Genomic DNA, 113,602 nt, shown 5'->3' with positions numbered 1-113,602 from the left:
GCTGCTGGACCAGAACATGCCCGGCATGACCGGCATGCAGCTGGCCGCCAAAATCAAGGAAGACCCCAGCCTGAACCACGACATTCTGGTGGTCATGCTCACCGGTATCAGCAACGCGCCCAGCAAAGTCATCGCGCGTAACGCCGGGGTCAAACGGATACTCGCCAAGCCGGTGGCCGGTTATACCCTGAAAACCACCCTGGCCGAGGAGCTGGCCCAGCGCGGCCGCGAGCAGGCGCTACCCGCCAGCCCACCTGGGGTCCCGCAGGCATTGGACTTGCCAGCAGATTTCCGCGTACTGGTGGCCGAGGACAACAGCATTTCGACCAAGGTGATACGCGGCATGCTCGGCAAGCTGAACCTGCAACCAGACACCGCCAGCAATGGTGAGGAAGCCCTGCAGGCCATGAAAGAAAGGCATTACGACCTGGTCTTGATGGACTGTGAAATGCCTGTGCTGGACGGTTTCTCGGCCACCCGGCAGCTGCGCGCCTGGGAAGCCGCCAACAAGCGCCAGCGCACCCCGGTGGTGGCGCTGACGGCGCATATTCTTGCCGAGCACAAGGAACGCGCGCGGCTGGCCGGCATGGACGGGCACATGGCCAAGCCGGTGGAGTTGTCGCAACTGCGCGAACTGATTCAGTACTGGGCCAGCCAGCGCGAAGCCGCGACCGACCCGGCGCACATTTCCTGACCTGCCGGCGCAGGCCCACCACAGCCCCAGCCCACGCCAACCGACTTTGCCAAGGACCCGCGCTCATGCTCCATGAGTTGTTCAGCGTCTACCTGAAAATGCTCGTGCTCTACAGCCCGTTCTTCGTGCTGTCGTGCTTCATCAGCCTGACCCGTGGCCACTCCAGCAAAGAACGCAAGCAACTGGCCTGGAAGGTAGCCTTTGCCGCGCTCATCGCCAGCGTGCTGCTGTACCTGTTCGGCCGGGCAATCTTCGGTATTTTCGGCATCACCGCCGACGCCTTCCGCATCGGCGCAGGCAGTGTGCTGTTCATTTCTGCGCTGGGCATGGCCCAAGGCAAGTCCGCGGTGCAGGCCGACAACGTGCAACAGGACGTCACCATCGTGCCGCTGACCATCCCGTTGACCGTCGGGCCCGGCACCATCGGCGCCCTGCTGGTAATGGGCGTCAGCCAACCGCACTGGGGCGACAAGTTGCTGGCAATCATCGGCATTGCCTTGGCCAGCTTCACCGTGGGTGTGGTGCTGTACCTGTCGCACCGCATCGAGCGCCTGCTCGGTGACCAGGGCTTGCAGATCGTCAGCCGGCTGATGGGCCTGTTCGTCTGCGCTCTGGCTGCACAGATCATCTTCACCGGCATTAAGGGCTACCTGGCACCTTAAAGGCCGTATTCGAGAATACGGTTCAACGAGGCTTGCACCACCCGCTCCTGCACTTTGCCCAAGAAGCTGTTCTCGAACGCCAGCACATTGAACCGCACCAGTTCCGCCCGCACCACCCGGTGGCTACGCTTGTGGCTGAGGAAGCCAGCCTTGAATGCCGCGTGGCTGTCGACCTCATGGTAAAGCACCATGTCGACCCGGCCAGCACCGGCGGGCGCACATGGCAGTAACTGGAAATGCTGGCGCTCGTATGCACACCGTTCCAGCTCACGCAGCACCGAGGGCTGCCTCAACAGTTTCCGGATGGAGAGCCCGGTCGCCGTTGCATAGCGCTCCCCCGCCTTGTCAGCGATGGTTTCCAGAACCTGATCGGTCTGTTTGGCACGGCGCGGGTCGGGACAATGCGCCTGCTCGGGAGACACCGAGTCCCAGCCCATGAACTTGAGCTGGTTGCGGTAGTAGGTAAACCAGTCCTGGATCAAGCCCTCCCTATAGGCTGTTTCCGTGGCCCGCTCGGCCATCGCCAGGGCCAGCTTCACCTTGCCCGCCTGGGCTGCGTCCATTCCTGGCAAGAACGAGACGATACCGGCACCGATTACCGCAGGGGCAACCTCAGTCATAGTGTTGCCCCCACTACTGGCGCATAAGGGTCGAAGCGGTAGTCACCCTGGGCATTCTTGTCCTCCATCAGCGCCTGCAGTGCAGTGCGCTGGTGCTCGAAGCGCCCGTTATCCAGTGCCAGGGAAATACCATCGAACTCGGCTTCGCCCCTGAGTACCTGCTCGCTCAGCAGCACATCCAAGGGCACGGCAGAAATACGCTCGTCGACCTGCAGCGTGATGCTGCAAAGATCGAGGGTTGGCCCGGCTTTCAGCAGCCCCACCTCCACGACCAGTCTGGAGCGCTGGCCCTGCTCCTGGGCGCTGAACTTCAGCAAATGGCCAACACCCTGGGCAGAGCGGCGCAGGCCTGCCCTTACCGTGCTCAGCAGGGCTTCGGGGCTGATCGCGCGCATTTTCAACCAGGCTTCCAGCGGCTGGGGCTGGGTGCTGCGAACGGGTTGCCCCAGCTGTTTGAGGTCGTGGGTGCTGGCCAGCTTGATCCAGCCCAATTGGCGAAATGCCTCGCGGTTGGCCGCGTACCAGGCGTCATACTGCTCGAAACGCGACCCGGCGTGCTTGTTGGCCACGAGCTGGGCGTACAGTATCGAGTCGAAAGCGGCCTGGCGCAGTATTTCGCCCGCCCTCTGCGGGTAAACCAACGCCGTGCCACCGATCAGCATCAGTTGCTCGGATGCTTTATCCATGTGTGTTGCCTCATTTCAAGGAGAGTCGAAAAGGCGGCATCGGCGAAATGCCGCCAGGCAATCAGATGTCGTACTGCAGAACGTTCTCGACGCTGCGCACGCCCAGTTTGTTTTCCACGGTTTCGCGCACTTTGTCGTAGACGAAGTTGTTGAGGGTGAGCACCGCCGTACCGGCGTAGTAGCGGCTCTTGTTCAGCTTCCACTGGATGCCCAGCACGTCGTCGTCCAGCTGCGGGGCAGACGCCTGGATGCAGCTGATCACCATGACCACATCACCTTGCTCGGTCTCGATGCACGCAGCCAGGCCGACCATGCCCCGGGTCTTGTTCTTGCGCTTGTGGTCGAGCACTTTGGCGTCGCTCTCGACGGTGGCCATCTTGTCGAAGGCCTTTTTGGCCAGGCTGCCCAGTTGGGTGCCGCCCAACATTGCGTTGCCGGCAACGGCAATAGCACGTACAGCAATGGCGCCGACGGTGACCGACAGCTCAGCCGATGTTTCCTGCTCGAAGCTGCGCTTGGGGATGGTGAAGCCCAGGTCACGCATCACATCGATTAGCTTGTCATACCACTCCCTGCTCTGCTTTTCGGCATCGAAGGCTTTGTCCGCCACCAAGGTGGCAAAGTGGTATGCATTCTTGCAGTCATGGCGGCTTTGCACGGACATACCCGCGCCACAGGCAAGCAGGTTGCCTTCGACCAGGACGGCGGCGTCGCGGGTGGTGGCTTGTGTTTCAGACATCGGGAAACTCCTTGGTGGTTACCCCTGAATCAGGGGCAGCCACCTTAGCCAGCGCGCTCGCAAGACAGCGCGCTGAAGGGTTTCCGCGGCAGCTAGCTGGCCGAAGGGTACCAACGTGGCGTGTAGGCCCACACCCCACCCGTTAGGCGAGGAAACACGCAGGTTGTGGAGGAGCCCACCAGCACCATGGTGCGCATGTCGACCATTTCTGGCAGCAGCTCGGCCAATGTGACTACCTTGAGCGTCTGCCCTGGCCTACCGATATCACGCCCCAGGACTACAGGCGTGTTGCCAGCACGGTGCCGCCGAACCACTTCGAGCGCCACGCCGAGCTGATGCGGCCTCGAGCGGGAAATCGGGTTGTAGAATGCCAACACCAGGTCAGCCTGGGCGGCCAGGTCCAGGCGCTTCTCGATGATCGACCAGGGTTTGAGGTTGTCCGACAGCGACATCACGCAGAAGTCATGGCCCAGCGGGGCACCTGCCTGGGCAGCGGTCGCCAGCGAGGCGGATACCCCCGGCAGGATCTCCAGGTCGACCCGGTGCCACGCCGGGTCGGTCGACGCGTGCAGCGCTTCGAGCACTGCCGCCGCCATGGCGAATACCCCCGGGTCGCCCGACGACACCACCACCACCGAACGGCCTTGGGCCGCCAGCTCGAAAGCATGCCTGGCGCGCTGCATCTCTTCGCGGTTGTCGGTGCAGTGCAGCACCTGGTCGCTACGGAACGGCCCGGCCATGCGCACATAGGTTTCATAGCCAAGCACGTCCTGCGCCCGGGCCAATTCCGCCTTGACCGCTGGCACCATCAGCTCGGCAGCGCCCGGCCCCAGGCCGATAACGGCCAAACGGCCGCGGCGGCGGCCCAGCCGCTCCACCTCGACCGGGGCGGGTGCCACCGCGATGACCACGTCGCCCTGCCCGATCAGTTGAGCACCGGGCAATGCCGCCGCCAGCATGCTGGCAACATCGCCTGGCTGGGCCGCGAAGCGCAGGGCAACCCCCAAAGCCTGCGCCGCTTCGTGCAGGGTGGTGTCGGCCATGGCGTGCTCGCCCGCCAACACACAGGCCACAGCTGGCTCGGCGATGCCGGCCTGCTGCAAGACAGCACGGATAGTGTGCAGCGCGCCGCTTGCAACCCCCACGACCACCGAGCGCGGGTGGATCAGCAACTCGTCGCGGCTGGCAGGGCGCGCCAGGTGCCCCACATGAATGGTGCGCCGGGCCACCTCGCTGGCGGGCAATTGCGCCTGCTGCAACCAGGGCGCATGCCCCTCGACCCGCACCGACTCGCCAGCCAGCAGGTCGGAAACAAAGCGCTTGCCTTGCTCGACATCGGCCAGGGCATAGCCTTGCGGCGGGTTCAGCAGGCAGGTGCCGAAACGCAGTTCGCCGCTGGTCGTGATGGCGGCGGCAACACCCAGCGCCGCGCCGATTTCCCGCGCCATCACGTTCACCCCGCCCAGGCCACCGAGCAATGGCACCACCGCACTGCCATCTTCAGCCACGGCCAGCACCGGCGGTTCGCTGCCCTTCTCGTTGAGCAGGGGCGCCAGGCTGCGAATGACGATACCGGCTGCGCACAGCGCAATGATCGGGGTGGCTTGCTGGTACAGCGCCCGCAGGGTGTCGCCAAAGGCACTGTAGTAGCAGTCGGCGCCCTCCACGCGGCCCTGCAGGCCATGGATCAAGGCCTGTGGATAACACTGCTGGATGCGCTGTGCCGTCAACAGGCTGCCTGGCCCGAGAATGACGATGGCCGGTGCCGGGTTCATGATCAGCCCTGCCATTTTTCCCCCGGCACGATGATCAGCGAAAAGTACGGCGACGACAGCGGGTCGACCTGGTCCAGCGGCACGATTTTCTGGTTGGCCATGGTCGCCCGTTCCACGTACAGCGCGCGCCCGTCCAGGCCTAGCTCAGCCAGCACGTCGCGGACCTTGGGGAAGTTGCGGCCGAGCTTCATGATCACCGCCGCATCGGCGTCGGCCAGGCGGCGCTTCAGCTCATCGGCCGGCAACACCCCCGACAGCACGGACAAACTCTGGTTGCGGTACACCAAGGGCGCGCCCAGCACCGAAGCGCCCCCCAGCATGGAGCACACGCCAGGAATCACCTCGGCCTCATAACGCTGTGCCAGGCGGTCGTGCAGGTACATGTACGAGCCGTAGAAAAACGGGTCGCCTTCGCAGATCACCGCCACGTCCCGACCGGCATCCAGGTGCTCGGCCACTTGCACGCTGGCTTCGTCGTAGAAGTCGCTGATGACCTGTTCATAGGACAAAGGCGCCGGCAGGGCTTCGGTGGTCACCGGGTAGACCAGCGGCAGCAGGGTCTGGGCAGGCTGCAGGTGCGCCTCGATGATGCCGAAGGCATTGCCACGCTTGCCCTTGGCCACGAAGTAGCCGACCACCGGGGCCTCGCGCAGCAGGCGCAGGGCCTTGACGGTGATCAGCTCGGGGTCGCCGGGGCCTACGCCCAGGCCCAGCAGTCGTCCACGCGGCGCCATCATTCCACCTCCGTGGCCAGGGCGTTGACCGCGGCAGCGGCCATTGCGCTGCCGCCCAGGCGGCCTTGCATGATCACGAACGGCACGCCGCGGCTGTCGGCAGCGAGCATCGCCTTGGACTCGGCAGCACCGACGAAGCCGACCGGGAAGCCGAGGATCAGCGCCGGCTTGGGCGCACCGGCGTCGAGCATTTCCAGCAGGTAGAACAGGGCGGTGGGGGCGTTGCCGATGACCACCACGCTGCCCTCCAGGTGCGGGCGCCACAACTCCAGGGCCACGGCCGAGCGGGTGTTGCCGGCCTCTTTGGCCAGGTCAGGCACGCTGGGGTCACGCAGGGTGCAGATGACCTGGTTGTCGACTGGCAGGCGGGCCCGGGTGATGCCCTCGGCGACCATGTGCGCATCGCACAGGATCGGTGCGCCGTTGCGCAGCGCTTCGCGCCCGGCATGGCCAGCACCTGCAGAGAACTGCAGGCCATCGATGGCTTCGACCATGCCACAGGCGTGGATCACCCGCACGGCGAGCTTTTCGAGGTCTGCGGGGATCCGCTCGAGCCGGGCTTCCTCGCGGATGATCCGGAAGGAATTGCGATAGATCTCCTGACCATCGCGGATGTAGTCAATCATCAAGGTGCTCCGTCGGCAGGTCGAGCATGGCGCCTGCTTCATTCAAGGTAAGGTCGGTGCCGCGCAGGGCGCCAAAGCCTGGCTGGCACGCGTCACGCAGGTACAGGTCATAACGGCCCGGTGAACGGGCCAACAGGGTGGCCGGGGCAACGTAGGCCACGGCGCAGGAACGGGGGCAGCCAGACAGGTGCACGCTGCCCGGGGCGCCAGGGCCGAGCAGCGCGGCCAGGGCCACGGCATCGCCCTTGGTCTCGCCCAGGGCCTTGGCGCAGCCGCTACTGCCGGTGCAGGCGCTGATACGTGCCAGCGGCTCATCCACGTGGCAAAGCAGGCCCAGGGCAGACAACCCGGCCTGGGCCTGCTCGATGTGCTGCGCCGGCAAGTTGGTCAGCACCAGGCTTTGCCATGGGCTCAGGCGCAGGCTGCCGTCGCCCAGCTCACGGCAGACCTGGGCGACGCCGCGCAGCATGGCCGGGGTCAGGCGGCCCTGCGCCGGGGCAACGCCAAGGGCCAGGCCGCGGGCCTGGGGCAGCTTGCCCAACCACACGGGAGCAGGCTGGTGCCGGCGCCAGCCGAGCACGGCAGCGTCGCGGCGGATATCCAGAGGCAGGCCTTCGACAAACTCGCCGGCCGGGCAGGCTTCCAGCAGCTGGCGCATGCGCGAATGCGCGGGGCTGGCCAGGTCGAGGAAACGGTCGAGCACGGCACGCACCAAGGCCAGGCCATCGGCCAGCGGAACCGCACCCAGCACTTGGCCATCTGCCGGGCAACCCGCCAGGCCGAAAGCCAGCCAGGTTTGCTGGCCCAGGCGCAAGGCCGACAACCACAGGTCGTGAGGGTGTTCGAGCATGGCCAGGGCTTCGCCGGCATCGAGCTGCACGGCGAACTTGGCTGACAACTGGTGGAAGCGCGGGGTGCTTTCGAGCAGGTCTAGAATCTGCCCGGCCAGGGGCCGTGCATCCAGCAGCATGGCCGGATCATGCCCGGCCAGCGGGCTGAGCATCAGGTTGCGTACATCGTCGCCTGCCGCATCGCGCGGGCCCAGGCCTGCCGCGAGCAAGGTCTCGACCAGGGCGTGGTGTGCATTGCCGATGCCGCGGATCTGCAGGTTGCCGCGGTTGGTGGCCTCGATCACGCCGCCGGCGAAACGCTCGGCAGCGGCCGCTACCGCATCGGCCTGGTCGGCCAGCAGCAGGCCGCCCGGTAGTTTGATCCGGCAGATACCGCCATCGCGGGCACTGACGATGCGCCACAACCCCGGGCAAGCCGAGGGACGTGGGGTAACAGCGGGGGCATCGGCCTGGGTCAATGGAGTATCCGGCAATCTGTGAAAGTGCGCTTGAGTGTAGAAGGCGCGGTATTATGCCTGCTTTGGCCGGCGGCATGAAAAGCCGGTGGTCGAGCATCATTCGGGTTTGAGCAGAAATTCTGGGGCGCTGTGCGCCCCAGAATCTTTAAGAGGTATGAATGACACCCTGGCTGACAGTAGTAGGCATCGGCGAAGACGGCTTCCCTGGCTTGGGCAAACAAGCCAGGCGCGCCCTGCTGGGTGCCACGAAGATTGTCGGCAGCCCCCGCCAGCTGGCCCTGCTGCCGCACTGCACGCGCGCTGAACAACTGCCCTGGCCCAGCCCATTCTCGCTGAACCCGGTACTGGCCCTGCGTGGCGAGCCGGTGTGCGTGCTGGCCAGCGGCGACCCCATGTTCTACGGCGTCGGGGCCAGCCTGGCGCGCCTGGTGCCCGCGGCCGAAATGCGCGTGCTGTCGATGCCCTCCTCCTGCGCCCTGGCAGCGGCCCGCCTGGGCTGGCCACTGCAGGACCTGCACGTGGTGTCACTGGTGGCGCGGCCGCTGGCTGCCCTCAACGCCCACCTGTACAGCGGCCTGCGCCTGCTGGTGCTGAGCAACGATGGCGACAGCCCGGCGGCCATCGCTGCACTGCTCTGCGAACGTGGCTTCGGGCCCAGCCGCCTGCAGGTGTTCGAGCACCTCGGTGGCGAAGCCGAACGCACGCTGGTCGGCACTGCCCAGGACTGGCCGCACACCGATATCGCTGCGCTCAACCTGGTGGCCATCGATTGCCAGGCCACGCCCCACGCCCCCCGTCACCATCGCCTGGCCGGGCTGCCCGACAGCGCCTTTCGCCACGACGGCCAGCTGACCAAGCGCGATGTCCGCGCCATGACCCTGGCGCGCCTGGCACCGCAGCCAGGCGAACTGCTGTGGGACGTGGGTGCTGGCTGCGGCTCGATCGGTATCGAATGGATGCGCGCCCACCCGGCCTGCCGCGCCCTGGCCATCGAGGCCGACGAAGGCCGCCAGGGCTTCATCGAACATAACCGCGATGCGCTGGGTGTTCCCGGCCTGCAGCTGGTTCGCGGCAAGGCGCCGGCAGCGTTGCATGGGCTGGAGCCGCCCGATGCCATTTTCATCGGCGGCGGCGTCACCCGCGAAGGGGTGCTCGACCTGTGCTGGGCCAGCCTGCGCCCTGGCGGGCGCCTGGTGGCCAATGCGGTGACCCTGCAAAGCGAACTGGCCTTGGCGCATTTTCGCCAACAGCACGGCGGCGAACTGACCCGCGTGCATGTCGCCCATGCCCAGCCACTGGGCGCGTTCGACACCTGGCGCCAGGCGCTGCCGATCACCCTGCTGGAAGTGCAGAAACCCGTCGATGCGTGAAGAAACCCGCGAACAGCCCGCCCCACTGCGCAGCGGCCTGACCACCGGCAGTTGCGCCACCGCCACCAGCCTGGCGGCAGCCAAGCTGTTGCTCACCGGGCAGCGTGACGACGCCGTGGCTATCACCCTGCCCAAAGGCAAGGTGGTGCAGATGCGCCTGGAATTCTGTCGCCTGGTGGGCGAATGCGCCGAAGCCGGGACCGTCAAGGATGCCGGCGATGATCCCGACGTGACTCATGGTGCGCTGCTGTACACCCGGGTGCGCCTGCTGGGCGAACCGGGGGTGCGTTTTGTCGCTGGCAGCGGCGTCGGCACCGTGACCCGCCCGGGGCTGGTGCTGGCGGTCGGTGAACCTGCCATCAACCCGGTGCCCCGGCGCATGATCAGCGAGCACCTGCAGCGCCTGGCCGATGAGTGTGGCCACCCTGGCGGCTTCGAGGTCACGGTCAACGTGCAGGGTGGTGAACAGTTGGCGCTGAAGACCATGAATCCGCGCCTGGGCATCCTCGGCGGCCTGTCGATCCTCGGCACCAGCGGTATCGTGCGGCCATTCTCCTGCGCCGCCTATATCGCCTCGATCCACCAGGGCATCGACGTAGCTCACACCAACGGCTACACCCACATCGCCGCCTGCACCGGCAACGCCAGTGAAGACACCATGCGCCGTGTCTACGGCCTGCCGGAAATCGCCCTGATCGAAATGGGCGACTTCGTCGGCGCGGTGCTCAAGCACCTGCGCAAGGTGCCGGTGCCGCGCCTGACCTTGTGCGGCGGCTTTGGCAAGATCAGCAAGCTGGCTGCCGGGCACATGGACCTGCACAGCCGCCATTCCAGCATCGACCTGCCGCAGCTGGCCGGCTGGGCAGCGGCGATCGGTGCTGACACAGCCCTGCAAGCCGCGATCATCGACGCCAATACCAGCCAGCAGGCTCTCGCACTGGCGCATGCGGCCGGTATCGCGCTGGGTGATGCGGTGTGCGCCCATGCCCTGGCGTTTGCCCGCAGCGTTGTGCCGGCGGCAGTGCAGGTGGAAGTGTTCGCCATCGACCGCCAGGGCGGCATTGTCGGCAAGGCTGGCGTGGCATGACCGCCCGTATCCTGCTGCTGGGTGGCATCACCGAGGCCCTGGCCATCGCCCGCCGCCTCGGCCCGCAGCATGTCTACAGCCTGGCCGGTATCGGCCGTGTGCCGCAGGACCTGCAATGCCAGGTGCGGGTCGGTGGCTTCGGTGGCGCCGAAGGCCTGGCGCGCTACTTGCGCGAGTCGGGCATTACCCTCCTGATCGACGCCACCCACCCCTATGCAGCACAGATCAGCGGCAATGCCGCCCAGGCCGCACGCAGCGCCGGCATCCCCTGTTGGGCCCTGCGCCGCCCGGCCTGGCAGGCGCAAAAGGGGGATGACTGGCGCGAAGTGGCAGACTGGGCGCACTTGATCGCAGCACTGCAGCCGTTTCGCCGGCCGCTGTTCACGCTGGGCCGTGAGCCGCTGCAGCACCTGGACGCAATTCCGCCACAGCAGTTCTGGACCTTGCGGGCACTGGAGGCCTGCCCCGGCAATGAGCGCTGCGAGGTGATCGGTGCGCGCGGGCCGTTTGTTCTCGAGGATGAACGGGCATTGTTCCAGCGGCGCAGCATCGACGTGTTGATCAGCAAGAACAGCGGCAGCGTGGCGACCGAACCCAAACTGGAAGTGGCGCGTGAGCTGGGGGTGCCGGTGCTGGTCCTGAAACGCCCGGCGTTGCCAGCGGTGGACCGCGCATTCGACACGCCGTTGGCACTGCTGGCCGCGCTGGGCGTGCACTGACAGCTTTTTCGGATTTTTCCGTACGCCCTGCAAGTGGCCCAGTAGCGCCCCGCTGCCTTACACTCAGCACCTCCCCCTGGAAGGCGCAACCCATATGGAAATGCAATGGTGGATCTGGCTGCTGTTCGGCATCGGGCTGATCCTGTTGGAACTGGTCCTGCCGACATTCTTCATCCTCTGGTTCGGCATCGGTGCCGTGCTGGTCGCGCTGGTTGCCCTGGCCGCGCCCAGCCTGGCCCTGGACATGCAGGTACTGCTGTGGGTGGTGCTGTCATCGGCCACCACCGCGCTGTGGTTCAAGCTGTTCCGGCGCAAGCAGCCGGATGTGCGCTGGACCGCCGACAGCGTGATCGGCGAAGTGGGCCTGCTGACCGCCGCGGTGTCGGAGTTCCACAAGGGCCGCGTGCGCTTCCAGAAGCCGATCCTCGGCAATGAAGAATGGACCTGCATCGCCGACAGCGAAATCGCCGCCGGCGAGCGGGTGCGCCTGACCGCCATCGAGGGCAATACCGCCCGCGTCATCCGGGCCTGAAACCGCACAAAAAGGAATTTTGCATCATGACCAGCCTCATCGTCGTTGGCGCCATCGCGCTGTTCGTTCTGATCACCGTGTTCAAGGGGGTTCGCATCGTGCCCCAGGGCGAGGAATGGATCGTCGAGCGCCTGGGCCGCTACCACAGCACCCTCAAGCCCGGCCTGAACATCGTCATCCCGTACATGGACGTGGTCGCCTACCGCCTGCCCACCAAGGACATCATCCTCGATGTGCAGGAGCAGGAAATCATCACCAAGGACAACGCGGTGATCGTCGCCAACGCCCTGTGCTTCGCCAAGGTGGTCGACCCGCAGAAAGCCTCGTATGGCGTACAGAACTTCTCCTTCGCCGTCACCAGCCTGACCATGACCTCGCTGCGCGCGATCGTCGGTGCCATGGACCTGGACGAAGCGCTGTCCAGCCGCGAGCAGATCAAGGCACGCCTGCGCGAGGCGATGTCCGAGCAGACCGAAGACTGGGGCGTGACCGTGCGTTCGGTGGAAATCCAGGACATCAAACCGTCGGAAAACATGCAACTGGCCATGGAGCGCCAGGCTGCCGCCGAACGGGAGCGCAAGGCCGATGTGACCCGTGCCGAAGGCGCCAAGCAGGCGGCCATCCTGGAAGCCGAAGCGCGCCTGCAAGCCGCCAGGCTGGACGCCGAAGCGCAAATCAGCCTGGCCGAGGCTTCGGCCCGGGCTATTTCGTTGGTCAAGGAAGCCGTGGGCAACGAAACCGTGCCGGCCATGTACCTGCTGGGTGAGCGCTATGTCGGGGCGATGGAAAACCTGGCCGGGAGCAACAATGCCAAGGTGGTGGTGTTGCCGGCGGACCTGCAGGAAACCGTGCGTGGGCTGATGGGGCGTGGCAAGGCTTGATAGCACCACGCGCTGCGTCACTTCACCGCACCCCGCGTATTTACCTATACTCCGCCTTACAATACCCACCACGATTCCTGACCGGATCTCTCCATGCCCCCACGTCGGCACATCGCCTGGATAGCCTGCCTTGCAGTGCTGTTCAACCTGCTGGCCATGCCGCTGTCCTCTGCCGCGCCCAAGGGCCCGGCCGAGCAGCTGCTGTGGGGGGCCTTCTGTTCCAGCATGGCCAACAAGGCCAAGGTCGATGTCCAGGCACTGGCCAAGATCGACCTGGGGCCGCAAAGCGACGACAGCGCCGCCTTGATGAACTGCTGGTGCTGCTCTGGCGCCGCGCCGCTGTTGGCCCTGCCCGCATACCCGCCGCAATTGCACAACCCGCCGACACTGTTCGCCGGGCTGTTGCCGCCACCGGCTGACTACCAACCCACGCCGCGCCAGCTCTGGCCTGCGTTAAACCCCCGTGCCTCTCCGCTGGCCTGAGTTCCGTCGTTGTCTGCCTGAACCTGAAACAGAACGGAGATTCACCATGCTCAAGCACGCCCTCGTCCTGGCCGCCCTGATGCTGCCTGGCGCTTTCGCCAACGCCCACGAATACAGCGTGGGTGACCTGCACATTGCCCACCCCTGGTCGCTGCAGTTGCCACCCAATGCGCCCAACGTGGCGGCGTATTTCGTGGTGCACAACAACGGCCAGGCCGACGACCGCCTGCTCAGCGTCGACAGCCCGATCAGCGATGATGCGCAACTGCACGAACATGCCATGAGCGCCAACGGCGCCATGAAAATGCAACAGGTACCCAGTGTGGTGGTGCCCGCCGGCAAGGACCTGACCTTCGCCCCCAGTGCCTACCACGTGATGCTGATGCAGCCCAAGGATCGCAGCCTGCTGGTCGATGGCAAGCGCTTCCCGTTGACCTTGCACTTCGAGAAGGCCGGCGATGTCACCGTCGAAGTGGCCGTGCAGAAGCAAGCGCCAGCGAACCAGCCGCAAGCGCACGAACACGCACACTGACCGCAGCTGACAGGCGCTGGCCATGAGCCTGCCCTACCCCCGCATGCGCCGTACCACCCGCCCTGACCGCAGGCGCGCCGGTGGCGGATGGCTGAGCCTGTTCGCCATGTGGATGATCTTCATCGGCCCGCTGATTTCCCAGGCGATGCCGATGAACCACCACGCCGGCATGGGCATGCCGATGGACATGCCCATGCCGGCTGCCCATCAGCACGCTGGCGACAGCCATCACGGCCACGGCAGCGACGGCCAGCTGCATGTGATGTGGGAAAAGTGCGGCTACTGCAGCCTGTTGTTCAACTGCCCGGCCCTGCCCCAGGCCCTTAGCCCACTCAGCGCCGGCAGCGTCGTCCCCACCAGCCACCTGATTGCACCCACGCACCAGGGCCATGCCCGGCAGGCTGTATTCCCCGGTGCGCGCAGCCGTGCACCGCCTTCCTCGATCAGCGCCTGAACCCACATTTTGTGCACGAAGCCAGCGGGCTTCGCGCTACCTCATGACTGATCGACTGGAATCATTATGTCTGGCTGCACCCCTGTTTTTGCCTTGTCCCTGCGTGGGACCATCGCCGCACTGTGCGGCTCGCTGCTTGCGCCGGTAGCCCTGGCCGCCGAGCTGAGCCCGACGGTCGTCACCGCCGTGGCACCGAGTTCGCCGTTGACCGTGGTCACCAACCCGAAAGACCCACGCCAGCCGGTGCCGGCCAGCGATGGCGCCGACTACCTGAAAACCATTCCCGGTTTCTCGGCGATCCGCGCCGGCGGTACCAACGGCGACCCGGTCCTGCGCGGCATGTTCGGCTCGCGCCTGAACATCCTCACCAATGGCGGGCTGATGCTTGGCGCCTGCCCTAACCGCATGGATGCGCCGACCTCCTACATTTCCCCCGAAACCTATGACCGGCTGACCGTTATCAAGGGCCCGCAGAGCGTGATCTGGGGCCCAGGCGGTTCGGCGGGCACGATACTGTTCGAACGCGAACCCGAGCAGTTCGGCAGCCTCGGCAGCCGGGTCAATGCCAGCCTGCTGGCCGGCTCCAATGGCCGTTTCGACAAAGTGCTGGATGCCGCTGCCGGGAACAGCCAGGCCTATGCACGGTTCGTCGGCAACCAGTCGCGCTCGGACGACTATCACGACGGTAACAACGACACCGTGCCGTCACGCTGGGACAAGTGGAACGGCGATGTCGCACTGGGCTGGACGCCCGACCAGGACACCCTGCTGGAGCTGACCGCCGGCAAGGGCGATGGTGAAGCCCGCTACGCCGGGCGTGGCATGGACGGCTCGCAGTTCAAGCGCGAAAGCCTGGGCCTGCGCTTTGAAAAGTCCAACCTCGGCGAGGTGCTGGACAAGCTTGAAGCGCAGGTCTACTACAACTACGCCGACCACGTGATGGACAACTACAGCCTGCGCACGCCCTCGGGCAGCGGCATGATGGGCATGCCCATGGTCAGCAACGTAGACCGCCGCACCCTGGGCGCACGCATCAAGGCCACCTGGCGCTGGGCCGACGTACAACTGATCAGCGGCCTCGACGCGCAAACCAACGAGCACCGCCAGCGTGGCGGCATGGGCGTGGACGCGCACAAGGGCCAGGCCTGGACCAAGGACGCCGACTTCCACAACTACGGTGCCTTCAGCGAACTGACCTGGTACGCCACGGGTGAGGACCGCCTGGTCAGCGGTGCCCGCCTGGACCGCGCCTCGGCCCGCGACTTCCGCCAAGGCAGCGCCACCCAGGGCGACACCCGCGCGGCCACCCTGCCCAGCGGCTTCGTGCGCTACGAACATGACCTGGCAGGCCTGCCGGCCACCACTTACATTGGCCTGGGCCATGCCCAGCGCTTCCCCGACTACTGGGAGCTGTTTTCGCCCAAGCTGGCACCGCCCGGTGCGGCCAACGCTTTCGACGGCATCAAGCCCGAGAAGACCACCCAGCTGGACTTCGGCATCCAGTACCGTAGCGAACGCCTGGAAGCCTGGGCCTCGGGTTATGTCGGGCAGATCCGTGACTACATCCTGTTCGACTACCGCCCCGGCATGATGGGCATGAGCACCTCGCAGGCCCAGAATGTCGATGCGCGTATCATGGGTGGCGAACTGGGCGCGGCCTACCAGCTGACCGAGCACTGGAAGGCCGATGCCAGCCTGGCGTACGCGTGGGGCAAGAACAGCAGTGACGGCAAGGCGCTGCCACAGATGCCCCCGCTGGAAAGCCGCCTGGGCCTGACCTACAGCCGTGATGTGTGGAGCGTCGGTGCGCTGTGGCGGCTGGTGGCGGCGCAGAACCGCATCGCCGAGAACCAGGGCAACGTGGTCGGCAAGGACTACGAAAAAAGCGCCGGCTTCGGCGTGTTCTCGCTCAACGGCGCCTACAAGGTCAACACCAACCTCAAGCTCAGCGCCGGGGTCGACAACCTGTTCGGCAAGGCATACGCCGAGCACCTGAACCTGGCCGGGAACGCCGGGTTCGGCTACCCGGCAAGCGACCCACAGCCGGTCAACGAGCCAGGCAGGACGTTCTGGACCAAGGTCGATTTCAGCTTCTGACACTAACCACGGGCGCAGCTTCGGTTGCGCCCATCTGCGGGTCAAAAGGAGGTTCCCATGAGAGGAACACGCATCAGTTTCTATAACCTGGCCTGGCGTTGGCACTTTTATGCGGGGCTGTTCGTGGCCCCCTTCATGATCCTGCTGGCCATCACCGGGATCATCTACCTGTTCAAGCCGCAACTCGACCCAGTGCTGTACCGCGACCTGATGGTGGTCGAAGCCGGCCATCATCGCCAGGCCGCCGATACGTTGCTGGCCGAGGTGCACCAGGCCTACCCCAAGGGCCACGTGGGCCAATACCTGCCGCCGTTGAATGCCGAGCGCAGCGCGCAGTTCGTGGTGCATGACGGCGGGCGGGAATTGAACGTCTTCGTTGACCCTTACAGCGGCAAGGTCCTCGGCGAACAGGACGGCAAGCTGAACCTGCAGGCCATCGCCCGTGCCCTGCATGGCGAACTGATGGTCGGCACCGTCGGTGACCGCCTGGTGGAACTGGCTGCCGGCTGGGGCATCGTGCTGGTGGTGTCGGGCCTGTACCTGTGGTGGCCACGCGGGCGCACCGGCGCCGGGGTAGTGTGGCCCCGGCTGTCGGCACGTGGCCGCCTGCTGTGGCGCGACCTGCATGCGGTAACCGGGTTCTGGGGTTCGGCCTTGCTGCTGTTGATGCTGCTCAGCGGCATGACCTGGACCGGCCTGTGGGGCAAGCAGTACGCCGAGCTGTGGAACCGCTTCCCGGCGTCCATGTGGACCAACGTGCCCAAGTCGGACCAGCAGGCAGGCGAACTGAACGACGCGCACCGCCAGACCGTGCCGTGGGCCATGGAAAATACGCCCATGCCGCAGTCTGGCGCGCATGCCGAACACGCCGGGCACCACATGATGTCGGCCAAACCGGCAGCGCCGCAGGTAAGCCTGCAGCAGGTCGAAGACATCGCCACCGCGCGGCAGGTCGAGCCGGGCTACAGCATTACCCTGCCCACCACCGCCGATGGGGTGTTCACCGTCGCCGTGTTCGCCGACGACCCGCGCAATGACGCCACCCTGCATGTCGACCAGTACACCGGCAAGGTGTTGGCCGACGTGCGCTGGCAGGACTACAGCCCGGTCGCCCGCGCCACCGAACTGGGGGTGATGCTGCATGAAGGCAGGATGTTTGGCGTGGTCAACCAGGTCATCATCCTGCTGGTGTGCCTGATGATCCTGCTGGGCTCGGTGAGCGGGCTGGTGATGTGGTGGAAACGCCGGCCCGAGGGCGGCCTGGGCGTACCGCCGCTGCGCCATGACCTGCCGCGCTGGAAGGCGGCGGTGGCGGTGATGCTGGTGCTGGGGGTGATGTTCCCGCTGGTGGGGGTGTCGATGGTGGTGATGTGGGCGGTGGACAGCCTGGTGGTGAGGCGCCGCCGGGTGTTGGCCAGCGCCTAATTGTGCATGAGCGGTGAATGACAAGCTGAATGCCGTAGGTGCCTAGAGCACGAGTAGGAGCAGAAGCTGCCATTCACCGCTCCACTTGTGGGAGCGGGCGTGCCCGCGAACACCGGCGCAGCCGGTGCCAGACACCGCGTCGCCTGCTTCGCGGGCTTGCCCGCTCCCACAATGAATCGCGCAGGCTGTTCAAATTTTGGGAAAGACCGTTGCTCCTACAACGAACTGCGTTGGCTTTGTAGAGAGGGCGGCACAGGCATCGCACTGCTACCCAAATGCAGAGTCGATCTGTCACGCCCCGAATTGGGACGCCCGTGTTAGCCTAGCCGGCTACCTCTGACAAGAAGACTGACCTTTACAAGGGAATGCTGCCTATGACGCAAACCTCACCCACAGCGCCAGATGAACCGCATCTGCAGCGCAACCTGACCAACCGCCATATCCAGCTCATCGCCATCGGCGGCGCGATCGGCACCGGCCTGTTCATGGGCTCGGGCAAGACCATCAGCCTGGCCGGCCCATCGATCATCTTCGTCTACATGATCATCGGCTTCATGCTGTTCTTCGTCATGCGCGCCATGGGCGAGCTGCTGCTGTCGAACCTCAACTACAAGTCTTTCATCGATTTTTCCGCCGACCTGCTCGGGCCCTGGGCTGGCTACTTCACCGGGTGGACCTACTGGTTCTGCTGGGTGGTCACCGGCATCGCCGATGTTGTCGCCATCGCCGCCTATACACAGTTCTGGTTCCCCGACCTGCCGCAGTGGATACCCGCGCTGACTTGCGTGGCGCTGCTGCTGTCGCTGAACCTGGTAACGGTGAAAATGTTCGGTGAGCTGGAGTTCTGGTTCGCCCTGGTCAAGATCGTCGCCATCCTCGGCCTGGTCGCCACCGGCCTGTACATGGTCATCACCGGCTTCACCTCGCCCAGCGGGCGCACAGCGCAGCTGGCCAACCTGTGGAATGACAGCGGCATGTTCCCCAACGGGGTGATGGGCTTCTTCGCCGGCTTCCAGATCGCCGTGTTCGCCTTCGTCGGCATCGAGCTGGTCGGCACCACCGCTGCCGAAGCGAAAAACCCCGAGCGCACCCTGCCGCGGGCGATCAACTCGATCCCGGTACGCATCATCGTGTTCTATGTGCTGGCACTGATCGCGATCATGGCGGTGACCCCGTGGCGCGACGTGGTACCGGGCAAGAGCCCGTTCGTCGAACTGTTCGTGCTGGCCGGCCTGCCGGCCGCGGCGAGCATCATCAATTTCGTGGTGCTGACGTCGGCCGCCTCGTCGGCCAACAGCGGCGTGTTCTCCACCAGCCGCATGCTGTACGGCCTGTCGCAGGAAGGTGATGCGCCCAGGGCGTTCGAGAAACTGTCCAGCCGCTCGGTACCTGCCAACGGCCTGTACTTCTCCTGCACCTGCCTGCTGCTGGGGGCGGTGCTGATTTACCTGGTGCCGAACGTGGTCGAGGCATTCACCCTGGTGACCACGGTATCGGCGGTGCTGTTCATGTTCGTCTGGACGCTGATCCTGCTGTCGTACCTGAAGTACCGCAAGCAACGGGCGGCGCTGCACCAGGCGTCGAAGTACAAGATGCCGGGCGGGCGCTTCATGTGCTACGTGTGCCTGGTGTTCTTTGCCTTCATCCTGGTGTTGCTGAGCCTGGAGGCCGACACCCGCTCGGCGCTGGTGGTAACGCCGATCTGGTTCCTGTTGCTGGCATCCACTTACCAGGGCGTGCGCAGCCGCCGTCAGCCGCGTTCCACAGTGCGCAACGGTTAATGGCCTTGGGGGCTGCGTTGCAGCCCCAATCCTGTGCACGCAACCCCCACAAGCACCATGCTGGCCCGCGCAAACGCCCCAACACCTCGCACCACGGCTCTATCCCGCCCGTTTCGCCGTTAGGCACACCCCTTGCAAAGCTCCTCCCGCTTGCCCAACACATAAAAACCAGCGGAGAGAGCACATGAAGCGTCGCAGTCTGATCAAGGCCTTTACCCTCAGCGCATCGATTGCGGCAATGGGCCTGAGCTGGAGTATCCAGGCCGCCGAGACCATCAAGGTCGGCATCCTGCATTCGCTGTCGGGGACCATGGCCATTTCCGAGACGTCGCTCAAGGACATGGCGCTGATGACCATCGAGCAAATCAACGCCAAAGGCGGGGTCAACGGCAAGATGCTCGAACCGGTGGTGGTCGACCCGGCCTCCAACTGGCCGCTGTTCGCCGAGAAGAGCCGCCAGCTGCTGACCCAGGACAAGGTCGCGGTGGTGTTCGGCTGCTGGACCTCGGTGTCGCGCAAGTCGGTGCTGCCCGTGTTCGAGGAACTCAACGGCCTGCTGTTCTACCCCGTGCAGTACGAGGGTGAAGAGATGTCGCCAAACGTGTTCTACACCGGCGCCGCCCCCAACCAGCAAGCCATCCCTGCGGTGCAATACCTGATGAGCGAAGACGGCGGCAGCGCCAAGCGCTTCTTCCTGCTGGGCACCGACTACGTCTACCCTCGCACCACCAACAAGATCCTGCGGGCCTTCCTGCACAGTAAGGGCGTGGCCGACAAGGACATCGAAGAGGTGTACACGCCGTTCGGCCACGCCGACTACCAGACCATCGTCGCCAACATCAAGAAGTTCTCCGCAGGCGGCAAGACGGCGGTCATCTCCACGGTCAACGGCGACTCCAACGTGCCGTTCTACAAAGAACTGGCCAACCAGGGCCTGAAAGCCACCGACGTGCCGGTGGTGGCGTTCTCGGTGGGCGAAGAAGAGCTGCGCGGTATCGATACCAAGCCGCTGGTGGGCCACCTGGCGGCGTGGAACTACTTCGAGTCGGTGGATAACCCGGTCAACCAGAAGTTCGTCGCCGACTGGAAAGCCTACGCCAAGGCCAAAGGCCTGCCAGGTGCCGACAAGGCGGTAACCAACGACCCGATGGAGGCCACCTACGTGGGCATCCACATGTGGGCCCAGGCGGTTGAGAAAGCCAAGTCCACCGACGTGGACAAGGTCCGCGAGGCCCTGGCCGGCCAGACCTTCAAGGCACCGTCAGGCTTCACCCTGACCATGGACAAGACCAACCACCACCTGCACAAACCGGTGATGATCGGCGAGATCCAGGATGACGGGCAGTTCAGCGTGGTCTGGGAAACCGAGCAGCCGCTGCGGGCGCAGCCATGGAGCCCGTTCATTCCAGGCAATGACAAGCGGCCAGATTACGCCGTGAAAGGTAACTGAGTGCAGGGGGCTGCTTTGCAGCCCATTCGCGGGCTTGCCCGCTCCCACAGGATCCCCACTGCCCTCTGGACCGGTGAAATCCCTGTAGGAGCGGGTTTACCCGCGAAGAATCCAACCCCGATTTCCAGGATTGCCCGCATGCTCAGACTCCTGCTCACACTTCTCCTGCTAATGCCCTTGGCAACCCACGCCAGCGAGGGCGAATTCTTCCTCACCGCCAAGCCCGCGGAGCAGGCCCAACTGCTCGGAAACTGGGCAGCGCAACCCGATGCTGCACGCCTGCCGCTGTTGGAAAACCTGCGCCAGGGCCGCATCGCCGCCGACGACACCCGCAAGCTGCGCCTGAACAACCGCCTGCGCGGCTTGATCGACAATGCCCTGGCCAGCCACCAGTTGCTCAGCGCCGACAGCGACACCCGCCTGGCTGCCGCCCAGCAACTGCAAAAAAGCGCACAACCGGCGCAAATGGCGTTCCTCGACCGGCGCTTCGCCAGCGAGCCGGACGCTGCCGTACACGCAGCCCTGGGCCTGGCCCTGGCCAACTTGCAACTGGGCGCCAGCGACCCCGCCGTACGCCTGGCCGCCGTACGCCTGCTGGGGGAAACCGGCGACCCGCTGGCCCGCACGCGCCTTGAAGCGCTGCTGCAACCCGACGCGGAAAGCGACCCGGGCGTGCGCACCGCTGCCGAAACCAGCCTGGCCCAGGTGCAGCGCAAGCTGCTGTTCGGCGAGCTGCTCGGCCAGGCCTTCAGTGGCCTGTCGCTGGGGTCGATCCTGCTGCTGGCGGCGCTCGGCCTGGCGATCACCTTCGGCCTGCTGGGCGTGATCAACATGGCCCATGGCGAGATGCTGATGCTCGGCGCCTACAGCACCTATATGGTCCAGGTGCTGGTGCAGCGTTATGCCCCGGGTGCCATCGAGTTCTATCCGCTGATCGCCCTACCGGTGGCCTTCGCCATCAGCGCCGGCGTCGGCATGGCGCTGGAGCGCACGGTCATCCGCCACCTGTATGGCCGCCCACTGGAAACCCTGCTGGCCACCTGGGGGATCAGCCTGATCCTGATCCAGGCCATCCGCCTGCTGTTCGGCGCGCAGAACGTCGAAGTCAGCAACCCGGCATGGTTGTCGGGCGGCATCCAGCTGCTGCCCAACCTGGTGCTGCCCTACAACCGCCTGGTGATCATCGGCTTCGCCCTGGCGGTGGTGCTGCTGACCTGGCTGCTGCTCAACCGCACGCGGCTGGGCCTGAACGTGCGGGCGGTGACCCAGAACCGCAACATGGCGGCATGCTGCGGTGTGTCTACCGGGCGCGTCGACATGCTGGCCTTCGGCCTTGGCTCGGGCATTGCCGGGCTGGGCGGCGTAGCCCTGAGCCAGGTGGGCAACGTCGGCCCGGACCTGGGCCAGAGCTACATCATCGACTCGTTCCTGGTGGTGGTGCTCGGCGGGGTCGGGCAACTGGCCGGGAGCCTGTGGGCGGCGTTTGGCCTTGGTATTGCCAACAAGCTGCTGGAACCCCAGATCGGCGCCGTACTCGGCAAGATCCTCATCCTTGCGTTGATCATTCTGTTCATCCAGAAGCGCCCGCAAGGCCTGTTCGCCCTCAAGGGACGGGTAATCGACTGATGAACCAGCCACTGCTAGTCACCGCTACGCAAAAGGCCGGGCCGCGCCTGTCGCTGGCCATCGGCGCCGTCGTCACCCTGCTGCTGGTCGCCCTGCCGCTGTTGTCGCTGCTCCCGGCGGACCACGCCTTGCAAGTGTCGGCCTATACCCTGACCTTGGTAGGCAAGATTCTCTGCTACGCCATCGTCGCCCTGGCCCTGGACCTGGTCTGGGGCTACGCCGGCCTGCTGTCACTGGGCCACGGCCTGTTCTTCGCCCTGGGCGGGTATGCCATGGGCATGTACCTGATGCGCCAGGCGGCCGGGGACGGCCTGCCCGGGTTCATGGCTTTTCTGTCGTGGACCGAGCTGCCATGGTACTGGGCCGGAACCCAGCATTTTGCCTGGGCCCTGTGCCTGGTGGTGCTGGCCCCTGGGCTGCTGGCGCTGGTGTTCGGTTGGTTCGCCTTCCGCTCGCGGATCAAGGGTGTGTACTTCTCGATCATGACCCAAGCCCTGACCTTCGCCGGCATGCTGTTGTTCTTCCGCAACGAAACCGGCTTCGGCGGCAACAACGGCTTCACCAACTTCCGCACCATTCTGGGCTTCGACATCACCGCGCAAGGTACCCGCGCCGTGTTGTTCCTGCTGACGGTCGGCCTGCTGCTGGCCAGCCTGTACCTGTGCTGGCGGCTGACCCGCAGCAAGTTCGGCCGCCTGCTGACCGCCGTGCGTGACGCCGAGAACCGCCTGATGTTCTGCGGTTACGACCCGCGCGGCTTCAAGCTGCTGGTGTGGGTGCTCAGCGCCGTGCTGTGCGGCCTGGCCGGGGCGCTGTACGTGCCCCAGGTGGGCATCATCAACCCCAGCGAAATGTCGCCGACCAACTCCATCGAAGCCGCCGTGTGGGTAGCCCTTGGTGGCCGTGGCACGCTGATCGGGCCGTTGCTCGGCGCCGGCCTGGTCAATGGCATGAAAAGCTGGTTCACCGTGGCCTTCCCGGAATTCTGGCTGTTCTTCCTCGGTGCGCTGTTCATTCTCGTCACCCTGTACCTGCCCAAGGGCGTGGTCGGCCTGTTGAAAAAAAGGAGCCAGCCATGAGAGGCGTGCCCCCGGTGCATCCCGAATTCATGCTCGAACCGGTATTCGACCCGCTCGGCGCCGGCCGCGACGCCATCGGCCTGGGCCACACCCGCAAGGCGGGCCTGGATACCCGCCACGGCACGGTGCTGAGCCTGGAAGACATCAGTGTCAGCTTTGACGGTTTCAAGGCGCTGAACGCGCTCAACCTGTATATCGGGGTGGGCGAGTTGCGCTGCATCATCGGCCCCAATGGCGCCGGCAAGACCACCCTGATGGACGTGATCACCGGCAAGACCCGCCCAGACAGCGGCACGGCCTACTTTGGCGACACCCTCGACCTGACCCGCCTGGGCGAGTACCAGATCGCCCAAGCCGGGATTGGCCGCAAGTTCCAGAAACCCACGGTGTTCGAGGCGCTGACGGTGTACGAGAACCTGGAGCTGGCGCTGAAGACCGACAAATCGGTATGGGCCAGCCTGGCTGCACGCCTGAGCGGCGAGCAGCGCCAGCGCATCGAAGAGGTGCTGACAACCTTGCGCCTGCTGCCGCTGGCCCAGCGCCAGGCGGGCCTGCTGTCGCACGGGCAGAAGCAGTTCCTCGAAATCGGCATGCTGCTGGTACAAGAGCCGCAGTTGCTGTTGCTGGATGAACCCGTGGCGGGCATGACCGATGCCGAGACCGAGTTCACCGCCGAGCTGTTCAGGGGCTTGGCCGGCAAGCATTCGCTGATGGTGGTCGAGCACGACATGGGGTTCGTCGGCAGCATCGCTGACCACGTGACCGTGCTGCACCAGGGCAGTGTGCTGGCAGAAGGGTCGCTGGAGCAGGTGCAGGCGGATGAGCGGGTGGTCGAGGTGTACCTGGGCCGCTAGACAGGGATACCTGTGCCGGCCTATTCGCGGGTAAACCCGCTCCCACAGGTAATGCACAAGTCTTGAAATCTGTGCGGTCCCTGTAGGAGCGGGTTCACCCGCGAATAGGCCGGCACAGGCACAGCAACACTTTCAGGAAAACCAACATGCTCAAGATCGACACCCTGCACCAATACTACGGCGGCAGCCACATTCTGCGCGGCCTCTCCTTCGAAGCCAAAGTCGGCGAAGTGACCTGCCTGCTGGGCCGCAACGGGGTCGGCAAGACTACCCTGCTGCGCTGCCTGATGGGCCTGGTGCCCGCCCGGGATGGCAGCATCGAATGGGAAGGCAAGCTGATTACCGCGCTCAAACCCCAGCAACGCGTACACGCCGGCATCGCCTACGTGCCCCAGGGCCGTGAGATTTTCCCGCGCCTGACCGTCGAGGAGAACCTGCTGATGGGCCTGTCGCGTTTCCCCGCGCGGGAGGCCCGCGAAGTGCCAGCCTTCATCTACGAGCTGTTCCCGGTGCTTGAGCAAATGAAGCAGCGCCGGGGCGGCGACCTGTCTGGCGGGCAGCAGCAACAGCTGGCCATCGGCCGCGCCCTGGCCAGCCGGCCGCGCCTGCTGATCCTCGACGAACCGACCGAAGGCATCCAGCCGTCGGTCATCAAGGAAATCGGCGCCGTCATCCGTCGCCTTGCCGCACGGGGGGACATGGCGATCCTGCTGGTGGAGCAGTTCTACGATTTTGCCGAAGAGCTGGCCGACCAGTACCTGGTCATGGCCCGTGGCGAGATCGTGCAGCGCGGGCGCGGCGAAAACATGCAAGCCGAGGGTGTGCGCGGCCTGGTAACCATTTAACCTGCAAGCACCGTACTTGCGAGACCCAGTCATGAGTTACCAGCTGCGCGATGCCCTGCCCGCCGACGTGCCGGGCATCCTCGATATCTACAACGACGCCGTGCGCACTACCACGGCGATCTGGAACGAAACCCCGGTAGACCTGGCCAACCGCCAGGCCTGGTTCGAAGCACGTGCGCAGCAGGGCTATCCGATCCTGGTGGCTGTGGATGACACGGGCGTTCTGGGCTATGCCTCGTTTGGCGACTGGCGGCCGTTCGAGGGTTTCCGCCTGACCGTGGAGCACTCGGTGTACATCCGCGGCGACCAGCGGGGCAAGGGGCTGGGGGCGGTGTTGATGGCGGCGCTGATCGAGCGTGCACAAGGCTGCGGCAAGCATGTGATGGTCGCGGCCATCGAAAGTGGCAATGCGGTGTCGGTCCGCCTGCATGAGCGGCTGGGTTTCGTGGTGACCGGGCAGATGCCCCAGGTTGGCGTGAAGTTCGGCCGCTGGCTGGATTTGACCTTCATGCAGCGGGTACTGAACCCGGGAGCTGAACCAGGCTGAAATGCGGCCGCTTGTGGGAGGGCCCTTACGCGACACAAGGCCACTCCCACAAAGGCCGGCGCGCAAGCCTACATCTGGGTAAACCTGCCCAGCCGCTGCTTCAACATGCTGTTCTCGCTGCGCAGCTGCTGCACTTCCTGCAACAGCTCCAGCGCCAGCGCCACCCCTTCCCACTCCAGCTCCAGTTCCCGGTGCAGCTTGGCCGCGCGCTTGGCCAACAACGGCGCCTGATCGTCAAACAGCCAGTCCTCTGGCGTTCGGCCAGAAGGCTCGACAATGCCGTGCTCGACGATTTCGATCACGCAGTCCGCCGTGACATCGGCTTCCTGACACAGGGTACGCATGTCCAGTTGAACGATCAGGGTGCTGCTCATGATCACTTACTCCATTGTGTCCTCGGGTTGAACGCCGCTTTCTCGGCGAGCTTCGCCCACAGTTCGCGGGCAGACTCGTCGGATGCCGGCGGCATCACCACCTTCAGCTGTGCATACAGGTTACCGCGCTCGCCGTGCTTGCTCGCCAAGCCTTTGCCCGGTACACGCAGGCGCTGGCCGCTCTGGCTGTCCGGGCGGATGGTCAGGTTGATCTTGCCGTCCAGGGTGGGTACCGCAACCTTGGTGCCCAGCGCAGCCTCCCATGGCGCCAGCGGCACGGTGATGATCAGGTCATGGCCTTCAACATCGAACAGCGGGTGCGGTGCCATGCGAATGGTCAGGAACAGGTCGCCATTGGCCCCGCCGCCACTGCCCGGCGCGCCCTGGCCCTTGAGGCGGATACGCTCGCCATCGGTGACCCCGGCCGGAATCTTCACGTTCAGGGTTTTGGTGGTGAAACCGGTGCGCTGGCCCATGGCATTGGTTTGCGGCACCTGGAAGCTGATCTGCTTGGACTCCTTGCTCAGGGTTTCTTCAAGGAATACGGCCAATTCAAGTTCCACGTCCTGCCCCCGCCTGCCGGCACTGCGTTGCTGCTGCCGGCCACCACCGAAGGGGTTGCCACCACGGTTGCCGAATATCGAGCTGAAGAAGTCGGAGAAATCGCCGCCCTCGAAGCCGCCACCGCCACCGCGGTTTTCCCAGCCCGGCGGCGCCTGGAATGGCCGGCCGTGCTGGCCGCCATACTTGCGGATCTCATCGAACTCGGCGCGTTTCTGCGCGTCGCCCAGAACCTCGTAGGCCTCATTGGCCTCTTTGAATTTGTCCTCGGCGTCGCGTTCCTTGCTGACATCGGGGTGGTACTTGCGTGCCAGCTTGCGGTACGCGGCCTTGATCGCCTTCTCGTCCGCCGTGGGCTCTACGCCAAGTATCTTGTAATAGTCTTTGAAGTCCATCTGTGGATCACCAATGTGAAAGTGCGTGTTGCAACTGAAGATGCTACTGAAGATAGGGGTCAAGCATAGCCTTTCAAGACCGCCTTGGCTTTGCTCCATCGCAGACGACTGGTCTTGATTCTGTAGCCAACTGGCATAAACTGCGCGGCCGTTTTGCCTCCGGAAGCCTTTTCCCATGTCTGACGTAACCCCGGCCCGTGCCCTGGGCATCGACTTTGGCACCTCCAACTCCACGGTTGGCTGGCACCGCCCTGGGGTCGAGTCGCTGATCGCCCTGGAAGACGGCAAGATCACCTTGCCCTCGGTGGTGTTCTTCAACATTGAAGAGCGGCGCCCGGTCTATGGCCGCCTGGCACTGCACGAGTACCTGGAAGGCTACGAAGGCCGCCTGATGCGCTCGCTGAAAAGCCTGCTGGGCTCCAAGCTGATCAAGCACGACACCAGCGTGCTGGGCAGTGCCCTGCCGTTCAAGGACCTGCTGGGCATGTTCATCGGCGAGCTGAAAAAGCGTGCCGAGGCGGCCGCGGGCCGCGAGTTCGACCAGGTCGTGCTGGGGCGCCCGGTATTCTTCGTCGACGAAGACCCGGCCGCCGACCAGGAGGCCGAGGACACCCTGGCCGAGGTGGCACGCAAGCTCGGCTTCAAGGACGTGTCGTTCCAGTACGAACCGATTGCCGCCGCGTTCGACTACGAGTCGACCATCAGCCGCGAAGAGCTGGTACTGATTGTCGACATTGGCGGGGGTACCTCGGACTTCACCCTGATCCGCCTGTCGCCAGAGCGCCACCTGCTGGCCGAGCGCCAGAGCGACATCCTGGCCACGGGCGGCGTGCACATCGGCGGTACCGACTTCGACAAGCAGTTGAGCCTGCAGGGCGTGATGCCGCTGTTCGGCTACGGCAGCCGCATGAAAAGCGGCGCCCTGATGCCGACCAGCTACCACCTCAACCTGGCCACCTGGCACACCATCAACGCGCTGTACTCGCAGAAGTCGCAGCTGGCGCTGGGCAGCATGCGCTACGACATCGAGGACAGCTTCGGCATCGACCGGCTGTTCAAGCTGATCGAGCAGCGTGCCGGGCACTGGCTGGCGATGGAAGTGGAAGCCAGCAAGATCGAACTGACCGAGCGCGACAGCCGCCGCATCGACCTGCACCGGGTCGAGCCTGAACTGTCTGCCGAACTGACCCGGGTGCTGTTCGAAGAGGCCATTGAGGGGTTGCTGGAGCGTGTGCGCGGCAGCGTGAGCGAGCTGCTGGCCAAGGCCGGGGTGAGCGAAGGCCAGGTCGACACGGTGTTCTTCACCGGTGGTTCCAGCGGGATTCCGGCATTGCGCAACAGCGTGTCGGCGATGTTGCCCAATGCGCGGCATGTGGAGGGCAATATCTTTGGCAGTATTGGTAGTGGGCTGGCGATCGAAGCGCGCAAGCGGTACGGATAAGCTATAAGCTACAAGCTACAAGCTACAAGCTACAAGCTGAGAGGTGTTAGTGCGTCTATAGGTGCTCAGCTTGCAACTTGCAACTTGCAACTTGCAACTTGTAGCTTGCCGCTTGCCGCTTGCCGCTTGCCGCTTGCCGCTTCAGACCAGCTCGGCCCGCTTCAGCTCACTTTTCAGGTAGGCATAGTAGATCGGCCCCGCCACCACCCCAGGCAGCCCGAACGCCGCCTCGAACACCAACATCGCCAGCAGCAGCTCCCACGCCTTGGCGCTGATCTGCCCACCCACGATACGGGCGTTGAGGAAGTACTCGACCTTGTGGATGACGATCAGGTAGCCCAGCGCCGCCGCCGCCACCCAGATCGACAGCGACAAGCCGACGATGGTGATCAGGGTGTTGGACATCAGGTTGCCGATCACCGGCAGCAGCCCCAGCAGAAAGGTCAGTACGATCAGGGTCTTGGTCAGCGGCAGGTGCACCCCGAACAGCGGCATCACCACTGCCAGGAATATGCCGGTAAAGGCCGTGTTCAGCAGCGAAATCTTGATCTGGGCGAAGACGATGTTGCGAAACGCCTGTACCAGCAAGGCCAGGCGCTCGAACAATGCCGCCGCCAACGGCTTGCGCCGGGACACATCGGGAATGCGCTGCAAGGCAATGATGGCGCCGAGGATCATGCCGATCAGCAGCGTGACGAACATGTGCGCCATGCCCTTGCCGACCAGTTGCAGGTCGCTGAGGTGGCTTTTGATCCAGTCGCCGATGGCGACCTTGAATTCGGCAGCACTGGCGGGCAGGTAGGCTTCGATGAACGGCGGCAGCTGGCTGCGAGCCTGTTCGACCAGGGCCATGAACTTGTCCAACGAGGCGCCGGGGTTTTCCGCCTCGTGCAGCAGGAAGCTGAACGCGCCGGCAATCAGCAGGCTCAGGCTGAGCACCACCAGCGTGCCCAGCAGCGCCACCGCCAGCCAGCGCGCGCGTTGCCCGGCCAGCAAGGGTTGCAGGCGCGGGGTCAGCATGTTGACCAGTTCGAACACCAGCAAGCCGGCCAGCAGGCTGGGCAATAACTTCAGCGGCAAAGCCAGCAGCAGGCCGGCCATGACGATGATCAGGCTGGCCAAGGTAATCTGACGCGGGGTAAAGGTCATACAGCCTCGAAGGCAGACAGCGGGAATGCCCGCAGTCTGCCAGCCTTGACGGCGCAGGCATAGGCGCAGGTCACTTCTTCTTCAGGCAGTCACTCATGAACGCTTTGCGCTCGTCCCCCTTCAGGGCTTTGGTGGTGGCGTCGGCGTTACAGGTTTTCATCTTTTCCTGTTGGGTTAGCGGGGCGCTCTTCTTCAGGCAGGTGCTCATGAAGGCCTTGCGCTCATCACCCTTGAGGGCCTTGGCGGTGGCGTCGGCATTGCAGGTTTTCATTTTTTCCTGCTGCGCGGTGTTGGCAGCGAAGCCTTGGGCGCTGAATATCAACGCCAGGGCCAGTAACGGGATGTGCAGCACTTTCATGGAGTGGTCTCCTGGGCTCCGTGCCAGATGCACGGGTGTCGAGGTGAGAGTGTAGCCAAGAATTTCAGCCCCCAGCCCCCCACATCCGCCGTTAAAGGCCTGCCGCCTTGAGCCGCGCGGCGTGTTCGGTGAACAGCCGCACCGGCTCGGCACCCCGCCCTACGGCGCCGAACTGCTGGTTGACGATATCGAGGTGGTCGAGCGGGTAATCGTCACCGATCACCTGCCCCAGGTGCGAGCTGAAGCGCCCCACCATACCGTCGCACTGGCCCTTTTCCCTGACGAAGCTGCGGGCGAACAGGCGGCAGAAACGGTTGCTGCCATCGAAGCGGTTGCGCCCCCGGTCGGTCAGCCCGGGCTGCAAGGTGCCGGACCATGAGTAATAGCGCACTCCGTTGACTTCATGGGCACCTTCCCCGCCCCAGGTGGCCGGCAAGCCCTGTGGGTAAGCCTGGTTGAACAGTGCCACCCCGGCGCTGGTCAGCGACTGATGCGAGGCATGCACATCCACCGGCAACGGGTCGCGCCGCCAACCGGTTTCCAGCCACCCCAGCACCACGGCAAGGGCATGCAGCACCGCCCTCAGCATACGCCCCTGGGGCGAATCCCCCGGCGCTGTGCGTTGCAGGTGGTCGGCCAGCTCCGAGCCATGGTTGGGCCCGGCCACCGAGGTGACCGATGCCACCCTGGCTGGCCGCCTGGCGGCTGCATAACGCGCACTCAGGGCGCCTTGGCTGTGGCCGATGAGGTTGACCCTGGCGGCGCCCGTGCGCCTGCAGATGTCTTCGATGATGGTCAGCAGTTGCTCGCCGCGCACCTCACTGCTGTGCAGCGGCGAAACCTGTACCGGGAACACCTGCGCGCCCTCTTTGCGCAACGCCGGGACAATGCCGAACCAGTAGGGATAGAACCCGGCCCGGACGAACCCGAGCATCCCTGGCACCAGTACCAAGGGGTATTGCGTGGCCAAATCCTGCTGCATTGCCCCTGACCCTTTGCGTGGAGGTTTGGCCAACCCTACAGCGGCTTTCGTGGGCATCGCAATCGAACTCCTGGCGCGCGCTGTTGTTCAAAACCACACAGACCCTTTGCAAGGAGCGGGACCATGTACAAGCAGACCCTGGCAATCCTTCTGGCAAGCGCCACCCTGGCCGCCTGCGGCAGCCGCCCGGAAAACCCGGTCGACTATGTCACCTACCGTGACGAACCGCTGGTCAAGCAGGTGGAGCACGGCATGACCATGCAGAAGGTCATCGCCATTGGCGGTAGCCCATCGAACGTGATCGACCTGCCGCACGGGGGCACCTGCAACGACTACATTCTTAACCACGATGGCAAGCAACAACCGTATTACGTGCGTTTCGACGCCACCGGCCATGTTGATGCCAAGGGTTTCAAAACCTGTAAACAACGCGAAGAAGACAGCGAGGCCGTTCACGGCGCGTAAGTCTCACCCTGCATGCCACGACCACCCTGATGCTTTTGGAGATGAACATGAGTGCTACAGAACTGACCGATGTAAAAACCCTGCGCGAACGTGCCCGCCAGCATGTTGAGCAAGGCGCCGTGACCGAGGGTTACCATGCCGACCGCGAACAGATCCTGCGCCTGCTGAACGAGTCCCTGGCGACCGAGCTGGTGTGTGTGCTGCGCTACAAGCGCCACTACTTCATGGCCAGTGGTATCAAGGCAAGCGTAGCCGCAAGCGAATTCCTGGAGCATGCCAACCAGGAAGCCGAGCACGCCGACAAGCTGGCTGAGCGCATTGTGCAGTTGGGCGGCGAGCCGGATTTCAACCCCGACAACCTGACCAAGAACTCGCACGCTCAGTATGTGGCCGGTAATTCCCTGAAGGAGATGGTGCTGGAAGACCTGGTCGCTGAGCGCATCGCAATCGATAGCTACCGCGAAATCATCCAGTACATCGGCGACAAAGACCCTACCACCCGCCGCATCTTCGAAGACATCCTGGCGCAGGAAGAAGAGCACGCAGACGACATGTCCGACTTGCTGCAAGGCTTGTAAGGACCAGGGGGCGCTTAGCGTAATGCCAGTCCGTTAAGCATTACTGGGGCTGCTTTGCAGCCCTTCGCGGGCACGCCCGCTCCCACACGTTTGGCGCTGAAATCAAGACATGCGCGATTACCTGTGGGAGCGGGCGTGCCCGCGAAGGGTCGCAAAGCGGCCCCAAATTACTTGACTGACTGGCATTAGGCGCTTAGCGCCCCTTGTAAGGGCGGGTTCACCCGCGAAGAGGCCGGGCCTACCGGCGGCTCTCTCCTGGCCATTCACCGTCGCCTCCGCCACCGCATTCGCGGGTAAACCCGCACCTCAAACAGCGCCCGCGAGTGGCAATGGCCGGCAACACAGCTAGCTGCTATTTACGCCCTTTCACCGCAGCGGGTGCCTTGCCTGCCTTCATCTGCTGCAACAACGGTGTGCACTGGTTCGGATCATCGCCACTGCTGGGTGCAATCAGCGCCAGCAAACCGGCTGCAGGCCCTGCCACAACCCCCAACGCCACCATGCCCGCACCGCGCAACGCCAGTGGCACCGCCTGTACACCCGCATTGGGTTTGGCAAATGGCCCGCGTACATACAGCGGCGAACGCAGCGAGAACAGCCGTAGCCCTTTCGATTCAGGGGTGATCTTCAGGTCCAACTGCTCACTGGCAAAATTCGCCGTGCCATTGATATAGATGATCGCGTTCTCGGTGTCGAAGATGAACAGCCGGGTCGAGGCCAAGCCGTCCTTGATGCCTACATCGGCCGCCGCGCAGTTGATCTGCACGTCCTCATCGCCAAACAGCTTGCCGACCACATAGTTGCCCACGTTCAAACCCGCAATTTCCATCAGGCTGCGGCTGATGGCGCCATCGTTGACCAACATGCGCAGGTCGCCATTGGCCGTGCCTAGCAGGGCAGCGACGGAATTGCCACGGCCACTGATATCGGCATCGCCATTGAGCTCACCAAAACTGGTCTGCATGGGCGCGAAACCGGGGAACAATTGCTTGAGCTTGAAGCCACGGGCGGTCAACTGTGCCCGCCCTTGCAGCGGCACGCTGCGCCCATCCAGGCGAATGTTGGAGGCCAGGTTGCCACCGGCCACGCCAAACCGCAGCGGCTCCAGGCGTAGCAGCCCGTCATCGAGAATCACGTGCGCCGCCAAGTCGTTGAACGGCAGTTGCGCACTGTGCACGATGCGCTTGCCGGCAAAGGTGACGTCGGCGTCCATGGCGCGCCAGCGATCGGTGCGGAACTCTTCCACCGGCAGCACCTTGCCGGCCGGTTGCTTGCTGGCCCCGCCACGGGCCTTCTGCTCGGCATTGGAGTCAGCGCCGATCAGCGGCGCCAGGTCCTTGAACAGCAGCTGGTTGGACACCAGCTTGCCCGTCAGCTTGGGCCGTGGCTGGCTGGCGACGAAGGCCAGGTCGCCGTGGATGTCGCTGTCGCCGATCTTGCCGTTGAAACCCTCGTACTTGAAACGCGCACCTTCGGCTGCATGCAGGTTGGCGCTGAGCCGGCCGTCCGTTGAATAGGCCGGGGTGTCGGGCAAGGTCACCCCCGTCAAGGGGTAGAGGTTGCCCAGGCTGGCGCCCGACAGGCGCAGGCGCAGGTCAAGGGCACCCAGGTTGCGTGGGTCGGTCAGGGTGCCGGCAAGTACCACGTGCGTATCGGCAATGCGCACGTCGGCTTGCAACGGGAACGGCTGGGTGGCGTCCTGCAGCGCCAGAAGGCCACCGATCTTGCCGGTGCCAGACACCGGCTGCCCCTTGTAGCGGCCCTGGGCCTTGAAAGCAAAGGCGTAATCCTGCGCTCCGCCGGCTTTTTCAGCGCTGGCCTTGCCAACGATTTCGCTGAAGGGGATTGGCTTGCCCAATGGGTCAACCTGCACCTTCATGCGGGTTTTCAAGGTCTGGTCGTCGAAGCTGACATTGCCTTGGTCAAAGCCGATGGCACCAATGTCCAACTGCCATTTGGAAGGTGCCTCGTTTTCGTCCTTCGGCCCGAAGTCGAATGTCCAGTTGGCCCGGCCATCTGCCAACCGGGTCAGGCTGGCCGTGGGCTTGGTCAGGTTGATGCGCGGAATGCTGATCTTCTGCACCAATAGCGCAAGTGGCGCCAGGCGGAACTCTACGCGCTCCAGGCCCACCATCTTCGGCTCCTGCAACCACTCAGGGTTGCCCAGGGTCAGGTCTTCGGCGGTGAAGTGCGGCCATGGCACCCAGGCACGCCAACCGCCTTCTTCTGGCTCGGTACGCCAATGCACGGCGAGGTTGCCGTTGATTGCGAACGGCCGATGCAAGGCCTCGGACACCTTCTCGTTGAGCAACGGCTTGACGCGGTTCCAGTCGAAGGTGGCGATCACCACTACCAGTATTGCCAGCAGCGTGAGCAGGGTGGCGAGGGTCCAGACGAGGATTCTGGCGGGACGCGTCATTGCGTGATTCTCCTTGCGGGGCTCGAAACAGGCGCGGCGGTGGCACTTAGTATCTGGGACTGATGAAAACCCGTGGGGTTTTATCGGTAGCGTCATCTTAGCGAAGTTTTTCCTGGCCATTCGCTCAGCAAATCGTGGCGCGGCCGCGCTCATGTTACCCCACAACAGCCTCGGCATTTTGCCATTAACGAGCCTGCAAGGCGCTTAACAGAGCGGTCGCCGAGCTCTATCAATATGGTCGATTGTTACCATTATCCGTATGAACTTCTCTCTGGCGTTACCCGGCGTAGCATTGGCTTCGTACCCACTTTCCAGCCCCCGAAAGGAGCACCGAATCATGAAACGCCAACTGCTGACCCTGACCCTGTCCATCCTGGCCGCCAACGCCTTTGCCCTGCCAGCCGCTGAACAACACCTCACTGCGGAATCGCGCTCGAGCGCTGTCGAAATTGCCCAACCGCTGAAAACAGTCGCCGAAGGTGGCTCGGACCGCCTGATCGAACAATCCGGCCGCGTGGCCGAAGGTGGCTCGGACCGCCTCATCGAACAGTCCGGCCGCGTGGCCGAAGGTGGCTCGGACCGCCTCATCGAACAGTCCGGCCGCGTGGCCGAAGGTGGCTCGGACCGCCTCATCGAACAGTCCGGCCGCGTGGCCGAAGGTGGTTCGGACCGCCTGATCGAACAATCTGGCCGCGTGGCCGAAGGTGGTTCGGATCGCCTGGTTGCAATCAGCCACGTGAGCTGATTGCCATGGCTGAAAAGAACAACCTGTGTCACACCGCTTGCTCCCCTCCCAGCCCGGTCATTGACCGGGCTTCGTTTTTTTAACTAGAGTGCCCAGCCTCACCGTCACAGAAGCCCGCACCATGCTGCCGCGCGCCGAACAGAAGCTACAGACTCGCCAGGCCCTGCTCGATGCCGCCTGCCAGCTCATGGAAAGTGGCCGGGGCTTTGGCAGCATCAGCCTGCGCGAAGTGGCCAAAACAGCCGGCATCGTGCCAACCGGCTTCTACCGGCACTTCCCGGATATGGACGCCCTGGGCCTGGCCCTGGTGGCCGAGATCGATACCACCTTCCGCCAGACCATTCGCCTGGTCCGCCACAACGAATTCGAGCTGGGCGGCATCACCGACGCCTCGGTGCGCATCTTTCTCGATGTAGTCGCCGCCCACCGCGCACTGTTTCTGTTCCTGGCGCGGGAACAGTATGGTGGGTCACAGCCGGTGCGCCAGGCCATTGCCCGCCTGCGTCAGAACATAAGCGACGACCTGGCCACCGACCTTGCGCGAATGAAACGCTGGCAGCACCTGGACAGTGCGGCGCTGACGGTGATGGCCGACCTGGTGGTGAAAACGGTGTTCGCCACCCTGCCCGAGCTGATCGACAGCCCAGAAGCGGGTTATCCACAGGCCCTGTCGCCACAGGAAAAGATCACTCAGCAGTTGCGCTTCATCTTCGTCGGGGCGCGGCATTGGCAAGGGTTAGGCAACCCGGGCTGATCGCCTTTCGCTCAACCCCGCCCGGCCAGCCGGGCAAGCGCACCGCCGGCTACCGAAAACCCCACTTCTGCTACCATGGCGCCCTGCCCGACAGCCACGAGCGCCGACATGTCCGACCCCCGCCCTACCCTGCCCGCACTGGCCCGTTTCAACCAGCACTTCGCCGAGCGCATCGTGCCAATGTGGCAAGGCCCTGGCTGGAATGCCGACATGGCACTGCCCTACGAAGCCCTGGACGCCCAGCTCCGGCCGTTACCGGTACAGCGCTACCGGGCCATGGCCTGCGCCCGCCAGCTGTACCTGTTCAGCAGCCGCATCGAACAACCGGGCGCCGCCGAGCGTGCAGCCGCGCTGTTCCGCTCGTTGCAGAAGCACTTTCACGACGCGGAGCACGGGGGCTGGTTCTACAGCATCGATGCCCAGGGCAACCCGCTTGACCGGCGCAAGGACCTGTATACCCACGCCTTCATCGTCTTTGCCTGCGCGCACTACTGGGGCAAGGTCGGCGAAAGCCTGGTGGAATCCACACTCAATGCCGGCCTCGACATCATCGACCAGCAGTTCGCCAGGGACGATGGCCTGTACGAAGCAAGCCTGGGCGAGGATTGGGCAGACCTGGGCAGCGGGCCCCTGCAGAATCCACAGATGCACCTGGCCGAGGCCTTCCTGCAGGTACTGGCTGTTCGCGACGACGAACATACCCGGCAGTCACTGCTGCAACTGTGTGCAGCACTTCAGGCGCATTTCGTCGAACCGGCCCATGGGCTGATGCTGGAGAAACCGCGCGGGGCTGTGGATAACTGGTACGAGCCTGGCCACCAGTTCGAATGGTTCTACCTGTTGCACACCTCCCCGCTGCTGCGAGATACGCCGCTGCATGCCTCGATCGACCGGGCGTTCAGCTACGCCGAACAGCAAGGGGTGCAGGGTGGCGCAGTGCTCGCCATGCTGGGCGTGGACGGCCAGGTGCTGGACGCCACCCAGCGCATCTGGGCACAGGCGGAGTACCTGCGTGCGCTGGTGCTGCGCGCTGGCGGTGAAGCCAGGTTGCCTGAACAGTTGCAGGTGCTGGAAGCGCGGTTCCTGCGCGAGGCTGGCTGGTACGAATGCCGGGATGGCGAGGGTGCCGTCAGCCGGCATGACATGCCTTCGACTACGCCCTACCACCTGGCAACTTGCCTGGAAGGCTTGCAGCGCTTGAGCTGAAGCCTTCGCGGCTGTGGCCGCCGAGCGGCCCTGGCTCAGCCCTTGACCGACCGGTCGATCGAGAACCCGGCCCAGTCCTGGCTCACCGGCATCAGCTCAAGGCTGTTGATGTTGATGTGCGCGGGCTGGTTGAGGATCCAGAAGATGGTCTCGGCAATGTCCTGCGGCTGGATAGGCTCGGCGCCGGCGTAGGTGGCGTCATACTTGGCTTGGTCACCACCGAACCGTACCAGCGAAAATTCACTTTCGCACAGGCCCGGCTCGATGTTGCTCACGCGCACACCTGTGCCACGCAGGTCGCAGCGCAGGCTCAGCGAGAACTGCCCGACAAAGGCCTTGGTGCCGCCATACACGTTGCTGCCCGGGTACGGATAGTTGCCGGCCACCGAACCGACGTTGAGGATCGACGCCCCACGGCCATGGGCAATCAACCGTGGCAGCAGCAGGCGGGTGGTGTACATCAGGCCCTTGATATTGGTGTCGACCATGGTTTCCCAGTCGTCCAGGCTGCAGTTCTGCGCCGCATCCACGCCCAGCGCCAGGCCGGCGTTGTTGACCAGGCCCTGCAGCTTGTCGAAGCCGGCTGGCAGGCTGGCAATGGCCTGCTCCATGGCTTTGCGGTCACGCACATCGAGTACCAGGCCATGCACTTCGGTCTTGGCAGAAAGCTCGGCGCACAAGGCGTCCAGGCGCTCCTTGCGACGACCGGTTAGCACCAGCTTCCAGCCAGCTTCGGCGAAACGGCGGGCTGTGGCCTCGCCGAAACCCGACGTGGCGCCAGTGATGAATACGGTGGATGACATGCTCTGTTCCTCGCAGTGGGTGGTCATGGCAGTTTTGCAGCATGCCCGTGGCCAACGCTGGCGGCAAGCCGAAAAGGCAGCTGGTCATTTTTTGTTCATGTGCGGCAAACCCTTGTGGCAGAAGCCTCCGCGCCAGCTATGCGCATGTTATCCACAGGGCTTTCCCCACGGATTGGGGGCAACTTCGCTGTCCGGCGGAACCCTTTCAGCCCGTCGTGGTCGGCAGCGTTCTTTTCGGTAGTGGCGCAAGGCTTTCAAGCATGCCGCCTGTAGCGGGATGTCCAAGGCTTTTACACAGAGTTATCCACAGAATTTGCGCAGTGCTGGGAGTGGTTGGAATGACGTGATTTGCCTGGGAAAACAATCCACAGAGGTGCACTGATCAAAAAATGATCATGACGCTGTAGGGCTTGATAGTGTTGGGTTGGAGGGGGATACCACCATGTTTTCCACAGGCGGTTCCACATTATCCGTGGAAAAGATTTGGCTTGTGGGAAGCGGGGTTGGGTAGCTATGGGTGAACGGGTTGAGGGCCCGGTTAGGTTGAGTTGTCCACATGGGAAGGGGGCTGCGTTGCAGCCCATCGCGACACAAGGCCGCTCCTACAGGGGACCGCGACCGGGCATGGATCGCGGCCCCTAGGGGGAACTAATGCCCACCCAGGTAAGCGCTGCGCACTTCTTCGTTGACCAACAACTCTTGCCCAGTCCCGGTCATGCGAATTTGCCCGTTGACCATCACGTAGGCACGGTCCGACAGTTTCAGGGCGTGGTTGGCGTTCTGCTCCACCAGGAAAATGGTCATGCCGGTCTTCGCCAGTTCCCGCAGGGTAGAGAAGATCTGCTTGACCACGATGGGTGCCAACCCCAGCGAGGGCTCGTCCAGCAACAGCAATTTTGGCCGGCTCATCAGCGCCCGAGCAATCGCCAGCATCTGCTGCTCGCCACCGGACATGGTCATGGCCCGCTGGTTACGCCGCTCTTTGAGGCGCGGGAAGAGTTCGTACATGCGCTGCATGTCTTCGGCGGCATGCTTGTCGCCAATGGGGATGGTCCCCATCATCAGGTTTTCCTCGACGCTCATGTCGGGGAATACCCGGCGCCCTTCCGGCGACTGGGCGATGCCGTTGGAAGCAATGTAGTGCGATGACTTGCGGGTAATGTCGGTGCCACGGTAGACGATCTGCCCGGAAGCCGCCCGCGGCTGCCCGAAGATCGACATCAGCAGGGTCGACTTGCCGGCCCCGTTGGCGCCGATAAGGCTGACCGTCTCACCTTCATTGATGTGCATCGATACCTTTTTCAGCGCCTGGATCGGCCCATAGAACACGTCCAGGTCCTTCAGCTCGAGAATGGGTGCACTCATACCAGTTCCTCTTCGTCTGCACCCAGGTAGGCAGCGATCACCGTCGGGTTGTTGCGGATGTCCTGTGGCGCACCCTCGGCAATCACGTTGCCGTGGTCCAATACCACGATATGGTCGGAAATGCTCATGACCATGCCCATGTCGTGTTCGATCAGCACCACGGTGATGTCGTGCTCGTCACGCAGCACGCGAATCATCTGGCTAAGTGCCTCGGTTTCCTGCGGGTTCAAGCCCGCCGCCGGTTCGTCCAGGCAGATGATCTTCGGTCGCGTGCACATGGCGCGGGCGATTTCCAGGCGGCGCTGCTGCCCATACGACAGCTCACCGGCCAGGCGGTTGGCGCAGTCGACCAGGTCGACCACCTCCAGCCAGTAGAAGGCGTGGTCCAGCGCATCGCTTTCGGCCTTGCGGTAGGCCTTGGTATTGAATACCCCCGCCAGCAGGTTGCGGTTGACCCACATGTGCTGGGCCACCAGCAGGTTCTCCACCACCGACATTTCCTTGAACAGCCGGATATTCTGGAAGGTGCGCGCCAGGCCCGCGCGGTTGACCAGGTGGGTGCCGCCGAACATCTTGTAGTACAGGCGGCTGGCAAAGCGTGCCGGCGAGACGAAGTCGGCCGCCTGGAAACGCTCGCCCAGCAGCTGGATCACATTGGTGTGGCTACCGCGCACGTTCAGTTCGATGCGCCCGCCACTGGCCTTGTAGAAACCGGTCAGGCAGTTGAATACCGTGGTCTTGCCGGCGCCGTTGGGGCCGATCAGGGCGAAGATCTGGTTGCGCCTGACCTTCAGGCTCACGTCGCTGAGCGCCTTGATGCCGCCAAACTGCATCATCAGGTTGTCGACCGACAGAATGATTTCGTCGCTCATGGCGCCACTCCTTTACGCGGGGTCACACCGGTACGGCTGATGCGGATCAGCCCCCGCGGTCGCCAGATCATCATCAACACCATCAGTACCCCGAACAGCAGCACCCGGTACTCGGAGAAGCTGCGCAGCAACTCGGGCGCCACGGTCAGCACGAATGCTGCAATGACGACGCCCACCGTGGAGCCCATGCCACCCAGCACGACGATGGCGAGAATCAGCGCCGACTCGAAGAAGGTGAACGACGAGGGGTTGACGAAGCCTTGGTACGTGGCGAAGAACACGCCGGCCAACCCCGCGGTGGAAGCGCCCAGGGTGAAGGCCGAGAGCTTGACCAGCACGTGGTTCAGGCCCATCGAACGGCAGGCGATCTCGTCTTCGCGCAGCGCTTCCCAGGCCCGGCCGACGGGCATGCGGGTCAAGCGGTGCTTGATGTACAGCACGGCCAGCACGACCATGAACAGCACCGCATAAATGAACACGAACTTGAGGTTGGGGTTGTAGGCAAAGCCGAAGAACTCATGGATGGGCACCCCACCGTCCTTGGCCCGGCGGCCGAACTCCAGGCCAAGGAAGGTCGGCGCCGGCGCCGGCATGCCGTTGGGGCCGCCGGTGAACGACAGCCAGTTGTTCAGCACCAGGCGAATGATCTCGCCAAAGCCCAGGGTCACGATCGCCAGGTAGTCACCGTGCATGCGCAACACCGGGAAGCCCAGGATGCACCCGGCAAGTGCCGCCGCAATGGCTGCCAGTGGCAGCACACTCCAGAAGCCCAGGCCAAGGTACTGGTAACCCAGTGCAAGGCCGTAGGCGCCAATGGCGTAGAAGGCCACGTACCCCAGGTCGAGCAGGCCGGCCAGGCCGACCACGATGTTCAGGCCCAGGCCCAGCAGCACATAGATCAGGCCGAGGATGACCACGGTCAGCAGGTACTTGTTGGCGAAGATCGGGAAGACGATGGCAATCACGATCAGCGCCGGGATGATGTAGCGCAGCCGCGACACATAGTTCGGCGCCCGCACATGCACGCCCGAGCCACCGCTGTCGAAGCCTTCGAGCATGCGCCGGCCGGCAGCGGTCTGCACATACAGGCTAAGCAGGAAACGCCCGAGCATCACGCCACCTACCAGCCAGGCCACGCGGCGCGGTTCAGCGTTGAAGGTATAACCGTCGAGCACCACGCCGACGATCGGGCCAAACACGATCAGCGCCAGCAGGCCAGCGACGAGGGTTTCGAGCAGGCTGCGTTTGATATCGAAACCTTTGGTTTCAGAGGCAGAAGCAATTTTGGCAATCGACATGTTCACACCTTAGCCACGAGCGGGCGACCCAGCAGGCCTTGTGGGCGGAAGATAAGGATCATCACCAGCAGCGAGAAGCTGAACACGTCCTTGTAGTCGGAGTTGATCAGGCCGGAGAACAGCGATTCGGAGATCCCCAGGATGATTCCGCCGAGCATGGCGCCAGGCAGGGAGCCAATGCCACCGAGCACTGCAGCGGTGAATGCCTTGATACCGATGATGAAGCCGGCATAGAAGTCGAAGGTGCCGTAGTTCATGGTGATCAGCACGCCTGCCAGGGCGGCCATCACTGCGCCAATGACGAATACGTAGGAAATGACCCGGTCGGTGTTGATGCCCAGGATCGAGGCCATCTTGCGGTCTTGCTGGGTAGCGCGGCACATGCGGCCGAGCTTGGTGTACTTGATCACGTAGGTCAGCAGGCCCATGCCCAGGAATGCCGCCACCAGGATGAAGATCTTGGTGTAGGTCAGTTGCACGAAGCCGGTGCCGACATCGATGCGCATGGCGCCTTCGAGCAGGGTTGGCACGCCTTGCTGGCGAGCGCCCTGGCTGATCTGTGCGTAGTTCTGCAGGATCAGCGAAATGCCGATGGCGCTGATCAGCGGTGCCAGGCGGGTAGAGTTACGCAGCGGCTTGTAGGCGATGCGCTCGATGGTGAAGCCGTACACACCCGTGACGACGATGGTGAACAACAGCGTGCCCAGCATCAGCAGGGGAAACGACTCGACGCCAAAATAGGCCAGCAATGCCAGGCTGATCGCCGCCAGGTAGGCGGAAATCATATACACCTCGCCGTGCGCGAAGTTGATCATGCCGATAATGCCATAGACCATTGTGTAGCCGATGGCGATCAGGCCATAGACCGACCCGAGGGTCAGGCCGTTGACCAGTTGCTGCAGGAAAATACCATCCATAACGCAATCTCACTGAGCGAGACTGCACGCATGCCGACCACGCAAGGCCACGGACAATGCGGCCCCAGCAGTGCACGACCGTGCAGGTCTCCGAATAAGGACAGGTACCGCAGGGGCTCAGGCCCGGGCGCATGCGCAACCCGGGCGGGTGGCCGTTATTATTTTTGTTTGTCCAGCTGGTGGTACTTGCCGTCCTTGTCCCACTGGTAGACCACGTAGTCGGACACGGTCAGGTCGCCCTTGCTGTCCCACTTCTTTTCGCCCATGACGGTCTGCACCGGGTTGGCCTTGAGCCACTTGGCAGCGTCTTCGCCCTTGTTCGACTTGGCGCCGTTGAAGGCGGCGGCGAGCGCCTGCAGCGAGGCGTAGGCGTACAGGGTGTAGCCTTCCGGTTCAGTGCCCGCCTTGCGGAACTCCTCGACCACGGCCTTGCTGTCTGGCAGCAGGCGCGGGTCGGCGCCGAAGGTCATGTACACGCCATCGACGTACTGCGCGCCGCCGGCGGTAGACACCAGCTCGTCGGTGACGATGCCATCATCCGACATGAACTTGACGTCCTTCAGGCCCTGTTCGCGCAGTTGACGCACCAGCGGGCCGGCTTCCGGGTGCAGGCCGCCGAAGTAGACCACATCGGCACCGGCAGCACGGATCTTGGTAACCACGGCGCTGAAGTCTTTCTCGCCCCGGGTCAGGCCTTCGTACAACACGGGCTTGACGCCACGTTTTTCCAGCTGTGCCTTGGTGGCATCAGCCAGGCCTTGGCCGTAGGTGTCCTTGTCGTGCAGCACCGCGACTTTCTTGCCCTTGAGCACGTCGACAATGTAGTCGCCGGCGACCACGCCCTGCTGGTCGTCACGGCCACACATGCGGAACATGGCACTCAGGCCGCGCTCGGTGACCTGTGGGTTGGTCGAACCGGGCGTGATGGCGATCACGCCGGCCTCGTCATACACCTCGGAGGCCGGGATGGTATTGGACGAACAGAAGTGGCCGACCACCCCGATCACCTTGTCCTGGTCGACCAGGCGGTTGGCTACGGCAACGGCCTGTTTCGGTTCGCAGGCGTCATCGCCTTTGACCAGCACGATTTTCTCGCCATTCACGCCACCCGCGGCGTTGATCTTGTCGGCCGCAGCTTGCGCACCTTTCATGTACTGCTCGCCGAACGCTGCGTTGGCCCCGGTCATCGGCCCCGCTACGCCGATCTTGACGTCGGCCTGGACATACGAAGAAACACCCAGTGCCGTGGCTACGGCAAGCGCCAGGAAACCTTTCTTGTAAAACGTCTGCGACATGAGGTGGTGCTCCTAGAGTTTTTTTGGTTGGCACTACAACTTCTCAGCCCAATGCTCAGAGCAAGGGCCGTGCCATCAGTTTTGTCTTACGGAAAATCACACCACCATCGGCACGTAGAGGCGACCGACGGCCTTTTCTTTATTGAGCGTGCAACCGTCTGCCACGCGCCGGGCGCCACCACCCGTACAGACAAGGCGCAACCGCCGCGCGCCATCATTGCAACCCTGCCGGGTGTTTACGTGCAACCGGCCTGTAACAGCATACGTCACCGAACTGCACACCCGTGGTGCGTGACTGCTACAGGCAGCACCGTTTCAAGGCTGGTGGGTGCACCGAAAAACACGCGGATTTGGCAGATACGCGGCCCTGCAGGAGCGGGTTCACCCGCGAACAGGCCAGCGCAGACACAACAAGGCCGAAAAGGCTGGCACAATGTCCCCCATTCGCCGCCTCCGGAGCCCCTTTGATGAGCGAGAGCGCATTCGCCGAGCGCATCGTGCACAACCTGCTCGACACAGATTTCTACAAACTCACCATGATGCAGGGTGTGCTGCACAACTACCCGGACGCCGACGTCGAATGGGAATTCCGCTGCCGCAACGGCGAGGACTTGCGGCCGTATCTAGGCGAAATCCGCCACCAGCTGGAGGTGCTCAACGACCTCACGCTCGATGATGGCCAGCTGGGTTTTCTGGAGCGCATCAGTTTCCTCAAGCCCGACTTCCTGCGGTTTTTGCGGCTGTTTCGCTTCAACCTGCGCTATGTGCACCTCGGCATCGAGCACGATCAGCTGTTCCTGCGCCTCAAAGGCCCTTGGCTGCATGTGATCCTGTTCGAAGTGCCTTTGCTGGCGATCATCAGCGAAGTGCGCAACCGCCACCTGCACCCGCATATGCGCCTGGCCGAGGCACGCGACCAGCTGTACCGCAAGTTCGACTGGCTGCGCGCCCACGCCAGCAACGACGAACTGGCCGAACTGCAGGTAGCCGACTTTGGCACCCGCCGGCGCTTTTCCAGCCGCGTGCAGGAGGAAGTGGTCCGGGTACTGCGCGACGACTTCCCTGGCCGTTTCGTCGGCACCAGCAACGTCGACCTGGCATGGAAACTGGATATCAAGCCGCTGGGCACCATGGCCCACGAGTGGATCATGGCGCACCAGCAGTTGGGCCCGCGGCTGATCGACAGCCAGATCGCCGCGCTGGACTGCTGGGTCCGCGAGTACCGTGGCCTGCTCGGTATCGCCCTGACCGACTGCATCACCATGGATGCCTTCCTCGGCGATTTCGACCTGTACTTCGCCAAGCTGTTCGATGGCTTGCGCCACGACTCCGGCGAGCCGGTAGCCTGGGCCGAGAAAGCGATCGCCCATTACCAGAAACTGGGTATCGACCCGATGACCAAGACCCTGGTGTTTTCCGACAGCCTCAACCTTACCCGCTCGCTGGAAATCTTCCGGGCCCTGCGCGGGCGCATCAACGTCAGCTTTGGCATCGGTACCAACCTGACCTGCGACATACCGGGTGTGGTCCCCATGAGCATCGTGCTTAAAATGACCGACTGCAACGGCGCACCGGTGGCCAAGATTTCCGACGAAGCGGCCAAGACCCAGTGCCGCGACGCCAATTTCGTTGCCTACATGCGTCACGTATTCAAAGTCCCCAGCAAGGAGTAACCCATGCAAGCGGTTCAGCAAGAAATTGCCCAGGCGCTGAAGGTCCAGCCGCCGTTCGCCGACGCGGCCGCGCTCGAGGCCGAAGTTGCCCGGCGCGTGGCGTTCATCAAGGACTGCCTGGCCAACGCCCGGCTCAAGACCCTGGTACTGGGCATCAGCGGCGGGGTCGACTCGCTGACCGCCGCCCTGCTCGCCCAGCGCGCCATCAACGAACTGCGCGCCGAAACCGGTGACCAGGCCTATACCTTCATCGCCGTTCGCCTGCCGTACCAGGTGCAGCATGATGAACATGACGCCCAGGCCTGCCTGGACGTGATCAAGGCCGATGAAGTGCACACCGTGGACATCGCCCCGGCAGTGCGCGCCTTGGCGGCTGAAGTGGTGGAATTGAAAAGCGGCTCGCCGGCGCTGGTGGACTTCGTGGTCGGCAACGTCAAGGCACGCACGCGCATGGTGGCCCAATACACCATCGCCGGCGCGCGCGCAGGGCTGGTGATCGGTACCGACCACGCCGCCGAAGCGGTGATGGGCTTCTTTACCAAGTTTGGTGATGGTGCCTGCGACCTGGCGCCGCTGAGCGGCCTGGTAAAAAACCAGGTGCGGGCCATTGCACGCAGTTTTGGCGCGCCGGAGTCACTGGTGGAGAAGGTGCCGACTGCAGACCTGGAAGACCTGGCACCGGGCAAACCGGACGAAGCCTCGCATGGGGTGACCTACCAGCAGATCGACGCGTTCCTGCATGGGCAGCCGGTCGACCAGGCAGCGTTCGACATCATCGTGGCCACCTACCGCAAGACCCAGCACAAGCGCGAATTGCCGTTCGCCCCTTGATCAGGCTGTAACAATGCCTGTAGGAGCGGGTTTACCCGCCCCTACAGGGCTCGGCGTCAGCTGATTACTTGACGACAACCTTGCCTTTCATCATCGAGATGTGGCCCGGGAAGGTGCAGAAGAAGCTGTAGTCACCACCGGCTTCCAGCTTGGAAGGGTCGAACTTCACTTCGGTTTCTTTTTCCGGCGCGCCGATCATTTTGGTATGGGCAATGATCGCGACGTTGTCAGCCTTGATGTAGTCCTTTTCCAGGCCCTGGCTCATGCCTTCGGTCGCAATGCCCTGCATGTCGGCAGTCTTGCTGATCACCAGGTTATGGCCCATGACGTTCTTCGGCAGGTTGCCGGAGTGGGTCAGTTTGACCGTGAATTCCTTGCAGCTTTTGTCGACGGTGATTTCCTTGGTGTTGAAGGACATCTGGTCAGTGGAGTCGACAGTTACCGAGCACTCGGCGGCGAAGACAGAGGCGCTGGCGAGGGTCAGCAGGGATACCGCTACAGCTTTCGCAAACATCATGAATCTCCTTGGCAGGGTTTTATCAATTGCGAGACTGCCTGAAACCGTTCAGCACCCTGCTGATATGGGTCAAGGGGGTGTCAAGTGGCCAGTCAGTTGAATTGTTCAATGGATTGTATACAACCAATCTAAGAGCACATCATGCCCTTTTATTGGACGATGGGACAACCTCTCATTTAGGAGCAATACCAAATGCCCATCTCCCAGTTTCTGAACAGCCTGCTCGCCGCCTACGCCCACGGTGCTACCGGCGCGATCTGCGAATTCTCGCGCCCGGAATGAACCCGGCCTTGGAAGCGACGGTCAGCCACCGTACCCTGTCACCCTGAGTGACTGGAGGTGAGTAATGCCCGTACGTTCCGTTTGTGTGTTTTGTGGTGCCAGCATCGGCAGCAACCCCGCCTACCGTGAGGCGGCGGTCGCGCTGGGCCAGGCGATTGCCCGCCGAGGCTGGACGCTGGTGTATGGCGGTGGGGCTGTTGGCTTGATGGGTGTGGTAGCCGACGCCGCGATGGCAGCGGGTGGCGACGTGGTAGGGATCATCCCGCAGAGCCTGCTGGAGGCCGAGGTCGGCCATAAAGGCCTGACGCGGCTGGAAGTGGTGGACGGCATGCATGCCCGCAAGGCTCGCATGGCCGAGTTGAGCGACGCGTTCATCGCCTTGCCGGGTGGCCTGGGTACGCTGGAAGAGCTGTTCGAGGTCTGGACCTGGGGGCAACTGGGCTACCACGCCAAGCCGCTGGGGCTGCTGGATGTGAACGGCTTCTATGACAAGCTTGGCGGGTTCCTCGACCATATCGTCGAGGAAGGTTTCGTGCGCCCGCAGCACCGGGATATGTTGCTGCTGGGGCAGCAGCCGGATGAGCTGCTGGGCGCGATGGACCGCTTTGTCGCGCCGGTGGCGCCGAAGTGGGTCGACAAGAAGCCTGACTAAACCAGATTCAGGGGCTGCTTTGCAGCCCAATCGCCGGCAAGCCAGCTCCCACAGGGACTGCACAAAATCCTAAAGCGAGCATTGTACCTGTGGGAGCTGGCTTGCCGGCGATTGGGCCGCAAGGCGGCCCCCGAAATCAGCGCGGAATGACTGGCTGGCGCGGTTTCTTGCCCTTGCCGCCACCGCCCTTGCCCGCTTCCTTGCGCTCCTTGGCCGCCTGCTGGTTACGCGCAAACGCTTCGGCCTTGGCCTTTTCGCGCTTGTCCCACGGCTTGCTGCCATCGCTGCCACGCGGTGGCAGGCCCGTGTGCTGGGTCAGGATTTTCTGGTCCTTGCCCACTTTGTGGCTGCCCGACGGGGTCGAGTTCTTGCGGCGCGCGCTCTGGTAGCTGTCGGTCTGCGGCTGGTGCGCCGGAATCAACTGGTGCTTGCCAGGCCCGATCAGGTCGGCGCGGCCCATGCGCTGCAGCGCTTCGCGCAGCATTGGCCAGCCTTTCGGGTCGTGGTAGCGCAAGAATGCCTTGTGCAGACGGCGCTGCTCGTCACTCTTGACGATTTTCACACCTTCGCTCTTGTAGGTCACTTTGCGCAGCGGGTTCTTACCCGAGTGGTACATGGCGGTGGCCGAGGCCATCGGCGACGGGTAGAACGCCTGTACCTGGTCGGCACGGAAGCCATTGCCCTTGAGCCATAGCGCCAGGTTCATCATGTCTTCGTCGGTGGTACCCGGGTGCGCGGCAATGAAGTACGGGATCAGGTACTGCTCTTTACCCGCTTCTTTCGAGAATTTCTCGAACATGCGCTTGAAGCGGTCATAGGTACCAATGCCCGGCTTCATCATCTTGTCCAGCGGGCCACGCTCGGTGTGCTCCGGGGCAATCTTCAGGTAGCCACCTACGTGGTGGGTGACCAGCTCCTTGACGTATTCCGGCGACTCCACGGCCAGGTCGTAGCGCAGGCCCGAGGCAATCAGGATCTTCTTCACCCCTGGCAGGGCGCGAGCCTTGCGGTACAGCTCGATCAGCGAACTGTGGTCGGTGTTGAGGTTCTCGCAGATGCCAGGGAACACGCACGAGGGCTTGCGGCAGTGCTTTTCGATGTCGTGGCTCTTGCACGCGATGCGATACATGTTCGCAGTCGGCCCGCCAAGGTCGGACACCACGCCGGTGAAGCCTGGCACCTTGTCACGCATCTCTTCGATTTCGTGCAGGATCGACTCGTGCGAGCGGTTCTGGATGATGCGGCCTTCGTGCTCGGTGATCGAGCAGAAGGTGCAGCCGCCGAAGCAGCCGCGCATGATGTTGACCGAGAAACGGATCATCTCGTAGGCCGGGATACGCGCCTTGCCGTACGCTGGGTGCGGTACACGGGCGTAAGGCATGCCGAACACGTAGTCCATTTCCTCGGTGCTCATCGGAATGGGTGGCGGGTTGAACCACACGTCCACGTCACCGTGTTTCTGCACCAGTGCACGGGCGTTGCCCGGGTTGGTCTCCAGGTGCAGCACGCGGTTGGCGTGGGCATAGAGCACCGGGTCGTTACGCACCTTCTCGAACGATGGCAGGCGGATGACCGACTTTTCCCGCGTGACCGCCGGGCTGTCGAGAATCTGTACCACCTTGGCTTCGTTCGGGTCTTCCTGGTCGCCCTTGGCCTGCTCGATGGCACAGGCCTGGGTGTCCTGGGTGTTCACGTAGGGGTTGATGATCTTGTCGACACGGCCTGGGCGGTCGATGCGGGTCGAGTCGATTTCATACCAGCCCTGCGGCGTATCACGGCGCACGAAAGCGGTGCCGCGCACGTCGGTGATGCTTTCGATGCTTTCGCCACTGGACAGGCGCTGGGCCACCTCGACCACCGCCCGCTCGGCGTTGCCGAACAGCAGGATGTCGGCGCTGGCGTCGATCAGGATCGAATGGCGAACCTTGTCCTGCCAGTAGTCGTAGTGGGCAATGCGACGCAACGATGCCTCGATGCCGCCGAGTACGATCGGCACATGCTTGTAGGCTTCCTTGCAGCGCTGGCTGTACACCAGGCTGGCGCGGTCTGGTCGGCTACCGGCCAGGCCGCCCGGGGTGTAGGCGTCGTCGGAACGGATTTTCTTGTCCGCGGTGTAGCGGTTGATCATCGAGTCCATGTTGCCAGCGGCCACGCCGAAGAACAGGTTGGGCTCGCCGAGCTTCATGAAGTCGTCTTTGGACTGCCAGTTCGGCTGGGCAATGATGCCCACGCGGAAACCCTGGGCTTCCAGTAGCCGGCCGATGATGGCCATGCCGAACGAGGGGTGATCGACGTAGGCATCCCCGGTCACGATGATGATGTCGCAGGAATCCCAGCCGAGCAGATCCATCTCCTCCCTGCTCATTGGCAGGAAAGGTGCTGGCCCGAAGCATTCGGCCCAGTACTTGGGATAGTCGTAGAGTGGTTTGGCTGCTTGCATGTCAGTGACCGGTTCTGGTGTGCAGGAAAATCGCGGGCGCGAAATATAGCACAAATTTTGACCAAATCCGACTGCATTCGTGGGGGATTGGTGGGTGGGGTGACGGTTGGCTGACTTGGGGGTTGTTTCATCCATCAACCCAATCATGGTCAATTGGCGCTCATACCCCATCAACGCCGAAGAATGGTCGCGAGCGTCCTGGCATGGGATTCCGGGCTCGATGCGGAACGACGGGTAGGTACCATTTTCGCCTTGATAGAACGTGGTCTTGCCGACGGTGAACTGAGTGTTCATTCCCATGATAATTCTCTACTGCCTGGGCGGGCCTCTTCGCGGGCACGCCCGCTCCCACAAAGTCACCACAAACTTCGCGACTTGCACCAACCTGTGGGAGCGGGCATGCCCGCGAAAGAGCCCGCCCAGGCGACATCAAAAAAAGCCTTACAAAGGCATCTGCCCTCGCAGCGGGTTGCCTTAAACAATCCGAATAGCGGTATTAATCGTCTGCGGGCTTACAGGCCCGATCGCTGCTTTGCCCACGTCAGACCTAGACCAGGCCGCCCGGAAAACCACCGCAATGGCACAAAGGCGGTAGGTTGGTATTGCAGAAACGGCCTACACGAAAGGGCACGCAATTGATTATTGGCCGGCTAACCGATCTACAACAATGGCGCTTCCCTCGACGTTCTCGGCTTTAGATCCGCGACGGCAGATGGTGAGCGCCCCCTTTTTCCCTGCTAAGTGATCTCAACCCCTCAATTTTTTACTGAATGTTTTGCTTCCTCAACCCTACGCAAACTCTAACCTGCCAATTATTAGATGGTTTTCTAAATCTTCCGAAACAATGTAGGACTTAAACCTCAAGCACCGGCAACCATTCTTACGAAAACTTTCCGCTATAAACCCGGCGCTGATCTTGAACCCAGAAAAAAACAAGTGATACAACAGTGACGCGCTGAAAGGCGCTCTCAAATCAACTTCACAGGAGTACCAACCATGGGACGTCGTCGTTCTGAAATCCATATTCCACAGGTCCCGCGCATGACCAACTATACGTTCACCGAGTCCGAGATTGATTTCCTCAATCTGCTGTAAGCGATAAACCAGAAGGGGCTCAGCCCCTTCTGGCCTTACTCAGGAGCAAAGTATGATTACCGAACGCGAGCTAAACACAGAAGAAGCCTATAATCGACTGAAAAATCTGCGTGATCGCCTTGGATTGCACTCACAAATTAAACTTTCAAAAATAAACAGCCTGGTCGCGACATGCCATCTATACGACAGTGCGTACAAAGAAGTCTCTTGCGGAGCAGGGAAAGGTGACCTTTGTGAATTAGGAGCGCTTGCCGAAAGTCTAGAGCATTATTTCGTTGACAAGGCTACTCCAATACTCATTGACAGCGACCAGATCCTGGAGTCGATCGCCCCGTATGATGACTGGTTGCTCAAGTCCATACCACCTGATTGCCGAATACCTTCCCTCAGCTTTCAGGCACTGAATACGTACGACGAAATAACCATTCCCGCTATATTGGTTGCACCGTGCTCCAAAAACATTGATGAAACAGAGAAAACTGCAGGGGGCTTCCTCGCCAAATATGCCACCAATTCTGGCACAGCACTTGGTTGCACCGAGAACGAAGCTTTACTGCACGCGATAAATGAAGCTCTCGAACGCCACGCACTCTCCATGTACTATCTGTCACTTTGCGGCCTGACGTCCCCACCAAAACTCTACAAACCCTCGAGTTCTTTTCTGGAAGAAACATTTGGCCATGACAGCAAGTTGATCCGCCAGATACATAAACTGGAAATATACCTGACCCACGATTTCTACGATGTTCCATTTTGCATCGCTGTTTCTCGCTGCAAAAAAGAAGGTTCACTCAGTAGCGTAGGTTCCGGTAGCTCTATCAATCCCGGCATTGCACTGTACCGTGCCGTGACGGAGCAAATTCAGTGCGCGGAACTTTCTGGGCCAGAAGAAAAACAAGAAGACCAAGCCGTCGCAAAAATGCTGGCGCACTCAACCCGACTTTCGGCACTTCTACACCCATGCCCCAGGTACGCGGTACCCGCTTTTCACCCTCCCCGAACTGATCTCAGCGTGCGCGGACAAGTCAAGCGAACGCTGATCAATCTGGAAAAACAAAATACGGCCGCATTCTATCGCACTCTTTATGAGCACCCGAACTTCGCTACCGTTGTCCAGGTGTTCATACCCGGACTCGAACGATTCCACCTTATCAGGTCAGGTATCCCAGTCGCGCCGCAGAGCGCGCTCAAAGGCATAGGGCAATGACATGCATCTCTATAAAGGCATTCTCGCCGCCCTAGGTGCGACGCTACTCCTGAAAATCGCGACCGTCGTACCGGCCCTAGTCTTGGCCGACATCATTGACAACCTGGCCGCTTCAGCGGCGTCTTCCCAGCTTTTGCTCGGAGCCTTCATATGCCTGGTAGCATTACAAGCGTCAATGACCCCTTTGCAGGCTTGGTGCCTGGCGCGACTTTGCCAAGAACGCGTGAAGCAACTTTCCATCCGCTGGTGCCGCGAATTGCTGGACAAACGCTTCGAGGCCTATGGACAACTCCATGGCGGAACACTGGTGAAAGTGCTGGATAGGGGGATTACCGCACAGGAGCGGTGGCTAGGCTTTTTGATTGGCTCGGCATGGCCGGTGTTGGCCGAGGCTGCAGTGCTGATAACCCTATTCGCTTACTTGGGGGCAACTTCGGTGTTGATCGGCCTCATCCCTTTGAGCCTTGTCTACCTATGGGCCAACGATCGCCTGGTGCGCTGGCGCCGACCCCATATTGAGGCAGTGAACGCGCGCGAGGATGAGCTGGCGGAACAATGGGTGGATACTTTCGCCAGCGCGACAACGGTCAAACTGGAAAAGGCCGAGGATGCCGCAATGCTCCCGGTCAATCAGACGCTTTCGCACTATGCCGAATCAGCAGTGCAGGTAGCTTACAGTGGGGGTTGGATACAGTGCCTGCGCACCCTATTCATAGGCCTGGGCAGTGGCGGTTTACTCATGTGGGGTATCCATGATCAGGGTCTGGCAACACCGCAGCTGAGCTTGGGCGAGTTAGTTGCTCTCTTTACCTTGGTGAGCGGATTGCTGGCAGGGGTTGCGCAACTCGCTGAGGCTTGGCGATTGGTAGATCAGTTTCGGCTAGACAAGCGCAAGCTCGAGCACTGGCTCCAGCTCCCCTCATTTGGCCCGGCACGCACTACCGAGCCGACGTCCCAAGGAAAGGGCGCCGGCCTGAGCATCGCCCCATGCCAGTTGCGCGCTCGGGATACTGTACAACTTAACATCGAAGAACCCTTGGTACTGCACAAAGGAGAACGGGTCGCGCTGATAGGGCCCAGCGGATGTGGCAAATCGACACTTTTGCATACGTTAGCGGGAACGATTTTCCCGTTACGCAAGGAAGTGCATCTGCAAGGCAGGTGCCTGGCCTCGCTCGACGCAAGAGAACAGTTCAGTCGCTTACGACTTTGTCCTCAGGATACGCATTTCATACCCGGCTCCCTGCCCCGCGCGGTGCTGTTCGAGCAAGCTCATGATCGCGCTCAAATCGAGCGGTGGCTTGAACGGTTGGGCCTGAGCAAAGACTGATACGAACTTGATCTGGATGCACGCGCAGAATCGATTTCCGGCGGCGAAGCACGCAGGCTGACGCTGCTACGCCTTCTTAATCAGCCTGGGGAATTCAATTTCTTTGATGAACCTACAGCTGGGCTCGATGCCGGGTCGGCAGAGCGCACTTGGGATCTGTTGTTTGAGGCATTCAACGGAAGAGGGCTGGTTTGTGTCACGCATGATCAGAGCGTGCTGTCGCGGTTTGACCGGGTTATCACCATGAGCGAGGGTCGGATCATCGGCCAAATGCAAACGAACATCGCTCAGAATCCCCCGCTAGCCGGCGCTCCTTACACCTTGTAGGAGCGGCCTTGCGTCGCGATGGGCTGCGCAGCAGCCCCAGGATTTCAGTGCAAATGCAAACAGTGTGGGGGCTGCTGCGCAGCCCATCGCGACGCAAGGCCGCTCCTACAGTGAGTTATTCATCATCATCGAAGTTGTACATGCCCGGCGCGAGGTTTTCGAAGCGGGTGTACTTGCCGATAAACGCCAAACGGACAAAGCCGATCGGGCCGTTACGCTGTTTACCGATGATGATTTCCGCCACGCCCTTGTGCTCGGTCTCGGGGTGGTACACCTCGTCGCGGTACACGAACATGATCACGTCGGCGTCCTGCTCAATTGCACCGGACTCACGCAAGTCGGAGTTCACCGGGCGCTTGTTCGGGCGTTGTTCCAGCGAGCGGTTCAGCTGCGACAGGGCGATGACCGGGCAGTTGAATTCCTTTGCCAAGGCTTTGAGCGAGCGGGAAATCTCGGAAATTTCGTTGGTGCGGTTATCACCGGCCGAACCCGGAATCTGCATCAGCTGCAGGTAATCGACCATGATCATGGCGATTTCGCCGTGTTCACGGGCCAGGCGGCGGGTGCGCGCGCGCATTTCCGAGGGGCTGATGCCCGCGGTGTCGTCGATGAACAACTTGCGGTCGTTGAGCAGGTTCACCGCCGAAGTCAACCGCGGCCAGTCATCGTCGTCCAGCTGGCCGGAACGGACCTTGGTCTGGTCGATGCGGCCCAGCGACGACAGCATACGCATGATCAGCGACTCACCTGGCATTTCCAGCGAGAACACCAGCACGGCCTTGTCGGTACGCAGTACGGCGTTTTCCACCAGGTTCATGGCAAAGGTGGTCTTGCCCATCGACGGGCGGCCAGCAACGATGATCAAGTCGGCCGCCTGCAGGCCGCTGGTCTTCTCGTCCAGGTCGGTAAAGCCGGTGGATACACCGGTAATGTCGCTGTCGGAGTTGAACAAGGTGTCGATACGGTCGATGGCCATGGTCAACAGCTCGTTGACCCCCACCGGACCACCGGTTTTCGGCCGGGCCTCGGCAATCTGGAAAATCTGCCGCTCGGCATCGTCGAGGATTTCTTCCGCGTTGCGCCCTTGCGGGTTGAAGGCGTTGTCGGCGATGTCGGTACTGATGCTGATCAGCTGGCGCAACGTGGCGCGCTCGCGAATGATCGCGGCATAAGCCTTGATGTTCGCCACCGACGGCGTGTTCTTGGCCAGTTCTGCCAGGTACGCCAGGCCGCCAACTTGCGAAGACAGGCCTTCCTTGTCCAGTTGCTCGTGCAGGGTAACCACGTCGAATGGCTGGTTGGCGTCGGCCAACTTGTGCACGGCACGGAAGATCAGGCGGTGGTCATGCCGATAGAAATCGCCGTCCGATACCTGATCCAGCACCCGCTCCCAGGCGTTGTTGTCCAGCATCAGGCCACCGAGCACGGCCTGTTCGGCCTCGATGGAATGCGGCGGCACCTTGAGGGCTGCGGTTTGCAGGTCTAGCTGTTCGGAAGTGGTGATCTCGTTCATGGCCACGAAAGAATTCTGGAGGACGAAAAAGACAAAGGGCACGGCCTGTAGGAAACAGGACCGTGCCCGATGTTAACTGCCTGGCTCGCAGGGAGCCAGCCAGTCAGCGCAGCTTAGGCAGCTACGACAACCACACGTACAGTGGCTTCAACGTCGCTGTGCAGGTGCACAGCTACGTCGTATTCGCCAACCTGACGGATAGTGCCGTTCGGCAGACGAACTTCAGCTTTGGCCACTTCAACGCCAGAGGCGGTCAGGGCGTCAGCGATGTCGTGGGTGCCGATCGAACCGAACAGCTTGCCTTCGTCGCCAGCGGTGGCAGTGATGGTCACTTCCAGCTCGGCCAGTTGGGCAGCGCGGCTTTCAGCCGAAGCTTTCTTGTCAGCGGCTGCTTTTTCCAGCTCGGCACGACGCTCTTCGAACGCAGCCAGGTTGGCGGCGTTGGCAACGGTGGCCTTGCCGAATGGCAGCAGGAAGTTACGGCCATAACCAGCCTTAACTTTTACTTTGTCGCCCAGGTTGCCCAGGTTAGCGACTTTTTCCAGCAGGATCAGTTCCATTTGGTAAAACCTCTTAACTTTTAACCTTCACCGTTCGCGGAGTCATTCCCCTTGGGGGACTTGCGACCGCGAAAATCAATCAGGCTGTCGACAATGGCCAAGACCACCAGCAACGGATAAATCAGCTGCATGATCAGCGGCAACGTCACGTACATGCCCACCAGCCAGAAACCGGCCAGTCGCCCCTGTGCCACCAGCCCGTGCATCAACGCGATGCCGGCCAGCACCAGTACCAGGCTGGAAGCCGATGCCAGAATGATGAACTGCGGACCGATAAACGGTGCCACCACCATCACTGCCACCAAGACCGCCATGGTCTGTTTCGGCAACTTCAGCTCGCGAAACTCGCGACCGAAGCCTCCAGGGTTGTACAACGCTGCTTGCCAATAGCGCGCCAGCATCAACGCCAGCACACTGAACAATTGCACCGTCACTGCTGTGGAGGCGACCAGCACAGGGCGGATCAGCTCACCGGAGAGCACGGGCTCCCCTTCGATTTTCGGCATGGCTTCGGCAAACGCCTTGGCCAGCATATCGAAGGTCTGCGCCAGTGCCAGATCAAGCACGAGGCTGAAAGCCACGGCGAACACGGCACTGGCGAGCAACACCCGGTTCCAGGGATGCTCGGCACGCAACATGGCGGCCAAGGCCAGGGCACCCGCAATCACCAGAAAGGTGATGGGATCGCCCATGACCCACACAGCCAGCCCGGCGAGCAAGCCGCCGACGATGACCGATGTAGCATCCCTGAACCCACGCCGCAGCAGCACAAGGCTGCCGGCAGCGGCACTCAACCAGAACAGCAGCGGCAGTACCGCGCTGATGACCACCACCAGGGTGGCCTGCATACGACCGCGCATGATGAAACTTGCTAACGCTCGCATGCTAATCCCTTACTGCTTGTCGACGACCCGGTCTCAGCGGCCGTGGCTGTCGGTGTAGGGCAGCAGGGCCAGGAAGCGGGCGCGCTTGATAGCGGTAGCCAGCTGACGCTGATAACGAGCTTTGGTACCGGTGATACGGCTTGGAACGATCTTGCCGGTTTCGGATACGTAAGCTTTCAGGGTGTTGAGATCTTTGAAGTCGATCTCTTTCACGTCTTCAGCAGTGAAGCGGCAGAATTTACGACGACGGAAGAAACGTGCCATTTAATAGGCTCCTCTAAAGGTCCGTGGATTACTCGTCAGCGTTATCGCTGGAGTCGCTGTCATTGCTGTCGTCGCCTTCGGCGGAGTCAGCATGCTCAGGACGCTCGCGACGCTCACGGCGCTCGCTGCGGTTCTCTTCAGCCTTCAGCATCTCGGACTGGCCGGTAACGGCTTCGTCACGACGGATGACCAGGTTACGGATCACGGCATCGTTGTAGCGGAAGTTGTCTTCCAGCTCGGCCAGGGCCTTGCCGGTGCACTCAACGTTCAGCATCACGTAGTGAGCCTTGTGAACATTGTTGATTGCGTAGGCCAGTTGACGACGGCCCCAGTCTTCCAGGCGGTGGATTTTGCCACCATCTTCTTCGATCAGCTTGGTGTAACGCTCAACCATGCCGCCGACTTGTTCGCTCTGGTCCGGGTGAACCAGGAAGATGATTTCGTAATGACGCATGAATGCTCCTTACGGGTTAGTAGTCTGCCAGTGAATCTGGTCAGACAAGGAGTGAATGACACTGTATGTCTTGCACGGAGGGGAGGCACATGAGCGCCTGCCAGCTCGGCAAGGGGCGCAATTGTAGAGAAGGCGTTGCGCACAAGCAAGGCAATTGGCGAATATTTGAACAGCCTGAAACATATTCACATGGCGTCAAGCCCCCTTCGCGGGCACGCCCGCTCCCACAGGAAAGCTGCGTTGCCAGAGGCAGCAGCGAACCTGTGGGAGCGGGCATGCCCGCGAAGGGGCCGTTACAGGCTTAAGATCAGCGCTTGGCCTGGCGCTGACGCACGGCCTCAAACAGGCAAACGCCCGTGGCGACCGATACGTTAAGGCTGCTGACGCTGCCGCTCATCGGCAACTTCACCAGGAAGTCGCAATGTTCGCGGGTGAGGCGGCGCATGCCCTTGCCTTCAGCGCCCATGATCATCACCAGCGGCCCGGTCAGGTCTTGCTGGTAGATCTCCTGCTCGGCCTCACCCGCGGTGCCGACCACCCACAGGCCACGTTGCTGCAATTTCTCCAGCGTACGCGCCAGGTTGGTGACAGCTACCAGCGGAATGACCTCGGCAGCGCCGCAGGCCACCTTGCGCACCACCGGGGTCAGGGTAGCCGACTTGTCCTTGGGCACGATCACTGCCGTGGCGCCGGCCGCATCGGCAGTACGCAGACAGGCGCCGAGGTTGTGCGGGTCGGTCACACCGTCCAGCACCAGGATCAGCGGCGGGGTTTCCGTGCGCTCGAGCAACTCTTCGAGCATCAGTTCGCCCCACACCTGGCTAGGGCTGACCTCGGCGACAACGCCCTGGTGCACCCCCTCGACCCAGGCATCCATTTCGCGGCGCTCGGCCTGGCCAACCGCCACGCGGTTTTCCGCGGCCAGTGCCAACAGCGCCTGCAGGCGTGGCTCGCTGCGCCCTTCCGACAGCCAGATCTGCTTGACCCGCTTCGGATGGTGCTGCAGCAATGCCTGCACGGCGTGCACGCCGTAGATCTTTTCCAGCTGACTCATGACTTGCTCTTGCTCTTGCGTGGCGCACCGGACTTCGGTGGGCCTTTACGGTGCTTGGTCGGTTTGCCGGTGGCCTTGCCACCTTTGTCCGACTTACTGCTGGCGTGGCCGCCCGTGCGCGCCTCGCTCATCAGCGCCTTTTTCATCTCGCGGCTCTTGCGCACTTCGGCATTACGCTGCACCGCGTCTTTCGGGAAGTAGGCTTCGGCAGCCTCGCTTTTGCGGCTGCGCGGCTTTGGCGTGGCCTTCGCCTCGCTCAGCGGCGGCTGCTCGGCCTGGTCAGCTGCTGGCGCGGCGCCGCGCTGCTTGCGACCGATAGGTGCCGCCAGGGTCGACTGGGCCACTTCGAAGTCGATCTTGCGCTCGTCCAGGTCTACCCGCATGACCTTCACTTCGATGGTGTCGCCCAGGCGGAAACTGCGCCCGGTGCGCTCGCCGGACAGGCGGTGGTGCACCGGGTCGAAGTGGTAGTAGTCGCCCGGCAGCGCACTGACGTGCACCAGGCCTTCCACGTAGATGTCGGTCAACTCGACGAACAGGCCGAAGCCGGTCACGGCGGTGATCACACCCGGGAAGGTCTCGCCCACGCGGTCTTTCATGAACTCGCACTTGAGCCAGTTGACCACGTCGCGGGTGGCTTCGTCGGCCCGGCGCTCGGTCATCGAGCACTGCTCACCCAGTTGCTCGAGGGTGTTCTCGTCGTACGGGTAGATGCGCGCCTTGGGAATGCTCATGGCACCAGCCCGCTTGACGTGCGGGGTGTCGACCTTGGAGCGGATGATGCTGCGAATGGCGCGGTGCACCAGCAGGTCCGGGTAACGGCGGATCGGCGAGGTGAAGTGGGTGTAAGCCTCGTAGTTGAGGCCGAAGTGGCCATTGTTCTCGGTGCTGTACACGGCCTGGCTCAGCGAGCGCAGCATCACCGTCTGGATCAGGTGGAAGTCCGGGCGCCCGGCGATGCTCGCCAGCAGGGCCTGGTAATCCTTCGGCGACGGGTCCTTGCCTTTGTGCAGGCTGAGGCCCAGCTCGCCAAGGAAGGCGCGCAGTTTTTCCAGGCGCTCCGGCGGCGGGCCGTCGTGCACACGGTACAGGGCTGGCACGCCGTGCTTCTGCAGGAACTCGGCAGTGGCCACGTTGGCAGCCAGCATGCACTCTTCGATCAGCTTGTGGGCATCGTTGCGCACGGTCGGGCGGATTTCCGCGATCTTGCGCTCGTCACCGAAGATGATGCGGGTTTCCTGGGTCTCGAAGTCGATGGCGCCACGGGTGTGACGCGCCTCCACCAGCACCTTGTACAGGTTGTACAGGTTCTTCAGGTCTGGCACGACCGCCTTGTACTCTTCGCGCAGCGCCTTGCCTTCACGGGTGCGCGAGTGCTCGAGCATGCTGCTGACCTTGTTGTAGGTCAGGCGGGCGTGGGAGTGGATAACGCCTTCGTAGAACTGATAGTCGACCATCTGGCCGGCCTTGTTCATGGTCATTTCGCAGACCATGGCCAGGCGATCAACGTGCGGGTTCAGCGAGCACAGGCCGTTGGACAGCTCCTCGGGGAGCATCGGCACCACGCGCTCGGGGAAGTACACCGAGTTGCCGCGCTGCTGCGCTTCGACGTCCAGGGCCGAACCCAGGCGTACATAGCTGGACACGTCGGCAATGGCCACATACAGGCGCCAGCCACCGGAGAACAGGCGCAGCTTGCCCAGCGGCTCGCAATACACGGCGTCGTCGAAGTCGCGGGCGTCTTCACCGTCGATGGTGACGAACGGCAGGTGACGCAGGTCGATGCGCTTCTCTTTGTCCTTGTCTTCGACTTCAGAACGGAACTTGCGCGCTTCCTTGATCACGTCCTTGGGCCACACATGGGGGATATCGTAGCTGCGCAAGGCAACGTCGATTTCCATGCCGGGGGCCATGTAGTTGCCAATGACCTCCACCACGTCGCCTTGCGGCTGGAAGCGCGGGGTTGGCCAATGGGTGATCTTGATCTCGACGAACTGGCCGATCTTGGCACCACCGTTGCGCCCCGCAGTCACCAGCACTTCTTGCTGGATCTTGGGGTTGTCGGGGGTCACGTAGCCGATGCCGCCTTCTTCGAAGTAACGGCCGACCACGCTTTCGTGGGCGCGGGAGATGACCTCGACCAGCACGCCTTCGCGACGGCCGCGGCGGTCCACGCCGGACACGCGCGCCAGGCCGCGGTCACCGTCGAACACCAGGCGCATCTGCGACGGGCTGAGGAACAGGTCTTCGCTGCCGTCATCTGGAATAAGGAAACCGAAGCCGTCGCGGTGGCCAGAGACGCGGCCGCAGATCAGGTCCAGCTTGTCTACCGGGGCATAAGTGCCGCGCCGGGTATAGATAAGCTGGCCATCGCGCTCCATGGCACGCAGACGGCGGCGCAAGGCTTCGATCTGGTCTTCTTCATACAGACCAAATTCTTTCGCCAGCTCCTCGCGTGCGGCGGGCTCGCCACGGTCGGCAAGGCATTGCAGGATCAGCTCACGGCTGGGAATGGGGTTATCGTATTTTTCCGCTTCGCGAGCGGCCTCGGGATCGAGGGATTGCCAATCGGCCATCAGAAGGGGTTCACCTTGGGGTATATAGATAGGAATTCTGGCATAGGCGTATTGAAACCGGAAATGTCGGCCTTGGACAGCCCCCGCTGCAGTGCGTAAACAGCAGGAATAGGCCAGTGGAATCAACAAGTTGAAATTTTTGAATTTTTTTTTGCCAAGGGGGTTTACAGCCCCCCAAGCCGCCCGTATAGTGCGCACCACAACGACGGACTAGCCCGAAGTTGTAATAGAGATTAGCGGCGCTGTAAAGCACCAAATAATCTCGAATGTGTGCCCAGGTGGCGGAATTGGTAGACGCGCTGGTTTCAGGTATCAGTGACCGCAAGGTCGTGGAAGTTCGAGTCTTCTCCTGGGCACCAAGTATTTCAAGTAACAGATGACCAAGGATCTGTTACTACTGTGTGAAAGCGAACGATAGTCGCCTTCTACAGCTGATGTAAAGCTTTGCCCAGGTGGCGGAATTGGTAGACGCGCTGGTTTCAGGTATCAGTGACTTAACGGTCGTGGAAGTTCGAGTCTTCTCCTGGGCACCATACAAAAACCCACTAGCTTGCTAGTGGGTTTTTTCTTGCCTGCGGTTTTTGTACCCTCCCCCACCCCTCGCACCATGGTCTGACGATGAATTTATCGTCACCCGGCCACATGAGAAACGATTTCGTTTACCATTGTTTCCAAATATGTTGCCGTAAGCGAGGAAGTACCCGCATGACGATCCGCCCGCAACCGCTGATGCGCACCTTGGCCGCCGCCGTGCTGAGCCTGGTCATCGGCGCTCCGGCCGCCATGGCTGACGCACCGGTCACCCTGACCATGTACAACGGTCAGCACAAGGAAATCGGCGAAGCCATCGCCAAGGCCTACGAGGCCAAGACCGGTATCCACATCAATATCCGCAAAGGCAGCAGCAACCAGCTGGCCAGCCAGATCATCGAGGAAGGCGATCGCTCGCCGGCCGACATCATCTACACCGAAGAATCGCCACCGTTGAACAACCTGGGCGAACTGGGCCTGCTGGCGAAGATCGACGACGCCACGCTGAACATGCTGCCCAAGGAATATGTGGCTGCCAACGGCACCTGGATGGGCGTTACCGCGCGCACCCGCGTGGTGGTCTTCAACCCGAAGAAGATCGACGAGAAAGACCTGCCGACCACCGTCATGGACTTCGCCAACCCTGACTGGGAAGGCCGCGTAGGCTATGTACCGACCAGCGGTGCGTTCCAGGAGCAGGCCGTTGCCATCCTGAAGATGCACGGGCGTGAAGCCACCGAAGAATGGCTGACCGGCCTGAAGGCCTTCGGCAAGACCTACACCAACAACATGGTCGCGCTGAAGGCCGTGGAAAAAGGCGAAGTGGCTGCCGTACTGGTGAACAACTATTACTGGTACGCCTTGGAGCGTGAGCGCGGCAAGCTCGATTCGAAACTGTACTACCTGGCCGACGGCGACGCCGGCAATCTGGTGACCATCTCGGGCGCCGCGGCCGTGAAGGCCAGCAAGCACCCGAAAGAGGCCCAGGCCCTGCTCAACTGGATGGCCAGCGAAGAAGGCCAGCGCGTGATCACCCAGACCACCGCGGAGTACCCATTGCACAAAGGCATGGTTTCGGACCGCGGCCTGAAACCGTTCGATGAACTGCGCCCGCCGAAGATTTCGCCAGCTGACCTGGGTAATGCCGAAGAAGCCATCGAGCTGGAACGCGAGGTCGGCCTGCTCTGATGACCGCCGCCCTGTCCACCCCGCTGCCGGTACGCTTCGTACCGCGCCGCAAGCGCCCTTCAATCTGGGTCGTGCTGCCTGTGCTGTTCCTGGTGGCGATGAGCTTGCTGCCCCTGGCCTATGTGGCGATCAAAGCCTGGGAAGCCGGCTGGCACGAAGCCCTGTACCTGCTGTGGCGGCCCTTTGTCTGGGGGCTGATGCGCAATACCCTGCTGCTGATGGTCGGTGTAACGCTGACCTGCATGGTGGTCGGTCTGGCGCTGGCCTGGCTGCTGGAGCGCAGCAACCTGGCCGGTCGCCGGCTGTGGGGGGTGGTGCTGTGCCTGCCGTTTGCCGTACCGTCGTTCGTCAGCAGCTTCACCTGGGTATCGCTTAGCTCGGACTTCGAAGGGTTGGGCGGGGCGATCATGGTCATGGCCCTGTCCAAGTACCCGCTGGTGTTCCTGCCGGTGGCCGCGACCCTGCGCAATCTCGACACCTCCCTGGAGGAGTCGGCGCGCACCCTGGGTTGTAGCCGCTGGGGCGTATTCACCAAGGTGACCCTGCCCCTGCTGTGGCCATCGATGCTTGGCGGTGCCCTGCTGATTGCCCTGCACATGCTGGTGGAGTTCGGTGCGCTGTCGATTCTCGGCCTGCAAACCTTCACCACGGCGATTTACCAGCAGTTCGAACTGGAGTTCAGCAACGCCAACGCGGCCATGTTGTCTGCCGTCCTGTTGGCGATGTGCCTGGTGATGCTGTGGCTGGAGCTGCGCGTGCGCGGCAAGGCCCGCCATGTACGCATCGGCCAGGGCGTGGCACGCCGTGCACAACCGGTGCGGCTGCGTGGTTGGGCGGTGCCGGCGCAGCTGTTCTGCCTGGGCCTGGCAGTGCTGGGCAGCGGCATTCCCCTGGCGATGCTCGGCTACTGGCTTAGCGTAGGTTCGTCAGCGGCATTCCCGGTGGCGGCCATTTCCAAGGCGCTGTTCACCTCACTGTCCGTGTCACTTGGCGGTGCCGGCTTCTGCGTGCTGTTGGCGCTGCCGATCAGCTTCCTGGTGGTGCGCTACAAAGGCCGCCTGGCGATCTGGGCCGAGCGCCTGCCGTACCTGCTGCACGCCCTGCCCGGCCTGGTGATCGCCCTGACCCTGGTGTTCTTCGCCTTGCACTATGTGCCGGCGCTGTACCAGACCACGGCACTGTTGCTGCTGGCCTATGCACTGCTGTTCCTGCCGTTGGCGCAATCGCCGGTGCGCACCGCGCTGAACAAGGCTTCGCCAACGCTGGAAGAAGCTGCGCGTACGCTGGGTGCGAGCAGTTTTGCCGCGTTCTGCCGGGTGACCCTGCCGATTATCTTCCCGGCCATGGCGGCAGCGTTTGCCCTGGTGTTCCTGGATGCCATGAAAGAGCTTACGGCAACGCTGCTGCTCAGCCCGACCGGCATGACCACCCTAGCGACCGAGGTGTGGGCGCATACGGCAAACGTCGAGTTCGCGGCGGCGGCGCCTTATGCGGCATTGCTGATTGTGGTGTCGGGGATGCCGGTGTATTTGCTGACTACGCGGATGTATCTGAACAAGGCTTGAAAGCTTGCCCAGGCTGCCATATGGCCTGGGCACAAGCCTGAGTATTTGAGACCTCATCACAAGTTCACTTTAAAACTCCCATCACACACACGCTGACTGCCATACAAGCGAGCAGGATAGACTCGATTATCGTCAAAGCTTCGGTACTCATTCTCGCGCTCTTGCTACAGGCCCGACTGACACTAGCGCCCAGCGCTAACCACCCAGCATCGAAGCTAACATTGCGTCACCTCCTTTGGATACGCTTGTAGCCATCCAGAAACAGCAACCATGAACCAAGCCCAATTCCCACGCCATGGCTATGGGCTATGGGCTATGGGCTATGGGCTATGCTTCACCTTCATATTCAGCGCTGTCTACAAATTCGCCAACATCCGACGCACGATCAGGCCATGTACCTGGCCAACCGGCAGCATGTACAGCCGGCCAAAGGCATTGAAACACCGCACCGACGTGGTCACTTTCAAGCGCTGCCCATTCACATCCATGCAGACCATCACCGCCAAGTGCGTATCGCGCGACGTCAGCACCAGTTGCTGGTCGCTGATGGCCTCGACAGTGAAGAAGTCCAGATGCTCGCCGTCGGCTGGCACATGCCCAGGATTCTGGGGAGTGAAGCCATGGATATCGGCGACATTGAATCGACGCGAGATGAAGTCACGAATGCGGAAGGCCTTGGCCAGCCAGGCGGGAACATCCGAGGTCATGGCGCAGTAGGCTTGCAGGGCGGTCATCGGGGCAGTGAGCTGTCTGCTGGCACTGTGGAGGAAATCGAGGTCTGCCTGGGCGGCGACCAATTGGGCGGACATGAGCAACTCCCTTTGTCATGTGTCGCTGACAGCATAGCAACATGACTCGCTGTAGGAGCGGCCTTGTGTCGCGAAAGGGCCGCGAAGCGGCCCCAGCAATGGATGTGTTTACGCGAATATCCTGGGACCGCTTGGCGGTCCTTTCGCGACGCAAGGCCGCTCCCACAAGAAGAGACTGCGCAGGATTCAGGCCCGGAACTGGCCCAGGCTGGCGCGTAGCTGAGCCGCCAAGTCATCCAGCACCTTGCTGCTGGCCGTGGTCTGCATCACCACCTCAGCCGAGCGTTCGGCCTGGGCATGGATGTTCTCCACCCGCCCCCGCACCGCCTGTGCGCCATGGGCCTGTTGTTCGGCAGCGCGAGTCGCCAAACCAATGGCCGCGTGAACTTGCTCCACCGCAGCCTGCACCGACTGCTGGCGACGTTCGTTGTCGCGCAGCACCAACAGGCCTTCACTGGCCTTGAGCCCGGCCTGGCTGATAGTAGCCACGGCCTCCTTGGCGCCCTTCTGTAACGCGGCGATGTGCGACTGTATATCGCCAGTGGAGCTTTGTGTCTTGCTCGCCAGCGCCCGCACCTCATCGGCCACCACGGCAAACCCGCGCCCGGTCTCGCCTGCCCGGGCCGCCTCGATGGCGGCGTTTAAGGCCAGCAGGTTGGTCTGCTCGGCGATGCCGTGAATAACCGTCAGCACCACTTCGATCTGCTCACTCTGCTTGGCCAGGCGCTCGATCACCTGGGAGCCCGTCTCCACTTGGCCGGCCAGGTTCTCGATCAAGCTCGCCAGCTGGGTCGAGCTGCGGCTGTTGTCGTCGGTGGCCTGGCGAATATCCACCACCTGCTGCAGAGCCGCCTGCATCGCATGGCTTTCGGCCTGGGCTTCGTCAGCCATGCTCGACAGGTCGCGCAGGCTCGCTGCCACTTCATCACGCTGCAGCGCGGCAGCAGCATCGGCGCCGGCATTGCGCTGGGCCATCGCGCCTATCTCCACGCCGGTACGCTGCGCCACTTCGCCCGCCTCCCGCACGATTGGCTGCAGCTTGTCGACAAAACGGTTCACCGCCGAGGCCATGTCGCCAATTTCATCGCGGCTGTCGAGTGGCACGCGCTTGGTCAGGTCGCCCTCGCCGGCCGCAAGGTCATTCAGGGCAGTTATCAACAGGCGCAACTTGCTCAGCACCCGGCGCCCCAGCACCACGGCAACGACCAGCAATACACCTAACCCCACCAGCGCCAGGCCCAGGCCGATGCGCCAGCGCAGCTCGGCAGCGGCATCGCGTACGGTCTGCGCGGTATTGGCCTGCATTGCCGCTGCACTGCCCTGTGCTTTCTGCAGGCGTTCGCGCAGGGTGTTGCCGCTGTCGGCGGCAGCACCGTTCAGGCTGTCGCCAACCAACTGTTCACCACTGGCAATCAGCGCCGAAAAGCGCTGGTCAAGGGCCTTGAGTTCCTGGTCGATGCCTGCGGTGGAAACCCCCATCACCACTTTGCCGATTTCCGCACCATTGGGGTTGATCGGCGCTTCCACGAAGTACACCGCCGGGTCGCGCCGGGCGGCGTCGATCACCTTATCCAGCGCGCGCTCGCCTTGGCCTTTCTCCATCAACGCCTGGTTGATCGGGTTTTGCCGGTTCAGGTAGCGGGTCAGGTGCTGGCCCTGCGCGTCGTCGTAGATCACGAACAGCACATTGGGATTGCGCTGGGCGCGGCGGGCGAAGTCGGAGAGTACCGGCACGTCGTTATCCCAGATCGCCCGCGGGGCGACCGAGGCCAGCAACTCGGCCATGTCGCTGGCCGAATCCTTGAGGTTCTTCTCCAGGGTGCTGCGCAGTTGCTGCTGCTCGCTTTGCAGGCGCGTCGCCAACCCCGCGCTGAGGCGCTGGCGAGTGCTGCTGGACAGGCCGTCGAGGCCCGAACGTACATCTTGCCCGGCCTGCTCCAGCTCGCTGGCGAGTTGGCGGCTGTCATTACCCAGGCGCTCGCCAAGGTCGGCCTCCAGGGCAGTCACCGTGCTGCGGGTGAGGGCAACGGCAACCAGTACCTGCACCAAAAGCGCGATACCAAGGGCAACAAACACAGGCCGCAGAAGGCGGCTTCGTAACAGTGAGAGGATGGCAGACACGTTGTAACCCTCGTGTTTTCTGGCGCCACTATTTTGATGGCATCGTCAGATGTTTCTTACAGCAAGGGTTGTGCCGGGGGGAGCAGGGATATGCGCCAAGGTTGAGCAACGGGGTTGCCTGGGCTGGTCCTATCGCCTGCAAGCCAGCCTCCACAGAAAGCCCACAGCGCTCAAGGCAGGCATACGCCACAAACAAAAACGCCGCAGCCCCTTTCAGGGCCACGGCGTCAGATCAGCCTGGAGGGCAGATCAGGCGAACGGATGACGCAGGACGATGGTCTCGTTGCGGTCCGGGCCGGTCGAAATGATGTCGATCGGGGCGCCGACCAACTCTTCGATGCGCTTGATGTAGTTGCGCGCGGCCTGCGGCAGCTCTTCCAGGGTTTTCACGCCCAGGGTCGACTCGCTCCAGCCTGGCATCGCTTCGTACACCGGCTCCAGGCCGATGTAGCTGTCGGCATCGGAAGGTGCGTCGATCACGGCACCGTTCTCGTTCTTGTAGCCAACGCAGATGTTGATGGTTTCCAGGCCGTCGAGCACGTCCAGCTTGGTCAGGCAGATGCCCGAGATGCTGTTGACGTCGATGGCGCGACGCAGGATCACGGCGTCGAACCAGCCGCAACGGCGAGCACGGCCGGTGGTGGAGCCGAATTCGTGGCCACGCTTGGCCAGGGTTGCGCCGGTTTCGTCGAACAGCTCGGTCGGGAACGGACCGGAACCCACGCGCGTGGTGTAGGCCTTGGTGATGCCCAGGATGTAGTCCAGGTACATCGGGCCCACGCCGGAACCGGTGGAGATACCACCAGCCGTGGTATTGGAGCTGGTGACGTACGGGTAGGTACCGTGGTCGATGTCCAGCAGCGAACCCTGGGCGCCCTCGAACATGATGTCCTTGCCGGCGCGGCGCAGGTTGTGCAGCTCGGCGGTGACGTCGAGCATCATCGGCTTGAGCTGTTCAGCGTAGGCCATGCACTCGTCCAGGGTCTGCTGGAAGTCGATGGCCGGCTCTTTGTAGTAGTTCACCAGCTGGAAGTTGTGGTAATCCAGCAGCTCACCGAGCTTGGCAGCGAAACGCTCGCGGTGGAACAGGTCACCCACGCGCAGGCCGCGGCGGGCGACCTTGTCTTCGTAGGCTGGGCCGATGCCGCGGCCAGTGGTGCCGATCTTGGCTTCGCCACGGGCTTTTTCACGGGCCTGGTCCAGGGCCACGTGGTACGACAGGATCAGCGGCGCTGCCGGGGAGATGCGCAGGCGCTCGCGCACCGGTACGCCCTTCTCTTCCAGCTTGGTGATTTCACGCATCAGCGCATCCGGGGCAACGACCACGCCGTTGCCGATCAGGCACTGTACGCCTTCACGCAGGATGCCAGACGGAATCAGGTGCAGAACGGTTTTTTCACCGTTGATCACCAGGGTGTGGCCCGCATTGTGGCCACCCTGGTAGCGCACTACGGCGGCAGCATGTTCGGTCAGCAGATCGACGATCTTGCCTTTGCCCTCATCACCCCACTGGGTGCCCAGGACGACGACATTCTTACCCATTACATTGGTCCTCATTCACGCAAACTTGGTTGCCGGCCTGTTGCCGACGCAGAAACTCACTGGGCCAGCGGCAGAACCTGCCAGCGCCCGTCTTGCTGAATCAATTGCCGATCACAATCCGCCTCGAGAGCAGCACTCAACGGCTGGCCAGGCAGAGCCTGAACCACACGCTGGCCCTCGCTGCGCAACTGGCAGACTTGCTGCCAGAGGGCCGCGTCGCCACTGTCGGGCATCCAGATGCCGCCAGTTGGCAATACGACCTCCGCTCGCCCCAGTGTGACCAGGGTCTTCAAATCCGTGGAGAAACCTGTGGCTGGGCGTGCCCGGCCAAAATCGGCGCCGATGTCGTCATAACGCCCGCCCTGGGCAATGGACTGCCCCTCGCCCGGCACGAACACGGCGAACACCACACCGGTGTGGTAGTGGTAGCCGCGCAGCTCACCGAGGTCGAAGTACAGCGGCAGTTCCGGGTAGCGCGACGCCAGCCGGTCCGCGATCGCCAGCAGGTCGTCCAGCGCGGCCAGCACGCTGGCCGGGGCGCGCCCCAGGCGCACGCGCGCTTCGTTCAGCACTTCACGGCCGCCGCACAGCTCGACCAGCGCACGCAACATGTTGCCCAGGTCCTTGGGCAGGTCGGCAGTCAAGGCTTGCACCTCATCGACCGACTTGCGTTGCAGCGCGTCGAACAACTGCTGCTCCACTGCCCCGGACAGGCCGGCCGCCCGGGCCAGGCCGCGGTAGATGCCGACGTGGCCAAGGTCCATGTGTACGTCCGGCACGTCAGCCAGTTGCAGCGTGGCAAGCATCAGGCTGATGACTTCGACGTCGCTGGTAGGGCTGGCATCGCCATACAACTCGGCACCCAGCTGGATCGGGCTGCGCGAGGTGGACAGTGCGCGCGGCTGGGCGTGCAGCACGCTACCGGCATAGCACAACCGGCTTGGGCCTTCACGGCGCAAGGTGTGCGCGTCGATACGGGCCACCTGCGGGGTGAAGTCGGCACGGAAGCCCATCAGGCGGCCGGACTGCGGGTCCACCACCTTGAAGGTGCGCTGGTCCAGGTCCTGGCCGGCGCCGGTCAGCAGCGACTCCAGGTACTCGATATGCGGGGTGACGACCAGTTCGTAGCCCCAACCCTGGAACAGGTCCAACACCTGGCGGCGCGCGATCTCGATACGCGCGGCCTCAGGTGGCAGTACTTCCTCGATGCCATCTGGCAGCAGCCAGCGGTCTACCGTTGCCATTACGCCATTTCCCCTCTGGTCCGGGCGGCTTGCCAGCAGGCGAGCCGTCAGTAAAGCCGGTATCGCGCACAGCAGCGGGCAGCACTGATCCCAGCGCAGCCACCGTACCCGATACCCTCGAATTGCCTTGCGAGCTGAGCAAACCGTCAACCGGCGCTGTGCCGATCAACCTTGCAGACGCAAAAAAGCCGGGAAATTTCCCGGCTGCCTCATGATACACCCCTTTTCATTCAGGATGCACCCCGCCTGGTGTTTTAGCTGCCAGGCGGAGCGCTGCCGCATGAAAATCAGGGCCTGAGCATTACGGCTTGCTCTTGTCCAGGAAGCGGAAGAACTCGTTCTTCGGATCCAGGACCAGCACGTCGCTCTTGCTCGAGAAGCTTTCGCGGTACGCCTGCAGGCTACGGTAGAACGCATAGAAGTCCGCGTCCTGGGTGTAGGCCTTGGCATAGATGGCGGCTGCCTGGGCGTCGCCGTCACCGCGGGTTTCTTCCGCTTCGCGGTACGCTTCGGCCAGCAGCACACGGCGCTGGCGGTCGGCGTCGGCACGAATACCTTCGGCCAGCTCGTTACCCTTGGCGCGGTGCTCGCGGGCTTCACGCTCACGCTCGGTACTCATGCGGTCGAACACGCTGCGGTTGACTTCCTTCGGCAGGTCGATGGCCTTGACGCGCACATCGATCACCTCGATGCCCAGCTCCTTGTTGGCCATGCGGTTCAGCGATGCGGTGATGTCAGCCATCAGCGCGTCGCGTTCACCGGAAACCACCTCGTGCAGGGTACGTTTACCGAACTGGTCACGCAGGCCGCTTTCCAGGCGACGCGAAAGCCGCTCGTCGGCGATCTGCTTCATGCCCGACGTGGCGGTATAGAAGCGCTCGGCGTCCTTGACGCGCCACTTGGCGTAGGCGTCGACCATCACCGCTTTCTTCTCCAGGGTCAGGAACCGCTGGGTCGGGGCGTCGAGGGTCATGAGGCGGGCGTCGAACTTGCGTACCTGGTTCACGTACGGGATCTTCACGTGCAGGCCTGGCTGAACATCAGCCTGGACCACCTTACCGAAGCGCAGCAGCACTGCACGCTCGGTCTGGGACACGATGTAGAAGCTGTTCCAGGCCACGATGGCCAGGACCACGGCGGCGATCAGGGCGATCAGCGATCTGTTGCTCATCAGCGGCTCTCCCTAGTGCGCAGCGGCTGCTGTTGCTGTTGCATGTCCTGCGCCGCACGCGCGGCCGCATCGTTGGCCGATGGCGATACGCTGGTGGTTGGCGCGGACGCGTTGCGGCTGCCTTCGACCATTTTGTCCAGCGGCAGGTAGAGCAGGTTGTTCTGCCCATCCTTGGTTGCCACCATGACCTTGCTCGAATTGCTGTAGACCTCTTGCATCGTCTCCAGGTACAGACGCTGGCGAGTCACGTCAGGTGCCTTGCGGTACTCACCGAGCAACTTGCTGAAGCGATCGGCCTCACCCTTGGCGCGGGCGATGACTTCGTCGCGGTAGCCGTTGGCGTCTTCGATGATGCGCTGCGCCTGACCACGGGCTTCCGGCACCACGCCATTGGCATAGGACTCGGCCTGGTTGCGGGCGCGCTGCTCGTCTTCACGGGCACGGATCACGTCATCGAAGGCTTCCTGCACTTCACGCGGGGCTGCCGCGCTCTGTACGTTGACCTGGGTAACGGTGATACCCGTGCGGTAGTTGTCGAGGAAGCGCTGCAGGCGCTCGCGGATATCCACGGCCATCTGCTCACGGCCTTCGGTCAGTACCTGGTCCATCGAGGTGGAACCCACCACGTGGCGCAAGGCACTGTCGGTGGCGTGCTGCAAGCTCACCTCAGGCTGGTCGACGTTGAGCACGAAGTCCTGCAGGTTGCTGATCTTGTACTGCACGGTCAGCGGCACCTCGACGATGTTCTCGTCTTCGGTCAGCATCTGGCCCTGCTTGGTGTAGGCACGCTCACGCGTGACGTTCTCCATGTACTTGCGATCGATTGGCGGGAAGTAGATGTTCAGGCCGGGACCGACCGTTTCATAGTACTTGCCGAAGCGCAGCACCACGGCCTGCTCCTGCTCGTCGACCACATACACGGCGTTGTACAGCCAGATGGCGGCCAGCACCGCCAGGCCGATGCCCAGCAGACCGAAGCCACCGCCCTTGCCGATGTTGCGGTCACCGCCGCCACGTTTCTTCTTGCCGCCGAACATGCCATTGAGGCTGTCCTGCAGTTTGCGGAAGGCCTCGTCCAGATCCGGCGGACCTTTCTTGTCACCACCGCCGCCACCGCCACCACGGCGGCCGCCCCAGGGATCCTGATTGTTCGAGTTGCCACCCGGCTCGTTCCAAGCCATAGCGCTCTCCATCTGATAAAGCAAAGACGCGCCCACGGCGCGCCGTCCAATGCTACAGAATGCCTGTCACTGCTGCCCGGCGACCTCGACGGGCATTTATTGCAAAGTGTGTTGCTCGACAAACACTTGCGGCTCCATGCCTTCGCGGCTGACCAGGCGATTCAGTTCGACCATGGGCAGTCGCACGCTCAGCAGGCTGCGCCCTTCTTCATCATGCTCTTCACTCTGCACCGCACCCAAGGCAAAGAATTGCGCGCGCAAGCGGGCAAAACGCTGCTCCAGGCAAAGGGTACCGACAAACAGATCTTCCCCCAGCAACTCGGCAATCGCCTGGCCGACCAGCTCCAGGCCACGCCCATCGCGTGCCGATACCCAGACCCGTTCCGGCTTGCCATCGGCATTGCGCTGGATCTGCGGCTCGACATCTTCGAGCAGGTCGAGTTTGTTATACACCTCGAGGATCGGCAAGCCTTCGGCGCCAATCTCGCCCAAAACCGCCAGCACTTGCTCGATCTGTTCCATGCGCTCGGGCTCATGGGCATCGATCACATGCAGCAACAGGTCGGAGTTGCTCGACTCTTCGAGCGTAGCGCGAAATGCCTCGACCAGCTTGTGCGGCAAATGGCGAATGAAGCCCACGGTGTCGGCCAGCACGATCGGGCCAAGGTCGTTGAGCTCGAGCCGGCGCAAGGTCGGGTCGAGGGTAGCGAACAGCTGGTCCGCGGCGTACACCTCGGATTCGGTCAGGGCGTTGAACAGCGTGGACTTGCCGGCGTTGGTGTAACCCACCAGCGACACCGAAGGGATGTCTGCACGCTTGCGCCCGCGCCGTGCCTGCTCGCGCTGGCTACGGACCTTTTCCAGGCGCGACTTGATCTGGCGGATGCGCACGCGCAACAGGCGCCGGTCGGTTTCCAGCTGGGTTTCACCCGGGCCGCGCAGGCCGATACCCCCTTTTTGCCGCTCCAGGTGAGTCCAGCCACGCACCAACCGCGTGCTCATGTGCTCCAGCTGGGCCAGTTCGACCTGCAGCTTGCCTTCATGGGTACGCGCCCGTTGGGCGAAGATATCGAGGATCAGCCCGGTGCGGTCGAGCACACGACACTCGAACACGCGTTCAAGGTTGCGCTCCTGGCTGGGCGTGAGGGTGTGATTGAAAATCACCAGGTCTACCTGTTCGGCATGGACCAGGTCGTGCAGCTCTTCGACCTTGCCACTGCCAATCAGGTATTTGGCGGAAGGCTGATGCCTTGTCACCGTGACCAGCGAAATGATGTCGGCACCGGCCGACAATGCCAGTTCCTGAAACTCCTGCGGGTCTTCGCGCGCCTCAGGGTTCTGACCTTCCAAGTGAACGAGCAACGCCCGCTCACCACCACCGTGGCGCTCAAAGAACAATGCAGGCTCCTATCAGGCGTTGCCTGGCTCGCTGTCACCGTGCTCGGAATCGGACGGGCTTGGCAGGCGAACCGGACGGGCTGGCACCACGGTCGAAATGGCGTGCTTGTAGACCATCTGGCTCACGGTGTTCTTCAGCAGTACCACGAACTGGTCGAACGACTCGATCGAACCCTGCAGCTTGATGCCGTTGACCAGGTAAATGGAAACCGGGACCTTCTCTTTTCTCAAAGTGTTCAGGTAAGGGTCTTGTAGCGAATGCCCTTTTGACATATGCCGCACTCCTGTAAGGATAAATAATAGAAAATCAATGAAATCGATAAATTAGGCCGCCCCTTCGCAAGAATAGACGGCAATCAGCAGGGACTCAGCTCAATATGGAGATGGGCCCCAGGTATTTCAAGGTGCGGGACAGATTGTCGCAGGCCAGGCTGTCTAGCCAGTGTACGTCAGGCCAGCCACGCAACCAGGTGAACTGCCGTTTGGCCAGCTGCCGGGTCGCGATGATACCGCGTTCACGCATTTCACTCTCTGACAGCTTGCCGTCCAGGTAATCCCAGACTTGCCGATACCCCACTGCCCGTATAGACGGTAACCCGGCGTGCAAGTCACTTCTGGCTCGCAGTGATCGGACCTCGTCGATAAAGCCCTGTTCCAGCATCTGCGAAAATCGTAACGCAATTCGCTGATGCAAAATGTGACGATCTGTAGGAGCAATCGCCAAGCTGGCGACAGTATAGGGCAAATGCCCGCCAGCGCCTGCGTCTGCGCCGCGACTTTCAGCGAATTGACGTTGCCGGTGAGCCGTCATGCTCTCACCGCTCACCCGGTAGACCTCCAGGGCGCGGATCAACCGCTGTGGGTCGTTGGGGTGAATGCGCGCCGCCGACACCGGGTCGACCTCGGCCAGTTGGCGGTGCAACTCGCCCAGCCCTAAGGCCGCCGCCTGGGCTTCAAGCTCGGCACGCACGCCCGCATCGGCCGCTGGCATGTCGGCAAGGCCGTCGACCAACGCTTTGTAATACAGCATGGTACCGCCAACCAGCAGCGGGATTTTGCCGCGCCCGCTGATCTCGGCCATGGCCTGCAGGGCGTCGGTGCGAAACTGCGCGGCCGAGTAACTTTCGGCCGGGTCGCGGATGTCGATCAAGCGATGCGGGTGGGCGGCAAGGACTGCTTTCGACGGTTTGGCCGAGCCGATGTCCATGCCGCGGTAGATCAGCGCAGAATCAACGCTTATCAGCTCGCACGGCAGCACTTTGGTCAGTTCGATGGCCAGGTCGGTCTTGCCGGCGGCCGTCGGACCCATGAGGAATATCGCTGGGGGCTTGCCGCTCATTTCATCGACCGCGCAGGAAAAGTTTGTCCAGGTCGTCCAGGCCCATCTGGGTCCAGGTGGGACGGCCGTGGTTGCACTGGCCGCTGCGCTCGGTGTTTTCCATATCGCGCAGCAGGGCGTTCATCTCGGGAATGGCCAGGCGCCGGTTGGCGCGTACCGCGCCGTGGCAGGCCATGGTGCCGAGCAGCTCGTTGAGGTGGGCCTGAATACGGTCGCTGGTGCCGTATTCCATCAGGTCGGCCAGCACATCCTGCACCAGGCGGTTGGCCTCGGCCTGCTTGAGCAAGGCCGGGATCTGGCGGATGGCCAGGGTTTCCGGGCCCAGGCGCTGCAGTTCGAAGCCCAGGCGCTGGAACCACTGCGCGTGCTCTTCGGCGCAGTCGGCTTCGCGCTGGCTCAGGGCCAGGGTTTCCGGCACCAGCAGCGGCTGGCCGCTGAGGCCCTCGCTGGCCATGGCTACCTTCAGGCGCTCGTACATGATGCGCTCGTGAGCGGCGTGCATGTCGACCAGCACCAGGCCGATAGCGTTCTCGGCCAGGATGTAGATACCCTTCAGCTGCGCCAGCGCGTAACCCAGCGGCGGAATGTCGCCCTGGCTTTCCGGCAGGGTGGCTGCCGGGGCGGCGCCATTGTCCAGCGGCTTGTAAAACTCGCGGTACACCGCCTGCGCCTCGGCCGCCGGCAGCGGTGGCGAGGGCCGCGGGGTGTACTGGTACTGGTAACCGGCACCACTGCCGCCATTGCTGGCGGTGTGTTGCGGCGCACGTGGCTGCTCGAGCACAGGCGAAGCCAGGCGCATTTCCCCCTGCGGGCCGAACTCACCGGCCTGCTGGCCAGTGGCGCGCATCGCTTCAGGCACCGCAGCCGGGGCGGCCAGCTGGTCTTCCGGGCGCACATCGGCCAGGGCCCGGTGCAAGGTACCGTACAGGAAATCGTGCACCGAACGCCCCTCGCGGAAGCGCACTTCATGCTTGGTCGGGTGCACGTTGACATCGACGCCGTTGGGTTCCAGTTCAAGGAACAGCACAAAGGTCGGGTGCCGGCCGTTGAATAGCACGTCACGGTAGGCCTGGCGCACGGCGTGGGCCACCAGCTTGTCGCGCACCGCACGGCCGTTGACGAAGAAGTACTGCAGGTCGGCCTGGCTGCGCGAGAAGGTCGGCAGCCCAACCCAGCCCCACAGGCGCAGGCCGTTGCGCTCGACGTCGATCGGCAGCGCCTGCTCCATGAAGCCCGGGCCGCAGATGGCACCCACCCGCCGCGCACGCGCCACTTCATCATGGGCCTCGTGCAGGCTGAGGATGCTCTTGCCGTTGTGGCGCAAGTGGAAGCCGACATCGAAACGCGCCAACGCCAGGCGCCGGATGACCTCCTGCAGGTGATCGAACTCGGTTTTCTCGGCCTTGAGGAACTTGCGCCGCGCCGGGGTATTGAAGAACAGGTCACGCACTTCGACCGAAGTACCCACCGGGTGGGCCGCCGGCTGCACCCGCGGGAGCATGTCGCGGCCTTCGGTTTCAACCTGCCAGGCTTCTGTGGCACTGGCGGTACGCGAGGTCAGGGTCAGGCGCGCCACCGAGCTGATCGAGGCCAGGGCTTCGCCACGGAACCCCAGGCTCAATACGCCTTCAAGGTCTTCCAGCTCACGGATTTTGCTGGTGGCGTGACGGGCCAGAGCCAGCGGCAGGTCGTCGGCAGAAATACCGCTGCCATCATCCCGCACCTTCAGCAGCTTGACGCCGCCCTGCTCCACTTCCACATCGATGCGCCGGGCACCGGAGTCCAGGCTGTTTTCCAGCAGTTCCTTGGCTACCGAGGCCGGCCGCTCGACCACCTCGCCAGCGGCGATCTGGTTGGCCAGCCGCGGGCTGAGCAGCTGGATGCGCGAACCACCACTCATTGCGAAGCCAATGTGGTGGCAGGGATATCCAGACGCTGGCCGACCTTCAGCTCATCGGACTTCAGGCTGTTGGTGTTGCGCAAGCTGGCCACACTGACCTGGTAGCGCACCGCCAGCATTGCCAGGGTTTCGCCTGGGCGCACCGTGTGCTCACGTGGGCCGGCGGCAATCTTGCCGGTGTCGCGCAGCCAGGCGATATAGGTGCCAGGCGGCGGGTTCTGCTGGAAGAACTGGCGCACCCCGGTATGAATCGAACGCGCAAGCGCTTGCTGATGGCTGCGACTGGCCAGCTTGGCCGCCTCGCTGGCGTTGGAGATGAACCCGGTCTCGACCAGGATCGACGGAATGTCGGGCGACTTCAGCACCATGAAGCCAGCCTGCTCCACACGCTGCTTGTGCAGCGAGGTGATGCGGCCCATGTTGCCCAGCACTTTCTGCCCGACATTCAGGCTGGAGCTGAGCGTGGCCGTCATCGACAGGTCGAGCAGCACACCCGCGAGCATGCGGTCCTTGTCGTCGAGGCTGACGTTGCCGGCGCCCCCGATCAGGTCGGAACGGTTTTCCGTGTCTGCCAGCCAGCGTGCGGTTTCGGAAGTAGCGCCACGGTCGGACAGGGCAAACACCGATGCGCCGAACGCAGCCTTGGACGGCGCGGCGTCGGCGTGGATCGAAACGAACAGGTCGGCGCCCTTCTTGCGGGCGATTTCGGTGCGTTTGCGCAGCGGAATGAAGTAGTCACCGGTGCGGGTCAGCTCGGCGCGGAAGCCCTTTTCCGTGTTGATCTGGCGCTGCAGCTCCTGGGCAATCTGCAGCACGATGTCTTTTTCATGCTGGCCGCGCGAGCCGGAAGCACCCGGGTCCTCGCCGCCATGACCGGCGTCGATGGCAATGACGATGTCGCGCTTGCCGCTAGGTACCGGCGGCAGCTTGATGGCTGGCTGGGTCGGGGTGACCGGGACCGCTGGCGTGGTGGCAGGCGTTTGCACCGGGGTCGGTGGTGGGGTTGGCGCCGTGGCCGCGATGGCATCGGCTTCCTGGTCGTACAAGTCGACCACCAGGCGGTTGCCGTACTGGGCATTGGGCGCCAGGGTAAAGCTCTTGGGGGTGACCGACTTCTTCAGGTCAACGACCACACGCAGGTCGGTCGGCGTGCGCTGGGCCGAACGCACGCTGCTGATCGGCGTGTTGGAAGTCGCCACTTTCAATGGCGCCGCCAAGGTCGCGCCATTGATGTCGATAACCAGGCGATCCGGTGCGCTCAAGGTGAAGACGCTGTGCTGCACGGGGCCAGACAGGTCGAAGACCAGCCGCGTGTTGTCTGGCGCGCGCCACAGGCGCACGCTCTTGACTTGAGTGACGGCCAGAGCGTCAACGGTCACCGTTGTCAGCAGCAGCCCAACGATGGCGACCAGTGCGCGTATGCGCATACCTACCCCACTTACTGTTTATAGTGTTTGGCCAGTGCCACGCACCAGGCCTCGCCGCGAGCCCCCTGCGGCGACAGGTTCAGCGAGCGTCCGCCCGCTTGGGGGCTTATGGTAATGGTCAGGTCGGGCTTTGGCAAAACGCCCGCACCCTTTTGTGGCCACTCGAACAGGCACAACGGGTCGCCCTCGAAATAGTCACGAATCCCCATGAACTCCAGCTCCTCCGGATCGACCAGCCGATACAGGTCGAAGTGAAAAGCTCGGACAGCGCCGATCTCGTAGGGTTCGACCACGGTGAACGTTGGGCTTTTCACTGCACCAGTATGGCCCAGGCCACGGATCAGGCCACGCGAGAGTGTGGTTTTACCCGCCCCCAGGTCGCCTTCCAGGAAAATGACACCGCGACCACCGGTCACTTCGGCCATTTTTGCACCAAAGTCGACTGTAGCCGCTTCATCGGCCAGAAACAGATTTAAGCCACACACGCAGAATGCTCCTCCAACAACGCTCGAATGACCGGCGCCAGATCGCTGGCCGCCAGGCCCCTGCCTTCAACCCCCAGACGCTCACCGGCACAGGCGTGAAGCCAGGTACCCAGGCAGCCGGCACTCCAGGCGTCCAGCCCCTGGGCCAGCAACGCCGCCAGCACCCCGGTCAGCACATCGCCCAAGCCCGCGCCGGCCATCGCCGGGTGCCCGCGCTCGCACAGCATCAACTGGCCGGACGGGTGCGCCACCAGGGTACCTGCCCCTTTGAGCAGGCACACACTGTTGTAGCGCCGCGCCAGCTTGCGCGCAGCGCCCGGCCGGTCGGCCTGTACCGCTTCGGTGGAAATGCCCAGCAGCCGCGCCGCTTCCCCGGGGTGAGGCGTGAGGATGCTACCGCTGGGCAGGGCCAATGGGGTGCCTGCCAGCAAATTCAGGGCGTCGGCGTCCCATACCTGCGGGCGTTCGGCGTTCGCCACTGCCGACAACAGGCTCCGGCCCCAGGCAGCCTGCCCAAGGCCGGGGCCCACCACCAGCACCGTGGCGCGCTCCAGCACGCCGACCAACTGGTTGGCCGACTGTACCCCCAGGCACATCACCTCAGGCAGGCGGGCCAGGCTCGCGGGTAGATGTTCGGGCCGGGTCGCCACGCTGACCAGGCCGGCGCCGCAGCGCAAGGCGGCTTCGGCGCTGAGCAGCACAGCGCCACCGGTGCCCAGGTCGCCGCCCACTACCAGCACATGGCCGAAGTCGCCTTTGTGCGCATGCGGGTGCCGTGCCGGCAGGTGTGCGACAGTCACGCTGCTGAGCAGTTGTAGGGTGTTGCCAGGGTGTTTGGTCTGCGGCATGGGGTCAAAGGCTCCAATGTCTGGCAGAATTATACGCACCTGAGCCCGTATTGCCTTGCCCATCCATGCCTGCCTCTACACCTGACCTCGCCCAACTGGCCCAATCGATCAAGATATGGGGCCAGGAACTCGGTTTTGCCCACGTCGGCATCGCCGGGGTCGACCTTGGCGAACACGAACAGCACCTGCAACGCTGGCTAGACGCCGGTTACCAGGGCGAAATGGAGTACCTGGGTGCCCATGGCAGCAAACGGGCGCACCCCGACCAACTGATTCCCGGCACGGTACGCGTGGTCTCGCTGCGCATGGACTACCTGCCCGGCGATACGCAGATGGCGCAACGCCTGGCGCAACCGGAAAAAGCCTACGTATCACGCTACGCCCTGGGCCGTGACTACCACAAGCTGGTGCGCAAGCGCGTGCAATTCCTGGCAGACCGTATCCAGCAAGCCATCGGCCCGTTCGGCTACCGCGCCTTCGTCGACAGTGCCCCAGTGCTGGAGAAGGCCCTGGCCGAGCAGGCCGGGCTGGGCTGGATCGGCAAGAACACCCTGCTGCTCAACCGCAAGGCCGGCAGTTACTTCTTCCTGGCCGAACTGTTCGTTGACCTGCCGTTGCCGGTGGACGAAGCCACCACCAGTGAACATTGCGGGCGTTGCCAGGCGTGCCTGGACATCTGCCCGACCCAGGCGTTCGTCGGGCCCTATGTACTGGACGCGCGGCGTTGCATCTCGTACCTGACCATCGAGCTGAGAGGGCCGATTCCTGTCGAACTGCGCTCGATGATGGGTAACCGTGTATTCGGTTGCGACGACTGCCAGATCGTCTGCCCGTGGAACCGCTTCGCCAAGCACAGCCAGGAGCAGGATTTCCAGCCGCGGCATGGGTTGGAGAATGCCGAGCTGGCCGAGATGTTCCTGTGGGATGAGCGTACTTTCCTGCGCAAGACCGAGGGCGGGCCGCTACGCCGGGCAGGCTATGAGCGGTTCTTGCGCAACCTGGCGGTGGGCTTGGGCAATGCGCCGCCGACGATACCGGTGATCGAGGCGCTGAAGGCGCGGCGCGAGGATGCGTCGGAGCTGGTGCGCGAGCATGTCGAGTGGGCGCTGGCCCGGCACGGCATTCAATAGCTACACGGCCCACTTTGGAAGCGGGCGCGCCCGCGAATTTGGCCACTCGGTGGATGCACCGGCTGCGCCGGTGTTCGCGGGCATGCCCGCTCCTACAGGGACCGCGCCGGGCCTGGGGCAGGTTTACTGCTGGTGGGAGCGGGCGCGCCCGCGAAGCAGGCAACGCGGGACCGCGCCGGGCCTGGGGCAGGTTTACTGCTGGTCGTTGTAGTGGAACTTGGGCATTTCCCAATGGAAACGAATTGCCAGCAAGCGCACCAGGAACCCACCAAAGAGGGTCAGCAGCATCGCCTGCTCCGCCGGCACCTTGAAATACACGCAGCCGAGGTAGAACCACGCCGCGGCGAACGACACGCTGGCGTAAAGCTCGCGGCGGAACACCAGCGGGATGTCGTTGCAGAAGATATCGCGCAAGATCCCACCGAACACCCCCGTGATCACCCCGCTGATCGAAGCCACCAGCATGCCCTGCCCCATTTCCAGCGCCGTCATGCAGCCAATCAGGGTAAACGCCACCAGCCCCAGTGCGTCTAGCACCAGGAACAGCGAGCGCAGGCGGCGCATCATTGGCGCGATGAAAATGGTCAACAGGGCAGCAAAGCTGGTCAACACCAGGTACTCAGGGTGTTTCACCCAGGTCAGCGGGTAGTGCCCGAGCAACACATCGCGCACCGACCCGCCACCCAGGGCGGTAACACAGGCGATCAGCACCACGCCGAACCAGTCCATGCCGCGACGCCCGGCAGACAACGCACCGGTCATGGCTTCGGCAGTGATGGCAATGAGGTAGAGCATCAGCAACATGGTGCGGGTCCGTGCGGGAAAGGCGCGCAGTCTAACCAGTTGCCCAAGGCACCAAAAGGGGGCGCAGCCAGAATATCTGCGCCGTAACGGTTCAAACCTTGATGAAATGCTCGCGGTAGTGGCGCAACTCGGCAATCGATTCGCGAATGTCGTCCAGCGCCAGGTGCGTATTGCCCTTCTTGAAGCTGTCACGCACGTCCGGCGCCCAGCGCGCTGCCAGTTCTTTCAGCGTCGAGACATCCAGGTTGCGGTAGTGGAAGTAGTTTTCCAGGTTGCGCATGTGCCGGTAGAGGAAGCGACGGTCCTGGCAGATGCTGTTGCCGCAGATCGGCGATTTGCCTTTGGGCACCCACTGTTCGAGGAATGCAATGGTCTGGGCCTCGGCCTCGGCCATGCCGACCTTGCTGTCGCGCACACGCTGGGTCAGGCCAGACGCGCCATGGGTGCGGGTGTTCCACTCGTCCATGCGGGCCAGTACTTCATCGCTGTGGTGGATGGCGATCACCGGGCCTTCGGCCAGGGTGTTCAGCTCGCTGTCGGTGACAATGGTGGCCATTTCGATGATGACGTCGCTGTCCGGATCGAGGCCGGTCATTTCCAGGTCGATCCAGATCAGGTTCTGTGGGTTTTGCATGCAGAAGCTCCTCATATAGCCCGTCATATTAGCCTAGTGGCCCAACCACGCCCATTCACCGCCACAAGGTAAGGGCAATGGTGCACCGCCTGGCGTGCTAAACTGCCTGCCGTTTTCAATGCCCTGACCCGGGCCCTTCTCACGGAATGTTCATGGCCAAACGCCAGCTCAATCGCCGCCAGAACTGGCGCATCGAAAAAATCCAGGGCGAGCGTGCTGCTCGCGCGGCCAAACGCGAGCAGCATGTGCTGCAGGAACTGGAAGGTGGCGACCTGGGGCCGGAACAACTGGGCCTGGTGATTGCCCACTTTGGCGTGCAGGTCGAGGTGGAGGCCCAGGATGGCGACGTTGCAGGCCAGGTGTTCCGCTGCCACTTGCGCGCCAACCTGCCAGCACTGGTCACTGGCGACCGCGTGGTATGGCGTGCAGGCAACCAGGGCATAGGGGTGATCGTGGCGCAGATGCCACGCAGCACCGAACTGTGCCGGCCAAACAACCATGGCCAGTTGAAACCGGTCGCAGCCAACGTCGACCTCATCGTGATCGTGTTTGCCCCGGCCCCGGAACCGCACCCGAACCTGATCGACCGTTACCTGGTCGCTGCCGAGCATGCAGGCCTGCGCCCGCTGCTGCTGCTGAACAAGGCCGACCTGATCAACGCCGAGAACGGCCCCGGCCTGCAGGCGCTGCTGGAGGTTTACCGCGAGCTGGGCTACCCGCTGCTGGAGGTATCTGCCCACCACGGTGATGGCATGCAACGCCTGCAGCAGCAACTTGACGGGCACATCAGCGTGTTCGTCGGCCAGTCGGGTGTGGGCAAGTCTTCGCTGGTCAACAGCCTGCTGCCAGAGGCCGGCACCCGCGTCGGCGACCTGTCGGAATGGTCGGGCCAGGGCACCCACACCACCACCACCGCGCGGCTGTACCATTTCCCCAATGGCGGCGACCTTATCGACTCGCCGGGCATCCGCGAATTCGGCCTTGGCCACGTCAGCCGCAGCGATGTGGAGGATGGCTTCATCGAGTTCCGCGACCTGTTCGGCACCTGCCGCTTCCGCGATTGCAAACATGACCGCGAGCCAGGCTGCGCGTTGCTCAAGGCGCTGGACGATGGCCGGATCTCGCAGCAACGCATGAACAGCTACCGCTCGATCATCGCCAGCCTGACGGAAGACAGCTACTGACCGGGCTGTAAGCCTTCCTCCGCGCTGAGGCCCACCTGCACGGCCCTGCAAAACGCCGTGCAAGGTTCCGCGGGGCCTACTGCTCCTTGCTCTCGTCCATCTTCAGCGTGCCATCCTCGAAGATGTTCAGCTTCTGGCGCAGTTCACGTGGTTGCATCGGCGCCTGATCGGCCCCGGCACCGGGCGCCGCGCCACTGGCCGGCGGGGCCGCAGGCGGGGCTGCCGGCGCTTGCGGTGAACCCTGTTCGCCCTGCTCACCCTCGATGTTGCGCTGGGCCTTCTTGGTCAGCACGATGATGTCGATGCGGCGGTTTACCGGGTTGAACGGGTTCTTGCGGTCGAACAGCGATGACGATGCATACCCCACCACCCGAGCCACCTGGCCGTCCGGGTACCCACCTGCCACCAATGCCCGGCGTGCGGCATTGGCGCGGTTGGCCGACAGCTCCCAGTTGCCGAACTCGCCAGTGCCGGCATACGGTTTGGCGTCGGTGTGGCCGCTGATGCTGATCTTGTTGGGCACTGCCTTGATGGTATCGGCCATGGCCAACAGAATGTCTTCGAAATATGGCTGCAGGCGCGCACTGCCGATATCGAACATCGGACGGTTCTCGGCGTCCATGATCTGGATACGCAGGCCATCCTGGGTGATCTCGAACAGGATCTGGTCCTTGAACTTCTGCAGTTGCGGGTTCTCTTCGACCTTGTTCTGCAGCTCCTGCAACAGCAATTCAAGGCGCTCGCGCTCGACCTGCTCGGCCATGGTCTCCACCTGGTCCTTGTCCAGCTGGGTAGGCGACGGCTGCGTGGGCTCGGTTTTCACTTCCGGGTTGATGGTTTTGTCCGGCGCCATTTCGGGGGAACCACCCAGGTCGATGACGTAGGGCGTACCACTTTCGGAGAACCCGATCGGGTCCTGGAAGTAACCGGCAATGGCGATCTTCTGCTCAGGCGTGGCCGTGGACAACAGCCACAGCACCAGGAAGAACGCCATCATCGCCGTGGCGAAGTCGGCAAAGGCGATTTTCCAGGCGCCACCGTGGTGGCCGCCGCCAAAGCGCTTGACGCGCTTGACGATGATGGGCTGATTGTTCTCCATGAATCAGCGACCGCGAACCGCTTGTTCCAGCTCGGCGAAGCTTGGGCGGTGCTTGGGGTACAGCACCTTGCGCCCGAACTCGACCGCCAGCGACGGCGGCATGCCCGAAGCCGAGGCCACCAGCGATGCCTTGATCGACTCGTACAGGTTCAGCTCTTCCTTGGCGTCGTGCTCCAGGCACTTGGCCAGCGGGCCGAAGAAGCCGTAGGCCGCGAGAATACCGAAGAACGTACCGACCAGCGCCGCACCCACGTGCATGCCGATGGCCGCCTGGTCCCCATCGCCCAGCGAGGCCATGGTCACCACGATACCCAGCACCGCCGCTACGATACCGAAGCCGGGCATGCCATCGGCGATGCCGGTCACCGCATGGGACGGGTGCTCAAGCTCTTCCTTCATGCTCAGCAGCTCCATGTCGAACAGGCCCTCGAGCTCGTGCGGGGCCATGTTGCCGGTAGACATGATGCGCAGGTAGTCGCAGACGAACGCGGTCATGCGCTCATCGGCCAGTACCGTGGGGTACTTGGCGAAAATCGGGCTGGCGGCGGCGTCTTCGATGTCGGCCTCGATGGCCATCATGCCTTCGCGACGGCTCTTGTTGAGGATTTCGTACACAAGCCCCAGCACTTCAAGGTAGAACGCATGGCTGAAGCGCGAACCGAACATCTTCATCGACTTCTTGATGACGTGCATGGTCATGTAGCCAGGGTTGGCCTGCAGGAATGCACCGAAGGCCGCACCGCCGATGATCAGTACTTCGAACGGCTGGATCAGCGCCGCGATCTTGCCGTGGGAAAGCACGTAGCCGCCGAGCACGCTCGCGAATACGACGATGATGCCGATAATTTTAGCCATAGGTTCAAAGCACTTGCTGTCGTGGTCAGGGGAAGAGACGAGAGCTGTAAAACTCTTCTTCTACTTATCGGCAGAACTGCGCCAGACTATAGCCACACAATGCGAAAAGCCAGTTCGGACTGATGTCAAAATGCCAATTGAAACTAAGGTGCCCGCTCAGGCTCCGCGAACGCTAGAGGCCTGGGTCAAGCTGCTCGAGAGTGTTCGCATCCCGGTGCCGAAGCACAGCTACGACCGGGTCATGGCGGCCATCCACGATAGCCGCCGCTCGCTGCGCGACATCGCCGAACTGATGCAAGATAGCCCGGCGCTGGTGTTGTCGGTGATGCGTGAGGCCAACCACGCCACCAACGCCAGCATGGCCGAACCGGCCGAAAGCCTTGAAGTGGCCCTCAACCGGCTCGGCCTGGAGCGCAGCGAGCTGTTGCTCAAGCGCCTGCCGGCAGTGCCTGTTGAAGAAATCCCGCCGGTTCTTTGCCAGTTCCAGATGATCAGCCAGCACGCAGCGCAGCAGGCCAGCGGCCTGTTCGCCAGCCGCCTGGCGCGGCTGTGGCAGGAAATCCATTGGGGTAGCCTGCTGTTCCTGTCGCCCCTCTGGCCGCTGGCACTCGCCCACCCGAAGCTGCTCGACACCTGGGAGCTGCGGGTGATCCACAAGGGTGAAGAGGCCGCCCATGTCGAGGAAGAACTGTTTGGCGTGCGCATAATGGCGCTGTGCCAGACCATGGCCGAATACTGGCGCCTGCCGCAATGGGTGACCCAGGGTTACCGCTTGCTGCTGGAAGAACGCGAGCAACTGGCCCAGGTGCTGAGCATCGCCCGCGACGAAGACCTGCTCAGCCAGCAACACCGCCTGGACGCAGAGCCTGGCCTGCGGCGCTGGTTCAACCAGCCGGCCAATACCGTATTGCTGGCCAACAACCTGGCCCTGGCGGCGCAGGTCGGCTGGGATAACCCGCACTTGTTACGCTGGCAGCTGCTGACCGCCCTGTACCTGCAGACTTCGCTGGAAGACGTGCAGCAGCAAGTTCACCAGCAGGCGGCCGCCAGCGCCCGTCGCCATGCCCGGCATGCACTGTTCCACCCGGCCGAGGCGCTGATATGGCCGTGGCACCAGCGCCGCCCGCACCCAGACATGCTGGCGGTGCCACCGCCCAGCAGTGAAGAGCTGGCGCGCTGGCGCACACTGTGCCAGCACCTGCTGGCGCAACCCAGCCCGTTCACCAATACCGTGCACCTGGCCACCCAGGCACAAGAGGCCCTGCTGGCCTGCGGCATGCAACGCATCATGCTGCTGAGCCTGGACAGGAGCACCGACACTTTGCGCGTGCAGCAGACCGCCGGCTTGCCCAAGGAGGCCGCGGGCCTGGCCCTGCAGGTGGCGCAGAACAAACTGCTGCAAAAACTGATGAGCCAGGCCGGGCAACTGCGCATCACCCCGCAGAACCACAGCCAGTTCGCCGCGCTGCTGCCAGCCCCGCTGCGCGCCCTGTTCCGCAGTGAGCACGTGCTGCTGCGCTCGCTGGCGGTGAACGATCAGGTGCTCATGCTGCTGGTGGCCGACCAGGCTTGCAGGCCCATGGCCGACATCAGCGTGCAAGCCTTCGGCAAAACCGTGCAATGCATCGAGCGGGCACTGTCGCTGTTCGCCAACCGCAAAGCCTGAGCCTTGCGCTACAATCGCTCCTCTTTCCACTCTGGAGACCGTGGATGACCGACTTTTCCGGCCTGCCCTTGGTGATCGAAGCTGCAGACCTGCTGCCGCGCCTGGATTCACCGCAGTTGATCCTGGTCGACCTGAGCAGCGCCAACCGCTATGTCAGCGGGCATATCCCCGGCGCCCGCTTTGTCGAGGGCAAGCGTACCCAGCTCGGCCAGCCACCCGCCCCTGGTCTGCTGCCGCCCCTGGGCGAACTGGAAAAACTGTTCAGCGAACTCGGCCACCGTGATGATGCCGTCTACGTGGTGTATGACGATGAAGGCGGTGGTTGGGCGGGGCGTTTCATCTGGCTGCTCGACGTGATCGGCCACACGCGCTACCACTACCTCAATGGCGGTATCCAGGCCTGGCCAGCCGACAAGCTGTCCACCGAAGTGCCTGCACCCAGTACCGCCCCGGTGCACCTGCACCTCGACACTGCACCTACAGCCACCCGTGAGTACCTGCAAAGCCGCCTGGGCGCCGATGACCTGGTGATCTGGGACGCCCGCGCCCCACAGGAATTCAACGGCGAAAAAGTGTTGTCGGCCAAGGGCGGTCACATCCCTGGTGCGGTCAACTTCGAGTGGACCGCCGGCATGGACCTCAACGACCACCTGCGCATCCGCAAGGATATCGCCGAAGTGCTGCAAAGCCTGGGCATCACCCCCGACAAGGAGGTGGTTACCCATTGCCAGTCCCACCGCCGCTCCGGTTTCACCTATTTGGTGGCCAAGGCCCTCGGTTACCCACGCGTCAAGGCTTATGCCGGCTCGTGGAGCGAATGGGGCAACCACCCGGACACGCCTGTAGAAGTTTAAGGAACCTGCATGAAATCCCGTCTGTTCATCATCAGCCAGTACCTGCTGCCGCACCACCTGCTGTCGCGGTTGGCCGGCTGCGTCGCCGAGTGCCGCGTGCGCTGGTTCAAGAACGCCTTCACCGCCTGGTTCGCCAAGCGCTACCAGGTCGACATGAGCCAGGCGCTGGTCGAAGACCTGAGCGCCTACGAGCACTTCAACGCATTCTTCACCCGCGCCCTGAAGCCGGGCGCCCGCCCGCTGGATGAAACCCCGGGCGCCATCCTGTGCCCCGCCGACGGCGCCGTGAGCCAGCTTGGCCCGATCGAGCATGGCCGCATCTTCCAGGCCAAAGGCCACGGTTTCAGCGCGCAGGAGCTGCTGGGCGGTGACCCGGCGCTGGCCGCCCCGTTCATGGGCGGTGAGTTTGCCACCATCTACTTGTCGCCCAAGGACTACCACCGCGTGCACATGCCGCTGGCCGGCACCCTGCGCGAGATGGTCTACGTGCCGGGCCGGCTGTTCTCGGTGAACCAGACCACTGCCGAAAACGTGCCCGAGCTGTTCGCCCGCAACGAGCGGGTGGTCTGCCTGTTCGACACCGAACGCGGGCCGATGGCCGTGGTGCTGGTGGGTGCGATGATCGTTGCTTCGATCGAGACCGTGTGGGCCGGCCTGGTGACGCCGCCCAAGCGCGAGCTGAAGACCTTCCGCTACGACGACGCCAGCCGTGCGCCGATCCACCTGGAGAAAGGTGCCGAGCTGGGGCGCTTCAAGCTGGGTTCAACGGCCATCGTGTTGTTCGGGCCGCAGCAGGTGAAGTGGGCCGAAAGCCTGGGTGCCGGCTCTGCCGTGCGCATGGGGCAGCAGCTGGCGGCGCCTGTGCAGGCTTGATGGCCTGATAAAACCCGGGCCGCTTTGCGGCCCTTCGCGGGCATGCCCGCTCCCTCAGAGTGAGGTCGCGTTCAACCTGTGGGAGCGGGCATGCCCGCGAAGGGCTGCAAAGCAGCCCCAAATTTCCGGATCAGCCGCGCGCGTCGCGGTCGCGCAAGCCCAACAGGTACAACACGCCATCCAGGCCCAAGGTAGAAATCGCCTGCTTGGCCGACTGGCGCACCAGCGGCTTGGCGCGGAATGCCACGCCCAGGCCGGCGAGTGCCAGCATTGGCAGGTCGTTGGCGCCATCGCCCACGGCAATGGTCTGTTCCAGTTGCAAGCCCTCATCGCTGGCCAGTTTCTGCAGCAGTTCGGCCTTGCGCTGGGCATCGACGATCGGCTCGACCGCCACACCAGTCACCTTGCCATCCACCACTTCCAGCTCGTTGGCGAACACATAGTCGATACCCAGGCGCGCCTGCACCTGGCGGGCAAAATAGGTAAACCCACCGGACAGGATGGCCGTCTTGTAACCCAGGCGCTTGAGCTCGGCGAACAGGTTTTCCGCGCCTTCGGTCAGGCGCAGCGAGGCGCCGATTTCGTCCAGCACGCCCACATCCAGGCCCTTGAGCAGCGCCATGCGCTCCTTGAAACTGGCGCGGAAGTCCAGCTCGCCACGCATGGCCCGTTCGGTGATCGCCGCCACCTGCTCACCCACGCCAGCCGCCTTGGCCAGCTCGTCGATGACTTCGGCCTCGATCAGCGTCGAATCCATGTCGAATACCGCCAGGCGGCGGTTGCGGCGGAACAGGTCGTCTTTCTGGAAGGCAATGTCGACGCTCAGCGCCTGCGCCAGGGCGAAGAAATCGGCACGCAGGGCCTGGGCATCGCTCGGCACCCCACGCACGGATATCTCGACCGCCGCCTTGCCCTTGTCGGTGTCGGCGTCCAGCGCCACCCGGGCCGACAGCCGCTCGATGCGTTCGATCGTCAGGCCGTACTGGCTGATCACCGCACTGACCCGCTGCAGTTGCTCGGGGGTGATCTTGCGGCTGAGCAGGGTCACCACATGGCGCGCCTCACCATGGCCGTCGGCCCAGTGCTGGTAGTCCGCCTCGGAAATCGGCGTATAACGGGCCTGCAGGTTCAGCTCGTGGGCCTTGGCTTGCACACCCTGCAGCAAGGCAGTTGCCACTTCGTTGTCAGGGATATCGACCAGGATGCCGAACGACAGGGTGCCGTGCATGACCGCCAGGCCGATGTCGAGGATACTCACACCGCCCTGCAGCAGGACGCCGGTGATTGCCGCAGTGAGACCGGGACGGTCCTCACCGGTGATGTTGATCAGGACGATTTCGCGCACAACCTGGCTCCGACTTCGATGAAAAATGCGCATTCTACCGACTTTCCATGACCATCGGGCGCCAACGATACTTTGCCGACAAAACCCGGCTCGCTATACTCCCCCCACTTTCTTGCCATTAAGAGCCGAGCTCTGTGAACCGGCCCACGCCCGTCAAACCAGACAACTTCTTCCTGATGATCTATCGTGCCCTGAGTCAACGTCGCGTGCCGCTGGCACTGCGCATCGCCTGCACCAACATCTTCCTGGTGGCGCTGGCACTGGTGATCTACGCCTGTGTGATGGGCCTGCAGTTCAAGCAGGCCATGCACGAGCAGGCCGACGCCCTCGGCCAGAGCCTGACCACGCAAACGGCCACTTCGGCGACCGAACTGCTGGTAGCCAACGATATCCTCAGCCTCAACGTGCTGCTGGGCAACCTGGTGAAAAACCCGCTGGTGGCCCACGCGGCCATCTACAGCGTGGACAACCGCATCCTCGCCGAAGCCGGGCAACGCCCGCGCAATAGCCTGCTGGGCGAGGCCGAAGGCGTGTACCAGACCAAGATCAGCTTCCAGGACGTGGCTGCCGGGCAGCTGCGCATCAGCCTGGACATGAGCCAATTCCAGCAACCCATGCTGATCAGCCTGCAAAGCATGGGCATTCTGGCGGCCATCCTGCTGGCGCTGGCCTTGGCCCTCAGCTTGCGCCAGGGCCGCTACATCACCCTGCCATTGCTGCAGTTGCGGGTATGGCTGCGCGACCCGCAGTACTACACGCCGGCCACCGACCGCCAGGATGAAATCGGCGACATCGCCCGCCAGTTGCATGCGCGCCTGGCGCCACCGCCGCCACCAGAGCCCGAGCCAGAGCCTGAGGAAGACGACGATGAACCGTTCGACGAGCCGCAGCACGTCAGCCCGGCACCCAAGGCCGCGCCGCGCGCCAAGGTCGCCGCAGTGCCAGACGAGGAAGATGACGAAGCGTTCGCCGGCCTGCTCGACGACGACACTGCACCAAGAACCGCAGTGGTAGACGAGTCCGACGAACCGCACTTCAGTGCCATCCTCGCGGTGCAGCTGGGCTCCCAGGAGCAACTGCGCCGTCTGCCGCGTACCCGCCTGACCGAACTGACCGAGCGTTACCGTGACTGCCTGGAGCATGCGGCATCGCTGTACGACGGCGAAACGCACACACTCAACGATGGCAGTACCCTGGTGCTGTTCCACAGCCGCGTATGTGGTGAGGACTACCTGACTAACGCAATCTGCTGCGGCGAGCTGTTGCGCGCCCTGGGCCATGCCCTGCAGATCGAAGTGGCCGACAGCGGCATCACCTTGCAATTGCAGCTGGGCCTGGTATTGGGCAACGATCTGCACGGGCTGGAGCTGGTAGACGTGTTGATCGCCGAAAAAGCCCAGGATGCCCTGGCGCTGTCGCAGCACAGCCGCAACCTGTTGCTGGTGGAGCGGCAGATCAGCGATGACGCACTGATTCGCCAGCGCGCACGCATTCGCCCGATTGCCAGCCCTGAGGGCGCCTGCTGCGTGGAGCGCCTGCTGGAACCGTACCCATCGATGCTGGAACGGCAACTGGCGCGCATGCACGAGCGTCGGGCCTGACAGGCTGCTCTGGGCACTGGGGCTGCGGCGCAGCCCCTTCGCAACGCCAGGCCGCGCCTACAGGGCCCGGGCCAGCTTCGCAATGGTTTGACGCAGACATGAAAAAGCCCGCAGCATCGCGGGCTTTTTTGCACCTGGCGGTTAGGTCAGAACCGATAGACTTCCATATCGGTGCGGATCGGCGAGGCCATCGGGATTCTGGACTTTTCCGGCGCCTTCTTCACCTGCACCGGTGCAGCCGGCTTTTTCGGCGTTTCTTCAGCGATTGCCGGCTGGTTGGCCAGCGGCTTCACCGCCGTGCTCAGCTGCTCGGCCAGCTTCTGCAGCAATTGGCCCTGGGCCTGTACCTGCGACGACTCGCTGCCCTCATGTGGCTGTTCGAGGTGCACGATACGGTTGTCACGTACGCGGCCACGGCGGTCCAGCAGGCGCCACTGGGCGTCGAGGATGGCCGGTTGGTCCTTGCCCGAGTCCAGGCGGGTAATCGACAGCAGCACCTGTACATCCGGCGTGAAACCGGCCGTTGCCGGGGCCAGTACCACACGCTGGCTGTCCAGGCGCCAGGCCAGCTGGCGCACCAGCAACTGGTCAATGTCCGACGACAGGCTACCCGCCCAACGACCGTCGGTCGCCGCGCTCAGGCTGCCATCGGCCTGGCGCTGCAGGAACGTCTCGCGCTGCAGGTAATCGGCCACCGATACCGGCCCGAGTACAACGGCCATGCCCGCACTCTGCGACGGCTGGCCAGGATCACCACTGTCGAGCTGGTACAAGGCGACAGGCTGGTGCATGGTGCACCCGCCCAGCCCCAGCAGGCCAGTCATCAACAGCGCAAGTGGAAGGCGCAGAAATTTCATCATCCCATCCAGGCGGCTGCCTACAGGCACACCGCAGTGATACATATAAATTCAAACGGGCACACGACCACGCCGGCGCCGCAAGGGCCATATCATCCGCGAAATAACCGTCCGACTCCAGTGTTTCTGCCCGGAACGGCGCTGTAATTGCCGTTCCAGACATTTCCACCGGTTACGCCGGCACTTCCACCTGCAAGCTATCGACGCGCTGGAACCCACGCGGCAGCTTGCTGCCGCGCCGGCCACGCTCACCCTTGTAGTGTTCCAGGTCGTCAGGCTTCAGAGACAGGGTACGCTTGCCGGCCTGCAATACAAGGGTCGCCCCGTCGGCGATCACGGCCAGGTCGGTGACGAACTCTTCGCGGCTGGCGACCCGGTCGCCGGGTACACCGATGATCTTGTTGCCCTTGCCTTTACCCAGCTGTGGCAAGTCGCTGACCTTGAACACCAGCAGGCGGCCTTCGGTGGTCACCGCCGCCAGCCAGTCCTGCTCACGGTTGGCCACCGGCCGCGGCGTCATGACCTTGGCGCCGTTGGGCAGGCTGAGCAAACCCTTGCCGGCCTTGTTCTTGGCCTGCAGGTCTTCACCCTTGACCACGAAGCCGTAGCCGGCGTCGGACGCGACCACGTACAGCGCATCGTCCTCTGGCAGCAGCACGCAATCGAAGGTGGCCCCAGGCGGAGGCGTCAGGCGCCCCGTCAGCGGCTCACCCTGGCCACGCGCCGAAGGCAGGCTGTGGGCGGCCAGCGAGTAGCTGCGCCCGGTCGAGTCGATCAGCACGGCAAACTGGTTGGAGCGGCCAGCAGCAGCGGCCTTGAAGCCGTCGCCTGCCTTGTACGACAAGCCGGTCGCGTCGATGTCGTGGCCCTTGGCACAGCGTATCCAGCCTTTTTCCGATAGCACCACGGTCACCGGCTCGGTCGGCATCAGCTCGTTTTCCGACAGCGCCTTGGCTTCGGCGCGCTCGACGATAGGCGAGCGGCGGTCGTCGCCATAGGTTTCGGCATCCTTGATCAGCTCGCTGCGCACCAGCTTGCGCAGTTTGGCTTCGCTGCCCAGCAGCGCCTGCAACTTGGCTTGCTCTTTCAGCAGTTCGTCCTGCTCGCCGCGGATTTTCATCTCTTCCAAACGCGCCAACTGCCGCAGGCGGGTCTCGAGGATGTAGTCGGCCTGGATTTCGGTCAGGCCGAAGCGTGCGATCAGCGCCTGTTTGGGGTGGTCCTCGGTGCGGATGATGTGGATCACTTCATCCAGGTTGAGGAACGCCGTGAGCAAACCGTCCAGCAGGTGCAAGCGCTTCTCGACCTTGTCCAGGCGGTGCTGCAGCCGGCGACGAACGGTATGGGTACGAAACTCCAGCCATTCCACCAGGATCGTGCGCAGGTTCTTCAGCTGCGGCCGGCCGTCGAGGCCGATGATGTTGACGTTGACCCGGTAGCTGCTTTCCAGGTCGGTGGTGGCGAACAGGTGCTGCATCAGTTCGTCGGCATCCACACGGTTGGAGCGCGGGATGATGACGATGCGGCAAGGGTTCTCGTGATCAGACTCGTCGCGCAGGTCGGCCACCATCGGCAGCTTCTTGGCCTGCATCTGCGCCGCGATCTGCTCCAGCACCTTGGCCCCCGAGACCTGGTGGGGCAACGCGGTTACAACGATGTCGCCGTCCTCGACGCGGTACACGGCGCGCATGCGGATCGAACCACGGCCACTTTCGTACATCTTGAGGATTTCGGCCCGCGGCGTGACGATTTCGGCCTCGGTCGGGTAGTCCGGCCCTTGAATATGCTCGCACAACTGCTCGATGGTGGCCTTGGGCTCGTCGAGCAGGCGCACGCAGGCGCTGGCCACTTCACGCAGGTTGTGCGGCGGCACATCGGTGGCCATGCCCACGGCGATACCGGTGGTGCCGTTGAGCAGAATGTTGGGCAGGCGTGCCGGCAACACGGCGGGCTCCTGCAAGGTGCCGTCGAAGTTGGGCACCCAGTCGACGGTGCCCTGGCCGACTTCGCTGAGCAGCACTTCGGCATAGCGGGACAACCGCGCTTCGGTGTAGCGCATCGCCGCGAACGACTTCGGATCGTCCGGCGCACCCCAGTTGCCCTGGCCATCGACCAGTGTGTAGCGGTAGCTGAACGGCTGCGCCATCAGCACCATGGCTTCATAGCAGGCCGAGTCGCCATGGGGGTGGAACTTGCCGAGCACGTCACCGACGGTACGCGCCGACTTCTTGTGCTTGGCATCGGCATCGAGCCCCAACTCGCTCATGGCGTAGACAATGCGCCGCTGCACTGGCTTGAGGCCATCGCCGATATGCGGCAGGGCGCGGTCCATGATCACGTACATGGAGTAGTTGAGGTAGGCCTGTTCGGTGAAGTCAGCCAGTGAGCGGCGTTCTACGCCGTCCAGGCTGAGTTCCAGTGAGTCGCTCATGCGGGCCTCGTCATTTCAGGTTCTGGCGCAGCAGCATGGTGCCACCGCGCTGGGTAAATTCAAGTTGTTGCAGGGCACTCATGCCCAGTAGCACGGTGGGGCCATCCAGGCCCGGCACGACAATGGCGCGTACGTTCTGCAGGTGGATGTCGCCCAGTTGCAGGCTGGCCAGCCGCGTGCGGTAGCCCTCGGTGCGGCCATTGGCGGTACTCAGCAGCACCGGGCTGCCACGCGCCAGGTTCAGGTCGCGGGCCAGCCCTTCGGGGATCGCGACGTCGGTGGCCCCGGTGTCCAGCATGAAGTGCACCACTTGGCCATTGATCGCGCCATCCACCACGAAATGCCCCTGGCCATCACTCAGCAGGCGCACCTCGATGAAACCTTGGCCGTGCTCCGACTGCACCTGGCGGTTGGGGTTACGTTGGCTGTCTTCCCACTGGCCGAAAAAGCGCGTGGCCAGAAACAGCGCAGCCGCCCAGGCGAGCACCATCAGCACCCGCCCTGCGCGCTTGCCCGGTGCCTGGCTCACGGTTTGGCGCCCCAGCCGCCCTGAGGCGCCTCGAAGCGCCATACGATCGGGCGCCGCTCGCCGTCGGCACGGTCAGCGTTGTTGTTGTCCAATCCAACCCAGGCGCCTTTGCCGTCGATCACCAGCGCCTCGGCCAAGCCGAACGGCTGATCGTAGCGGCGCATCGGCTCCAGCGCCTCGGCGGCGAACGACCAGCAGCGCTCGACCTCGCCGCTGTCAGCGTCCCGCCGGCATATCCGGTAGGTGTTGCGCTCAAGGGTGAACAGCTTGCCCTCGAACCAGGCGAGGTCGGAAAAGTCGCGCGACAGGGCCCGGGCCTCTGGCATTTGCGGCGGCTGCATCTCGACCCCAGCCTCGCTCAGCAGCACGCAACCGCGCCCGCAGGTCCATACCGACTGCTGCCGTTCGATGGCCACCAGGCCACGCCGCTCGCGCTCGGCCGCCAGCCACAGGCGGTCACCCGCCGGGTTGATTGCCAGCCCTTCGAACAGCGCATTGAAGTTCAGCAGCATGCCACTGGCCCGCGCCTGACGGACCATGGCCGGGTCGATCTTGAGCCAGTCGGGCTCACCTTCGGGCGGCAGTTGCAGCACCGCAGCGTGTGCCTCGCTGATCAGGTACAGGTTGTTAGCCTGGTCGCAGGTGATGCCTTCGAAGTCCAGCGCGCCGCCGCGAATGTACGACGCCGCCCAGTTGCGTGACTTCAGGCCCCACGGCAGGCCGCTTTCCGGCACCGGCGGCGCAGTGAAGGCAAGCGCCTGCGCGCGCCAGGTAGCGCTCTGCTGGTCGAAGCGGTAGATGCGGTCATCGTCGCGGTCGGACACGCCCCACAACGCCCCCCGGCAGAATGCCAGGCCAGACAGGTTGCCACCGCGCATACCGTCTATCGGGTGCTCGGCAGTCATCTTCAGCTCTGGCCAGTCGCCCGCCAGGCCCGGCAGCGCAACCAGCGCCAGCCAGGCCGCCAGCAGCAGACGAATCAAACCATGACCTCGGCGAGGTTACCTTTGGTTTCCAGCCAGTTCTTGCGGTCACCGGCGCGCTTCTTGGCCAGCAGCTTGTCCATCAGCTCGCAAGTCGCCTGCACGTCGTCCAGGGTCAGTTGCACCAGGCGCCGGGTGTTCGGGTCCATGGTGGTTTCACGCAGTTGTGGCGGGTTCATTTCGCCCAAACCCTTGAAGCGGGTGACTTGGGGTTTGCCGCGCTTCTTCTCGGCCACCAGGCGGTCGAGAATGCCATCACGCTCGGCTTCGTCGAGGGCATAGTAGATTTCCTTGCCCAGGTCGATGCGGTACAGCGGCGGCATGGCCACATACACGTGCCCGGCCTCGACCAGTGCACGGAAGTGCTGCACGAACAGCGCGCACAACAGCGTGGCAATGTGCAGGCCGTCGGAGTCGGCGTCGGCGAGGATACAGATTTTGCCATAGCGCAGTTGCGCCAGGTCGGTGGCACCGGGGTCGACCCCGATGGCCACGGCAATGTTGTGCACTTCCTGGCTGGCCAGGACTTCGCCGCCGTCCACTTCCCAGGTGTTGAGTATCTTGCCGCGCAGCGGCAGGATGGCCTGGAATTCCTTGTCCCGGGCCTGCTTGGCCGAGCCACCGGCCGAGTCACCCTCGACCAGGAACAGCTCGGCACGCATCGGGTCCTGGCCGGCGCAGTCGGCCAGCTTGCCGGGCAATGCCGGGCCCTGGGTGATACGCTTGCGCTCGACTTTCTTGCTGGCCTTGAGGCGGCGGCCGGCGTTGCTGATGGCCAGCTCCGCCAGTTGCATGCCCAGTTCAGGGTGGGCGTTGAGCCACAGGCTGAAGGCATCCTTGACCACGCCAGAAACGAATGCCGCCGCCTCGCGTGAAGACAGCCGCTCTTTGGTCTGCCCGGAGAACTGCGGGTCCTGCATCTTCATCGAGAGGACGAAAGTGATGCGCTCCCAAACGTCTTCCGGTGCCAGCTTGACCCCGCGCGGCAGCAGGTTGCGGAATTCGCAGAACTCGCGCATGGCATCCAGCAGGCCCTGGCGCAGGCCATTGACGTGGGTACCACCCTGGGCGGTAGGGATCAGGTTGACGTAGCTTTCCTGGATGCTGTCGCCGCCTTCGGGCAGCCACAGCAAGGCCCAGTCCACCGCTTCCTTGTTACCGGCCAGGCTACCGCAGAACGGCTCATCGGGCAGGCGCTGGAACTCGTTGACCGAATCGACCAGGTAGGAACGCAGGCCATCCTCGTAGTGCCATTCGACCTTTTCGCCGCTGGCCTTGTCCTCGAAGCTGACCAGCAGGCCTGGGCACAGCACGGCCTTGGCCTTGAGCACGTGCTTGAGACGGCTGATGGAGAATTTCGGCGAATCGAAATACTTGGGGTCGGGGCTGAAATACACGCTGGTGCCGGTGTTGCGCTTGCCGACCGAACCCACAACTTCCAGCTCGCTGGCCTTGAAGCCGTCGGCGAAGGTCATCTGGTACTCGTTGCCGTCGCGTTTGACACGCACGCGCACCTGGGTCGACAGGGCGTTGACCACCGAGATGCCAACGCCGTGCAAGCCACCGGAGAACTGGTAGTTCTTGTTGGAGAACTTGCCGCCGGCGTGCAGCTTGGTCAGGATCAGCTCGACCCCGGACACGCCCTCTTCGGGGTGAATGTCCACCGGCATGCCACGACCGTCGTCGCTGACTTCCAGCGAGTGGTCGGCATGCAGAATGACCTGCACGGAGCGGGCATGCCCGGCCAGGGCTTCGTCGACACTGTTGTCGATCACTTCCTGGGCCAGGTGGTTGGGGCGGCTGGTGTCGGTGTACATGCCCGGCCGCTTGCGGACCGGGTCAAGGCCCGAGAGGACTTCGATGGCGTCTGCGTTATAGGCGCTAGCGCTGGGATTGGCCATAGGGTCTCGTCGTCAGTCTGGTGAGTGCAAAAAAGTCAAAATACAGAAAAATCGAGCGCTGCATACTGCCCACGCGCAATACCGGCAAACGCCAGCAGGGCCGGCAGGCGCTCGGCAAAGCCCTGGAAACTGTGGTCACCACCGGCCTGGATGCGCAGGGCACAAGCACGGTAATAACGTTCGGCATGGCGGTAATCCAGGGTTTCGTCGGCGGTTTGCAGCCACACCTGATAGCGGCTGGCATCGACCGGCGCTGGCACTTCCAGCTCGGCCAGGGCCTCCACGTGGTCCAGGGTCAGCTCCCAGGTTTCATCGGTGTAGTGGTTGCGCTGGGTACCCAGGTAGCCGTCAAAGTGCTTGTGCGGGGTAACCGCCGGGTTGACCAGCAAGGCCTTGAGGCCATGGCGCTCCGCCAGACAGGTGGCATAGTAGCCGCCGAGCGAACTGCCCACCAGTAATGGCGCGCCCAGTTCGGCGATGGCCGCCTCAAGCTGGGCGATGGCCTGGCGTGGGTGATGGTGCAAGGCGGGCACCCGCAGTTGATCGGCCAGGCCGAGCCGCTGCATGACCGCTTCGAGCTGGCGCGCCTTGGTGGAAAGCGGCGAGCTGTTGAAGCCATGGATATAGAGGATGGAACCCGACATGCTGCCCCCGGAATCTGTGGCTTCGCGCCTGATGATGCGGGCGCAGGGACGCGCAGTGTAGCGCGTTCGCCGGGTTTTGACGCAGCGTCACGGGTTTCGCAACAATTTCTTCACCATAGCCGGCTGCAACAGGGCACCCTGTAGGAGCGGCCTTGTGTCGCGAAGGGGGTGCGAAGCAACCCCCATAATTTCAGCTTCGCCGCAGATATTGCCGGGGCCGCTTTGCGGCCCTTTCGCGACACAAGGCCGCTCCTACAGTTGACTGCGCAACCCGCTCAATAACCTGGGCTATCGAAGTCGAGCTTCACTTCAAAGTCCCACGCCCGCTCCACCCCGGTCTCCAGCCGACCGTCGGCATGCAGGCGCAGCCAGCGGTACCCAGGCTGCTCTTCGCTCACCTTGAAGTCCTCGCTGCGGGCCGCGAACTGAATGCAGGTCGAAGGCGTAGCCAGCAGGCGCCGACCATCGCGCACTTCATCCCACTCCTGATGAACGTGCCCCCACAGCAATGCCCGCACCTGTGGGTAACCTTCAATGATGTCAAACAGCGCCTGGGCATTGCGCAAGCCGATCGGGGCGATCCAGGCGCAGCCGATGTCTACCGGTTGATGGTGGAAACACACCAGGCAATGGCGCCCGCCCGCCCCTTTCAGCGCGGCCTCCAGCACTACCAGCTGGTCATCCCCTAGCAAGCCATGTGTGGCGCCGTGCACCGCCGTGTTGAGCATCACAATACGCCAGGCGCCGATATCGGTTACTGCCTGTACCAACTCCGGCGCCACTTCGGCCATGATCCGGGCCTCATCATGGTTGCCCGGCAGCCAACGGCTTGGTACGCCAAACGGCGCAGTCAGCTCACGAAAAGCTTCATAAGAAGCAATGCTGGCATCCTGGGACAAATCGCCCGTGCACAACAGCAAGTCGACAAGCGGTTGCTCGCGCCGCACCTGGGCTACTACATGGCCCAAACTTTCACGGGTCTTGAGGCCCAGCATGCTGCCGGCCGGGTCGGCGAAAAGATGGGCGTCGGTCAGTTGCACCACATGTACTGGGCGCGGGTGGTCTGCATGCATGTCAGCGAACGCTTGCCAATTCGTGGCCACAGGCCAGGCAGTGACTCAGCCATTCACCGAGGAACAGGTTGAGCTGGGCCTTTTCGTCTGGCTGGTGCATGGCCTCGTTCGGGTAGGGGTAGATGCTGCGCAGGCGCCGGGTATGTTCGGCGCTGATCACCTCGGCCATGCGCGCGTCGTGATACACCTGCACCTCCAGGTGCGGCACCGGCAGCCACGGCAAGCTGTGCTCCTGACGTATATGCAGGGTGGTGGTGTACGGGCAGGCCAGCACCACGTCGAGCACCAGCACGCCAAGCATCTGGTCGCCCTGGGTCATACCGATGCGGCGCGAGCTCTGGGTAGTACGCATGTCCGGCAGCAAGCGCATCAGCCGGGCATAGTTGGCCTCACAGGCAGCCTGCAGCCCGGCCAGGTCGACTCGATAGCGCTCGCGCAGCAGGTTCACTTCCACATACCTCGTACTTCGTCACGGTTCAGGGCCAGCCATTGCAAGCCGATGATGGTCGCCGCGTTGCAGATGCGCCCATCGCGCACGGCCTGCAAGGCATCTTCGAACGACCAGACCCGCACGCGAATGTCTTCACCCTCGGCCTCCAGGCCATGCAGCCCGCCTGCCCCTTCGCTGCTGCAGTGGCCAAGGAACAAGTGCACGTATTCATCGCTGCCGCCAGGCGACGGGAAGTAGCGGGTCATCGGCCACAGGGCACTGAAAGTCAGGCCCGCTTCTTCTTCGGCTTCGCGGTGGGCGACTTCCTCGGGTTGCTCGTCCTTGTCGATCAGCCCGGCGACCATTTCGATCAGCCAGGGGTTTTCGGCCTTGCCCATTGCACCGACGCGGAACTGTTCGATCAGCACCACTTCATCGCGCAGCGGGTCGTAGGGTAGTACACACACCGCATCGTGACGCACGAACAGTTCACGGCTGATCTCGCGCCCCATGCCGCCCGCGAACAGCTCGTGGCGCAAGTGCACCTTGTCGAGCTTGTAGAAGCCCTGGAAGCAGTTTTCCCGCTTGACGATCTCGACCGCCCTGGGCACTGAGTTCAACGTGTCTGACATGGAAATCCTCGCTACCTCAATCACAGCATCGCGCCATCCTACTCCGCACGCCAGCGCGTTTCACCCCTTTCCAGCAACCATTCGCACAGTCGGGACAGCACGTGCGCACTCTGTTAGCTTAGTGGCGAACCGAAGGCCGCGCAGACGGTCAAAGGCCGACTTTTCCCTGTTTTTGCAAGGATCATCATGACCATTGTCAAACTGACTTCCGTGGCCGTGCTGGCACTCGCTCTGGGCGCCTGCCAGAGCCTGTTCACGCCCAACTACCGGACCCCGCTAGAGGTCAAACGCGACGCCTGGGAGCATGTAAAACCCGGTTGCAGCGAAAGCGATTGCCCGCTGGTGAACATCGACATGGTGCACTTCCCGGCCCTGCCCAAGCTTGACGGCATCGTCGAAAAGCGCTTGCTGCAACTGACCGAAGACAATCAGCATGGCACCGCGCCGGCCACCCTGCAGGCCTATGAACAGCAATACCTGGCCAGTGCCGACAAACGTAACAGCAGCTACCTGCAAGCCAAGGTACGCGAGCAGCATGACGGCCTGGTGATCATCGAACTGTCCAGCTACCTGGACAGCGGTGGCGCACACGGCATGCCTGGGCGTGGTTTCATCAACTACTCCCGCAAGCTGGACAAGGTGCTGACCCTGCAGGACATGCTGCTGCCTGGCCAGGAAGAGACGTTCTGGAAAACCGTCGAAGAGTCGCACCGCGCCTGGCTGATGAGCGTGGGCATGGACAAGGACGCCGAGTTCGTCAAGACCTGGCCGTTCAAGAAGTCGCCGCACATCGCCCTGACGTACGGCGCGCTGGTGGTCAAATACGAGGTCTACGCCATCGCGCCCTATTCCATGGGCCACGTGGAACTGAAAATCCCCTACCCGCGCCTCAACGGCGTGCTCAAGCCGGAACTGTTCCCCGGCCGCGGCTGAAGCTCAACAGCCCGTGCAGCACACCTGCCAGCAGCAATGCTGGCAGGGTGGCGCCCAGCTCGGGGGCATTGGCGGCAATCAGGTGGTAGGCCGCCACCCCCGCGAACCAGGCCAGGAGCGCCTGCCAGTGCAAACCCTTGACCTGTACCGGCAGGCCACGGCGACGCACTACATAGTGGTCCACCAGCACTACGCCGAACAGCGGCGCAAACACCGAACCGATCAGCAACAGGAAGTTCTCGTACTGAGCCAATGGCGCCAGCAAGGCGATCAGGGTGCACAGCACGCCGATGGCCAGCGCCAGGTGTTCCACCTTCAACGGCAGCAGCACCCCGGTGGAGACCGCCGCCGAGTGGATGTCGGCGAATGCCTTTTCCGACTCGTCGAGCAGAATCAGCAGCAACGGAACCCCCATGCCGGCGCCAGCCAAGGCCAGCAACAACGCATTGACTTCGCCACTGGCGGCGAAGGCCAGGGTGTAAGCCACGCCCAGGCTCATCAGCCAGGTATTGCCGATGAAGTAGCCCAGCACGGTACCGCCGAACACGTGCCTGCCATTACGGGCGAAACGTGAATAGTCGGCGATCAGCGGCAGCCACGACAGCGGCATGGCAATGACGATGTCGAAGCCTACTGCCAGCGACATCGAGCCATCCCCGGCGCGCCCCCACAACTCAGCCAGGTCGGCCTTGGCGAACAAGTTCCAGGTCAGCCAGACGCAGGCCCCCAGTAGCAACCAGATACCCCAGGCGCGCAACACCTTGCGCACGAACGCCAGTGGCCCGCTCACCGCCAGCAAGGTCGCCAGGGCACCAAAGCACAGGGTCCACAGCATCGGGCTGTTCCAGGCGCTGTGCTCACCGAACGCACGTGCGCCCAGCAGGCTAGCGGCATCGCGCATGACGATGATCTCGAACGCCCCCCAGCCCACCAGTTGCAGCAAATTGAGCACCGCCGGCAAGCGCGTGCCATGGCTGCCCAGGCTGAGCTTCAGGGTGCCCATGGCCGACAGCCCGGTGTCACTGCCGATGACCCCGGCGGCGCCCAGCAACAGCACGCCCACGCCGGTGCCCAGGGCAATGGCCAGTACGGCGCCAGCAAGGCCCAGGCCCGGCGCGAGCATGGCGCCGACTTGCAGCACCATCAGGCCGATGCCCAGGGAAAACCAGAGGGAGAACAGGTCACGCGCGCCGAAGATGCGCTGGTGGGTGGGGACCGGGTGGTCGGGGGAGAACGGGCTGGGTGATGTCATGGTTGGCGCTCGCCGGCAATGTTGTTGGTGTTCCTGGGGAAGACTTCGTCCTCGTATCGCGACGCAAGGCCGCTCCCACAAAAAACGCCCTGGCCTTGAGCCTGGCGCGGTTCCTGCGGGAGCCGGCCCCAGCGTTCTTAGACTTTGTGGTACAGCTGGCTGCCTTCCTGGCGGAACCGCTCGGCCTGCTCACGCATGCCTTGCTCGACCGTGACGTCCACGGTTTCGATCTTGGCGGCGTACTCCCGCACTTCCTGGGTGATCTTCATCGAGCAGAACTTCGGCCCGCACATCGAGCAGAAGTGCGCGACCTTGGCCGACTCCTTGGGCAGCGTCTCGTCGTGGTAGGCGCGGGCAGTGTCAGGGTCGAGGCCGAGGTTGAACTGGTCTTCCCAGCGAAACTCGAAGCGCGCCTTGGACAGGGCGTTGTCGCGGATTTGTGCGCCGGGGTGGCCTTTGGCAAGGTCGGCAGCATGCGCGGCGATCTTGTAGGTGATGATGCCGGTCTTGACGTCATCCTTGTTCGGCAGGCCCAGGTGCTCCTTGGGCGTCACGTAGCAGAGCATGGCGCAGCCGAACCAGCCGATCATTGCCGCACCAATGCCCGAGGTGATGTGGTCATAACCCGGGGCGATATCGGTGGTCAGTGGGCCGAGGGTGTAGAACGGCGCCTCGTCGCAGCATTCCAGCTGCTTGTCCATGTTCTCCTTGATCAACTGCATCGGCACGTGGCCAGGGCCTTCGATCATGCACTGCACGTCATGCTTCCAGGCAATCTTGGTCAGCTCGCCAAGGGTTTCCAGCTCACCGAACTGCGCAGCGTCGTTGGCGTCGGCGATCGAGCCGGGGCGCAGGCCATCGCCCAGTGAGAAGCTGACGTCGTAGGCCTTCATGATTTCGCAGATTTCGTCGAAGTGGGTGTAGAGGAAGTTTTCCTTGTGATGGGCCAGGCACCATTTGGCCATGATCGAGCCGCCACGGCTGACGATGCCCGTGACCCGCTTGGCGGTCAGCGGCACGTAGCGCAGCAATACCCCGGCATGGATGGTGAAGTAGTCCACACCCTGCTCGGCCTGCTCGATCAGGGTGTCGCGGAACAGCTCCCAGGTCAGGTCTTCGGCCACCCCGTTGACCTTTTCCAGGGCCTGGTAGATCGGCACGGTACCAATCGGCACCGGCGAGTTACGGATGATCCACTCGCGGGTCTCATGGATGTGCTTGCCGGTGGACAGGTCCATGACCGTGTCCGACCCCCAGCGGATGCCCCAGGTCAGCTTGGCCACCTCTTCCTCGATGGACGAGCCCAGGGCGCTGTTACCGATATTGCCGTTGATCTTCACCAGGAAATTACGGCCGATGATCATCGGCTCCAGCTCCGGGTGGTTGATGTTGGCCGGGATGATCGCACGGCCACGGGCAATTTCCTGGCGCACGAATTCTGGGGTGATCTCTTTCGGAATGTTGGCACCGAAGCTATGCCCGGCATGTTGCGCGTCGAGCAGGCCTGCGGCGCGCGCCTCCTGCAGCTTCATGTTCTCGCGGATGGCCACGTATTCCATCTCGGCGGTAACGATGCCCTGGCGGGCATAGTGCATTTGCGAAACATTGGCGCCGGCCTTGGCCCGGCGCGGGTTGCGCACGTGGGCAAAACGCAGCTTGGCCAGCTCGGCGTCGTTCAGGCGCTGCTGGCCGAAGTCGGAGCTCAGCCCGGCCAGGCGCTCGGTGTCGCCACGCGCGTCGATCCAGGCCGACCGCACGTCGGCCAGGCCTTTGCGCACGTCGATGATCACACTGGGATCGGTGTAGGGGCCGGAGGTGTCGTAGACCAGTACCGGGGCATTGGACTCGCCACCGAAATCGGTCGGCGTGTCGGCCAGGCTGATTTCCCGCATGGGTACGCGGATATCCGGGCGCGAGCCCTGCACATAGACCTTGCGCGAACGCGGGAACGGCTGCACGGACTGCTGATCGACTTTTGCCGATTCGCTGAGGTTGAACGTTTTTTCTTGTTGGGTCATCACAGGCTCTCCAGACGGCTTCCTAGCAGTGGAATGTCGGGGTGAACCTGAATGGCGCGGACGCATCCATTAGTGGATGTAGTGCCGGATATGGGGGTGCCTTGAAGCTGCATGCAGCTGTGACAATCCCGGACCTGGCACAAGAGGCTCCCCGGGAAGGCGAGCAATCTTGTTCCCTACGCAGGCGCTAACCTGATCAGGTTCAACGGGATCCGCACCTCTGCGATCTCAGCCTTTGCTTCAAGGCACCCCGACAAGAACCTGCGCAGTCTAGACTGCTGTGGTCGGCAAAGCCAAGCGGGTTTCTACGCAGATGATGAAAGGCGCGCCCGGCGATTGTTGCCGGGGGCACATGGCACTAAACTGGCGCATCGCCAAATACTCAACGGTTCAGTAATTCAATTTCGTACAAGGATTGCCTTTATGCTGCGCAAACTCTCACTGGCAATAGCCGTGTCTTGTGCGTCCAACGGAGTGGCCTGGGCAGCGGACGCGCCCCAGACGGTCAAGACCGACCTGGTCAGCGTGTACCAGGAAGCGGTCGACAACAACGCCGATCTGGCAGCAGCACGCGCCGACTACGGCGCACGCCGTGAGGTGGTACCGCAGGCCCGCGCCGGCTTGCTGCCGAACCTGTCGGCCGGGGCCGAGATGATGAATACCCGCACCAAGCTGGACGAGCCGTCGATTACCTCCAACCGCAGCGGCAACGCCTGGAGTGCAACCCTGGCCCAGCCCATTTTCCGCGCCGACCGCTGGTTCCAGTTGCAGGCCGCCGAGGCGGTCAACGAACAAGCCGCCCTGGAGCTGTCGGCCACTGAGCAGAACCTCATCCTGCAAACGGCGCAAAGCTACTTTGCCGTGCTGCGCGCCCAGGACAACCTGGCCGCGACCAAGGCTGAGGAAGCCGCGTTCAAGCGCCAGCTCGACCAGTCCAACGAACGCTTCGATGTCGGCCTGTCGGACAAGACCGACGTGCTGCAGTCGCAGGCCGGCTACGACACTGCCCGGGCCAACCGGATCATCGCCGAACGCCAGGTACAGGATGCCTTCGAAGCGTTGGTAACGCTGACCAACCGAGAGTACAGCTCGATCCAGGGTGTGGTGCATAGCCTGCCAGTGCAGGTACCTACGCCGAACGATGCCAAGGCCTGGGTGGAAACGGCCGGGCGCCAGAACCTCAACCTGCTGGCGACCAACTATGCGGTGTCTGCCGCCGAAGAAACCCTGCGCCAGCGCAAGGCCGGCCATGCGCCCACCCTGGATGCGGTAGCCAAATACCAAAAGGGTGACAACGACAGCCTCGGCTTTACCAACCCTGCTCCCCAACAGAACGTTCGCTACAGCGGCGACGTCGAGCAGACCAGTATCGGCCTGCAACTGAACATCCCGATCTACAGCGGCGGCCTGACCAGCTCGCAGGTACGCGAGGCTTACCAGCGCCTGAGCCAGAGCGAACAGCAGCGCGAGAGCCTGCGCCGCCAAGTGGTGGAGAACACCCGCAACCTGCACCGCGCGGTGAACACCGACGTGGAACAGGTCCAGGCACGCAAGCAGTCGATCATCTCCAACCAGAGTGCGCTGGAAGCGACTGAAATCGGCTACCAGGTCGGCACCCGCAACATCGTCGACGTGCTCGATGCCCAGCGCCAGCTGTACACCTCGGTGCGCGACTACAACAACAGCCGCTACGACTACATTCTCGACAACCTGAGCCTCAAGCAGGCCGCCGGCACCCTGAGCCCGCAAGACCTGAAGGATCTGGGGCGTTACCTGAAGGCCGACTACAACCCGGACAAGGACTTCTTGCCACCGGATCTGGCGGCTGCTGCAGCCAAGAACTTCGAGCGCCGCCCTTGAAATCAGGGAGCACGCGGACAGTGTAGGAGCGGCCTTGTGTCGCGAAAGGGCCGCACAGCGGCCCCGACAATCTTGCGGTCGTGCGAAAATCCCGGGGGCGCTGCGCCCCCCTTTCGCGACACAAGGCCGCTCCCACAGGGATCGCGCCGCTGCGAATATCAGCGCATTAGCGCAGCCAGCCCATCGAGCAAGCGCTGCAATGCACCTTGGTTGGCCTGCATCACCGCCCTGCCGGCCGCGCCCATGCGCTGGGCATCCTGCGGTAACTCGACCAACCGCCGCACGGCCTCGGCCAGCCCGTCGGCATCGTCCACCTGCTGCAACGCCCCTGCCTCTACCAGCATTGCGCTGATTTCGAGGAAGTTGAACACGTGCGGCCCCATGATCACCGGCAAGGCCAGTGCTGCCGGCTCCAGCGGGTTGTGCCCGCCGGTCGGCACCAGGCTGCCGCCCACGAAGGCGATATCGGCCAGCGCATACAGAAACAGCAATTCGCCCATGGTGTCGCCAAGCAATACCCGGGTTTGTGCGTCGACGGGCGCGCCAGTGGAGCGGCGAATGGTGCTGAACCGTTCGCTGCAAAGCGCATGCACCGCATTGAACCGCTCAGGGTGGCGCGGCACCAGGATCAGCAAGGCATCGCCATGCACCTGCAACAGCTGCTGATGCGCCTGCAGCACCAGCGCATCCTCCCCCTCATGGGTGCTGGCCGCAATCCACACCGGGCGCTGCGTGGCGCCCCATTGCTCGCGCAACCCCCGAGCCCGTGGCAACAGCTGCTCATCGACCTTCAGGTCGAACTTGATCGAGCCGGTCACCTGCACGCAGTGCGGGCGGGCGCCCAGATCACGAAAGCGTTGCGCCTCGGTTTCGGTCTGCACGGCAATCAGGTTCATCTCCGCCAACATCGGCCGCGTCAGCCTGGCAAAGCGCCCATAGCCACGGGCCGAGCGCGCAGAGAGGCGGGCATTGGCCAGTGCCACCGCAATACCGCGCTTGGCGCACTGATGAATATGGTTGGGCCACAGCTCGGTTTCCATGATGATGCCCAGTTTCGGCTGCACATGGTCGATGAAGCGCCCCGCCGCCCACGGCAGGTCGTAGGGCAGATAACAGTGCTGCACACGGGGTTCGTCGGCGAACATGGCGCGAATGCGCTCGGAACCGGTAGGGGTCATGCAGGTGAGCGTGATCGGCAGTTGCGGGTAGGCCTTGAGCAAGGCGCGCACCATCGGCGCCGCGGCAATGCTTTCGCCGACCGACACCGCGTGCACCCAGATACCGCCCTGGCGCATGGCCGGCAGCCTGAAGGCAAACCGCTCGGCGATGCGCTGGCCATAGGCCGGCGCCTTGCGCGCGCGAAGGTACAGGCGCAGCGCGACCAGCGGCAGGCCCAGGTGAAAGAGCAAGGTATAGAGGGTTCTGTTCATGGCAGCGGAGTTTACCCGATCGCGCGCAAGTGCACTGCAAAGCGCTCGGCCAACCATTGCGCAGCAGGGCCCAGGGGTTCATCACGGCGCCAGGCCAGTTCCGCCACCAACGCCGGTGGGCGCCACTCACTGTCCAGCTCCACCATGTGCGTCTGGTATGTGGGGTACTGCACGACATGCCGTGGCAACCAGGCCCAGCCGAGGCCGCGCATCAACAGCTCCGCCAGAACGTAGAAGCTGTCGGCACGCCACACCTGCGGGCTGATGGCCTCGCCGCCGGGGTAACCGCTTTGCTGCGGGGTGATCAGCAATTGACGATGGCGGGCCAGCTGTTGGCGAGTAACCCGGCCACGACCCGCCAGCGGGTGGTCGACCGCACAGACCGTGACCATTTCCACGCTGCCCAGGGCGCGCCGCTCCAGGGTTGCCGGGATGCTCTCGTGGTGAAAGAACAGCCCCAGGTCGGCGCGCCGCTCGACCAGTTTGCGCGCCACATCACCCTGGGCCCCGCTGGCCAGTTGCACCTCCAGCAGCGGAAAGTGGCTGGCCAATTCATCGAGGCTGTCAATCACCGGCTGGTAGGGCATGGCTTCGTCCTGCGCCACGCGCAGCAAGGCCTCCTGCCCGCGCATCAACGCCAGCGCACGGCCATCCAGGCGTTCGCACTGGCGCAGCAGTTCACGGGCATCTTCCAGCAGCGCGCTGCCGTTTTGCGTCAGTTTCGGCTGCCGGCCACTGCTGCGCTCGAACAGGGTGACGCCCAGGTCGGTTTCCAGCAAGGCGACCGCGCTGCTGATCGCCGACTGGGCCTTGCGCTGTTCACGGGCCACGGCAGAGAACGAGCGCAATTCTGCAACGCGCACAAAGGTTCGCAGTTGTTCGAGGTTCCACTGCTCGGCCATTGGCCTATCTCCAAAATTGATAGGTAATGACTTTACCGCATCCTGGTTGAGCCTAGAATGCCCGCCAGAACCGGAGGATCCCACCATGAATGCCTACACCTATCTCGCCATTGCCATCTGCGCCGAAGTCATCGCCACTGCTTCGATGAAAGCGGTAAAAGGCTTGAGCACGCCGTTGCCGCTGCTGCTGATGGTGGTGGGCTACGGCATTGCGTTCTGGATGCTCACCCTGGTGGTGCGCAGCATTCCGGTGGGTATTGCCTATGCCATCTGGTCGGGGCTGGGCATTGTGCTGATCAGTGTGGCGGCGCTGGTGATCTACGGGCAGAAGCTGGATGTGCCGGCGATGCTGGGGATGGCGATGATTGTCGGCGGGGTGGTGGTGATTCAGCTGTTCTCCAAGACCAGCGGGCATTGAGCTGTGCCCCGCGAGGCAAGCCAGCGCCCACGGGGTAGCACTGGCCGGGTTTGCCGGCGGTAGGGCCCGCTGGGGGATACCCTGTATACTTGCCAGCTGTCCCAGTCTTCGAGGTACCGCCATGCCATCTGCCATTTCCACTGACGTGCTGATCGTCGGCGCCGGGGTCGCAGGCCTCTGGCTCAATGCACGCCTGCGCCGCATGGGGTATTCGACAGTGCTGGTGGAGCGCGCCAGCCTTGGCGGTGAGCAGACTATCAAGTCCCAGGGCATTATCCATGGCGGCACCAAGTACGCCCTGCACGGTGCCCTGACCGGCGCGTCGGAAGCCATTGCCGACATGCCGCGCCGCTGGCGCGAAGCCTTGAGCGGCAGCGGCGAGCTGGATCTTGCCGGCACCCGCCTGCTGTCCGATGCCCACTACCTGTGGTCGCCAGGCACCCTGGCCGGCAACCTCACCAGCTTCTTTGCCAGCAAGGCCGTGCGCGGCCGGGTCGATCAGGTAAAGGGCGAGCAACTGCCACCCGCCCTGCAAGACCGCGCGTTCAAAGGCAAGGTCTACCGCCTGGCTGAACTGGTCATCGACGTGCCCAGCCTGCTGGCCAACCTGGCCGAACTGGCAGGTGACAGCCTGCTGGCTGGCGAGCACATCGAACCGCTGCGCGAAGGTGAAGAACTGGTCGGCCTGCGCGTGGACGGCCGTGACATCCGTGCGCAACGCATCGTACTCAGCGCCGGCGCCGGCACCGCCGACCTGCTGCATGCCGTGGGGCTGCAGCAGCCGGCCATGCAAACCCGCCCGTTGCACATGGTGCTGGCCAAAGGCGCCAACCTCAAACCGCTGTACGCACACTGCCTGGGCAGTGGGCCAAAGCCCAGGGTCACCATCACCACCCACCCCGCGGCCGATGGCCAGTGGGTCTGGTACCTGGGTGGCGACCTGGCCGAAGCCGATGGCGTCGCCCGCGAGCCTGCGGCACAAATAGCCGCCGCCCAGAAGGAAATCGCCAGCCTGCTGCCTTGGGTCGACCAAAGCCAACTGCACTGGGCCACGCTGCGGGTCGACCGCGCAGAACCGGCACAGTCCGGCCTTGTACGCCCGGACAACGCCTTCCTCGCCGAGCAACACCGCCTGCTGGTGGGCTGGCCAACCAAACTGGCGCTGGCACCGGACTTCAGCGACCGCGTCATCAGCCATCTGCAACGTGACGGGATCCGCCCACAGGCGCATGCCGAGCTAGGCGACCTGCCTCGGCCGGTGCTGGGTGTGCCGGCCTGGGAGCGCCTGCTGCCATGAGCCTGCCCACCCTGCACGGTTTGCACCGCCCGCTGGGCAGCACCGGCTTTCAGGTTTCGCCACTCGGCCTGGGTACGGTCAAGCTGGGCCGCGATCAGGGCGTGAAATACCCCAATGGGTTCACCATCCCCAGCGACGACGAAGCCCGCATGCTGCTGGCCCAGGCCCGTGAACTGGGCATCAACCTGATCGATACCGCCCCCGCCTATGGCCGCAGCGAGGAACGCCTGGGCCCGCTGCTGCGCGGCCAGCGCGACGAGTGGGTGATCGTGAGCAAGGTCGGGGAAGAATTCGACGGTGGCCAGTCACATTTCGACTTCACCGCCGCCCACACCCGCCGCTCGGTGGAGCGCAGCCTGCGCCGCCTGGAAACCGACCGCATCGACCTGGTGCTGGTGCATTCCGACGGCAACGACCTGGCCATTCTTGAGCAGCAAGAGGTGTACCAGACGCTGGCCGCGCTCAAACAAGAGGGCAAGATCCTTGGCTACGGCCTGTCCGGCAAAACCGTCGCTGGCGGCCTGAAAGCCCTGGAGCATGGCGATTGCGCCATGGTCACCTACAACCTCAGCGAGCAGGCAGAACGGCCGGTGCTGGACTACGCTGCCGAGCACGGTAAGGCCATCCTGGTGAAAAAGGCGCTGGCCAGCGGGCACCTTTGCCTGGCGCCGGGTGTCGACCCTGTGAAGGCCAGTTTCGAACTGCTGTTCGCCCACCCGGGCGTCAGCAGTGCTATCGTCGGCACCATCAACCCGTTGCACCTGGCCCATAACGTGGCCACCGTTGCCCGTATCCTGGGCCAGCACTGAGTTACCCACGGCCCCTGGGCCTGGAAACTGACCCGACGCAAGGAGGAGCCTCGTGGCGCGAACGCTGATCCGCAAGAACCCGAGCAACTTCAAGACACTGCCATTGCACGTCGAGGCGAGCGCCGAAGGGCTGATTTACCAGAGCATCGGCATGCCGCTGAATTTCGCCCAGACCCAACAGCGGCGCAAAGCCATCGAACTGCCCGACCCGCAGCGCTTCGTGGCCGAACTGGCAAACCTGGGCGTATCGGTGCGCCTGACGCTGCATTGGCAAAACCGCGATTACTGGGTGCTGGTGCGCCAGCGCCGGCAAGACCGGGGCGATGTGGTGCTGAAACTGATTTCCGGTTACGTGCCGGCGCAGGAGTTGAACCTGCCCCTGCATACTGCCGTGCAGGAGGTGGCCGAAGAATGCCTGCTGGAAACCCCGGAAGGCTGGCTGGGCGGGCGCTTCAACGACACCTGGCTACCCGTCCCCTACGCTGCCGCCCTGCACTACCGCGAAACCCCGCACTTCGTGCTGGCCCCGCAATCCGGTGCCGCCCGGCCCGTACACTGTGGCCAGCTGCCCCTGCTGGAGCGGCCGCGGGCCTATGTGCACTTGCCCACCGCGTCGTTGCAACTGATCTATGACATGCGTTTGCAGGTGCCGCGGGACGCCAAGAAGCTCAGCTTGTTCCACGTTGACGAGCGTTTGGAAGGCGACCAACTGGTGGCGAGGCTCAACCGCAAGCGCCCTGACCTGTACCTGATGCCGTTGCAGGACGGCCAACCGCTGGCAGAGCTGTACACGTTGAAGAAGGACGAATTGGTGCCTGCAAGCACGCGCGGGCTGTACCTGGCCGAAAGCTTTGCCAGGCAGGAAGGTTGGGTAGTGGCGGACGAGCGGGTGCGCTGGAGGGATTGGGTCAAGCAGCAAGGCCTGGTGGAAAGCAAGCCGGCGCGGGCCTCACGCCTGCAACGTTTTGGCGACAAGGCGCGGGCGTTGCTGCAGCGGGCGCGCACCTCACTTCACAAATAAGATTCTGAAGCCTGCGTGGCTCCTGCACAGACCAGTGAAAGAGTGGCGCTCGATCAGTGCTTGCGGATCTTCTCGACAATAGCCGTGGTCGAGCTGTTCTCGACCAGCCCCAGCACCTTCACGGTGCCGCCGTAGGCCTTGACGA

Annotated in this window: 105 protein-coding genes, 2 tRNA genes and 1 riboswitch (1 of these 108 cut by a window edge); of the genes, 47 read left to right on the top strand and 60 right to left on the bottom strand. The window is 63.3% G+C overall.

Annotated elements, in window-relative coordinates:
* Positions 1-694: the 3' portion of a hybrid sensor histidine kinase/response regulator gene (locus DMX12_RS05740; RefSeq protein ID WP_110676693.1), read on the top strand. The gene continues 2,078 nt to the left of window position 1, outside the view; 694 of the gene's 2,772 nt are visible here — the last part of the coding sequence; the start codon falls outside the window, past its left edge; it ends in the stop codon at positions 692-694.
* 65 nt (positions 695-759) lie between these two features.
* The gene (locus tag DMX12_RS05735; protein ID WP_009683262.1) at positions 760-1,356 is read left to right on the top strand and encodes a MarC family protein; all 597 of its coding nucleotides are present in this window, start codon (positions 760-762) and stop codon (positions 1,354-1,356) included.
* On the opposite strand, the gene DMX12_RS05730 is transcribed toward DMX12_RS05735, so the two are convergent.
* The 7 genes from DMX12_RS05730 to cobG form a co-directional block, all read right to left on the bottom strand.
* On the bottom strand, positions 1,353-1,976 hold the full coding sequence (locus tag DMX12_RS05730; RefSeq protein WP_110676691.1) for a hypothetical protein: 624 nt from the start codon (positions 1,974-1,976) through the stop codon (positions 1,353-1,355). The genes DMX12_RS05735 and DMX12_RS05730 overlap by 4 nt on opposite strands.
* Positions 1,973-2,662: a hypothetical protein gene (locus DMX12_RS05725; RefSeq protein WP_110676689.1), complete on the bottom strand. Its 690-nt coding sequence runs from the start codon at positions 2,660-2,662 to the stop codon at positions 1,973-1,975. The genes DMX12_RS05730 and DMX12_RS05725 overlap by 4 nt, the downstream gene beginning before the upstream one ends.
* A gap of 61 nt (positions 2,663-2,723) precedes the next feature.
* Positions 2,724-3,401 (bottom strand): hypothetical protein, encoded by a 678-nt coding sequence (locus tag DMX12_RS05720; RefSeq protein WP_054913303.1) that lies wholly within the window; start codon positions 3,399-3,401, stop codon positions 2,724-2,726.
* A 92-nt stretch (positions 3,402-3,493) separates the two neighbouring features.
* Positions 3,494-5,191 (bottom strand): precorrin-3B C(17)-methyltransferase, encoded by a 1,698-nt coding sequence (cobJ, locus tag DMX12_RS05715; RefSeq protein WP_110676687.1) that lies wholly within the window; start codon positions 5,189-5,191, stop codon positions 3,494-3,496.
* Positions 5,179-5,913, bottom strand: coding sequence for a precorrin-2 C(20)-methyltransferase (locus DMX12_RS05710; protein WP_033690487.1), 735 nt, complete (start codon positions 5,911-5,913; stop codon positions 5,179-5,181). The genes cobJ and DMX12_RS05710 overlap by 13 nt, the downstream gene beginning before the upstream one ends.
* Entirely contained in the window at positions 5,910-6,536 is a 627-nt protein-coding gene (locus DMX12_RS05705) for a precorrin-8X methylmutase (protein WP_110676685.1), read from the bottom strand. Before DMX12_RS05705 ends, DMX12_RS05710 begins: the two co-directional genes overlap by 4 nt.
* Positions 6,529-7,860: a precorrin-3B synthase gene (gene cobG / locus DMX12_RS05700; RefSeq protein WP_110676683.1), complete on the bottom strand. Its 1,332-nt coding sequence runs from the start codon at positions 7,858-7,860 to the stop codon at positions 6,529-6,531. Before cobG ends, DMX12_RS05705 begins: the two co-directional genes overlap by 8 nt.
* Before the next feature lie 143 nt (positions 7,861-8,003).
* Here cobG and DMX12_RS05695 point away from each other — a divergent pair, with 143 nt between their 5' ends.
* From DMX12_RS05695 to DMX12_RS05610, 17 genes are all read left to right on the top strand, one after another.
* Positions 8,004-9,215, top strand: coding sequence for a bifunctional cobalt-precorrin-7 (C(5))-methyltransferase/cobalt-precorrin-6B (C(15))-methyltransferase (locus tag DMX12_RS05695; protein ID WP_054904935.1), 1,212 nt, complete (start codon positions 8,004-8,006; stop codon positions 9,213-9,215).
* A complete protein-coding gene (locus DMX12_RS05690; RefSeq protein ID WP_029885701.1) occupies positions 9,208-10,302 on the top strand; it encodes a cobalt-precorrin-5B (C(1))-methyltransferase in 1,095 nt (364 codons plus the stop codon). Before DMX12_RS05695 ends, DMX12_RS05690 begins: the two co-directional genes overlap by 8 nt.
* A complete protein-coding gene (locus DMX12_RS05685; protein ID WP_110676681.1) occupies positions 10,299-11,021 on the top strand; it encodes a cobalt-precorrin-6A reductase in 723 nt (240 codons plus the stop codon). The genes DMX12_RS05690 and DMX12_RS05685 overlap by 4 nt, the downstream gene beginning before the upstream one ends.
* A 94-nt stretch (positions 11,022-11,115) precedes the next feature.
* Complete coding sequence (locus DMX12_RS05680) at positions 11,116-11,553, top strand: NfeD family protein (RefSeq protein WP_110676679.1); 438 nt, start codon at positions 11,116-11,118, stop codon at positions 11,551-11,553.
* A gap of 26 nt (positions 11,554-11,579) precedes the next feature.
* Positions 11,580-12,434, top strand: a complete 855-nt coding sequence (locus DMX12_RS05675) for an SPFH domain-containing protein (protein WP_009683275.1) — start codon at positions 11,580-11,582, stop codon at positions 12,432-12,434.
* A 93-nt stretch (positions 12,435-12,527) separates the two neighbouring features.
* Positions 12,528-12,917, top strand: coding sequence for a DUF2946 domain-containing protein (locus DMX12_RS05670; protein WP_054904938.1), 390 nt, complete (start codon positions 12,528-12,530; stop codon positions 12,915-12,917).
* A gap of 46 nt (positions 12,918-12,963) precedes the next feature.
* On the top strand, positions 12,964-13,449 hold the full coding sequence (locus DMX12_RS05665) for a copper chaperone PCu(A)C (RefSeq protein ID WP_009683277.1): 486 nt from the start codon (positions 12,964-12,966) through the stop codon (positions 13,447-13,449).
* A 22-nt stretch (positions 13,450-13,471) separates the two neighbouring features.
* Positions 13,472-13,903, top strand: a complete 432-nt coding sequence (locus tag DMX12_RS05660) for a DUF2946 domain-containing protein (RefSeq protein ID WP_110676677.1) — start codon at positions 13,472-13,474, stop codon at positions 13,901-13,903.
* Positions 13,904-13,969: 66 nt separating this feature from the next.
* The gene (locus DMX12_RS05655) at positions 13,970-16,000 is read left to right on the top strand and encodes a TonB-dependent copper receptor (protein WP_110676675.1); all 2,031 of its coding nucleotides are present in this window, start codon (positions 13,970-13,972) and stop codon (positions 15,998-16,000) included.
* Between the two features lie 57 nt (positions 16,001-16,057).
* Entirely contained in the window at positions 16,058-17,425 is a 1,368-nt protein-coding gene (locus DMX12_RS05650) for a PepSY domain-containing protein (RefSeq protein ID WP_110676673.1), read from the top strand.
* A 374-nt stretch (positions 17,426-17,799) separates the two neighbouring features.
* Positions 17,800-19,206: a D-serine/D-alanine/glycine transporter gene (gene cycA / locus DMX12_RS05640; RefSeq protein WP_110676671.1), complete on the top strand. Its 1,407-nt coding sequence runs from the start codon at positions 17,800-17,802 to the stop codon at positions 19,204-19,206.
* Between the two features lie 184 nt (positions 19,207-19,390).
* On the top strand, positions 19,391-20,656 hold the full coding sequence (gene urtA / locus DMX12_RS05635) for an urea ABC transporter substrate-binding protein (RefSeq protein WP_029885708.1): 1,266 nt from the start codon (positions 19,391-19,393) through the stop codon (positions 20,654-20,656).
* A gap of 138 nt (positions 20,657-20,794) precedes the next feature.
* Positions 20,795-22,282, top strand: a complete 1,488-nt coding sequence (gene urtB / locus DMX12_RS05630) for an urea ABC transporter permease subunit UrtB (protein ID WP_110676669.1) — start codon at positions 20,795-20,797, stop codon at positions 22,280-22,282.
* Positions 22,282-23,361: an urea ABC transporter permease subunit UrtC gene (gene urtC / locus DMX12_RS05625; protein WP_009683284.1), complete on the top strand. Its 1,080-nt coding sequence runs from the start codon at positions 22,282-22,284 to the stop codon at positions 23,359-23,361. The genes urtB and urtC overlap by 1 nt, the downstream gene beginning before the upstream one ends.
* The gene (urtD, locus tag DMX12_RS05620; RefSeq protein WP_110676667.1) at positions 23,358-24,215 is read left to right on the top strand and encodes an urea ABC transporter ATP-binding protein UrtD; all 858 of its coding nucleotides are present in this window, start codon (positions 23,358-23,360) and stop codon (positions 24,213-24,215) included. Before urtC ends, urtD begins: the two co-directional genes overlap by 4 nt.
* A 146-nt stretch (positions 24,216-24,361) precedes the next feature.
* Complete coding sequence (gene urtE, locus DMX12_RS05615) at positions 24,362-25,060, top strand: urea ABC transporter ATP-binding subunit UrtE (RefSeq protein WP_110676665.1); 699 nt, start codon at positions 24,362-24,364, stop codon at positions 25,058-25,060.
* Positions 25,061-25,091: 31 nt separating this feature from the next.
* The gene (locus tag DMX12_RS05610; protein ID WP_110676663.1) at positions 25,092-25,607 is read left to right on the top strand and encodes a GNAT family N-acetyltransferase; all 516 of its coding nucleotides are present in this window, start codon (positions 25,092-25,094) and stop codon (positions 25,605-25,607) included.
* Positions 25,608-25,675: 68 nt separating this feature from the next.
* Here the strand turns inward: DMX12_RS05610 and DMX12_RS05605 are convergent, their stop codons facing one another.
* On the bottom strand, positions 25,676-25,981 hold the full coding sequence (locus DMX12_RS05605) for a chaperone modulator CbpM (protein ID WP_009683288.1): 306 nt from the start codon (positions 25,979-25,981) through the stop codon (positions 25,676-25,678).
* Positions 25,982-25,983: 2 nt separating this feature from the next.
* A complete protein-coding gene (cbpA, locus tag DMX12_RS05600) occupies positions 25,984-26,937 on the bottom strand; it encodes a curved DNA-binding protein (RefSeq protein WP_009683289.1) in 954 nt (317 codons plus the stop codon).
* A 175-nt stretch (positions 26,938-27,112) separates the two neighbouring features.
* Between cbpA and DMX12_RS05595 the strand changes: the two genes are divergently transcribed.
* Complete coding sequence (locus tag DMX12_RS05595) at positions 27,113-28,378, top strand: Hsp70 family protein (protein WP_110676661.1); 1,266 nt, start codon at positions 27,113-27,115, stop codon at positions 28,376-28,378.
* A gap of 141 nt (positions 28,379-28,519) precedes the next feature.
* On the opposite strand, the gene DMX12_RS05590 is transcribed toward DMX12_RS05595, so the two are convergent.
* The 3 genes from DMX12_RS05590 to DMX12_RS05580 form a co-directional block, all read right to left on the bottom strand.
* Entirely contained in the window at positions 28,520-29,527 is a 1,008-nt protein-coding gene (locus DMX12_RS05590; protein ID WP_009683291.1) for an AI-2E family transporter, read from the bottom strand.
* A gap of 70 nt (positions 29,528-29,597) precedes the next feature.
* Positions 29,598-29,885, bottom strand: a complete 288-nt coding sequence (locus DMX12_RS05585) for a PsiF family protein (RefSeq protein ID WP_110676659.1) — start codon at positions 29,883-29,885, stop codon at positions 29,598-29,600.
* 91 nt (positions 29,886-29,976) lie between these two features.
* The gene (locus DMX12_RS05580; RefSeq protein ID WP_110676657.1) at positions 29,977-30,867 is read right to left on the bottom strand and encodes a triacylglycerol lipase; all 891 of its coding nucleotides are present in this window, start codon (positions 30,865-30,867) and stop codon (positions 29,977-29,979) included.
* Between the two features lie 123 nt (positions 30,868-30,990).
* Here DMX12_RS05580 and osmE point away from each other — a divergent pair, with 123 nt between their 5' ends.
* Positions 30,991-31,332, top strand: a complete 342-nt coding sequence (osmE, locus tag DMX12_RS05575) for an osmotically-inducible lipoprotein OsmE (RefSeq protein ID WP_009683294.1) — start codon at positions 30,991-30,993, stop codon at positions 31,330-31,332.
* Positions 31,333-31,379: 47 nt separating this feature from the next.
* The gene (locus DMX12_RS05570; RefSeq protein WP_009683295.1) at positions 31,380-31,910 is read left to right on the top strand and encodes a bacterioferritin; all 531 of its coding nucleotides are present in this window, start codon (positions 31,380-31,382) and stop codon (positions 31,908-31,910) included.
* Positions 31,911-32,262: 352 nt separating this feature from the next.
* Here DMX12_RS05570 and DMX12_RS05565 read toward each other — a convergent pair whose 3' ends face one another.
* On the bottom strand, positions 32,263-34,329 hold the full coding sequence (locus DMX12_RS05565; RefSeq protein WP_110676655.1) for an AsmA family protein: 2,067 nt from the start codon (positions 34,327-34,329) through the stop codon (positions 32,263-32,265).
* 337 nt (positions 34,330-34,666) lie between these two features.
* Here DMX12_RS05565 and DMX12_RS05560 point away from each other — a divergent pair, with 337 nt between their 5' ends.
* The 3 genes from DMX12_RS05560 (at position 34,667) to DMX12_RS05550 (ending at position 37,034) form a co-directional block, all read left to right on the top strand.
* Positions 34,667-35,074, top strand: coding sequence for a hypothetical protein (locus DMX12_RS05560; RefSeq protein ID WP_054904947.1), 408 nt, complete (start codon positions 34,667-34,669; stop codon positions 35,072-35,074).
* Between the two features lie 121 nt (positions 35,075-35,195).
* Positions 35,196-35,828 carry a TetR family transcriptional regulator gene (locus DMX12_RS05555; protein ID WP_009683298.1) on the top strand — a complete coding sequence of 211 codons (633 nt, stop codon included), beginning with the start codon at positions 35,196-35,198 and terminating at the stop codon, positions 35,826-35,828.
* 108 nt (positions 35,829-35,936) lie between these two features.
* A complete protein-coding gene (locus DMX12_RS05550) occupies positions 35,937-37,034 on the top strand; it encodes an AGE family epimerase/isomerase (protein WP_110676653.1) in 1,098 nt (365 codons plus the stop codon).
* A 35-nt stretch (positions 37,035-37,069) separates the two neighbouring features.
* Here DMX12_RS05550 and DMX12_RS05545 read toward each other — a convergent pair whose 3' ends face one another.
* The 6 genes from DMX12_RS05545 to DMX12_RS05520 all read right to left on the bottom strand — a co-directional run bounded on the left by DMX12_RS05545 (position 37,070) and on the right by DMX12_RS05520 (position 43,584).
* Positions 37,070-37,837: an SDR family oxidoreductase gene (locus tag DMX12_RS05545; protein WP_029885720.1), complete on the bottom strand. Its 768-nt coding sequence runs from the start codon at positions 37,835-37,837 to the stop codon at positions 37,070-37,072.
* A gap of 648 nt (positions 37,838-38,485) precedes the next feature.
* Positions 38,486-39,202, bottom strand: a complete 717-nt coding sequence (locus DMX12_RS05540) for an ABC transporter ATP-binding protein (protein WP_054912815.1) — start codon at positions 39,200-39,202, stop codon at positions 38,486-38,488.
* Positions 39,199-40,074, bottom strand: coding sequence for an ATP-binding cassette domain-containing protein (locus DMX12_RS05535; RefSeq protein ID WP_029885721.1), 876 nt, complete (start codon positions 40,072-40,074; stop codon positions 39,199-39,201). The genes DMX12_RS05540 and DMX12_RS05535 overlap by 4 nt, the downstream gene beginning before the upstream one ends.
* Entirely contained in the window at positions 40,071-41,372 is a 1,302-nt protein-coding gene (gene livM / locus DMX12_RS05530) for a high-affinity branched-chain amino acid ABC transporter permease LivM (protein WP_110676651.1), read from the bottom strand. The genes DMX12_RS05535 and livM overlap by 4 nt, the downstream gene beginning before the upstream one ends.
* Before the next feature lie 2 nt (positions 41,373-41,374).
* Positions 41,375-42,289, bottom strand: a complete 915-nt coding sequence (locus tag DMX12_RS05525; protein WP_009683306.1) for a branched-chain amino acid ABC transporter permease — start codon at positions 42,287-42,289, stop codon at positions 41,375-41,377.
* 158 nt (positions 42,290-42,447) lie between these two features.
* On the bottom strand, positions 42,448-43,584 hold the full coding sequence (locus tag DMX12_RS05520) for a branched-chain amino acid ABC transporter substrate-binding protein (protein ID WP_009683307.1): 1,137 nt from the start codon (positions 43,582-43,584) through the stop codon (positions 42,448-42,450).
* Positions 43,585-44,051: 467 nt separating this feature from the next.
* Between DMX12_RS05520 and pncB the strand changes: the two genes are divergently transcribed.
* Together pncB and nadE are read left to right on the top strand one after the other, a co-directional pair.
* Positions 44,052-45,257 (top strand): nicotinate phosphoribosyltransferase, encoded by a 1,206-nt coding sequence (pncB, locus tag DMX12_RS05510; protein WP_110676647.1) that lies wholly within the window; start codon positions 44,052-44,054, stop codon positions 45,255-45,257.
* Positions 45,258-45,260: 3 nt separating this feature from the next.
* Positions 45,261-46,088 carry an ammonia-dependent NAD(+) synthetase gene (gene nadE / locus DMX12_RS05505; protein ID WP_029885724.1) on the top strand — a complete coding sequence of 276 codons (828 nt, stop codon included), beginning with the start codon at positions 45,261-45,263 and terminating at the stop codon, positions 46,086-46,088.
* 64 nt (positions 46,089-46,152) lie between these two features.
* Here the strand turns inward: nadE and azu are convergent, their stop codons facing one another.
* The gene (azu, locus tag DMX12_RS05500) at positions 46,153-46,602 is read right to left on the bottom strand and encodes an azurin (protein WP_110676645.1); all 450 of its coding nucleotides are present in this window, start codon (positions 46,600-46,602) and stop codon (positions 46,153-46,155) included.
* A 349-nt stretch (positions 46,603-46,951) separates the two neighbouring features.
* On the opposite strand from azu, the gene DMX12_RS05495 reads away from it, so the two are divergent.
* The gene (locus DMX12_RS05495) at positions 46,952-47,539 is read left to right on the top strand and encodes a TIGR00730 family Rossman fold protein (protein WP_110676643.1); all 588 of its coding nucleotides are present in this window, start codon (positions 46,952-46,954) and stop codon (positions 47,537-47,539) included.
* Between the two features lie 136 nt (positions 47,540-47,675).
* Here the strand turns inward: DMX12_RS05495 and DMX12_RS05485 are convergent, their stop codons facing one another.
* Positions 47,676-49,979 carry a YgiQ family radical SAM protein gene (locus tag DMX12_RS05485; RefSeq protein ID WP_110676641.1) on the bottom strand — a complete coding sequence of 768 codons (2,304 nt, stop codon included), beginning with the start codon at positions 49,977-49,979 and terminating at the stop codon, positions 47,676-47,678.
* 996 nt (positions 49,980-50,975) lie between these two features.
* Between DMX12_RS05485 and DMX12_RS05480 the strand changes: the two genes are divergently transcribed.
* From DMX12_RS05480 to DMX12_RS05470, 3 genes are read left to right on the top strand one after another with little or no spacing between them, the layout of a single operon-like run.
* Entirely contained in the window at positions 50,976-51,074 is a 99-nt protein-coding gene (locus tag DMX12_RS05480; protein ID WP_110676639.1) for an alginate O-acetyltransferase, read from the top strand.
* A gap of 52 nt (positions 51,075-51,126) precedes the next feature.
* Positions 51,127-52,281, top strand: a complete 1,155-nt coding sequence (locus DMX12_RS05475) for a YcaO-like family protein (protein WP_110676637.1) — start codon at positions 51,127-51,129, stop codon at positions 52,279-52,281.
* A gap of 1 nt (position 52,282) precedes the next feature.
* Positions 52,283-53,611, top strand: a complete 1,329-nt coding sequence (locus tag DMX12_RS05470; protein WP_232108440.1) for an ATP-binding cassette domain-containing protein — start codon at positions 52,283-52,285, stop codon at positions 53,609-53,611.
* A 442-nt stretch (positions 53,612-54,053) separates the two neighbouring features.
* Here DMX12_RS05470 and dnaB read toward each other — a convergent pair whose 3' ends face one another.
* The 7 genes from dnaB to rnr all read right to left on the bottom strand — a co-directional run bounded on the left by dnaB (position 54,054) and on the right by rnr (position 61,243).
* Positions 54,054-55,451, bottom strand: a complete 1,398-nt coding sequence (gene dnaB, locus DMX12_RS05465; protein WP_009681285.1) for a replicative DNA helicase — start codon at positions 55,449-55,451, stop codon at positions 54,054-54,056.
* 113 nt (positions 55,452-55,564) lie between these two features.
* A complete protein-coding gene (gene rplI / locus DMX12_RS05460; protein ID WP_003249568.1) occupies positions 55,565-56,011 on the bottom strand; it encodes a 50S ribosomal protein L9 in 447 nt (148 codons plus the stop codon).
* 20 nt (positions 56,012-56,031) lie between these two features.
* Positions 56,032-56,895, bottom strand: a complete 864-nt coding sequence (locus tag DMX12_RS05455; RefSeq protein WP_110676635.1) for a hypothetical protein — start codon at positions 56,893-56,895, stop codon at positions 56,032-56,034.
* Between the two features lie 33 nt (positions 56,896-56,928).
* Positions 56,929-57,159, bottom strand: a complete 231-nt coding sequence (gene rpsR, locus DMX12_RS05450; protein WP_003249563.1) for a 30S ribosomal protein S18 — start codon at positions 57,157-57,159, stop codon at positions 56,929-56,931.
* Positions 57,160-57,187: 28 nt separating this feature from the next.
* Entirely contained in the window at positions 57,188-57,613 is a 426-nt protein-coding gene (gene rpsF / locus DMX12_RS05445; protein ID WP_003249557.1) for a 30S ribosomal protein S6, read from the bottom strand.
* A gap of 307 nt (positions 57,614-57,920) precedes the next feature.
* Complete coding sequence (rlmB, locus tag DMX12_RS05440; protein WP_029887883.1) at positions 57,921-58,667, bottom strand: 23S rRNA (guanosine(2251)-2'-O)-methyltransferase RlmB; 747 nt, start codon at positions 58,665-58,667, stop codon at positions 57,921-57,923.
* On the bottom strand, positions 58,664-61,243 hold the full coding sequence (gene rnr / locus DMX12_RS05435) for a ribonuclease R (RefSeq protein ID WP_110676633.1): 2,580 nt from the start codon (positions 61,241-61,243) through the stop codon (positions 58,664-58,666). Before rnr ends, rlmB begins: the two co-directional genes overlap by 4 nt.
* 272 nt (positions 61,244-61,515) lie before the next feature.
* Here rnr and DMX12_RS05430 point away from each other — a divergent pair.
* The 4 genes from DMX12_RS05430 (at position 61,516) to DMX12_RS05415 (ending at position 64,527) form a co-directional block, all read left to right on the top strand.
* Positions 61,516-61,602 (top strand) — tRNA-Leu (locus DMX12_RS05430).
* Between the two features lie 87 nt (positions 61,603-61,689).
* Positions 61,690-61,776 (top strand) — tRNA-Leu (locus DMX12_RS05425).
* Positions 61,777-61,948: 172 nt separating this feature from the next.
* The gene (locus tag DMX12_RS05420; protein WP_110676631.1) at positions 61,949-62,962 is read left to right on the top strand and encodes an extracellular solute-binding protein; all 1,014 of its coding nucleotides are present in this window, start codon (positions 61,949-61,951) and stop codon (positions 62,960-62,962) included.
* On the top strand, positions 62,962-64,527 hold the full coding sequence (locus DMX12_RS05415) for an iron ABC transporter permease (protein ID WP_110676629.1): 1,566 nt from the start codon (positions 62,962-62,964) through the stop codon (positions 64,525-64,527). The genes DMX12_RS05420 and DMX12_RS05415 overlap by 1 nt, the downstream gene beginning before the upstream one ends.
* A gap of 356 nt (positions 64,528-64,883) precedes the next feature.
* On the opposite strand, the gene DMX12_RS05410 is transcribed toward DMX12_RS05415, so the two are convergent.
* From DMX12_RS05410 to DMX12_RS05350, 13 genes are all read right to left on the bottom strand, one after another.
* Positions 64,884-65,336: a DUF2867 domain-containing protein gene (locus tag DMX12_RS05410; RefSeq protein ID WP_110676628.1), complete on the bottom strand. Its 453-nt coding sequence runs from the start codon at positions 65,334-65,336 to the stop codon at positions 64,884-64,886.
* Positions 65,337-65,522: 186 nt separating this feature from the next.
* On the bottom strand, positions 65,523-67,457 hold the full coding sequence (locus tag DMX12_RS05405; protein WP_110676627.1) for a methyl-accepting chemotaxis protein: 1,935 nt from the start codon (positions 67,455-67,457) through the stop codon (positions 65,523-65,525).
* Positions 67,458-67,706: 249 nt separating this feature from the next.
* A complete protein-coding gene (locus tag DMX12_RS05400; RefSeq protein ID WP_009681301.1) occupies positions 67,707-68,999 on the bottom strand; it encodes an adenylosuccinate synthase in 1,293 nt (430 codons plus the stop codon).
* 56 nt (positions 69,000-69,055) lie between these two features.
* On the bottom strand, positions 69,056-70,243 hold the full coding sequence (locus DMX12_RS05395) for an ATP phosphoribosyltransferase regulatory subunit (protein ID WP_009681302.1): 1,188 nt from the start codon (positions 70,241-70,243) through the stop codon (positions 69,056-69,058).
* Positions 70,244-70,544: 301 nt separating this feature from the next.
* Positions 70,545-71,414, bottom strand: a complete 870-nt coding sequence (hflC, locus tag DMX12_RS05390) for a protease modulator HflC (RefSeq protein ID WP_009681303.1) — start codon at positions 71,412-71,414, stop codon at positions 70,545-70,547.
* Positions 71,414-72,595, bottom strand: a complete 1,182-nt coding sequence (gene hflK / locus DMX12_RS05385) for an FtsH protease activity modulator HflK (protein WP_009681304.1) — start codon at positions 72,593-72,595, stop codon at positions 71,414-71,416. The genes hflC and hflK overlap by 1 nt, the downstream gene beginning before the upstream one ends.
* A gap of 96 nt (positions 72,596-72,691) precedes the next feature.
* On the bottom strand, positions 72,692-73,993 hold the full coding sequence (hflX, locus tag DMX12_RS05380) for a ribosome rescue GTPase HflX (RefSeq protein WP_009681305.1): 1,302 nt from the start codon (positions 73,991-73,993) through the stop codon (positions 72,692-72,694).
* A gap of 12 nt (positions 73,994-74,005) precedes the next feature.
* On the bottom strand, positions 74,006-74,266 hold the full coding sequence (hfq, locus tag DMX12_RS05375; protein ID WP_003258160.1) for an RNA chaperone Hfq: 261 nt from the start codon (positions 74,264-74,266) through the stop codon (positions 74,006-74,008).
* Between the two features lie 94 nt (positions 74,267-74,360).
* On the bottom strand, positions 74,361-75,332 hold the full coding sequence (gene miaA, locus DMX12_RS05370; protein ID WP_009681306.1) for a tRNA (adenosine(37)-N6)-dimethylallyltransferase MiaA: 972 nt from the start codon (positions 75,330-75,332) through the stop codon (positions 74,361-74,363).
* Between the two features lies 1 nt (position 75,333).
* The gene (gene mutL / locus DMX12_RS05365) at positions 75,334-77,232 is read right to left on the bottom strand and encodes a DNA mismatch repair endonuclease MutL (RefSeq protein ID WP_110676626.1); all 1,899 of its coding nucleotides are present in this window, start codon (positions 77,230-77,232) and stop codon (positions 75,334-75,336) included.
* The gene (locus DMX12_RS05360) at positions 77,229-78,659 is read right to left on the bottom strand and encodes an N-acetylmuramoyl-L-alanine amidase (RefSeq protein WP_009681308.1); all 1,431 of its coding nucleotides are present in this window, start codon (positions 78,657-78,659) and stop codon (positions 77,229-77,231) included. The genes mutL and DMX12_RS05360 overlap by 4 nt, the downstream gene beginning before the upstream one ends.
* 11 nt (positions 78,660-78,670) lie before the next feature.
* Positions 78,671-79,144 (bottom strand): tRNA (adenosine(37)-N6)-threonylcarbamoyltransferase complex ATPase subunit type 1 TsaE, encoded by a 474-nt coding sequence (tsaE, locus tag DMX12_RS05355; protein WP_009681309.1) that lies wholly within the window; start codon positions 79,142-79,144, stop codon positions 78,671-78,673.
* Complete coding sequence (locus tag DMX12_RS05350) at positions 79,132-79,992, bottom strand: NAD(P)H-hydrate dehydratase (protein ID WP_009681310.1); 861 nt, start codon at positions 79,990-79,992, stop codon at positions 79,132-79,134. The genes tsaE and DMX12_RS05350 overlap by 13 nt, the downstream gene beginning before the upstream one ends.
* A 65-nt stretch (positions 79,993-80,057) precedes the next feature.
* On the opposite strand from DMX12_RS05350, the gene queG reads away from it, so the two are divergent.
* Positions 80,058-81,122, top strand: coding sequence for a tRNA epoxyqueuosine(34) reductase QueG (queG, locus tag DMX12_RS05345; protein ID WP_110676625.1), 1,065 nt, complete (start codon positions 80,058-80,060; stop codon positions 81,120-81,122).
* A 192-nt stretch (positions 81,123-81,314) separates the two neighbouring features.
* On the opposite strand, the gene DMX12_RS05340 is transcribed toward queG, so the two are convergent.
* Positions 81,315-81,926, bottom strand: coding sequence for a trimeric intracellular cation channel family protein (locus tag DMX12_RS05340; RefSeq protein ID WP_003249516.1), 612 nt, complete (start codon positions 81,924-81,926; stop codon positions 81,315-81,317).
* A gap of 91 nt (positions 81,927-82,017) precedes the next feature.
* Positions 82,018-82,560, bottom strand: coding sequence for an oligoribonuclease (gene orn / locus DMX12_RS05335; protein ID WP_009681312.1), 543 nt, complete (start codon positions 82,558-82,560; stop codon positions 82,018-82,020).
* Between the two features lie 152 nt (positions 82,561-82,712).
* Here orn and rsgA point away from each other — a divergent pair, with 152 nt between their 5' ends.
* On the top strand, positions 82,713-83,744 hold the full coding sequence (gene rsgA / locus DMX12_RS05330; protein ID WP_009681313.1) for a small ribosomal subunit biogenesis GTPase RsgA: 1,032 nt from the start codon (positions 82,713-82,715) through the stop codon (positions 83,742-83,744).
* A gap of 76 nt (positions 83,745-83,820) precedes the next feature.
* Here the strand turns inward: rsgA and motB are convergent, their stop codons facing one another.
* Both motB and motA read right to left on the bottom strand, forming a co-directional pair.
* Positions 83,821-84,843: a flagellar motor protein MotB gene (motB, locus tag DMX12_RS05325; protein WP_110676624.1), complete on the bottom strand. Its 1,023-nt coding sequence runs from the start codon at positions 84,841-84,843 to the stop codon at positions 83,821-83,823.
* A 3-nt stretch (positions 84,844-84,846) separates the two neighbouring features.
* The gene (gene motA / locus DMX12_RS05320; protein WP_009681315.1) at positions 84,847-85,698 is read right to left on the bottom strand and encodes a flagellar motor stator protein MotA; all 852 of its coding nucleotides are present in this window, start codon (positions 85,696-85,698) and stop codon (positions 84,847-84,849) included.
* Positions 85,699-85,828: 130 nt separating this feature from the next.
* On the opposite strand from motA, the gene DMX12_RS05315 reads away from it, so the two are divergent.
* The 3 genes from DMX12_RS05315 to asd are packed head-to-tail and all read left to right on the top strand — an operon-like array spanning position 85,829 to position 89,091.
* Positions 85,829-87,364, top strand: coding sequence for an HDOD domain-containing protein (locus DMX12_RS05315; RefSeq protein WP_110676623.1), 1,536 nt, complete (start codon positions 85,829-85,831; stop codon positions 87,362-87,364).
* A 44-nt stretch (positions 87,365-87,408) separates the two neighbouring features.
* Positions 87,409-88,218: a rhodanese-like domain-containing protein gene (locus DMX12_RS29800; protein WP_009681317.1), complete on the top strand. Its 810-nt coding sequence runs from the start codon at positions 87,409-87,411 to the stop codon at positions 88,216-88,218.
* Positions 88,219-88,227: 9 nt separating this feature from the next.
* Complete coding sequence (asd, locus tag DMX12_RS29795) at positions 88,228-89,091, top strand: archaetidylserine decarboxylase (RefSeq protein ID WP_029887865.1); 864 nt, start codon at positions 88,228-88,230, stop codon at positions 89,089-89,091.
* A 130-nt stretch (positions 89,092-89,221) separates the two neighbouring features.
* On the opposite strand, the gene serB is transcribed toward asd, so the two are convergent.
* Entirely contained in the window at positions 89,222-90,436 is a 1,215-nt protein-coding gene (serB, locus tag DMX12_RS05305; protein WP_009681320.1) for a phosphoserine phosphatase SerB, read from the bottom strand.
* Between the two features lie 134 nt (positions 90,437-90,570).
* Here serB and DMX12_RS05300 point away from each other — a divergent pair, with 134 nt between their 5' ends.
* A complete protein-coding gene (locus tag DMX12_RS05300; protein WP_110676622.1) occupies positions 90,571-92,037 on the top strand; it encodes an AhpA/YtjB family protein in 1,467 nt (488 codons plus the stop codon).
* Positions 92,038-92,183: 146 nt separating this feature from the next.
* Here the strand turns inward: DMX12_RS05300 and DMX12_RS05295 are convergent, their stop codons facing one another.
* The 9 genes from DMX12_RS05295 to DMX12_RS05255 form a co-directional block, all read right to left on the bottom strand.
* Positions 92,184-92,894 carry a membrane integrity-associated transporter subunit PqiC gene (locus DMX12_RS05295; protein WP_009681322.1) on the bottom strand — a complete coding sequence of 237 codons (711 nt, stop codon included), beginning with the start codon at positions 92,892-92,894 and terminating at the stop codon, positions 92,184-92,186.
* A 172-nt stretch (positions 92,895-93,066) separates the two neighbouring features.
* Positions 93,067-95,325 carry a DNA topoisomerase IV subunit A gene (gene parC / locus DMX12_RS05290; RefSeq protein WP_110676621.1) on the bottom strand — a complete coding sequence of 753 codons (2,259 nt, stop codon included), beginning with the start codon at positions 95,323-95,325 and terminating at the stop codon, positions 93,067-93,069.
* Between the two features lie 10 nt (positions 95,326-95,335).
* Positions 95,336-95,854, bottom strand: a complete 519-nt coding sequence (locus tag DMX12_RS05285; RefSeq protein ID WP_110676620.1) for a TIGR02281 family clan AA aspartic protease — start codon at positions 95,852-95,854, stop codon at positions 95,336-95,338.
* Complete coding sequence (locus tag DMX12_RS05280) at positions 95,851-96,837, bottom strand: esterase-like activity of phytase family protein (protein ID WP_110676619.1); 987 nt, start codon at positions 96,835-96,837, stop codon at positions 95,851-95,853. The genes DMX12_RS05285 and DMX12_RS05280 overlap by 4 nt, the downstream gene beginning before the upstream one ends.
* Entirely contained in the window at positions 96,834-98,738 is a 1,905-nt protein-coding gene (gene parE, locus DMX12_RS05275) for a DNA topoisomerase IV subunit B (RefSeq protein WP_009681328.1), read from the bottom strand. Before parE ends, DMX12_RS05280 begins: the two co-directional genes overlap by 4 nt.
* 35 nt (positions 98,739-98,773) lie before the next feature.
* Positions 98,774-99,382 carry a YqiA/YcfP family alpha/beta fold hydrolase gene (locus tag DMX12_RS05270; RefSeq protein WP_110676618.1) on the bottom strand — a complete coding sequence of 203 codons (609 nt, stop codon included), beginning with the start codon at positions 99,380-99,382 and terminating at the stop codon, positions 98,774-98,776.
* Between the two features lie 275 nt (positions 99,383-99,657).
* A complete protein-coding gene (gene cpdA, locus DMX12_RS05265; RefSeq protein ID WP_110676617.1) occupies positions 99,658-100,455 on the bottom strand; it encodes a 3',5'-cyclic-AMP phosphodiesterase in 798 nt (265 codons plus the stop codon).
* Between the two features lies 1 nt (position 100,456).
* Positions 100,457-100,909, bottom strand: coding sequence for a DUF1249 domain-containing protein (locus DMX12_RS05260; RefSeq protein ID WP_110676616.1), 453 nt, complete (start codon positions 100,907-100,909; stop codon positions 100,457-100,459).
* Positions 100,900-101,517, bottom strand: a complete 618-nt coding sequence (locus DMX12_RS05255) for an NUDIX domain-containing protein (protein ID WP_009681332.1) — start codon at positions 101,515-101,517, stop codon at positions 100,900-100,902. Before DMX12_RS05255 ends, DMX12_RS05260 begins: the two co-directional genes overlap by 10 nt.
* Before the next feature lie 186 nt (positions 101,518-101,703).
* Between DMX12_RS05255 and DMX12_RS05250 the strand changes: the two genes are divergently transcribed.
* Positions 101,704-102,450 carry an RsiV family protein gene (locus DMX12_RS05250; protein WP_009681333.1) on the top strand — a complete coding sequence of 249 codons (747 nt, stop codon included), beginning with the start codon at positions 101,704-101,706 and terminating at the stop codon, positions 102,448-102,450.
* On the opposite strand, the gene cytX is transcribed toward DMX12_RS05250, so the two are convergent.
* Complete coding sequence (gene cytX / locus DMX12_RS05245) at positions 102,419-103,702, bottom strand: putative hydroxymethylpyrimidine transporter CytX (RefSeq protein ID WP_110676615.1); 1,284 nt, start codon at positions 103,700-103,702, stop codon at positions 102,419-102,421. The two genes, DMX12_RS05250 and cytX, sit on opposite strands and share 32 nt — an antisense overlap.
* 137 nt (positions 103,703-103,839) lie before the next feature.
* A complete protein-coding gene (gene thiC / locus DMX12_RS05240) occupies positions 103,840-105,720 on the bottom strand; it encodes a phosphomethylpyrimidine synthase ThiC (RefSeq protein WP_029887207.1) in 1,881 nt (626 codons plus the stop codon).
* Between the two features lie 156 nt (positions 105,721-105,876).
* Positions 105,877-105,983, bottom strand: a riboswitch (TPP riboswitch).
* A gap of 160 nt (positions 105,984-106,143) precedes the next feature.
* On the opposite strand from thiC, the gene DMX12_RS05235 reads away from it, so the two are divergent.
* Positions 106,144-107,580, top strand: a complete 1,437-nt coding sequence (locus DMX12_RS05235) for a TolC family outer membrane protein (protein ID WP_054913589.1) — start codon at positions 106,144-106,146, stop codon at positions 107,578-107,580.
* A 158-nt stretch (positions 107,581-107,738) separates the two neighbouring features.
* Here DMX12_RS05235 and waaA read toward each other — a convergent pair whose 3' ends face one another.
* Positions 107,739-109,010, bottom strand: a complete 1,272-nt coding sequence (gene waaA / locus DMX12_RS05230; RefSeq protein WP_110676614.1) for a lipid IV(A) 3-deoxy-D-manno-octulosonic acid transferase — start codon at positions 109,008-109,010, stop codon at positions 107,739-107,741.
* 11 nt (positions 109,011-109,021) lie between these two features.
* Entirely contained in the window at positions 109,022-109,912 is an 891-nt protein-coding gene (locus tag DMX12_RS05225) for a LysR family transcriptional regulator (RefSeq protein ID WP_054904853.1), read from the bottom strand.
* A gap of 85 nt (positions 109,913-109,997) precedes the next feature.
* Between DMX12_RS05225 and DMX12_RS05220 the strand changes: the two genes are divergently transcribed.
* From DMX12_RS05220 to DMX12_RS05205, 4 genes are all read left to right on the top strand, one after another.
* Complete coding sequence (locus DMX12_RS05220; protein WP_110676613.1) at positions 109,998-110,330, top strand: multidrug efflux SMR transporter; 333 nt, start codon at positions 109,998-110,000, stop codon at positions 110,328-110,330.
* A 121-nt stretch (positions 110,331-110,451) separates the two neighbouring features.
* The gene (locus DMX12_RS05215; protein WP_009681341.1) at positions 110,452-111,627 is read left to right on the top strand and encodes an FAD-binding oxidoreductase; all 1,176 of its coding nucleotides are present in this window, start codon (positions 110,452-110,454) and stop codon (positions 111,625-111,627) included.
* Positions 111,624-112,436, top strand: a complete 813-nt coding sequence (locus DMX12_RS05210) for an aldo/keto reductase (protein WP_110676612.1) — start codon at positions 111,624-111,626, stop codon at positions 112,434-112,436. The genes DMX12_RS05215 and DMX12_RS05210 overlap by 4 nt, the downstream gene beginning before the upstream one ends.
* Positions 112,437-112,488: 52 nt before the next feature.
* Complete coding sequence (locus DMX12_RS05205) at positions 112,489-113,457, top strand: hypothetical protein (RefSeq protein WP_054904857.1); 969 nt, start codon at positions 112,489-112,491, stop codon at positions 113,455-113,457.
* Positions 113,458-113,510: 53 nt separating this feature from the next.
* On the opposite strand, the gene DMX12_RS29790 is transcribed toward DMX12_RS05205, so the two are convergent.
* Positions 113,511-113,602, bottom strand: a 92-nt coding sequence (locus tag DMX12_RS29790) for a hypothetical protein (protein ID WP_256598401.1), incomplete at its 5' end; no start/stop codon positions are given.

The sequence above is a fragment of the Pseudomonas sp. MB-090624 genome, from assembly GCF_003205245.1.
GTDB classification, from domain to species: Bacteria; Pseudomonadota; Gammaproteobacteria; order Pseudomonadales; family Pseudomonadaceae; genus Aquipseudomonas; species Aquipseudomonas juntendi.
Note: the sequence above shows the minus strand (reverse complement) of the source record. Positions and strands in the feature narration are given on the sequence as shown.

Excerpts from the sequence above, each read along its gene's own strand:
- nadE (WP_029885724.1), top strand. The coding sequence starts at position 45,261 with ATGCAAGCGGTTCAGCAAGAAATTGCCCAGGCGCTGAAGGTCCAGCCG.
- DMX12_RS05520 (WP_009683307.1), bottom strand. The coding sequence starts at position 43,584 with ATGTCGCAGACGTTTTACAAGAAAGGTTTCCTGGCGCTTGCCGTAGCC.
- DMX12_RS05680 (WP_110676679.1), top strand. The coding sequence starts at position 11,116 with ATGGAAATGCAATGGTGGATCTGGCTGCTGTTCGGCATCGGGCTGATC.
- DMX12_RS05210 (WP_110676612.1), top strand. The coding sequence starts at position 111,624 with ATGAGCCTGCCCACCCTGCACGGTTTGCACCGCCCGCTGGGCAGCACC.
- DMX12_RS05410 (WP_110676628.1), bottom strand. The coding sequence starts at position 65,336 with ATGTCCGCCCAATTGGTCGCCGCCCAGGCAGACCTCGATTTCCTCCAC.
- DMX12_RS05525 (WP_009683306.1), bottom strand. The coding sequence starts at position 42,289 with ATGGATGGTATTTTCCTGCAGCAACTGGTCAACGGCCTGACCCTCGGG.
- thiC (WP_029887207.1), bottom strand. The coding sequence starts at position 105,720 with ATGACCCAACAAGAAAAAACGTTCAACCTCAGCGAATCGGCAAAAGTC.
- cytX (WP_110676615.1), bottom strand. The coding sequence starts at position 103,702 with ATGACATCACCCAGCCCGTTCTCCCCCGACCACCCGGTCCCCACCCAC.
- DMX12_RS05270 (WP_110676618.1), bottom strand. The coding sequence starts at position 99,382 with ATGTCGGGTTCCATCCTCTATATCCATGGCTTCAACAGCTCGCCGCTT.
- DMX12_RS05565 (WP_110676655.1), bottom strand. The coding sequence starts at position 34,329 with ATGACGCGTCCCGCCAGAATCCTCGTCTGGACCCTCGCCACCCTGCTC.
- azu (WP_110676645.1), bottom strand. The coding sequence starts at position 46,602 with ATGTTTGCGAAAGCTGTAGCGGTATCCCTGCTGACCCTCGCCAGCGCC.
- hfq (WP_003258160.1), bottom strand. The coding sequence starts at position 74,266 with ATGTCAAAAGGGCATTCGCTACAAGACCCTTACCTGAACACTTTGAGA.
- DMX12_RS05670 (WP_054904938.1), top strand. The coding sequence starts at position 12,528 with ATGCCCCCACGTCGGCACATCGCCTGGATAGCCTGCCTTGCAGTGCTG.
- DMX12_RS05535 (WP_029885721.1), bottom strand. The coding sequence starts at position 40,074 with ATGAGCGACGAAATCATTCTGTCGGTCGACAACCTGATGATGCAGTTT.
- asd (WP_029887865.1), top strand. The coding sequence starts at position 88,228 with ATGAAATCCCGTCTGTTCATCATCAGCCAGTACCTGCTGCCGCACCAC.
- DMX12_RS05705 (WP_110676685.1), bottom strand. The coding sequence starts at position 6,536 with ATGATTGACTACATCCGCGATGGTCAGGAGATCTATCGCAATTCCTTC.
- DMX12_RS05540 (WP_054912815.1), bottom strand. The coding sequence starts at position 39,202 with ATGAGTGCACCCATTCTCGAGCTGAAGGACCTGGACGTGTTCTATGGG.
- DMX12_RS05690 (WP_029885701.1), top strand. The coding sequence starts at position 9,208 with ATGCGTGAAGAAACCCGCGAACAGCCCGCCCCACTGCGCAGCGGCCTG.
- DMX12_RS05455 (WP_110676635.1), bottom strand. The coding sequence starts at position 56,895 with ATGCGAGCGTTAGCAAGTTTCATCATGCGCGGTCGTATGCAGGCCACC.
- cpdA (WP_110676617.1), bottom strand. The coding sequence starts at position 100,455 with ATGCATGCAGACCACCCGCGCCCAGTACATGTGGTGCAACTGACCGAC.
- DMX12_RS05350 (WP_009681310.1), bottom strand. The coding sequence starts at position 79,992 with ATGCCGCAGACCAAACACCCTGGCAACACCCTACAACTGCTCAGCAGC.
- urtD (WP_110676667.1), top strand. The coding sequence starts at position 23,358 with ATGAGAGGCGTGCCCCCGGTGCATCCCGAATTCATGCTCGAACCGGTA.
- cbpA (WP_009683289.1), bottom strand. The coding sequence starts at position 26,937 with ATGGACTTCAAAGACTATTACAAGATACTTGGCGTAGAGCCCACGGCG.
- DMX12_RS05400 (WP_009681301.1), bottom strand. The coding sequence starts at position 68,999 with ATGGGTAAGAATGTCGTCGTCCTGGGCACCCAGTGGGGTGATGAGGGC.
- DMX12_RS05605 (WP_009683288.1), bottom strand. The coding sequence starts at position 25,981 with ATGAGCAGCACCCTGATCGTTCAACTGGACATGCGTACCCTGTGTCAG.
- DMX12_RS05255 (WP_009681332.1), bottom strand. The coding sequence starts at position 101,517 with ATGTCAGACACGTTGAACTCAGTGCCCAGGGCGGTCGAGATCGTCAAG.
- DMX12_RS05560 (WP_054904947.1), top strand. The coding sequence starts at position 34,667 with ATGAAACGCCAACTGCTGACCCTGACCCTGTCCATCCTGGCCGCCAAC.
- rsgA (WP_009681313.1), top strand. The coding sequence starts at position 82,713 with ATGGCCAAACGCCAGCTCAATCGCCGCCAGAACTGGCGCATCGAAAAA.
- mutL (WP_110676626.1), bottom strand. The coding sequence starts at position 77,232 with ATGAGTGGTGGTTCGCGCATCCAGCTGCTCAGCCCGCGGCTGGCCAAC.
- DMX12_RS05730 (WP_110676691.1), bottom strand. The coding sequence starts at position 1,976 with ATGACTGAGGTTGCCCCTGCGGTAATCGGTGCCGGTATCGTCTCGTTC.
- parE (WP_009681328.1), bottom strand. The coding sequence starts at position 98,738 with ATGGCCAATCCCAGCGCTAGCGCCTATAACGCAGACGCCATCGAAGTC.
- motB (WP_110676624.1), bottom strand. The coding sequence starts at position 84,843 with ATGGAGAACAATCAGCCCATCATCGTCAAGCGCGTCAAGCGCTTTGGC.
- DMX12_RS05695 (WP_054904935.1), top strand. The coding sequence starts at position 8,004 with ATGACACCCTGGCTGACAGTAGTAGGCATCGGCGAAGACGGCTTCCCT.
- DMX12_RS05295 (WP_009681322.1), bottom strand. The coding sequence starts at position 92,894 with ATGAAATTTCTGCGCCTTCCACTTGCGCTGTTGATGACTGGCCTGCTG.
- osmE (WP_009683294.1), top strand. The coding sequence starts at position 30,991 with ATGTACAAGCAGACCCTGGCAATCCTTCTGGCAAGCGCCACCCTGGCC.
- urtA (WP_029885708.1), top strand. The coding sequence starts at position 19,391 with ATGAAGCGTCGCAGTCTGATCAAGGCCTTTACCCTCAGCGCATCGATT.
- rpsR (WP_003249563.1), bottom strand. The coding sequence starts at position 57,159 with ATGGCACGTTTCTTCCGTCGTCGTAAATTCTGCCGCTTCACTGCTGAA.
- rnr (WP_110676633.1), bottom strand. The coding sequence starts at position 61,243 with ATGGCCGATTGGCAATCCCTCGATCCCGAGGCCGCTCGCGAAGCGGAA.
- parC (WP_110676621.1), bottom strand. The coding sequence starts at position 95,325 with ATGAGCGACTCACTGGAACTCAGCCTGGACGGCGTAGAACGCCGCTCA.
- DMX12_RS05235 (WP_054913589.1), top strand. The coding sequence starts at position 106,144 with ATGCTGCGCAAACTCTCACTGGCAATAGCCGTGTCTTGTGCGTCCAAC.
- DMX12_RS05735 (WP_009683262.1), top strand. The coding sequence starts at position 760 with ATGCTCCATGAGTTGTTCAGCGTCTACCTGAAAATGCTCGTGCTCTAC.
- DMX12_RS05415 (WP_110676629.1), top strand. The coding sequence starts at position 62,962 with ATGACCGCCGCCCTGTCCACCCCGCTGCCGGTACGCTTCGTACCGCGC.
- urtB (WP_110676669.1), top strand. The coding sequence starts at position 20,795 with ATGCTCAGACTCCTGCTCACACTTCTCCTGCTAATGCCCTTGGCAACC.
- DMX12_RS05340 (WP_003249516.1), bottom strand. The coding sequence starts at position 81,926 with ATGTTGCTGATGCTCTACCTCATTGCCATCACTGCCGAAGCCATGACC.
- DMX12_RS05650 (WP_110676673.1), top strand. The coding sequence starts at position 16,058 with ATGAGAGGAACACGCATCAGTTTCTATAACCTGGCCTGGCGTTGGCAC.
- DMX12_RS05360 (WP_009681308.1), bottom strand. The coding sequence starts at position 78,659 with ATGCGCATACGCGCACTGGTCGCCATCGTTGGGCTGCTGCTGACAACG.
- DMX12_RS05675 (WP_009683275.1), top strand. The coding sequence starts at position 11,580 with ATGACCAGCCTCATCGTCGTTGGCGCCATCGCGCTGTTCGTTCTGATC.
- DMX12_RS05470 (WP_232108440.1), top strand. The coding sequence starts at position 52,283 with ATGCATCTCTATAAAGGCATTCTCGCCGCCCTAGGTGCGACGCTACTC.
- rlmB (WP_029887883.1), bottom strand. The coding sequence starts at position 58,667 with ATGAGTCAGCTGGAAAAGATCTACGGCGTGCACGCCGTGCAGGCATTG.
- DMX12_RS05215 (WP_009681341.1), top strand. The coding sequence starts at position 110,452 with ATGCCATCTGCCATTTCCACTGACGTGCTGATCGTCGGCGCCGGGGTC.
- hflC (WP_009681303.1), bottom strand. The coding sequence starts at position 71,414 with ATGAGCAACAGATCGCTGATCGCCCTGATCGCCGCCGTGGTCCTGGCC.
- DMX12_RS05660 (WP_110676677.1), top strand. The coding sequence starts at position 13,472 with ATGAGCCTGCCCTACCCCCGCATGCGCCGTACCACCCGCCCTGACCGC.
- DMX12_RS05485 (WP_110676641.1), bottom strand. The coding sequence starts at position 49,979 with ATGCAAGCAGCCAAACCACTCTACGACTATCCCAAGTACTGGGCCGAA.
- rpsF (WP_003249557.1), bottom strand. The coding sequence starts at position 57,613 with ATGCGTCATTACGAAATCATCTTCCTGGTTCACCCGGACCAGAGCGAA.
- DMX12_RS05685 (WP_110676681.1), top strand. The coding sequence starts at position 10,299 with ATGACCGCCCGTATCCTGCTGCTGGGTGGCATCACCGAGGCCCTGGCC.
- livM (WP_110676651.1), bottom strand. The coding sequence starts at position 41,372 with ATGTCGATTGCCAAAATTGCTTCTGCCTCTGAAACCAAAGGTTTCGAT.
- DMX12_RS05315 (WP_110676623.1), top strand. The coding sequence starts at position 85,829 with ATGCCAATTGAAACTAAGGTGCCCGCTCAGGCTCCGCGAACGCTAGAG.
- DMX12_RS05725 (WP_110676689.1), bottom strand. The coding sequence starts at position 2,662 with ATGGATAAAGCATCCGAGCAACTGATGCTGATCGGTGGCACGGCGTTG.
- hflK (WP_009681304.1), bottom strand. The coding sequence starts at position 72,595 with ATGGCTTGGAACGAGCCGGGTGGCAACTCGAACAATCAGGATCCCTGG.
- DMX12_RS05720 (WP_054913303.1), bottom strand. The coding sequence starts at position 3,401 with ATGTCTGAAACACAAGCCACCACCCGCGACGCCGCCGTCCTGGTCGAA.
- DMX12_RS05590 (WP_009683291.1), bottom strand. The coding sequence starts at position 29,527 with ATGACCTTTACCCCGCGTCAGATTACCTTGGCCAGCCTGATCATCGTC.
- DMX12_RS05550 (WP_110676653.1), top strand. The coding sequence starts at position 35,937 with ATGTCCGACCCCCGCCCTACCCTGCCCGCACTGGCCCGTTTCAACCAG.
- cycA (WP_110676671.1), top strand. The coding sequence starts at position 17,800 with ATGACGCAAACCTCACCCACAGCGCCAGATGAACCGCATCTGCAGCGC.
- DMX12_RS05610 (WP_110676663.1), top strand. The coding sequence starts at position 25,092 with ATGAGTTACCAGCTGCGCGATGCCCTGCCCGCCGACGTGCCGGGCATC.
- DMX12_RS05225 (WP_054904853.1), bottom strand. The coding sequence starts at position 109,912 with ATGGCCGAGCAGTGGAACCTCGAACAACTGCGAACCTTTGTGCGCGTT.
- DMX12_RS05710 (WP_033690487.1), bottom strand. The coding sequence starts at position 5,913 with ATGATGGCGCCGCGTGGACGACTGCTGGGCCTGGGCGTAGGCCCCGGC.
- orn (WP_009681312.1), bottom strand. The coding sequence starts at position 82,560 with ATGCAAAACCCACAGAACCTGATCTGGATCGACCTGGAAATGACCGGC.
- urtE (WP_110676665.1), top strand. The coding sequence starts at position 24,362 with ATGCTCAAGATCGACACCCTGCACCAATACTACGGCGGCAGCCACATT.
- DMX12_RS05545 (WP_029885720.1), bottom strand. The coding sequence starts at position 37,837 with ATGTCATCCACCGTATTCATCACTGGCGCCACGTCGGGTTTCGGCGAG.
- urtC (WP_009683284.1), top strand. The coding sequence starts at position 22,282 with ATGAACCAGCCACTGCTAGTCACCGCTACGCAAAAGGCCGGGCCGCGC.
- DMX12_RS05665 (WP_009683277.1), top strand. The coding sequence starts at position 12,964 with ATGCTCAAGCACGCCCTCGTCCTGGCCGCCCTGATGCTGCCTGGCGCT.
- miaA (WP_009681306.1), bottom strand. The coding sequence starts at position 75,332 with ATGAGCGGCAAGCCCCCAGCGATATTCCTCATGGGTCCGACGGCCGCC.
- DMX12_RS05570 (WP_009683295.1), top strand. The coding sequence starts at position 31,380 with ATGAGTGCTACAGAACTGACCGATGTAAAAACCCTGCGCGAACGTGCC.
- DMX12_RS05555 (WP_009683298.1), top strand. The coding sequence starts at position 35,196 with ATGCTGCCGCGCGCCGAACAGAAGCTACAGACTCGCCAGGCCCTGCTC.
- waaA (WP_110676614.1), bottom strand. The coding sequence starts at position 109,010 with ATGAACAGAACCCTCTATACCTTGCTCTTTCACCTGGGCCTGCCGCTG.
- DMX12_RS05480 (WP_110676639.1), top strand. The coding sequence starts at position 50,976 with ATGGGACGTCGTCGTTCTGAAATCCATATTCCACAGGTCCCGCGCATG.
- DMX12_RS05595 (WP_110676661.1), top strand. The coding sequence starts at position 27,113 with ATGTCTGACGTAACCCCGGCCCGTGCCCTGGGCATCGACTTTGGCACC.
- DMX12_RS05580 (WP_110676657.1), bottom strand. The coding sequence starts at position 30,867 with ATGCAGCAGGATTTGGCCACGCAATACCCCTTGGTACTGGTGCCAGGG.
- DMX12_RS05395 (WP_009681302.1), bottom strand. The coding sequence starts at position 70,243 with ATGGCAACGGTAGACCGCTGGCTGCTGCCAGATGGCATCGAGGAAGTA.
- DMX12_RS05220 (WP_110676613.1), top strand. The coding sequence starts at position 109,998 with ATGAATGCCTACACCTATCTCGCCATTGCCATCTGCGCCGAAGTCATC.
- DMX12_RS05495 (WP_110676643.1), top strand. The coding sequence starts at position 46,952 with ATGCCCGTACGTTCCGTTTGTGTGTTTTGTGGTGCCAGCATCGGCAGC.
- DMX12_RS05250 (WP_009681333.1), top strand. The coding sequence starts at position 101,704 with ATGACCATTGTCAAACTGACTTCCGTGGCCGTGCTGGCACTCGCTCTG.
- queG (WP_110676625.1), top strand. The coding sequence starts at position 80,058 with ATGCCTGCCTCTACACCTGACCTCGCCCAACTGGCCCAATCGATCAAG.
- rplI (WP_003249568.1), bottom strand. The coding sequence starts at position 56,011 with ATGGAACTGATCCTGCTGGAAAAAGTCGCTAACCTGGGCAACCTGGGC.
- DMX12_RS05420 (WP_110676631.1), top strand. The coding sequence starts at position 61,949 with ATGACGATCCGCCCGCAACCGCTGATGCGCACCTTGGCCGCCGCCGTG.
- DMX12_RS05655 (WP_110676675.1), top strand. The coding sequence starts at position 13,970 with ATGTCTGGCTGCACCCCTGTTTTTGCCTTGTCCCTGCGTGGGACCATC.
- DMX12_RS29800 (WP_009681317.1), top strand. The coding sequence starts at position 87,409 with ATGACCGACTTTTCCGGCCTGCCCTTGGTGATCGAAGCTGCAGACCTG.
- cobJ (WP_110676687.1), bottom strand. The coding sequence starts at position 5,191 with ATGGCAGGGCTGATCATGAACCCGGCACCGGCCATCGTCATTCTCGGG.
- motA (WP_009681315.1), bottom strand. The coding sequence starts at position 85,698 with ATGGCTAAAATTATCGGCATCATCGTCGTATTCGCGAGCGTGCTCGGC.
- dnaB (WP_009681285.1), bottom strand. The coding sequence starts at position 55,451 with ATGAACGAGATCACCACTTCCGAACAGCTAGACCTGCAAACCGCAGCC.
- pncB (WP_110676647.1), top strand. The coding sequence starts at position 44,052 with ATGAGCGAGAGCGCATTCGCCGAGCGCATCGTGCACAACCTGCTCGAC.
- DMX12_RS05475 (WP_110676637.1), top strand. The coding sequence starts at position 51,127 with ATGATTACCGAACGCGAGCTAAACACAGAAGAAGCCTATAATCGACTG.
- DMX12_RS05585 (WP_110676659.1), bottom strand. The coding sequence starts at position 29,885 with ATGAAAGTGCTGCACATCCCGTTACTGGCCCTGGCGTTGATATTCAGC.